This is a genomic window from Lutibacter sp. HS1-25 (genome assembly GCF_004121075.1).
Lineage (GTDB): Bacteria > Bacteroidota > Bacteroidia > Flavobacteriales > Flavobacteriaceae > Lutibacter.
Genome location: NZ_RHLN01000144.1, coordinates 1 through 109085 on the forward strand (window position 1 = coordinate 1; position 109085 = coordinate 109085).

The 109085-nt window shown below is 32.8% G+C and carries 63 protein-coding genes and 4 pseudogenes; 52 read left to right on the forward strand and 15 right to left on the reverse strand.

From position 1 onward, the window contains the following. The 3 genes and pseudogenes from EC396_RS14215 to EC396_RS14225 form a co-directional block, all read right to left on the reverse strand. Positions 1-955: pseudogene (locus EC396_RS14215) on the reverse strand (hypothetical protein); the annotation flags it as partial. A gap of 12 nt (positions 956-967) precedes the next feature. Further along, on the reverse strand, positions 968-1417 hold the full coding sequence (locus EC396_RS14220) for a hypothetical protein (protein WP_164975315.1): 450 nt from the start codon (positions 1415-1417) through the stop codon (positions 968-970). Between the two features lie 21 nt (positions 1418-1438). Further along, a complete protein-coding gene (locus EC396_RS14225) occupies positions 1439-4561 on the reverse strand; it encodes an RHS repeat domain-containing protein (protein ID WP_129367263.1) in 3123 nt (1040 codons plus the stop codon). Positions 4562-4922: 361 nt separating this feature from the next. Between EC396_RS14225 and EC396_RS14230 the strand changes: the two genes are divergently transcribed. The 6 genes from EC396_RS14230 to EC396_RS14255 are packed head-to-tail and all read left to right on the forward strand — an operon-like array spanning position 4923 to position 11064. After that, positions 4923-5342, forward strand: a complete 420-nt coding sequence (locus EC396_RS14230) for a prepilin-type N-terminal cleavage/methylation domain-containing protein (protein ID WP_129367265.1) — start codon at positions 4923-4925, stop codon at positions 5340-5342. 16 nt (positions 5343-5358) lie between these two features. Then, on the forward strand, positions 5359-5844 hold the full coding sequence (locus tag EC396_RS14235; protein ID WP_129367267.1) for a prepilin peptidase: 486 nt from the start codon (positions 5359-5361) through the stop codon (positions 5842-5844). Next, positions 5844-7253 carry a GspE/PulE family protein gene (locus tag EC396_RS14240; protein WP_129367269.1) on the forward strand — a complete coding sequence of 470 codons (1410 nt, stop codon included), beginning with the start codon at positions 5844-5846 and terminating at the stop codon, positions 7251-7253. The genes EC396_RS14235 and EC396_RS14240 overlap by 1 nt, the downstream gene beginning before the upstream one ends. Positions 7254-7267: 14 nt before the next feature. After that, complete coding sequence (locus EC396_RS14245; protein WP_129367271.1) at positions 7268-9337, forward strand: type II secretion system protein GspD; 2070 nt, start codon at positions 7268-7270, stop codon at positions 9335-9337. A gap of 1 nt (position 9338) precedes the next feature. Further along, positions 9339-10541, forward strand: coding sequence for a hypothetical protein (locus tag EC396_RS14250; RefSeq protein WP_129367273.1), 1203 nt, complete (start codon positions 9339-9341; stop codon positions 10539-10541). A gap of 31 nt (positions 10542-10572) precedes the next feature. Beyond that, positions 10573-11064, forward strand: a complete 492-nt coding sequence (locus EC396_RS14255) for a hypothetical protein (protein ID WP_129367275.1) — start codon at positions 10573-10575, stop codon at positions 11062-11064. 19 nt (positions 11065-11083) lie between these two features. On the opposite strand, the gene EC396_RS14260 is transcribed toward EC396_RS14255, so the two are convergent. Further along, on the reverse strand, positions 11084-11761 hold the full coding sequence (locus EC396_RS14260) for a response regulator transcription factor (RefSeq protein WP_164975316.1): 678 nt from the start codon (positions 11759-11761) through the stop codon (positions 11084-11086). A 2176-nt stretch (positions 11762-13937) separates the two neighbouring features. Here EC396_RS14260 and EC396_RS14265 point away from each other — a divergent pair. From EC396_RS14265 to EC396_RS14330, 14 genes are all read left to right on the forward strand, one after another. Then, a complete protein-coding gene (locus EC396_RS14265) occupies positions 13938-14432 on the forward strand; it encodes a hypothetical protein (RefSeq protein WP_129367279.1) in 495 nt (164 codons plus the stop codon). Between the two features lie 56 nt (positions 14433-14488). Next, complete coding sequence (locus EC396_RS14270) at positions 14489-14839, forward strand: DUF2493 domain-containing protein (RefSeq protein WP_129367281.1); 351 nt, start codon at positions 14489-14491, stop codon at positions 14837-14839. A 234-nt stretch (positions 14840-15073) separates the two neighbouring features. Continuing rightward, a complete protein-coding gene (locus EC396_RS14275) occupies positions 15074-15523 on the forward strand; it encodes a lipocalin family protein (RefSeq protein WP_129367283.1) in 450 nt (149 codons plus the stop codon). A 24-nt stretch (positions 15524-15547) separates the two neighbouring features. Beyond that, positions 15548-20053, forward strand: coding sequence for a DUF6443 domain-containing protein (locus tag EC396_RS14280; RefSeq protein ID WP_129367285.1), 4506 nt, complete (start codon positions 15548-15550; stop codon positions 20051-20053). A gap of 52 nt (positions 20054-20105) precedes the next feature. Next, positions 20106-20531 (forward strand): hypothetical protein, encoded by a 426-nt coding sequence (locus EC396_RS14285; RefSeq protein WP_164975317.1) that lies wholly within the window; start codon positions 20106-20108, stop codon positions 20529-20531. A 76-nt stretch (positions 20532-20607) separates the two neighbouring features. Continuing rightward, entirely contained in the window at positions 20608-20952 is a 345-nt protein-coding gene (locus tag EC396_RS14290; RefSeq protein ID WP_129367288.1) for a hypothetical protein, read from the forward strand. A gap of 257 nt (positions 20953-21209) precedes the next feature. After that, positions 21210-25475, forward strand: a complete 4266-nt coding sequence (locus tag EC396_RS14295) for a BACON domain-containing protein (RefSeq protein WP_129367290.1) — start codon at positions 21210-21212, stop codon at positions 25473-25475. 252 nt (positions 25476-25727) lie between these two features. Then, positions 25728-26033, forward strand: a complete 306-nt coding sequence (locus EC396_RS14300; RefSeq protein WP_129367292.1) for an SLOG family protein — start codon at positions 25728-25730, stop codon at positions 26031-26033. A gap of 130 nt (positions 26034-26163) precedes the next feature. Continuing rightward, entirely contained in the window at positions 26164-26757 is a 594-nt protein-coding gene (locus EC396_RS14305; protein WP_129367294.1) for a DUF6088 family protein, read from the forward strand. Position 26758: 1 nt separating this feature from the next. After that, positions 26759-27751 carry a nucleotidyl transferase AbiEii/AbiGii toxin family protein gene (locus EC396_RS14310; RefSeq protein WP_129367296.1) on the forward strand — a complete coding sequence of 331 codons (993 nt, stop codon included), beginning with the start codon at positions 26759-26761 and terminating at the stop codon, positions 27749-27751. After that, positions 27751-30078 (forward strand): ATP-binding protein, encoded by a 2328-nt coding sequence (locus EC396_RS14315; RefSeq protein WP_129367298.1) that lies wholly within the window; start codon positions 27751-27753, stop codon positions 30076-30078. The genes EC396_RS14310 and EC396_RS14315 overlap by 1 nt, the downstream gene beginning before the upstream one ends. Continuing rightward, positions 30068-31138, forward strand: coding sequence for a hypothetical protein (locus EC396_RS14320; protein WP_129367300.1), 1071 nt, complete (start codon positions 30068-30070; stop codon positions 31136-31138). The genes EC396_RS14315 and EC396_RS14320 overlap by 11 nt, the downstream gene beginning before the upstream one ends. Then, complete coding sequence (locus tag EC396_RS14325; protein WP_129367302.1) at positions 31131-31844, forward strand: hypothetical protein; 714 nt, start codon at positions 31131-31133, stop codon at positions 31842-31844. Before EC396_RS14320 ends, EC396_RS14325 begins: the two co-directional genes overlap by 8 nt. A gap of 1 nt (position 31845) precedes the next feature. Next, complete coding sequence (locus tag EC396_RS14330; protein WP_129367304.1) at positions 31846-33732, forward strand: N-6 DNA methylase; 1887 nt, start codon at positions 31846-31848, stop codon at positions 33730-33732. Positions 33733-33806: 74 nt separating this feature from the next. Here EC396_RS14330 and EC396_RS14335 read toward each other — a convergent pair whose 3' ends face one another. From EC396_RS14335 to EC396_RS14355, 5 genes are all read right to left on the reverse strand, one after another. Continuing rightward, positions 33807-34322, reverse strand: coding sequence for a tRNA (adenine-N(6)-)-methyltransferase (locus EC396_RS14335; protein WP_129367306.1), 516 nt, complete (start codon positions 34320-34322; stop codon positions 33807-33809). 87 nt (positions 34323-34409) lie between these two features. Continuing rightward, positions 34410-34592 carry a hypothetical protein gene (locus EC396_RS14340; protein ID WP_129367308.1) on the reverse strand — a complete coding sequence of 61 codons (183 nt, stop codon included), beginning with the start codon at positions 34590-34592 and terminating at the stop codon, positions 34410-34412. Beyond that, positions 34582-34809, reverse strand: a complete 228-nt coding sequence (locus EC396_RS14345; protein ID WP_129367310.1) for a hypothetical protein — start codon at positions 34807-34809, stop codon at positions 34582-34584. The genes EC396_RS14340 and EC396_RS14345 overlap by 11 nt, the downstream gene beginning before the upstream one ends. 101 nt (positions 34810-34910) lie before the next feature. Then, positions 34911-35306, reverse strand: coding sequence for a DUF5675 family protein (locus EC396_RS14350; protein ID WP_129367312.1), 396 nt, complete (start codon positions 35304-35306; stop codon positions 34911-34913). Then, positions 35306-36061 carry a hypothetical protein gene (locus tag EC396_RS14355; RefSeq protein ID WP_129367314.1) on the reverse strand — a complete coding sequence of 252 codons (756 nt, stop codon included), beginning with the start codon at positions 36059-36061 and terminating at the stop codon, positions 35306-35308. Before EC396_RS14355 ends, EC396_RS14350 begins: the two co-directional genes overlap by 1 nt. Before the next feature lie 163 nt (positions 36062-36224). On the opposite strand from EC396_RS14355, the gene EC396_RS14360 reads away from it, so the two are divergent. Continuing rightward, a complete protein-coding gene (locus tag EC396_RS14360) occupies positions 36225-36428 on the forward strand; it encodes a hypothetical protein (RefSeq protein WP_129367316.1) in 204 nt (67 codons plus the stop codon). A 622-nt stretch (positions 36429-37050) separates the two neighbouring features. Here the strand turns inward: EC396_RS14360 and EC396_RS17930 are convergent. Both EC396_RS17930 and EC396_RS14365 read right to left on the reverse strand, forming a co-directional pair. Further along, positions 37051-37212, reverse strand: coding sequence for a hypothetical protein (locus tag EC396_RS17930; protein ID WP_164975318.1), 162 nt, complete (start codon positions 37210-37212; stop codon positions 37051-37053). A 39-nt stretch (positions 37213-37251) separates the two neighbouring features. Next, positions 37252-42279, reverse strand: a complete 5028-nt coding sequence (locus tag EC396_RS14365; protein ID WP_129367318.1) for a T9SS type A sorting domain-containing protein — start codon at positions 42277-42279, stop codon at positions 37252-37254. 302 nt (positions 42280-42581) lie between these two features. On the opposite strand from EC396_RS14365, the gene EC396_RS14370 reads away from it, so the two are divergent. The 6 genes from EC396_RS14370 to EC396_RS14395 all read left to right on the forward strand — a co-directional run bounded on the left by EC396_RS14370 (position 42582) and on the right by EC396_RS14395 (position 57390). Continuing rightward, complete coding sequence (locus EC396_RS14370) at positions 42582-46685, forward strand: hybrid sensor histidine kinase/response regulator transcription factor (RefSeq protein ID WP_129367320.1); 4104 nt, start codon at positions 42582-42584, stop codon at positions 46683-46685. Between the two features lie 218 nt (positions 46686-46903). Next, positions 46904-50023 (forward strand): TonB-dependent receptor, encoded by a 3120-nt coding sequence (locus tag EC396_RS14375; RefSeq protein WP_129367322.1) that lies wholly within the window; start codon positions 46904-46906, stop codon positions 50021-50023. A gap of 106 nt (positions 50024-50129) precedes the next feature. Next, positions 50130-51650, forward strand: coding sequence for a RagB/SusD family nutrient uptake outer membrane protein (locus EC396_RS14380; protein ID WP_129367324.1), 1521 nt, complete (start codon positions 50130-50132; stop codon positions 51648-51650). A gap of 19 nt (positions 51651-51669) precedes the next feature. After that, positions 51670-53277, forward strand: coding sequence for a carbohydrate binding domain-containing protein (locus EC396_RS14385; protein ID WP_129367326.1), 1608 nt, complete (start codon positions 51670-51672; stop codon positions 53275-53277). A gap of 69 nt (positions 53278-53346) precedes the next feature. Continuing rightward, positions 53347-54726 (forward strand): endo-1,4-beta-xylanase, encoded by a 1380-nt coding sequence (locus EC396_RS14390; protein WP_129367328.1) that lies wholly within the window; start codon positions 53347-53349, stop codon positions 54724-54726. 27 nt (positions 54727-54753) lie between these two features. Further along, the gene (locus EC396_RS14395) at positions 54754-57390 is read left to right on the forward strand and encodes a glycoside hydrolase family 3 protein (RefSeq protein WP_129367330.1); all 2637 of its coding nucleotides are present in this window, start codon (positions 54754-54756) and stop codon (positions 57388-57390) included. Positions 57391-57427: 37 nt separating this feature from the next. On the opposite strand, the gene EC396_RS14400 is transcribed toward EC396_RS14395, so the two are convergent. Beyond that, positions 57428-58315, reverse strand: a complete 888-nt coding sequence (locus EC396_RS14400; protein ID WP_129367332.1) for an AraC family transcriptional regulator — start codon at positions 58313-58315, stop codon at positions 57428-57430. Positions 58316-58796: 481 nt separating this feature from the next. Between EC396_RS14400 and EC396_RS14405 the strand changes: the two genes are divergently transcribed. Continuing rightward, a complete protein-coding gene (locus EC396_RS14405) occupies positions 58797-61319 on the forward strand; it encodes a family 78 glycoside hydrolase catalytic domain (protein ID WP_129367334.1) in 2523 nt (840 codons plus the stop codon). 77 nt (positions 61320-61396) lie between these two features. Continuing rightward, positions 61397-62941, forward strand: a complete 1545-nt coding sequence (locus EC396_RS14410) for a T9SS type A sorting domain-containing protein (protein ID WP_129367336.1) — start codon at positions 61397-61399, stop codon at positions 62939-62941. 660 nt (positions 62942-63601) lie between these two features. Here EC396_RS14410 and EC396_RS18310 read toward each other — a convergent pair. Further along, positions 63602-63682 (reverse strand): annotated as a pseudogene (locus EC396_RS18310) (AraC family transcriptional regulator); the annotation flags it as partial. A 379-nt stretch (positions 63683-64061) separates the two neighbouring features. Between EC396_RS18310 and EC396_RS14420 the strand changes: the two are divergent. The 9 genes from EC396_RS14420 (at position 64062) to EC396_RS18235 (ending at position 81042) form a co-directional block, all read left to right on the forward strand. Further along, on the forward strand, positions 64062-67337 hold the full coding sequence (locus EC396_RS14420; protein WP_164975319.1) for a family 78 glycoside hydrolase catalytic domain: 3276 nt from the start codon (positions 64062-64064) through the stop codon (positions 67335-67337). Positions 67338-67385: 48 nt separating this feature from the next. Further along, entirely contained in the window at positions 67386-70253 is a 2868-nt protein-coding gene (locus tag EC396_RS14425) for a glycosyl hydrolase (protein WP_129367340.1), read from the forward strand. 38 nt (positions 70254-70291) lie between these two features. Next, positions 70292-71701, forward strand: a complete 1410-nt coding sequence (locus EC396_RS14430) for an L-fucose/L-arabinose isomerase family protein (protein WP_129367342.1) — start codon at positions 70292-70294, stop codon at positions 71699-71701. Between the two features lie 345 nt (positions 71702-72046). Then, entirely contained in the window at positions 72047-74803 is a 2757-nt protein-coding gene (locus EC396_RS14435) for a family 78 glycoside hydrolase catalytic domain (RefSeq protein WP_129367344.1), read from the forward strand. Positions 74804-74984: 181 nt separating this feature from the next. Next, positions 74985-77498 carry an alginate lyase family protein gene (locus tag EC396_RS14440; RefSeq protein WP_164975320.1) on the forward strand — a complete coding sequence of 838 codons (2514 nt, stop codon included), beginning with the start codon at positions 74985-74987 and terminating at the stop codon, positions 77496-77498. Positions 77499-77524: 26 nt separating this feature from the next. Beyond that, positions 77525-78886, forward strand: a complete 1362-nt coding sequence (locus EC396_RS14445) for a BNR-4 repeat-containing protein (RefSeq protein WP_129367348.1) — start codon at positions 77525-77527, stop codon at positions 78884-78886. 30 nt (positions 78887-78916) lie between these two features. After that, the gene (locus tag EC396_RS14450; RefSeq protein ID WP_129367350.1) at positions 78917-79708 is read left to right on the forward strand and encodes a DUF1961 family protein; all 792 of its coding nucleotides are present in this window, start codon (positions 78917-78919) and stop codon (positions 79706-79708) included. A 9-nt stretch (positions 79709-79717) separates the two neighbouring features. Continuing rightward, positions 79718-80407, forward strand: coding sequence for a sulfatase-like hydrolase/transferase (locus tag EC396_RS18230; protein ID WP_205757971.1), 690 nt, complete (start codon positions 79718-79720; stop codon positions 80405-80407). Beyond that, on the forward strand, positions 80350-81042 hold the full coding sequence (locus tag EC396_RS18235; RefSeq protein WP_205757972.1) for a sulfatase: 693 nt from the start codon (positions 80350-80352) through the stop codon (positions 81040-81042). Before EC396_RS18230 ends, EC396_RS18235 begins: the two co-directional genes overlap by 58 nt. A 255-nt stretch (positions 81043-81297) precedes the next feature. Here EC396_RS18235 and EC396_RS14460 read toward each other — a convergent pair whose 3' ends face one another. Further along, positions 81298-82158, reverse strand: a complete 861-nt coding sequence (locus EC396_RS14460) for an AraC family transcriptional regulator (protein WP_129367352.1) — start codon at positions 82156-82158, stop codon at positions 81298-81300. Between the two features lie 277 nt (positions 82159-82435). Here EC396_RS14460 and EC396_RS14465 point away from each other — a divergent pair, with 277 nt between their 5' ends. The 11 genes from EC396_RS14465 (at position 82436) to EC396_RS14515 (ending at position 105193) form a co-directional block, all read left to right on the forward strand. Further along, the gene (locus EC396_RS14465) at positions 82436-83818 is read left to right on the forward strand and encodes a sugar porter family MFS transporter (protein ID WP_129367354.1); all 1383 of its coding nucleotides are present in this window, start codon (positions 82436-82438) and stop codon (positions 83816-83818) included. Positions 83819-83833: 15 nt separating this feature from the next. Further along, on the forward strand, positions 83834-87145 hold the full coding sequence (locus tag EC396_RS14470) for a DUF5107 domain-containing protein (protein ID WP_129367355.1): 3312 nt from the start codon (positions 83834-83836) through the stop codon (positions 87143-87145). Between the two features lie 65 nt (positions 87146-87210). After that, positions 87211-89523 carry a hypothetical protein gene (locus tag EC396_RS14475; RefSeq protein ID WP_129367357.1) on the forward strand — a complete coding sequence of 771 codons (2313 nt, stop codon included), beginning with the start codon at positions 87211-87213 and terminating at the stop codon, positions 89521-89523. A gap of 12 nt (positions 89524-89535) precedes the next feature. Next, positions 89536-91461 (forward strand): hypothetical protein, encoded by a 1926-nt coding sequence (locus EC396_RS14480; protein WP_129367359.1) that lies wholly within the window; start codon positions 89536-89538, stop codon positions 91459-91461. Between the two features lie 27 nt (positions 91462-91488). Next, entirely contained in the window at positions 91489-93312 is a 1824-nt protein-coding gene (locus EC396_RS14485) for a glycoside hydrolase family 2 protein (protein ID WP_129367361.1), read from the forward strand. A gap of 177 nt (positions 93313-93489) precedes the next feature. Continuing rightward, a complete protein-coding gene (locus tag EC396_RS14490) occupies positions 93490-94884 on the forward strand; it encodes a sulfatase (RefSeq protein ID WP_129367363.1) in 1395 nt (464 codons plus the stop codon). A gap of 91 nt (positions 94885-94975) precedes the next feature. Continuing rightward, positions 94976-96136: a glycoside hydrolase family 88 protein gene (locus EC396_RS14495; RefSeq protein ID WP_129367365.1), complete on the forward strand. Its 1161-nt coding sequence runs from the start codon at positions 94976-94978 to the stop codon at positions 96134-96136. Positions 96137-96139: 3 nt separating this feature from the next. Beyond that, positions 96140-97570 (forward strand): arylsulfatase, encoded by a 1431-nt coding sequence (locus EC396_RS14500; RefSeq protein WP_129367367.1) that lies wholly within the window; start codon positions 96140-96142, stop codon positions 97568-97570. Positions 97571-97594: 24 nt separating this feature from the next. Continuing rightward, on the forward strand, positions 97595-98986 hold the full coding sequence (locus tag EC396_RS14505) for a sulfatase (protein WP_129367370.1): 1392 nt from the start codon (positions 97595-97597) through the stop codon (positions 98984-98986). Between the two features lie 288 nt (positions 98987-99274). Beyond that, a complete protein-coding gene (locus EC396_RS14510) occupies positions 99275-101656 on the forward strand; it encodes an alpha-L-rhamnosidase C-terminal domain-containing protein (RefSeq protein ID WP_129367372.1) in 2382 nt (793 codons plus the stop codon). Between the two features lie 447 nt (positions 101657-102103). Next, positions 102104-105193, forward strand: a complete 3090-nt coding sequence (locus EC396_RS14515; RefSeq protein ID WP_129367373.1) for a glycoside hydrolase family 2 TIM barrel-domain containing protein — start codon at positions 102104-102106, stop codon at positions 105191-105193. A gap of 136 nt (positions 105194-105329) precedes the next feature. Here the strand turns inward: EC396_RS14515 and EC396_RS18160 are convergent. Then, positions 105330-105713 (reverse strand): annotated as a pseudogene (locus EC396_RS18160) (IS982 family transposase); the annotation flags it as partial. Positions 105714-106164: 451 nt separating this feature from the next. Between EC396_RS18160 and EC396_RS17935 the strand changes: the two are divergent. From EC396_RS17935 to EC396_RS14530, 3 genes and pseudogenes are all read left to right on the forward strand, one after another. Continuing rightward, positions 106165-106308 carry a hypothetical protein gene (locus tag EC396_RS17935; protein ID WP_164975321.1) on the forward strand — a complete coding sequence of 48 codons (144 nt, stop codon included), beginning with the start codon at positions 106165-106167 and terminating at the stop codon, positions 106306-106308. Positions 106309-106523: 215 nt separating this feature from the next. Beyond that, positions 106524-108836, forward strand: a complete 2313-nt coding sequence (locus EC396_RS14525) for a T9SS type A sorting domain-containing protein (RefSeq protein ID WP_129367375.1) — start codon at positions 106524-106526, stop codon at positions 108834-108836. Between the two features lies 1 nt (position 108837). Then, a pseudogene (locus EC396_RS14530) lies at positions 108838-109085 on the forward strand (hypothetical protein); the annotation flags it as partial.

Genomic DNA, 109085 nt, shown 5'->3' on the forward strand with positions numbered 1-109085 from the left:
GGGTAACAATGTTCTGTTGTTGACCACCAGCACGAATTGCTATACTTTGTATGGGTCTTCCAAGGCCATCGTAATAGTTTACACTTTCCATAAATTCATTGTTAGATAGCAAACCTAATTTGTTAACACCCTTGGTTGGTGTTATTGTGTACACGTAATTCTGATCACTTAATGGTGTACTAATCACTGGACATCCATTATTATCCAATGTACCTGATTGCAAAGGACATTCGTCATCACTGTTGCTCACATATCCTGTAGGTTTGGACGTCTGGTTAATAAAGTTGTTAGGGTCACCCAGCCCATCACCATCGCTATCTTGATACCAGGTTTGTAAAGTTGGAACAGTATATGATACCCAACCCGAATCTGTACTCCATAAACCTGAATGAGAATTATATGCTCGTAAATAGTACGTTGTACCGGTTGTAACTACTTTGGTTGTACCACTTCCATTACTTGTACTTGTACCATTGGAACTACTTTGCCAATACCATGTAATATCCATATCTGTTTGGGGAGAATCTGTACGTTGCAATGTAACACTTCCCGTTGTACTACTCAATACCGTTGGATTTGGTGGTGTGTTTGGGATTTCTGGAATGACTGTTACCGTTAGATAATCACCATCTATATAATTGTAATCATCATCGTAAAGTTCTACACCAATATCGTAATCCAAAGGAAGATTAAATTCAATATCCGTAGATGACCCCATGTTTTCGTCATAGTAATAAAAGTCGTTATTAAAAGCTTCCCAATACCAATATGTTTCATTAGGGTTTATGTCTCCATTTGGATTATTGAGTGTATAGGTTAAAATTTCCCCTTGATGAGCTTTGGTTGGCCCTTGTATATATATATTATTTTGGGCTGTAATACTAAAATTACTCATCAATAAAAATAATAGAACAACCGTAATTTTTAAAACATCATGCGTATTCTGTGTATTCATAATATTAATGCTTTAGCTTTTAGTATAGTATAGTTTAGAAAGTAGTATTGTATGATTGATTTTTTGTTCTGGCACTAAAACCAATTCTGAATCATTCAAAAGTTGTACTTTTTGACTACTAGTTTTTCCATTGACATGAGTAATCTTTAATGTTTTAGTATCTGAATTATATAACCAAGTACCTTTTGATGTTTGGCCATTAGTTAAGGTAAGTGTATAATCTCCTTCTGGACTCAACAGAATCTTCCTATCTTTATAATGCTGTGAAATTCGTTCTCTAGATTCGGATTGCATGCTGTTCCAAGTTACTTTTTTGGATGGTTCCATACTGTTTAGAGTTTCTGTAATGTTCAATTTCCAAGTTCCCTCTAGTAAACTAGCGTTTATTTCTGTTTGCCCATAAGATAAACTTGTAAATATGCATGTCAGTAAAATAATTATATAATGTTTATATTTCATCATTCTGTTTTTTTGTTTCGTTTATTATAGTTGCCCTTTATAGTGATATTGGTTCTCACTGAGTATATTGCCATCGGCATCTTTAACCTGTTTTAAACGGTTAAACGCATCGTACTCGTAATAGGTGGTGTAGCCCCGCGAATCGGTTTGTTGAGTAATATTTCCTATTGAATTATAAGTGTAGGTAGATATAAAAGCATTACTATCCACCAAGAGTTTTAAGTCATCATAATATGTTATGCTATTGTATGAATCAGGCTTTTCATCTGCTGAACTAACTTCTGCATAGGTGGTATTCTCTATTTTTGCCATTACATTTTTGTTTGACGAATCCCATAAATATATCGTACTATAGCTATTTTCTCTAGTGGCTTCTTTCATTCTAGCATTAACATTATAAGTGTAAGTAAATTGTTGTGGGTATTTGTATATTGAATTCGGGTTATTCGGTATGTCTACCCCTTTCTGTTCTGATATATAAATATTTGTGGGACGTCCATCTCCATCATATTTTGTTTGAACCGCAGAAACAAATTTATCATCATAAAAATTACGAACACTAACTGGCGCATTAATGATATTTTTAGACAATAAATGATTTAGCTCTGAACTAGTACCCCCAGGATAAACATATTCTGTTTTTTGTATCTTTCCATTACTATCATATAGATAATGATTAGACAATCTACCCCCTGGTATATATGACCACTCTTCCCTTGTTGTAATTTCAGACCCATCGTCCAAATACATCGTTACAAACTTTTGACTTGGTTTCATGTCATAATAATCCACAAGCTGAAATCTAACACCTTGTGTTACATAATTATAAATGAAATCTTGTTGCGCCGCAGCTGGATAAAATATGCGATTGAGAACAGATGCGGGAATTGAAGGTTGAAAGGTTGTAAAAACATTAACCATATTACCGGAACACTCAGCCCAAGACATAATATCTTTTTTTATCAAACTGTACTCATTATTCTTTACAGCATAATCTCTCTGCTCTAATAAGTTATTGTAACGGTGTGACTGCGGAATATAGGTTCTAAAATTCCCCCCTGATTCTTCTTCATCTAACACAGCCTCTATGAATGTCTCATTGCCATCTTCATTAAGATCCTCCATGAGATCATAAACATATTCTGTTTTACCGTTAATACCAACAGTAGATTGTGGTGAGGTATCATTGTAATTTCCTTCATATACTGTAACATATGGATATACTACTTGTGGTCTTCCATTTAAAAGTTTTTGAAAATTCTTAGCACTTATACTTATCTCCCAATCAAAAGGTATCTCACATCCTGCTGCTAGGCTCCATAGGTATCCTGTTTTTCCTAGAATAAGATCAGTGAAATTATCAGGATAATCATTGACTTGATTACCTGCTGATTCCGATCCAGGATAAATATATGAGTAGCTTAAAAAATTCAATATATTAGGGTCAACCACCACCTCGCCAACATTAGTGTGCTGTTCAGGGTTTTTACCCACCATAAAATCATCTACAATACTAGAGTTCCCCATATCGGCTGGATCCCAGATTTCAGAAGCACGCTTTCCATAACGGTAGTTTTTCTTACTGATTTGATTTCCGTTACTATCTTTATTGGTAATCCTTTTAATCCTAAAACCTGATGCTTCGGCAACCTCTCGTTTTTTTAAATCTTCAATAAACACGCCATCCCAACTAGTTTGTGTTAAAAATTTATGATGTTCAAATTCAAACTCTGTTTTACCTCCTGTAGGGTATATAATAGCTTCCAATTTACCATGGGTGCCTCCAGGTTCGCCCGCGAGATAGTAGTCTTTATTGAATTGGTATTTGGTAAACTGACTATTAGGGCTAAGTGGATTTTCTGCTTCTATTATTTCAAGAGTATTATAACTGTTTAAGTCAATTGATTGGTAATCCCATGGACCACTAAAAACAAAATTACCAACACCTGATGACCCATTAGCTAATCCATTATAATATCCCCAATGGTCAGTCCTTTTACCATTAAATGTACTAAAACCCTCGTTGATAAATTGATATTTGCTAAGCAACACATCAGTACCTGCATTTTTAAAATCTAAACCAGTTAATTGAGCATGGGGTATACCTTGAATGTTACTAACTGTTCTATCAAATTCAATAGCTATATTCTTATAATCTATTCGATCTAAATAATTATAAAAATTTTCGTTTGGCTGTATTGGATTTTTCTTTGGCTTATCATATGTAAAATAAATATTCTCCAATCCGTAACTTATCCTAGTTATTAGTAAACTACGGTACCTAAACTCTTGAGCCATTTGAGGATAATTCTCTCGGATTACATTATTACCAATATCCTCACCATTAGGTCCCAAACATAAACCATGGAACATTAGTTCTCTTTTAAAAGAGATCCCATGAGCAGAAGAATCATAGTGCAATGATTGTACGAAGTTGTCATATTCAAAATCAATGGTTTGTTGGGTATTGGGAAGTTTTATCTTTGAAAGATGCCATTCTGTGTAATAATATTCCCCCTTAGTTAATTTATTAGGAACATCAAAGGTATATACAATACCAGATTCATCCGTCACATCAAAAGAAGTTATTCCAGGAGCACCATAAGTTTTTACCCAATCTACCTTTACAGGGCGTCCGTTAAAAACAACTACCTCAATAGTGTTATTACTATGCTTAATTATAGAAAAATCAAAACTAGAACCATCAGGTAATGTTGCCTTAAAAATATCTGAGGCAAAATTTCTTTCACTGAGTATACTTAATGAGTAGTTAGCCGTATAGGTATGTTCCATATTGTATACTTCAAAATCAGTCTTTTCATCTGGTAAGTAATTTACTTTTCTAGAAATATGACTCCGAAGAGACAAATTCCAGCCAACACCAGTAACATCATAATTATAACCTGGCCTCAAAGGCGTAGGAAAATAATCTAAACTTAAAGGTAGTTTATACCCAAAATGATTGATTTCAAATAACGGTACTGAAATATTCGGTACACCAGTGGATAGGTTCACATTAATATCGCCATATTGTTGAAATGCCGCTATTTGTGGTGAAAGAGGCGTAGGTTCGCTTACTTGTCCATTCGCTATTGGTACTACCAATAAAAATAAAACAATAAAAAAAGTTATTTTGTGAAAATTCATTTTTAGTTATTTATAATTGTTATGTTATTTGATTTACTTTACTATAGTATTATATATAATGTACAAATAATAGTTACTGAATATCTATAATTGAGACAGCGCAATTAATCGTATCTTAGACTCTACTAGCCCATTTTTTTTAAGATTGTAAATAAATTATTTTTATAAACCTTTCTATATGACTGACTATTTTATTTTAGTTACCTTCTTATGGCGAGGTGTTTAACACTGTAAAATTAAATACTCTATACCAATCATCGCAAATGAAACACCTTTGCATTTGTAAGGACAATCCTTAGTTGTCATTTCTTCAATTACTATAAATTTGATTTCTTAGGAATACAGCAATAAATACTCTAAAATGAAAAGTGATCACAATATACTTAGTAAAAAACTGAGGTCTTTTAACCTTCAAGAATTAATGGTGGTTTTGGTAATTATAGGAATCTTAATCTTAATTGCTCTGCCAAGCTTAATGCCTTTGATTTCCAAAGCAAAAAGCATAGAAGCTCAGGTGCAATTAAAACACATTCACAGTATTGCAAGAACGCATTTCTTTACTTATTCTAAATACAGTGCCGATTTTAATGAATTAGGTTTTGAAATGCCAAAATTGGTTTCTGAAAATGGGAATTCAAACTATAAATATGAAATCATAGAAGCAACAAATAGTTCCTTCAAGGCCCGGGCAACAGCCATAACCGATTTTGATAGTGATGGGGTATTTAATGTATGGGAAATTGACCATATGCAATCCTTAAAAGAAATTGTAAAAGATTAAACCTTAAGTCGTTCTTATGCTCCAATTTACTATAAAAATACTTGTGCTATTTGTTCTGGCAACCATTAATTATCAGGATTTTAAAGAACGAAAAGTGTATGTAGGTTTGTTTTTGTTGGCATTTTGTATGCTAACTTTTCTACATTATTCAGAAGTGAATACCATACAGTTTTATACAGCAATAGCTATAAATGGTTCAATTGTATTATCGATAATGGGGGTATTGTATTTGTATTCCAAATGGGTATTAAAATTAGAGTTTAAAGAAGCAATTGGCGTAGGGGATTTTTTCTTCTTTGCAATCATTGCGTGTGCCTTTCCTACAGGTTCTTTTTTAGTGATTTTTTCAAGTTCATTAATAGGGGCGTTATGCTTATTTATGATTGTAAAAAACAAATTAAAGGATAAAACAATTCCCTTAGCTGGCTTACAGGCACTTTTCCTGGGCTTGTTATTAATAACGAATTGGATATTTAATTTCACAAATTTATACTTAATTTAATGGTGGATGTAAATTTTCATATAGAAACAAGTTTACAGCAGCTACTCACGCCTGAGCAAGCATTTGCGTACCAAATTATACCGGCAAAGGAAGAAGCAGATTCAATTACTTTTAAAACTGTAAATAACAATAGTTCTCTTAAACAAGAATTAGAAATTATTTTAGGTAAAAAAGTACAATTGGTAACCGAATCAAAAGAAAATATTCAATTATACCTAAACAAGAATTACCGAATTAATAGTGCTTCAAAAAGTCAGTCATTAAACTATTCAGATGATTTTTTGTTAAAAATAATAGACGAAGCTAAAAATAGTGGTAGTAGTGATATTCATTTTGAGATTTTTGAATTAAAAGCGAAGATTCGTTTTAGAATTGATGGGAAACTGATTGAAAAATTTGTGATTCCACTTTCTGAATATCCAGTCATCATAAACCGAATCAAAATTATGGCAGGAATGGATATCTCCGAAAAGAGATTACCTCAAGACGGTCGTATTACAATCAATACAGAAAATTCAGATTTCGACATTCGTGCTTCTGCGCTACCTACATTACACGGTGAAAAAATGGTGTTGAGGTTATTATCCAAAGATACCAATAATATTCAATTAGAAAATTTGGGGTTTACAGATAGTGAATTACAAAGCTATCGTGAAAGTATTAAAAAACCACACGGGATAATTCTCATTTCAGGACCAACAGGATCAGGTAAAACAACAACTTTGTATGCTACATTAAAAGAATTGAACAATGTAAATACAAATATATTAACCATTGAAGATCCTATTGAATATACCTTGGAAGGCATCAATCAAGTTCAACTTAAAGAAAGCATTGGGTTGGATTTCGCAAGTACTTTACGAACTTTTTTACGACAAGATCCTGATATAATTATGGTAGGTGAAATTAGAGATGTAGAAACTGCTAATATGGCAATTAGAGCTGCATTAACAGGGCATCTAGTACTTTCTACTATTCACACAAACTCTGCCTGGGCAACAATTACCCGATTGATAGATATGGGAATTCCTCCTTTTTTAGTTGCGAGTACATTAAATGTTAGTATAGCCCAAAGGTTAGTTCGTAAATTATGCGATTCGTGTAAAAAAGAAGAGCTGGTTACAGCAAGTTTATTTCCTAAAAAAAGTGCAATCCCTTCTAATTTGAAAAAACATTTTGTACCCGTTGGTTGTAATGAATGCTACCATACAGGTTACAATGGAAGAAAAGCAATCTATGAAATAATTCCATTAGATGATTTTTTAATAACTCAAATTAAAAATGAAGCTTTAGATGTCGATACGTATTTGGCTGAAGAAAACATAGCAACCTTAAAAGCAAACGCATATAAATTAATTGAACAAGGCATCACTGCTATTGAGGAAGTGTATACCATGTTAACCGACTAGGTCTAATAATAAATATGAATAAAAAAAGTTTTTTAATAGTTATTTTCATCATAATAAATTGTTGCAGCCTCTATGCTCAAAACAGCAGGATAGATCAGTTAAAGCTAAAATTAGAGAGTATAACAATAGATGCTCCAGGATTAACTGAAAAAGCAGATGTAAATGTAAATAATGTGTTATTGCCAGATTTTTTAAGGTCTTTAGCAAGTGCACATGAGATTAACTTGAATATTGACGCTGATTTAAATAACATAATTATTGCTAATAATTTTTCGAATTCAACTGTAGCACATGTGTTATTATTTGTATGTAACGAATACAATTTAACCATTGAGTTTATTGGAAATATTCTTTCTATTAAAAAAGTAGAAGTCCCAATTGTAAAACCAGAAAATAGAGAGATTCCAATAACTTACAATGATGAAACACAATTATTTTCTATTGATTTACAAAAAGACTCTTTATACATAGCATTCAAATTAATTACCGATAAAACTGGTAAAAATTTAGTATTTGAACCGGGTCTTGAAAATATGTTACTTTCTGCATACATCCAAAATATGCCTTTTGACAGTGCTTTAGATAAAATTGCTTTTTCAAACAATATTACTGTTACTAAAACACGTGACAATTATTACTTATTTGAAAAAAATAATTTAGGCCCATCAATTGCAAATCAACAATTAGTAAATAAACATGCTAATCAAAATCAATCAAGATCAAACGGGTATTATAAAATTCTTGATCCAGTGTTACGCACTTTGGATGTAGACTTTGAGAATGCTGAAATCGCAACAATCATACGTAATATTGGCTTAGACTTAAATGTAAATATGTTCACTTCAACACCTTTACCTGAAGCTGGAAGAGTTTCTGTAAAAGCAAATGGAATATCATTTGATTTATTGCTAGATCATATGTTAGAAAATACTGCATATACCTATAAAAAACAAGATGATATTTATTATTTTGGAAAGAAAGAAAGTGCCTCTTTACGAAATACAATTGCAATTCCGCTTATGCACCGTTCTATTGAAATAATGAACAATCAAACAGGAAATCAACAAAATAGTTTTAACAACTCCAATATAAATTCATATGGTGTATCTCAAAACAATTTAACTTCAAACAGTCAAAATAGACAGAGCATTAATACTTCCAATTCAAATAGTTTTACAAATTATGCTAGCAAAGCAGAAGCTTTAGTAAATATTTTACCCGATGAAATTAAACAAAATTTAGAAATTAAAGTAGATGTAGAACTAAACAGTTTTATTGTAAGTGGCCCAAGTCAGGACATCCTAAAATTTAGGGAGTTTATAAAATCTATTGACAAGCCAATTCCTGTAATCGCAATTGAAGTAATGATTTTGGCAGTTGCAAAATCGGCAACGCTAGAAACTGGTGTAAGCTTTGGTATAGGTGATGAACCTGTGCAAACTCAGGGAAGTATTTTTCCAAATGCCGACTTAACAGTCAGTGGAAAAGATGTAAGCAAAATTTTAGGCGGGAACAATATTTTAGGTGCCTTGAATTTAGGTAAAGTAGTGCCTAATTTTTATATGAATATCAAAGCAATGGAGGCAAACGGTGATGTTGATATTCAATCTACACCTAAATTGTCTACATTAAACGGTCATCGTTCTAGCTTGTCGATTGGTGAAACCACCTATTATGTTGTGACAAATGTAAATTATTTTGGATCGCAAATACCCCAAACTTCTGAAATTAAAAATTTCGAGCCAATTGAAGCAAAATTACAAATAGATTTAAAACCACTTGTGTCTGGTGATGGCCAGGTTACTATGGAAATAAATGTAGAGCAATCTACGTTTAGTGGTGGTCGTATCAGCCCTGAAGCACCACCTAATATGGATTCTCGTAAATTTACCTCCATAGTCAGAGTAAAAGATCAAGACTTAATTATGTTAGGTGGGTTAGAAGAGAAAGTTAAGAATGACTCTGGAACTGGTGTGCCTTTTCTTTCTAGAATACCTGTAATCAAATGGTTTTTCAGCACTAGATCAAGAGAAGACTCCTCAAAAAAATTAGTCATTTTAATAAAACCAACAATCATTTATTAATATGCTAGAAACTGTATTAAAATATTTAAAATATGGAAATACCTTCACAGCTATTGAATATGGTGTTTTTAATGGAAACAATAAATTTCAAATAGTCAGTGTCTTTAAAAAAAATAATGAACTCAACATTAAGTTCAAAAAACAATTTATAAATGTTGAGGAAATAAATGCAACCAATCTTAAAATAAATCATTTTTTTTTAGTCATTAATAATGAACAAGTTCTATCAAAGATAATTTCAAAAGAAACTGATGAAGTTAAATTACTTCAAAAAGCATTCCCTTCACTGAAAATTTCAGATTTTTACTACGAGATAGTTCATTTACAGCAAAATACCTGTGTTGCTATCTGTAGAAAAATAGATGTTAATAAAATTCTTAATGATTTCAAAAAACACGAATTAGATTGCATTGGATTTAGTCTGGGTAATGGCATTGTCACGCAAGTAATACCTTTTGTCGAAGCACAAATAGTTGCTACCAGTAATGCAAATATTGATGTGATAGATGGTAATATTCAATCAATAGATTTAAATCCAACAACTAAAGTTAAAAGCTATGCGATAAATGGTCTAAATATTTCAAACCTTGAAATGCTTTCGCTATCAGGAATTCTTGCGTATTTTACAAACAACAATCATTCTTTAAATAATTTTAATGAAATTAAAAGTAAGCTAACAAAAGAATTTACTTTAAATAATAATATCCAAAAAGCGTGGAAGATTGGAGGTATAGTATTATTTAGTTTATTATTGATTAATTTTTTTGCTTTTGATTATTTCAATAAAAAAGTTGAAAATCTGACACTTGAAAAACAAGTTAATTATGTGAATGAAGAAAAATCAATAGGTTTATCGCAAGATATAGAAAGGAAAAGAAGATTAGTAGAAGATATGATAAATTCAAAAAGCTCAAAGACTTCTTTTTATTTTGATCAGATTGGTACTTCAATTTTCCCCTCAATTAAATTAACAAGTTTAGATTTTCAACCATTATTGAAAAAAATTGAGAATAAAAAACCGCTACAATTACAAATGAATTCAATTATTGTAGAAGGTGAATCAATGGATGTTGATTATTTTAAAAATTGGTTGAATAAAATTGAAAATATGAAATGGGTAGAGTCTGTTGAAATAATTGAATATGGGAACCTTGTTGGAGGCGCAATTTTCATTCTAAATATCCAAATAAATGAGCAGAATTAAAAAAAATAGCCTACTTTTAGTTGGGTTTGTTTTGTTATTTATTTTAGCATGCAAATTTTCATTTTTAAAAACAATAGAGATTAAAAAGCAATATCATTTGCTGTTAGAACAAACAGGTCAAAAAATATCAAGTGATAACGATTTACATTATTTGAGAAAGCAACATAAGTATTACGATTCAATTTTAGTGAAAAACCAAATTTTCTCGAAAACAACATTCCATAATAAACTATTAATAACGTTAAATGAAATTTGTAAAATAAAAGCTCTTAAACTTTTAAAATTTGAAAAACCACTCGTTTTAGAAATAAATGAAAACGCCATACAAGAAACCTATCAATTCTCTGTGCAAGGTGGGTATATTGATATTGTATCCTTGATTTTTAAGTTAGAGCAAGAATTGAAAATGGGTAAAATAGCAAGTGTTTCTTTTGAAAAGAAAAAAAACTTTAAACAAGCTAAAGAGTTTTTAGAATGCAAAATATATTTACAAAAAACAGCAACAATACTTTATTCGCAATAAATGAAAACTACTTTTTTTATTAAAGGAATCCTATTTCTTCTGCTTTTTCTATTAACTCTCTATCAGTGTTACTCTGCTCTAAACCAAAAATGTCCTTTAAATTTCGTTTTCTTCTTTCTAGTCCTCCTATAGACATAGGTATTTTTTTTGGTAACTCACTCATTTTTGCGCCTTTAGAGATTTCGTATATCATTTGTCTATCAATTTTATCTACTACATATGGTTGTGCAATTATTTTACGCCCTAATTCTAAAACAGATTGACTATAAAACGTCTGATATGAAATTACCTTATTGATGGCCTCCATAAGTATTTCAATGGTCACATCATTTTTAACTAAAAAACCATCTGGATTTAAATTTTGGATAATAGAATAAATTCGGAAGTTATCATTAAATGTTGTTAAAACAATAATTTTAGAATCGGGTAACACTTCTTTTAAATAAACACCAATATCTTCACCTGATAAATACAATTTATCATTCGAAGGGGGAATGGAAATATCTAATAACACAAGGTCAATTTTACAGTTATTAACGGATTCATTAATTTTTTTTATAGCATCATCACAATTTTCTGAAATATTTATTACGAATTTATAATCAGTAAATTTAGATTCAATAGTTTTAAACGCGGCTAAATAACTATTGTATACTAAAGGGTGGTCTTCAATAATCAATATATTTTTTGTACTCAATTGTTTTCTTTTTCTTATGGGGTTACTAATAGTGAGCTTTATTCAAAACACTAAAGTACAAAATATAACATATCAGTATATATATAATGAATACTAATTTTATTTCATATCAAATTGAAATAGAAGGTTTAATATGATATAAGTAATAAAAGTTACATTAAGTTTTAATTCATACATATGTTGGTATTTGTAAGCTTAAAACGCATTTTAATTTTACGTGCAAAAAAAATAATAATTGCAATTTTCAGTAATATTTCACTTTAAAAAAAGCGTTAAATTCAAGTTTTTATCTCATCATTTAGTTATAAAAAATCCGCTACCAAAAGAAACAATACAACAAGCTACAAACATCCGTGCAGGTAATCACTAAGCAAACAAAATTAAAACTCCTCAGCTTGCAAGGGGTGGTGTAACGGGGTAATTAAACAATTTAGCTTGGTATTGTATTCAGTACCAATAAAAAGTAAACAACTATTTACTTTCTAGTCATGTTATATATGAGTATAATAATCTAGCTTATATTTGTAGTGTTCTTAAGGTACAAGTTTTTCATAAAACAAGTTTGGTTAGTTAGCTGCTTAATTCGTGCTAGAGTTAGGCAGTTTTTTTTACAGAATTTAATATTCGTAATAACATTCTGTACCCAAATCCCCATCTCCAGCAGTATTCCATTCCGTTACTACTGCATTCCATACAGCTTTCAATTCCGCACATAAAAGCTTACTGAAAAAGTAAGCATTTACCGTTGCCTTTGCGCTTTTTAAATCCGTTTCCATAATTAACAGTAGAACAAAACACAAACATTCGTGCAGGTAATAATGTGTTCGTCAATTGCTCCATTTAGTTCCATAAAATACAATTAAAAACGCTCCTTTGTCGCATTTGTATTTGCCGTTCATTGCGCTACAATTTGTGCTCCAGTGGGTGCTCATTGTAGCGCATTCACTTATTTTATTGCACACATTCCACGCATTCCTCACGCACAGCTACTTTTGCACCCAAACCCTTTAATGTTTTGCTGCGCAAGGCATTTTATTGGGTACAACCGCTGTTTCATAATTTCGGCTCGCCTGCTGCTCACTTCGGGCTGATCGGGTTGTCACAGTTTTTGCAATACTTACTTCAGAATAAGAAAATCCATTTTGCATATAATTTAAGCACTCCTTAGCACTCGCACTTAAAACATATTGCAAACGCACACAAGAGCAAGCTATTCCGTTTAATTGTTACTGCATTAGAATAATTTTGTTATTAAACACCACTCACCAAAAACGACCTATTTGAATTTCTGTAGTAATTCAAGTTTTAGGAGCGGCTAAGTATCCAAAGAGCGCAGCGGTCTGGATACGATAGCGGATAAAATGCTAGAATTCCAGGAAATTAAAATAAGTCTTGATTTTTTGGTTCGTTTTGCATCAAGGCAAAATGAACATATAAATACAGAACTCACTTCATACCTTGCCCTTGCCTTTCCCACCGCATAAATCCGTTTATAAAAAAGTAGTCAAAAACTCCGCCAACCCTGCGTGTGCCACGTAGTTGTTGCACGCACTTTTGCTGAAAAAGCAACGTGCTCTTGCCCCAACACCCTTCGTTCAGCTCGCTCGGCGGCTCGCCTAAATGCTACCGCATTTGTCGTGCGATTACCTGCAATACGAACCTTAAGTTTTTTTAAAGTGACTTTTTAAAAATTAAGCTACTTTAAAATTTTCCCGACCTATTTGAATTTCTGTAGTAATTCAAGTTTTAGTAACGGCTAAGCATCCAAAGAACGCAGTGGTCTGGATGCGATAGTGAATAAAACGATAGGATTCAAAGAAATTAAAATCAGTCTTGATTTTTTGGTTCGTTTTGCATCAAGGCAAAATGAACATCTAGTAAAAAATAAAAAAGATAGCAAAAATAGGTTGTTCCCTTCGCCAGCCCCTCAACGCCTTTCAAGGTCAAGCCCTACGGGTTTTGAAAAAAATCTCCACCCTAAATTTTCTTCCAATTATAATCATACATAAATAAAACTGCATACTGTAAACTGCAACTGTAAACGGTATACGAATACGGGTAGTATTTTTCTCAAAAACCTTGACAGGCTATCCCACACAACCAATAACATTACTGTCTTTTTTCTTTCTCTTCCGAAAAAATTACGTGCGCAGGGCTGAGCGTAAAAAAGTGTCCTGTGGACGCTTTTAGCGATAGAGCCAGATGGCGCTTGGCCAATAATTTTAATTCCGGAACTATGTCAAATTTTGAAATCAAAACCCACCAAAGCGGTAGAGCCTATAGGACTGAACGTAAAGAAATAGTCCAGTGGACTATTTTAGTGAAAGTGCCAGATGGCGCTTGGTGTAATATAGCAGAATCTATGAACCAGCCTTGCCCCAACTGTTTTGTAATTACAGCAGCTTCAGAACCTGCTCGTGAGTCTTTGTATTACTTGTGTTTATCGCTTAAAACTGGTCGTTATTTTGAGTACTATTTAAAAGGAAGTGTTATTCCATTTATCTGTATTTCAGATGCTAAAAAAGTAATCCATAAAGCACTCCAAAATAACCAGGAGCAACAATGGCAAATCAAAGTAGAGAAACTCAAAAAAATCAATGCTTTTGAAGAAAACCTTAAGCAGCAACTTTCAACAATCAAGCAATTAAAAATTGCATTGCTGAGGTCTTAAAAATCAACCATAAAAAGCCTGGCTTCCAGCTAGGCTTTTTATCAAAAACCAATAAAATGAAAATCATTATCGCAGGAAGTCGAACCTTTACCGACTACAAAAAACTATTTGAAGTATGCGACCTGTTTCTCCAGGATCAAACCGTTATTGAAATTGTATCTGGAGCTTATAACAAAGGAGCCGACAAACTCGGTGAAAAATATGCAGCTAAAAAAGGATTTCAACTCACAAAATTCCCTGCTGACTGGAAAAGATACAAACGAGCTGCAGGTCCAAAACGCAACCAACAAATGGCAAATTATGCTGACGCATTAATTGCCTTTTGGGATGGTAAAAGTAGAGGTACTAAAAATATGTTAAACCTAGCGAAACAAGCCCAATTGAAAATAAAGGTTATTTATTTCTAGGCTTATTAATATCATAAAAAATGATGCTCACTTGTCATTGAAATTACACGCAATAAAAATATCTAAATCAGTTTATTTTTCTGAAACTAAGTAATTTCATAGAAAATAATGATTTGCCTTGCAAACTGTAAGGGAAGCCCTTACTTAAATATCAAACACTGTTTTCATATTTGTAGTGTATTTATTTTTCTAAAATTAAGTATAAAATTTATAATAAGAATCTAACAATTTTTTATGAGAAAGCATTTTTGTAAGCTGTTTTTAATAGTAGTTTTTTTAGGGGTTCCTTTTAAGAGTATATGCCAAAGTAATATAGATCAAATTATTGGAACTTGGGTTTTTAATTATGAGTCTTCTATTGAGTTAATGGATACTAAAGCCAAAAATCATTATGCAAAAATGGGTGCTGCACGTCAAGAAAAGGTGAAGCAAGCATACCGCAATCGTAAAATCACCTTTGAGGAGAATGGTAATTTTATTCAAGAGTTCGAAGATGGACGAATCGTAACGGGTACCTGGCTGATAAACAAAAATAAAGGTATTGAAATTACAAGTCCTAAGGGTAGTGTTATGGGTTTTAAAATCAAAGAGTTGACTGTGAATGTTTTACAAATTTCACGTATAAAAACAGCAGACAATAGAATGAATATGCTCATCGAGAACTGGTATTTAGCAAGAGATTAACATAAAATTTAAAAAATATCAATAATGAAGATTTCGATAAATTTGAACTTTTATAAGTTAGTAGTTGGTCTATTTATTTTCTTTGTACTACCAGAGAATTTATATGCTCAATATAGTATCACTGGACCAACTACCGTTAATTTAGGAGAAACTAAAACGTATTCTTTTGGTGATGACACATATGGATATCCTCCTTATGGGGATTTATATTATTATGATTGGTATTCAGACGAAGGTCTTTTTACAGCTACGGATGACACATATTATGGTGATTATGAAATTCCGATTGTTAGCGTTGAGTGGACAGTTCCTGCTACTTCGACCTACATATATGTAGATGTTTATGACGACTATTTTAATGACTATTGGTACACTGATATAGAAGTTGAGGTAATAGGTTCTTTACCTGATGACCCAGGGGATCCAACCGCACCAAACAATGTTTGTAATCCAGTACTAACCCGAAGTGCCACACCTCAAAATGGAGATGTATGGTATTGGCAAGGAAAGGATCCTTATGGAACAAGTATTACTAAAGGTTCAGGTGCAACATACATTCCTAATCAAGGCAGTGGTACTTATTATATCCGTGCAAAAAGTACAGGTGGTCATTGGAGTGAGAATTCAGGTTCAGTTGATGTAACAATTATTTCTCCAACTTTATGGTATACAGATATAGATAACGATGGTTATGGGGATCCAGCAAGTACTCCAATTTCAAATTGTACAAAACCTTCTGGTCGGGTATCAAATAATTTTGATCAATGCCCAACAGTTGCTGGTAACCTTTTTAATAATGGTTGTCCTGGAGATGGGGACTTAGGTTCAAGCGATAAAAACTATGTGCATACAATTACACCTTTAATACCTGTAAGTGATATTTCACAAATTACAAATAATAATGATAAAATAGAAAGTGTTTCTTATTTTGATGGACTAGGTAGAGTGATACAAAATGTGAGTATTCGTTCTGGTGGGCAAAATCAAGATATCAAGTCGCCGTTGGTTTATGACGAGTTTGGTAGGCAAGCAATTACCTATTTACCACATGCAACTGTAACAAGCAGTACATTGGCATACACCAATAATTCAACGCTCATAGGTGATTTAAACACCTATTATGTATCTAAACATGCAACCCAATTAAATAGCAGCTCACCAAACGCCTATACCGAAAAGAGTTTTGATGCAAGTCCACTAAGCAGAGTTTTAGAAACTGGAACACCAGGTGAAGATTGGAAAGTAAACATTGCAAGCGATACTGATCATACTACAAAATATGAGTATAATACAAATAGTACAAATGAAGTTTATAAGATCGACTATTCTGGAGCAGGGCAATCCCTCTCAATTGCTTCTTACTATGTCGAAGGAACTCTTTTAAAGAATAGTGTTAAAAATGAGAATTGGACTACTGCTGATGGTAAAATAAATACCAAAGAAGTGTTTACAGATAAGAGCGGTAAAAAGATTGCAGAATTCAGTTACATCCTAGAAAGTACTGTGCTTAAAACATTAAAAACGTATTACGTCTATGATGATACCGGGAATATGGTGTATGTATTAACACCTAAAATATTCTCAATTATTAGTGGAACTACTATTTCTGTAACAAATTTAAATGATTTAGCGTTCCAATATGTATATGACACTTACAATCGACAAATTGAACAAAGGGCGCCTGGAAAGGAACCAGAATATATGGTCTATGATCAATTAGACAGACCAATATTAACCCAAGACAAGAACTTAAAGGATGATGGAAAGTGGCTATTTACCAAATACGATGCCTTCGGCCGGGCTGTTTATAGTGGCTTATTTTCAAGTGCTTCAACAAGAGCTACCTTGCAAACAGCAGCAGATAGTTATATAAGTGCAAATACTACCAATTTATCTAATATTGAAGCCAGAACTACAACTACTACAACGGTTGGCGGTATTAGCATTAATTATTCAAACAATGCGTATCCTACTACTGGGTTAGAAGTGTTAACGGTGAATTATTTCGACGATTATACTTTTACAGATTCAGATAAACCAATCATACCTACCACTATTTTAGGACAGAATGTTACAACAAGAACAAAAGGATTTTCAACGGCTTCTTGGACCAAAACATTGGGAGCAGCTTCTTGGGGTAAAATTTATTCATTTTACGATGAGCAAGGAGGACTCATTAAAGTCTATGAAAAAAATTACTTGGGAGGCTATACAGACAATCAGAGTAAATTAGATTTTAGAGGAAAGATTGAAAGTTCAACTACTACACATAAGCGTTTAAGTAGTAGTACCCAATTAACCATTCAAGATCGTTTTGAATACGATCATCAAGAACGTCCATTAGAACATTTTCAAACGGTGAATAGCAATCCAGAACAACGCATTGCTAAAAACACCTTTAATGAATTAGGGGTTTTGGTTAAAAAAGAGATTGGGGGTACCAGTGGTGTCGCATTACAATCGATAGATTATACCTTTGATATCCGAGGGTCTCTAAAAGGGATAAACGACGTTGATAATATAGGGACAGACCTATTTGCATTTGAATTAAATTATGAATCGGGAGAAGGAACCAACTATACCGCTGCCATGCAACAATACAATGGCAACATATCACAAATGGTATGGAAATCGGCACACAACAATACCAAAAAATCATACCTCTATACGTATGATGATTTAAATAGATTTTCAAAAGCACAATACGGTGAAGGAACTAGTTTAACCACTAATTGGAATAAGTTCGAAGTAATAGTTAATGGCTATGATTACAATGGAAATATTTCGGGGCTAAAACGTCGTAAGACAAGTACTAGTTTTATTGATGATCTTACTTATTATTATGATACGGGCAACGGCAACCAATTAATGAAAATTGAAGATGCTTCAACAAGTGAAGGGTTTATAAATGGAAATACCAACAGTAACGATTATGCTTACGACGATAATGGTAATTTAACAAAAGATCTAAACAAAAATATCTCTTTAATAGAGTACAACCATTTAGATTTGGTAACGAAGGTTAACTTTATAAATGGTGCACACATCGATTTTTTATACGATGCTTCGGGTGCTAAATTGCAAATGAAGTATGTAAACGGTGGAAATTCGACTACCACTGATTATATAGGCGGATTCCAATATGTAAACAACACTTTGCAATTCTTTCCAACTCCTGAAGGCTATGTTGATTATGACGGTGGAAATTACACCTATGTATACAGTTTAAAAGACCATTTAGGGAACAATCGGGTAAGTTTTAAAGATGGGGATAAAAATAACAGTGTAAATAGTAGTGATATTCTTTCCAATACCGATTATTACCCAATGGGGCTTGCACATAGTGGGGAGTTTATACTAAACTCTAACTACAATTTTAAATTTCAAGGCAAAGAACAACTATTAGCCAATGGTTATAATATGTACGACTTTGGAAGCCGTATGTATGACGGCTCTGTAGGGCGTTGGTTTAATGTAGATCCACAAAACCAATTCGGTAGCCCGTATGTTGCTATGGGGAATATTTGGGTGATAGGTGGGGACCCTAATGGAGAATGGTTTGGAATTGACGACGTTGTTGCAGGTGCAATAGGTGCAGCAGGAAATGTTATCGGGCAGGCCATGGCAGGTAACATAAATAGTTGGAAAGATGGTTTTGCATATGCATGTATAGGTTTTGTTGCGGGTCTCACAGCAACTTATACGGGAGGTATGGGAACAGCGGCAATATTATCTGCAGGTAATAGTGCTTATGGCCAATATGATAATACTGGACGAGTTGACATACTTAAGGTAGGGGAGGCTGCATTTATAGGTGCAGCTTCTGCTGGTATTGCTGCTCCAATAGCTGGAGCTATTAGTTCTCAAATGTCAACGGTGTTTTCAGGTGTTAAAAACACCTTAGTACAACAAATGATTATACAATCAACTACCCAAGCTGGGACTGGTTTTACACTAAGTACAAGTTTTTCATTGTTGCAAGGTGAAAGTTTGGAGAATTCGTTAAAAGCAGGTACAAATGCTGCAGCATCTGGTTTTGTGTCGGGAGCAGTAACAGCTTTTGGAAATCATGTCGCTGCTAATAATAAGTCGGCTAGAGAAGCAAAATTGGCAGCGTTAGCAGAAGATGCTTCCGAAATCAAATTGAATTCCTATGATGCAAGAAATGGAGGTCATTTACAGTCTAAACATGGAGCATCAACGACTAATTTTGATCAAATGCAGAGAGCGAATTCTGGTATTAATCCTGGAGAAAGTATTGTTAAAAATAAAGCAGATGCTTCAAGATTTTATTCTAGTAGTGATGCTTTGGAGTTGTCATTAAAAGCGCAAGTAAAATATAGAGCTATTTTACTTGATAAACCTCATTTGAGTGGAAGTTTGGAAATTAAAGTTATATCACCTAAAATTATTGGAGGAGGTTATTTAAAGAATTCTTTTAATTTTACCCAAACGAATACGGCTATATTTAAATTTGATGTTTCTGGAAATTATTATACTGGTTATCCGTTGTTAAGAATAAATAAATAAATAAATAAATAAATAAATAAATAAATAAATAAATAAAAAAAATATACTTATAATGAAAAAAAATATTGTGAATAAGTATTTCATTACTCATATGTTAAATGCAATTTCTTTTTATGATCTAGATGATTGTATTAAGGTCTTTTCAAATTTAGAAGTGAATAATGAAAGTGAAGTCAAAAAAGTTATTCGTTATCGAATTTTATTAAATTATTTGATAATGCCCAAAGCATTTAAAGAAATTTTTAGAAATTCCTTAATATATTATTTAAATGTTGATAACCAAGATGATTTTATATCAATTTATGAATCCGCTAATCCTGCTTTTGAATTACCGGAAAACCCAAAGGATTTTTTTATATGGCTTTGGGAGGAAATTTATTGTAACGAAGATTATTTAACAATAGACTTAATAAATTATATTGAAATTAATGATGGATCAGAGTTAGATAAAATGTTTCCTTATGTGAACTTTTTTTAAGTATTAGCATAAATTATAACAAAATCAACTAAAATTATTTAACTTTTTTATAATCAATAATATAGTGAAAATTCAATTGAAAGAAAATCAGAAAGGTAAGAATCTAATTCACAGTAAGCATTATACGGTTATTAGCATGGAATTTATATCACATATAAATAAGCCTTTATCTATATTTATGAGGATAGTGAGTGAGGATGGTATACCAGCATTGTATAATAAAAATATTTTCAAAATAATTAATTCTAAAATTGGAAATGATTATGTGTATAAAGAAAACAGTGAAGAATCATTTGAATTAGTTCCTGAAATAATGAGTTATAAAGGTTTTTGGGATAATTTTTTTGACGTTGAAGAAAAAGCGATAAATATCTTTAAAGAGAGATTTCCAGAATACAAAAATAAATTATTTTATAAATAATATAATTTTAATGAATGAGATAGTAGGAGAAATTATAGAGAGTAAAAAAAACATTGGGACAAATCTAATTTTGAAAAGTATATAGGAGATTACAATCTCTAGTTGGAAAAACTAAGAAATATTTCGAGAGAATAATTGCAACCTTCTGTAGATGAGATGATGTCAGATCCCAAACTAAAAAAGTTAAACGCTTTTGAATTAATTGGTTAATCACATTTATAACAGTAGATAATTTTTAATATTATATAACACTTAAAATGAAAAATATAATAGCATTTTTTTTATTGGCAATTACCATAAATATCCAAGCTCAAGAAGCAATTGATATTGGTACGCCTGCAGAAACACCTTTTCAATTGGGAGCTGATATTCAGGGTTCTATTGGGAATTCGGTAAATGAAGTAACAGGTAAAGTTACATTTTCAACTCCATTGACTTCAATTGCCGCTGGTTCGGTTTCTCATGGAGTTGGCTTAACCTACAACGGACAAGCAGCCTTTAAAAATGGACAAGAAACCAATAAATACAACCCTACCAGCGTGGTAGGTGTAGGTTGGTCTCTGGGTTTCCCAAAAATTGTGGTAGATAACAAAAATACCGGTACCAGAGATGATGATGTGTTCTATTTATCAAATGGTGCTACCAACACCAAGTTAATTTGTATCGATAGGGGAACTACAACAAATGGCAGTGTTTGGGAGTTTCAAGCAGAAAAATATGCCCCTTGGAAAATTAGTTTTTATTTCCATACTTCTTGGGGTGATTATTGGAAAATAGTAGATGAAACCGGTTTAACCTATTATTATGGCAATCCCTCTGTGAATGAAGCCAGAGACCATATGGTGCGTTATGGGAACTGGATAGGAAGTTCTAAACAATATGGTGCAACTGGGCAACAAACCATCCAATGGAATTTGTATAAAATGGAAGACCAATGGGCGAATAATTTAGTGTTTGAATATGAGGTGGTATCACAAACCATGTCTGGCTATGCACAAACAGAAGCCTCCTACCTTAAAAAGGTGATTTCCTCTACAGGAGCAAGTATTCAGTTAACCTATGGAAATAAAAATATTTTTGAATATTACGAACCACATCAAGAAATTTCAGAACCTGATGCCTACCAAGAACGCTACGAAAAGAAATATTTACAAAGTGTATCAAGCTATAACAATGCAAATGAATTGGTTGCTACTCAAGCTTTAGGTTATACAATTAATGGTGGTAATTTAAATATGAAACGCTACTTAACAAGTATAACAAAAACTACCTATAACATTGGGTTAAGTGAAACGTTTCCTGCCCAAGAATTTGATTATCATTATATCGATAACTTTAAGGGTGGTCTAAAAAAAATAACCTACCCAACGGGTGGTTCTGTTACCTATAATTATTCAAACAAGTTACTTTTCAATAATACCTATAATTTATTTGATACAACGCTTGCTACGCCTTCTGGCTATACATACTATAGTACTTTTGTTAGTGATAATTACAACTTGCAAATTTTTAGAACTACAAATGCAATTAGCGGGAGTAATTATAGGTTTAAGATATACCGGGTATGGTGGAATGGAGAAAAATGGAAGCATCATGAATTTACGTTTCCACATTTATTGAACATTGATACTTCAAATGTTAACAATCATTTAAAAGATTTGGATATAGTTTTAAAAGAAGACTTTTATGGTTTTGCCTATGATAAGGGGACCACGGCTGATGTGTATCTATTTCATTTAAATAAGGATGGAAGGACTTGGCATGAATATTCAACAAGCAGAACTATCGGGAGTGAAAATTCTAGTTTTGTAGCTGGGAATGATTTTGCTGCGTTGCAATCTCACCGAGGAGGTGAATTGTATACATTTGTTTGGAATGGTTCCTATTGGAATAATAAAACCATCAATCAAGGTGCAGGGCAGTATTACATTGCTGCAACTAATAATTATATCATTTCATTAGATGAAGATGGCGGTTATGATATGGGAACCACTACAAGTTATTCTGATAATTATTATATGCACTATTTAGATGCTGAAAAAAAATGGCAAACAAAGTTATGGTCAGTAGCAGTAGATCCTTACATTGCAAGTATCGAGGATCCAAGTTACTTTTATCCAGACAACTCAATTATTGGGTTTATGGCCGATGACAATCCAGAATTATTTTTACGTTGGGATACCAATTATAATTTAACAAATGTAGACAATGTGCTTGGAGGTTATAGTGATACAGAGCCAATGGCTCCAATTGCGAATGGCATGTTTACTATTTATAACTCATGGTATAAATACCCTAGAAAATCTGCTCGATTTAATGGAGTTAATTGGAGTGTAAGTGCATTGCCTTCATCGGGTTCTTATTATGCAAAACCTGAATTTGGTGAAGATCTTTTAATGTTTCAAGGCCACTCAAGTATTTCTGGTGTGGGGTATCACGAGTATGATCCTAATTTTAATTCTTGGGCCTATTACTCATTATATACATATCCTTGGTATATGGGGCTTTCACGATTATCTGCAATAAATAGAGAATTTGTTGTGGCAGGTAATTATTTTTATAAAAAATCCAATCAAGGGATTCCAACGCTGCCCTATATTCAAATTGGGAGCCTGCAATATGATAATGAGTATTCAAAGTCAAATGGTTTAAGCCATACTTTTGTTAAGCAGGCAGTTTATGTTGATAATGGAGGATCGGCAACAACTACCCTTAAAGATGGTGTTTTATTTTATATTAATAAAAAGACGGGGTTGCTCGAGAGCACTAATTTGGGATCTAAATCTCGTTTAAAATCGGAGAGTTACAGAATTGGTGGTGTTGAACCTTTTTTTTCTCCTAAAGCAGTTTGGTTACAATTAGATAATAATTCAACAGTTAGGTATTTATATCGAATAATAGATGATCAAATAAATAACAATATTTATGATATTGTAGTAAATCATATAGATATTAATGATGATAATGGAACGCAACGAAAAGTACAATATACTTTTAACAATCCTAAATCAACCCCTGATAACAGTGCAACATTTTATGGAGAAGTTATTATAGAAAACAAAGGTGTAGGGGTTGGAAATATTGGTAAAGTTGTCAAAATATTTAATGATGGGTCAGATGATTTACGAATGGTAGGTTTGCCTTTAGAGATCCAAACTATTGATGCGAACAATGCATTGGTTAAAAAAACAAATTTAACATGGAAATTAACTACAAAATCGGCATATAATGGGTCTAATTATGTTGATCAAAGTTATTATATAAGACAATCTGCTAACAAAGAAGAATTGTATTTTAATAATAGCCCCAATGTAACTTCACAAACAACAAATATATACAATAGCAATGGCTTCAAAACGTCTTCAACTAGTACAAACAGTAAGGGTAAATCAGTAGTAGAGAACATTTCATACGCCGCCGATCAATACAATTACAGTTTTGTAAAGGATAAAAATATGTTGGTTTTTCCATATCAAACAACTTTAAAAATCAATAACCAATACGTAAGTGTTGAACAATCAAAATGGATCAACGATGGTGGAAAAGCGTATATCAATGAAAATTGGTCAGGAGCTTCAACAAGTTTGTTAAGATTAAATAGTCAAATTTCAAAGGTAGAGTCTACCACAGGCAATGTGTTAGAAAGCAACAATGGCAAAGGAATTTACAATTCGGTATTATTTGGGTATAATAACTTGTATGAAGTTGCAACAATCTCTAACGCAACGTATCAAGAGGTAATAGATGAATTAGATGTTAGCTATTTACAGTTACAAGGCCTAAGCACGGCTAATTTGAAAGTAGAGTTATTAAAATTATATGATAGACTTCCAAATGCAGGCATTAGTTTGTCTTTTTATGATAATAATGGTAGAGTTACAAGTAGTATTAATGGAAGAAAAGAAGAATCTTTTGTCTATTACGATACAGGAGGTAGGTTAGATCATATAAGTGATAGTCAAAGTAATATTCTTGAGAAAAGGATATACAAATTTAATGGTCAAGAAGAAATAGTTATATTACCAACATACAGTATCAGCAAAACAACAAATGGAAATGGAGTGGTTACTTTAAGTTCCACCTCTGTAGGCGATGGAGGCAGTGTTTCTGTAACAATAACGCCAAATTCAGGTTATGAAATAACTTCTATTAAAGTAAATGGGTTGCCTCAGACCATAAATACTTTTTTCAGTATTAATAATATTACCAGTAATACTGTAATTGATGTGGAATTTTCACTAATAACTGCTACAGCATTCACAGTATCACCTGTAAGTTTAATTTTTGAACAAATAGATGGGAATAAAACTATTACAGTCACTGCTTCTGGTTCCTGGACAGTATCAACACCACAGACTTGGCTAATTATTACTGGTACTAGTGGTAGTGGTAATGGGACATTTACAATACGTCCCTTAAAAAATTTTACAGGACCGGATAGAAGTGGTAACGTAACTGTCATTAATGGCATTGAGTCACAAACAATCTCGGTAACCCAACTTTTTGGAGGACCTGACATGTAAAAAAATTAATAATCAATAATTTTATGAGTAGTATCTCACAAAGTGTATAACTTAAAAAAGTTATTCTGAAATATTTTATAAGTTTTTCGTATTTGTTATTATAAAAATAGGTATCTGGTAAGGTACCTATTTTTCAATTTTTATTAGAAAATAGCTTCCTCAATAAACAAGAAACTATAAAACTATTCATTGCTCCAATAATAACCATTACAAAAGTAAATAGCATATCATTGAGCCCAAAATTAAAAATGGTTGAAAATACGGTACAACCAACCACTCCAGAATCAAACTGAAATTGAAATCGTAAGCGGTGCTTACTATAAAGGTGCCGATAAACTAGGTGAACAATACGCAGCTGAAAAAGGATTCCATATAAAACAATTCTCTGCTGACTGGAAAAGATACAAACGAGCTGCAGGATCAAAACGCAACCAACAAATGGCAAATTATGCTGAAGCATTAATTGCCTTCTGGGATGGTAAAAGCAGAGGTACTAAAAATATGATTGAAGTAGCAAAAAGCTATAACTTGAAGATAATTGTTACAGCTTTTTATTAAAGTTTGCTCTGAGTTAAATATATAAATGATATCAAATGTTAATAGTTCTTTTTATTTCAAAAATAATATTTAAACAAATAGAATAACTGTCCCAAATATTTACTAAATTTGGGACATAAATAAATGAAGAATGGCTGCGTCAGTCCAAAATAAAATAGTAAACAAGATAAAATCAATGAAAAGAGGGTGCATTGTATTTCCCTCTACATTTGAGGATATTGGCAATGTTGAAATTGTAAAAAAATCATTATTAAGACTTGAAAATAAAAAATTCTTAATAAGGTTGGCTCATGGTATTTATTTATATCCAAAACAAGATAAATTATTGGGGGATTTGCATCCATCTATCGAGGAGATTGCAAATGCAATTGCAGAAAGGGATAAGGCTAGAATTATCCCAACAGGAATAACAGCTCTCAATAAGTTAGGGTTATCAACTCAAATCCCGATGAACATTGTTTTTTTAACTGATGGAGCGCCAAGAAGTATAGTCGTAGGAAAAAGGATAATAAAATTTAAAAAAACCACGCCTAAAAATTTAGCAACAAAGGGAGAGATTACAAGTTTAATTATTCAAGCACTTAAGGAAATTGGTAAAGACAATGTTACAAATGAGCAACTAGAAAAAATTAAAATACATTTGGGGCGTGAAAAAAAAGAAATTATAGAACATGATGCAAAACTAACATCAGCTTGGATATCAAAATTATTGAAAGGTAATTAGTATGGAGAACTTTATAAAACTTAGTAAAAAAGACAAGATAAACATCTTCAATCAAACCAGCGAGCGTTCTGGATTACCTTCTTCAGCGGTTGAAAAAGATTGGTGGGTAACTTTGTCTTTAAATATTATATTCTCACTCCCATATTCAAACTACATCGTTTTTAAAGGAGGAACATCTTTGAGCAAGGCATGGAATTTAATAGATCGTTTTTCAGAAGATATTGACTTGGTAATTGACAGAAAATATTTAGGTTTTGAAGGGGGATTAAGTAAAACACAAGTTCAAAAATTACGAAAAGCTTCTTGTTCATTTATTGGAGAAGAATTTTATAAAGACATCAATAATGAACTTACCGAACTTGGAATTCAAGATTATGAATTAATTGTTCAAGAAACAAAAAATACGGATACAGACCCTTTAATTATTGAATTGCGATACGAATCTTTAACTGAGCAATCTAATTATTTAAGACCACGAGTATTAATAGAGGTTGGAGCAAGGTCATTAATGGAACCTGTGGAAAGTAAAGCAATTATTTCAATAGTATCAAAAGAATTTCAGAAACTTCCATTTGCTGAAACAGAAATTATGATACCTGTTGTTTCACCTAAGCGAACCTTTTTGGAGAAGATATTCCTATTGCATGAAGAATTTCAAAAGGACACTAAGTTTATCAGAGTAGAAAGAATGAGTCGTCATTTTTATGATTTGGAAAAACTAATGGACACAATCCACGGAAAAGGCGCTTTGAAAGATATTGAATTATACAATATAATTGTAGAACACAGAAAGAATTTCAACGCTATAAGAGGAATTGATTACGAAAAACACAATCCAAAATCAATCAATATTATACCGCCAATAGAAACACTAAAAGATTGGGAAAAAGACTATAAAACTATGCAAGAAAGTATGTTTTATGGGACTACTTTATCTTTTAGCAGATTAATGGAACGCATAGCTGAATTAAACGCTAGAATTAAAATAATGTAATGATGGAAGAAAAAAAAATTAGGGAAGAATTAGAAAGAACCTTAGCCAATGATTCTAGCAATTATAGTAAAATTCTAGAATTATCTTCAAAATTAGCAAGTTTTGACCAAGAAAATGTACGCTTTTCCGTTGATGCAGGAGTTATTGATAGATTAGGGACTGAGTTAGTAGCTAGACAGGAAACTGCAGTTTCTGAGCTCGTAAAAAATTCATATGATGCAGATGCTATAAAAGTAACTTTAAAGTTTGAAAACTCAGATTCCATTGGAGGAACACTTTACATTTATGATGATGGGCTTGGAATGACAAAAGAACAGTTAGTGAATGGCTTTATGAGAATATCTTCTACAGATAAATTACGCAACCCACTTTCTGAACGATATAATCGAAAACGAGCTGGGCAAAAAGGTATAGGGAGATTCGCGGTACAGCGTTTAGGTGAAAAACTAACCATCACAACTCAAACATTAAAAGATGATTTTGCACTTGTTTTAACTATTGATTGGAACAAATATCAAGGAGATATAGATTTATCAAATATTACAAATAAAATAATTACTGTTCCTAAAAGAAAAGATGAAGGAACAACTTTAAAAATTGAAGGTTTAAAAGATAAATGGACACAGGCTGCTATAAAGCGTATTTACAGGTATGTTAGTGCAATTATTCAACCTTTTCCTCTTTCTAAAAGTGAAGAAGAAATAGAAATAAAGGAGAAAGATGAAATATCAACTATAGATCCTGGATTTAAAACAGTTTTCAAGAAACTAGATAATAATAAATCAATAATAATTGCTGATGAGTCAAGCATGATATACGATCACGCATTAGCGGAGATTGAAGGTTGGATTGATGATAATGGGCTTGGGATATATTCAATAATTAGTAAGCAATTAAAGATTGAAGAGTATGGTGAAATAGGTAGTGATCCAGATAATATGACTGCACCTTTTTCTAAACTGAGAAAAATAAGGTTTAAAGCTTACTATTATATATATAACTCAGGATTAATTCCAAAAATGCATGAAACTAGTATAAAAAAATTAGCTCGTGAATATGGAGGAATAAGATTATATAGAAATGGTTTTAGGGTTTTACCATATGGTGAACGTAAAGATGATTGGTTAAAATTAGATGCTTCTATAAGGCAGCGTTCAATTTTACCCGTTCATGGTAATATTAACTTTTTTGGTTTCGTTGAATTAATAGATACAAAAAAAGTATTTAATGAAACTTCTAGTAGAGAAGGATTAATAGAAAATGAAGCTTTAATTCAATTACAAAATTTTCTCTACAGAACTTTGATTACTGGTGTTATAAAGGTCGCAGAAATAAGAAATATAAAAATTGTATCAGGTCAAAAAAAAGAAGGTAATATTTACGAAAAAATTGAAGTAAGAATAAAAGATATAGCGCATACACTTGAAGCTTTAGATCTTGAATTAGAAAAAGAAGAAGGAAATATTCAAGTTAAAAGAAAAAGGCGAAAGAAAATTCAAAAACTTAAAAAGGATATAGAAAAAATTGCTGAATTACAAAAAGAAGAAACAAGTAAAATGTTAAAAGAAAAATCAATGCTACGTGTTTTAAGTAGTGTAGGTATAACTATTGGGCAATTTATACACGAAGTACGAGATTATGTGAGTAGTATGGAATCTGATGTGAAATTTCTTTTAGAAAAATTACGTTCTGATACTGTTTTAACTGAAAGGCTTTTAATTTTAGATAAAAACATTACAACCTTTAAAAGCTATACCTCTTATTTTGACAATGTAATTTCTCAAAATGTAGTAAGAGAATTAAGGCCTATTGAAATTCAAAATGTGGTTGAAAATTTCTGGAAATCAATACACAATGATGCAATAAAAAGTGATATTGAATTTAGTTTACCAATAAGAAATGGTTCTTATTTATATACTAGACCTATGCATCCATCTGAGTGGTCTTCTATTCTTTTTAATTTTTATACAAACGCAAAAAAAGCAATAAAAAGAACGGGAAAATCAGGAGAAATAAAAATAGAATGTGGCTTAGAGGATAATAATATGTTTTTAGAGTTTTCAGATACAGGAGATGGAATTTCTAAAGAAAATGAAGAAAAAATATTCGAAGAATTCTTTACAACTACTTCTCCAAATGCTTTAGAAGAAATAGACGAAAGCAACGAAATAACAGGAACAGGATTAGGTCTAAAAATAGTAAAAGATATTGTGACTAGTTACAGAGGGTGTATTCAAGTAGTATCACCAAAAGAAAATTTTAATACTTGTATTAGAATAGAAATACCTAAAGCAGCAGATAAAGAATTAGATGATTATGGCTTATAAAATATTATATATAGATGACTTAGAAACAAAAAGTCGTGAAAAAGATATTGAAAATTTAGGATACGAAGTTAAACTTTATAATCCCACATCCGATATATCAGATTTATTCAAGGAATTAGATGCTAAAACAAAGGCTTGTGTTTTAGACTATAGGTTAACTAAAGGTGAAAATAATGCTTGTTTTGACGCACCTACCATTGCTCAAACTCTTAGAACGAAACACAAAAATGACTTAAAAGATTTTCCTTTGATTTTAATGTCGAATGAGGGTATTAAAGTAAAAGAGTTTGATAAGGATTTAACTAGTCAGGATTTATTTGATTTTGTCTTAACCAAGCAAGAGTTTTCAAATGACAAATCTAATTTTAAGAAAAAGTTAGATTCTTTTGTTAAATCATATGAAATCATCATTCAACATAAATTTGATTTAAATAAGATTATTGCATTTGATGAAAATTTCACATTACACTCTAGAATAAAATCTGATGCACTTACAATAAATAAAAATCTATTTTCATTGAGTAGTTTTATTTATTATGATGTTGTTAGGCCAATAGGTATTCTGATTGGCGAAGATGTTCTTTCTGCAAGGCTTGGGGTGTCAAAAGAATCTGAAGATTGGAATAAGCTTTTAGAAATAATTAACTCATCTATCTATGCAGGTGCTTTTTCAGACTACTTAAAAAGGTGGTGGATGGATAAAATCAATAAATGGTGGAGTGAAACAATAAGTTCGGAAGTATCATTAAGAAGATTGAATGCAGATGAAAGGGTGGAATTGTTAAAATCAAAATTAGGCTTAAAAAACTTAACACCGTTAACTAAAACAAAGCATTCACTTAGTTCTAACTTTTGGACAATTTGCAAAGACTCCAGAGAACCATTAGACCCATTTGATGGAATTGAATTAATAAAGGATTATTTGCCTTGGCAAGAAAAAGAGTATTTATCTATAGAATCAGCTTTAGCTGGTAAAATGGATGAATATAAAAATCAAATAAGTGAAATTGATAAAAAAGCTGTTCGAGAACTAGTTAAAAAGGAAAGAGCGAATGGATAGTTGGAGTTTAAGAAATTTAAGACAAGATCTAAGTAAATTCTTAGAGCTAGTCAGTGAATATCAAATAGGAGATTTTAATTCGTTATATAATTTTCAAGGAAAAATAGATTCCTTAAATTCATTCGAATATGAAATTAAGGATATTGTTTTTAATTTAAATAAGAGAATTTCTGGCACAATGCCCGAAACTTTAAATAAATATAAAATATCTTTGGATAATACCATTTCTCTGAATCAAAAGGATTTTACAATAAATGATATTTTAGCAAAAGATTATTTATTTGAATTAAATATTGATTCTTATGCTAGTACTGTAGAAGCAGATGGTAAACCTTATAAAAACTGTTGGCATTTAGATAAACATATAGACAGTACTGAGCCGAAATATACTCACCCAACGTATCATTTCCATTTTGGAGGTGAATATTTGGAAGGTTTAGATACAGGTGAAATTTCAATTTTTTCTAGTCCGAGATTACCACATCCACCAATGGATATCTTTTTAGGTTTTCATTTTATTATCTCAAATTTTTATAGTTCAAAAGACTTTCCTTTTGTTAATGAACTAAAAGGAAAGTATGAATACCAGCAAATTATTAGACGAGCTCAAGAAAGGTTGTGGTCTCCATATTTTAAAGCTTTCGATCCAAAAAATACACATCAAGATTTTACAATGAGTAATCTTTTCCCATTGTACATAAGCTAATATGAATCAACGTATACTTACATATTTAAAAGACTATTCTTATGATACCAAAGATGTTAATCGTCTTTTAGTGTCCTCATTTTTGATTCTTAATAAAATTGATTATATAGAAAATACGTTTATCAATGAATTAATTATATCCGAAGAAAACGAAATTGAACATGTAAAAGACTTTATTAAACTATTCGATAAAAAAGCATTTGATATTGAAGAATTAATAGAGCTTTTTGAATTTGTTATTTCTCCTCAAGACAAAGAGGTAAACGGTGCTGTTTTCACGCCAGAATACATTAGAAAACATATTGTCAAGCATACTATTGAAAAACATAATACAGATATTTTATCTAATCTAAAGTTTGGAGATATTGCATGTGGTTGTGGCGGTTTCTTTAAAACTATTACAGAAGTCTTAATAAATGAAACTGATAAGAGTTATTTTGAAATTTATAGAGACAACATTTATGGTTTAGATATTCAAGAATATAGTATTAAAAGGACTAAAATTTTACTTTCATTACTTGCAATAAAAAATAATGAAGATCGTGAAGCATTTGAATTCAACTTATATTGTGGTAATGCTCTTAGTTTTGATTGGAAAACGGATGAAACTTTAAATGAAAATAATGGTTTTGATATTGTTATAGGAAATCCACCTTATGTTAGTTCATCTAAAATGGATGAAGAAACAAAAGGTTTATTAAAAAACTGGAGTGTTTCATCTACAGGAAAACCAGATTTATATATTCCATTCTTTGAAATTGGTATGGAAAACTTAAACGAAAATGGCGTTTTAGGATATATAACAGTCAACACCTTTTACAAAAGCTTAAATGGAAGATCTGTAAGGAATTATTTTTCAAAAAATCAATTTGATTTATCCATCATAGATTTTGGAGGAGAACAATTGTTTAAGAAGAGATCAACGTATACTTGTATTTGTGTTATAGGTAAAGCGGAAAGTTCTTCTGTTAAATATGTGAAGAGTTTAAGTAGTAAGATTCAAAAAATAAAACCATCAAATTTCATAAGTATTCCTTATTCTAATCTTGATGATTTTAATGGTTGGTACTTAATTAATAATAAAATTCAGAAAGTTATTTCAAAGATTGAAAATTGTGGAACTCATTTAGGTGAAAAATTTGAAATCAGAAATGGTTTTGCAACTCTAAAGAATAATATTTATATATTCAAGCCAACAAAAGAATCTGATGATTATTACTATTTGGAAAAAGATGGTAAAGAGTTTAAAATTGAAAAGTCAATCTGTAAAAATGCGATTAAACCTAATATCTTAAAACACGAATCTAAAATTGAAAGCAATACCGAAAAATTACTTTTTCCTTATACTATTGATGTTGAAAGTATAGATTTGTTTGATGCAGATAAAAGAATATTAAAAATAATAGAAGAAGATACTTTTAAAGCAGACTTCCCAAATGCTTATCAATATCTACTAACTCAAAAAGTAGTTTTATCTAAACGTGATAAGGGTAATAAGCAATATGAAAAATGGTATGCTTTTGGAAGAAATCAGGCTTTAACGTTAAGTGGCCATAAACTATTATTACCATATATTACCAATGCTCCTTGTTTTGTTTATACAGCAGATTCTGACCTGTTATTTTACAACGGGTACGCTATACTTTCTAACTCAATGGAAGAACTACTTGTTTTACAAAAAATACTAATGTCAAAAATATTTTGGTTTTATATTAAAAATACAAGTAAACCATATGCTGGTGATTATTTTTCTGTAGCTAAAAATTACATTAAAAACTTTGGAATTTGCGAATTGTCTAATAGTGATAAAGAAATTCTTTCTAAGTTGAATACTCAAGATGAAATTGATAGGTTTTTAGAGGAGAAATATGGTATAGAATTGGAATGATTTAGAATTAAATTAATTTTTTTTGATCTTTAAATCAAAAATGACTTTCAAACCTGTAATCTCTATTTTTTTTACTAACCCTTTATACTTAGTTTTTCCATAATAATTTGTTGCGGTAAAAAATTCCAGCAATAATAACTGCTACTAAAGGTAATTTTATGTTCGGTAATTCCATTATTTAGAAACTTCATACGTTTATCAAAAAGCAATAATTGTAATTCTTTAACTTTAAAAAGTTGTTTCGGGGCTGCATCATTCAACCAAGTATTTGTCATAATAAGTGCAAAAGGCTTGTTAAATGACAAAGCTCTTTCAAAGTAGTTGCGCTTTTGTGTAAATGGAGGATTACTAATGATAATGTCCCAATGTTCAGGCTCATATTTAAAAAAATCCTGTCCATTGTCAATATGGCTATAGATCACTTTATTTTGAACACTAATTTGTTTTACAAATTCACTGTTTTCAGTGTCAAAAGGACACCATACAATTGGATTTTTTGGAATGTATTTTAAGATAGGTCTTACACCATAATCCGGAGTGTAACACTCGTCGTTTTTACCTTTGCTGAAAAGAATTTCCTTGCTTTTCATTTGTACATTATAGTTTGAATAATAAATAAAACGCCTGACTCCTTTGCTGAGCTTGTCGAAGTAAGCTTATCGAAGCGAGCCAGGCATTTACATTTTTCTTTTAGAAGAAAACAACCGTTTCAATGCATAAGAAACAAAAAAACTTACAATCGCCCCAATAACAGCCATTACTACGGTAAAAAGGACATCGTGTAAAGTAATGTTTAAAATGGTGGAGAGAAAAGTCCCTCCAACAATCCCAGAGCGTAGTTGTAAATTGTTATTGTTCATTGCTTTCTGCTTCGTTGTCACTCACCACTGCCTGACTCACAGCTGTAGCCACCGTTCCTGCAACAGTTAAATAGGTTGCAATGGTTACAATAATTGCAGGCAAAGCAATTGGAGCTGCAATAATAGCGCCACCAGTAGCAGCCAAAGCAATACCAATATTCCGCAGTTTTCTAAAAAAAGTCGGAGTTGGTTTTTTATAGCGTTCTGTAATTTTCATATGTGTTTTTTTATTGTTTTTAATTGGTCATATGCAATTCGCACAAAAAATTTTGTTTGTATCAAATTCATTTCGTTGTGCTCATTTCATAAGTATCTATTTTAAGATTTAATAGTTAAGGTTACTTGTTCTTTTCGGTCAAAAGCTTGGTAACAAATTGAAATTATTTTTTGAAACAAGGGTCTAGAGTACAATCCTTTTCCAATGCCATTCAAATGCCCTACAGGTGCCAAACAGCCTTTCAATTCACTTTGCGCATCATTAGCAGGGTGTATTAAAATCAGACTTCTCCCAGATACATTTTCAAGCTGCAGATGGTATTTAAACTTTTCTGAAAAACGAGCTTTCAACACATAAACACCTTCAGGAATACAAGACACTTGTTTTTTATTTTCAAGCCAAGGAAGTTCAATCACAAAGCCCATAAAATGACCTTGGTAAAAGAGGGCACCATTGGTACCCTCTTTAAAATAAGTCCTGTGCAGGGTTAAATTCATTAGGCAGTTGTTACATCAATAACCGATAAAGCATTGTAAGAACCATTTTTCAACGGATACATTTGTCCATTCACTTCTTGGTAAAACTCAATTCCCAATATTTGAACCACAGGAAGGGTTGAATTTGCAGTCACACTTGCTGTCAAGTTAATCACAGCAGTATCTGCACTTTCGTAAGGCAACACCGCAGTTTCATCACTTTCAAAAGTGGAGGTTTCATTGGTAAAATCTACTTCAGCAGCACCCATCACCATTTTATAATGCGTAGTTCCACTTGGAGCAGCAATTCTAATTTTTGGAGAAAAAGGCGCAATTCCAACAGTCGCTTCACCAGACGCTCTGTTAAAATCCTTGTCAAATGCGACAAACAAAGTTGAGCCTAACTTCCCATTAATGTTGAATTCAAATCCTTTTAAAAGATTCATATCACCAGCTTCAATGGTTCTTAAACCGCGTTCATTGGTTGCATCTGTTTTTACAATCTTTAAAAGATTGGTCGTCAATCTGCTCACCACACGTTTGTCTTTTGCATTTTGCAAAAGAATTCTAATTGCGTTGCGAATTACTTTTCCGCCTTTACCAGCAGCTCCAAATTCAGAACCGTTTTCACGCGTTCTTTGAAACGCAGGATCATTTGCAATTCGAGATGCATCCACACCACCTTTTTCACGCGCAAGGTGTCCATCTCCAGTTTTGTAAAAAGAAATATCTCCGATAGTTCCTTTTAACTTAATAATGCCATTTTGTCTAGCCATAATTGTATAAAATTTTTAATTCTCAACAAAGCAACTTATCTTTAGGTAAAAATTAAAAAACCGACATCCATCCATTCCGAAACATCCTTTTTCTTCCGAAAAGGTACCGTATGGATGAAGCATACCAAAGCCTAGGATAAAGCCTAGATAGTGCATTAAAACAATGAAAATAGTTAGAGCCTGCATATACCCAAAAGACATTCAGTGCATCACCGGCAGAAGTGAACGCTACGGTCGTAAATTACTCAATAAAATTAAAGCTCACTTTGGGAAGGAATCTTACCAGTTTATTACTTCAGAAGAATTTGCAGAATACAGTGGAATTAAATTAGAAATTGTGAATGAGTATTTGCAAAAAGTTTCATAGTATTTGATGTGATTTAGCGCTATTTATAGTACTAAAAATCGTATCTTTATTGGAACGATTGAAAGTTAAAACCAATCAATTGATATCAATGGTTAGGTCAACAAATCGGTCAACAAAATATACAAGGTGTCAGATACCCCTTTAAAACAAGGGAAATTCAATTTAGTTTGAATCCTGTCGGGGTCACTAGAGTAACAATCAAAAATGCCCAAATCCTTGTAAATCCTATATTTTACAAGGATTTTTATTTTTGAGACTGTTATGATAAATGATTTAATTTCATTTATTTGGTCAACAAATCGGTCAACAATATTTAAACGGAGTTAGGAAGCCCCTTTAAACAATGGGATGCAAAAGATGGTTTTAGTTCCTTCTCCTCTGCAAGTAAATAACCAAAAAACAACAAAACCCCATAAACGCTATGTTTATGGGGTTTTTTAATGCCTCAATTTATAACCAAAAACCATAAAAAAGCAAAAAAACTAAAAAAAAGGAGTCCAAATAGGAGTCAGTTTTTTATAAACTGATTGAATAGTTTTGTTGTAAATATAAGATTAAAAAAAAACTAAGCGAAAAAGCTCAATAAGGTTTGTTTAAGAATGTAATATTGAAAAAAACAATTTCAAAATGGATTTCCCCCTGGATTCTCAGGGTCATCAGCCGATTGCGCATGGGCTTTTTTAGGATTTAATATTAAAAAAGTTCCTGCAGCAGTGAGCGCAGCATATTTTCCCATTTTTTTGATGGCTTCCTTTCGTGTTATTTTATGATTGTTTTTGTTCATTACTAAAATATTAAAGTATTTAGTTTTTATTTTATATAATTATTGAATAATTACTTTTTTTGTTTTATTAATATTATCGCCAATAATTTGTACAATATAAATACCAGTACTAAAAGTAGAAATATCAATTTGTGTGTTGTTACTGTTTTGCTCTAATGTTTGAGAATACACCTTTCTACCTTGTATGTCAAATAAATTAATTGTAGCAATATCAGTTATTTGTCCTTTTACAAAAAGGGCTTTATCTGTAGGTGATGTATAAATTTCTAAACTGTTTAGTTTTTCTAACTCTTTTGCTACACCCAATACTTTTGAAGATTTAAAACTTACAAAAAAGCGACCTGTATCTGTTAAATTTTCGGTTGCAGTAAATTTATAATCCCCTTCATTAAGTAAGGTTAGCGTTCCAGCACTTGTATCTTCTAAATAAACAAAGATTCCACTTGGTAAAGTTGATGATGCAATACTAACAGTTACTTCTTTACCTGCAGTTGTATTGATACCTAAAGGTACATTGATATTGTCAACATCGGTTGGATTTAAAGACTGAATTGCGATTGCTTTTCCTGTATTGTCTTCAACCAAATGTGAATAAACTGAAAATTCTGGAGCAGTAGTTTCATACAAAGCGGCATCATAACCAGGGTCTAAGCCTAAACTGGCATTGTCATTAAAATAGAAAGCTGTTTTAAAAGTACTTGATGCATCGCTTATTTGAATTTTAGCGTTGGTATTGCTTAATGTACTAGAGGTTTTTACAGGTTTACCAGCTATAAAATCATCAGAAGAACCCGTTGTTCTCATAGCAGGTGTAAACGAAACAGAACCTCCAGCTGCAGCAGATTTTACATAAAAACCCTGTCCTGGAGCAAAAAGTTCAGTGATTGAAGTATCATCAATAGTAGCTTGATTCCAAATAGTCCAGCCACTTCCATTGTATCCATAAACAGCTTGATAAACACCTGTTTCAAATAAGGTTTTGTTTGTTGAAAAGAATGTTGCAAAATCTAAATAAGAAGGGTATGGATTGCCGATTAAATTCCAAGGGCTTCCAGTACCTACATTAATATTTACAGGTACCGTACCAGTATTAACGGTTCCAGTAAATATCAACGGACTACCATTAGTTGTTGCTGCTCTATAACCTTTGCCAGCTAACAAAGGAGTTGTATTATTAGTGGCAAAATTTTCATAAGCATTTGAATTGTTATTAAAAGGAGCAAATGCGGCAACTGTTTGTGTCCCATTAACAGCTAAAATTCCGGTATTAGCTGTTAAAAAATCATCAAAAGGTTGTCCGGATAAAGGAGGTGAAACCAAATCATTTCCACCTGTTGCTCCTGAACCAATTATATTTGTATAACGTTCATAATTAACAGTACCTGTAATTGTGCCATCTAAAATTAAACTGGCATATTTATTTGAAGTAGATTCTAAGGTAAGATTATTAACGGTTAATGTTGTACCAGTATCAACAGTTAGCCCAGCACCAGGATTAATGGTTAGATTGTTACATTCAGTATCACTTGATATGTTGGTGTTGCCTGATAAAATTACAATGTCTCCAGTAGTAGATATACCTTCTGGATTACTTGGTACCCAGTTCCCATCAGTAAAAATATAAATATAAGGTCCTTGGAAAGCATCTAAATAATAAATGTTTCCAGTAGCATCTCCATCATCATCTGGAAATCCAAATACAAGAAAAGCATCATTATAATACGATTCTTTAAAGTTAATTGCTGAAAAATTAAAACTGTATTCGACCCACTTATCAAAAACTTCAATATTATGAGTTAAACTTATTTGTGTGCCACTTAAGCCATCTTTTCGTAATACCAATGTTAATGTATTATTTGTGATTGTTGAGCTAGACTCAGTGTAAACTCTAATTTTAAAATTAGAATCTGAAAAATTGTTGATATTTCCGGGTAATGAAAACTGAATGTATGAACTAAGACCAGCATTTCTTGTAAATTTTGAAACTAAAGGACTTTCATTTCCAACTATTTTAGGTGTTGCTATAGCTGTTTCTAAAACACCATTAAGTGTTGCGCTAACAGTTGCAGGGAATTGGTTTGTGCTATAATTGTAATACCATATATTTCCTGATGTAATGGTAGGTGGTACGGTAAATTCGACTGTTGATTCTAATAAATCAAAATAATACACAAAGTCTTCATTAATTGTTACTCCACTATTGTTTTTAGGAGATGTATACCCTGGCATTACAATTATAGATAATCTATCATAATCAACTAAGTTAGCATTTGTAAATGTCCAACTTAAATCTTCCCAATTGTTAATTGTTGAAAAATATACTGGAGATGAATTTAATTGAGTTCGATCAGTGCCTCCAGTTACATCCATTAAAACTAAGATTACTGATTTACTTGTGTTATCTAATAAATTAACATCACTAATAGTTCCAGATTTAAACAATGCATTTAATTTAAATGTCACCGAAGTGTCATTAATGGTTCCATCTACAAAATCGTATATAATTTTTGCGTACGCATGTGATCCAGCAGTTTTAGTAAATTTTGATGAAATACCTGTGTTTGAATTAACATTAGACGTAATACCGGCATCGTTAGCTAAAGTATAATCTTTAATAAAATTTCCTCCAAGTATATTGTTATAAGTTAAATTTTCTAGTTTTGGAGTGTTGGTATAGTCAAATACGGTATAAAAATTTAAACTAATATCAGATGTTGCACTTAAATCATCAAAATAATATACAAAATCTTCATTAATAGTTGCACCATATTCATCTTTAGGTGAGCTGCTATTTTGCATAACAATAATTATTGCTCTATCATAATTTGCTAAGTCATTTGATGTAAATGTAAAATTTAAATTTTCCCATGAATTGATAGTTGAAAAATAGGCTATTGAAGAGCTAATTTGAGGACTTGAAGTCCCTCCGTTTAGATCTTGTAAATACATAATAACAGATCTGGTGTTGTTGTCTAAACTGTTTATTTCGCTAACAGATCCAGGTTTAAACAAGGCGTTTAATTTAAATGTGATGGTATTATCATTAATAGAACCATCTTTAAAATCATATCTAACTTGTGTGTAAGGATCTGTTCCAGCTGTTTTGGTAAATTTAGAAGCAACTCCTGTGTTTGAATTTGTATTTTGTATAATATCTGCATCATTAGCCAAATTATATTCTTTGCTAAAACTTCCACCTACAACACTATTAAATACAGTGTTTTCAGTTTTTGGAGAATTGGTATAATTAAACCAAGTATAATAGGTTTCAGTTAATGGTATTTCTTGGTTTGTTGTAGCTTTAATATCATCAAAGTAATAAACGGTTCCATTAGTTGTTGTATCTCCAGGTGCAAACATAAGCGCCATTTGATCAAAGCCACCAGCTGCTAATACATCGGTTGGAATTGTTTTATTAGTAAAGTCAAATTCAAATTCATGCCAAATATCACCTTGAGTTATAGTTACATCAACATAAAAATTTGGAGTTAAAGTAGAATTTATTAGATATACTCTAATTGTTTTATTAGACAAGGTACTAATATCACCTTGAAAATAAATTTTGGATTTCAATTTAAAATTTGTAACATCAGTAATTTTATTGTTTAAAGTGAATCTAATTTGAGAATTTGATCCTGATTGTTTTACAAACTTACCAATATTTGCTGTTGGATTAATTCCGGATGTATTTGGATTTGTTGCTTGTCCTGTTAAAACTCCTGCAGAAGTAAAGTTTATGGGTGTGTTAAAAGAGCTAGAAGTGTAAGAATACCAATCATAGTCTCTATACGTAAATTTCATTGGTGTGCTGTAAATAAGTCCGTTAGCGGTATTATTTACATTTATAAAATAGGCTTGAGCATCATTAGGTACTGTGGTTGTAACTGTGCCAGTATTGGTTTGTGCCGATAAATTTGCTATTTGTGATTGCCAATTATAAGCTGTTTTACCCCAATTTACGGTGTCTTTGGTATAATACAATAAGGCTTCATCAACTGTTCCGTCGTAATTATATTGATAGGTTAATTGTTTGTTGCTATCAATATTTGTTGAAGTAAATTCTAATGGTTTAACTTCGGATGGGTCATAACCAGTTACGTAATTGGCAAATTTATAGATTTCTGCTGGAGTTCTTCCGGGTACATGACCGTGTGCCATATCTTTTTCTATTCTCAAATATTTTTCATTTTGTGAATCTTCAAATGATTTGGTAAAAATATTCATTGTAAATTGTAAATCATTGGAACCATTAATAAATAAAGTTGGTGATGTTTGTAATGGAATATATAATGAAGGTTCCCAATTTTGATTGTATAGCAATTGTTCTTGTGAACTTAAATAGGATAGCGAAGTACTATAAATAGGAGAGTTATATAAATAACCGCATCCATAAACTGGAATTGAAAAAGCAAAACGATTGTCTAAACCAGTTACAACATTATTAATTATTCCTCCCCAAGAAATTCCTGTAATCCCAATATTAGTGGTGTCTATTTGGTCAGAAAAGCTAGGGTCTCTTAGTAAACTGTTTGCTAAAATTGCATCAGCCACTGCGTGATAAAACCATTGATCTTGTAATGTTTCACCAATATCCCCAAAAAAGCCATTTCTTGCAGGGCCTGAATATTGCCAATTAACATCATTATCAGGTACTTGACCTTCTAATGCAATGGCTAATGCAATGTAACCTTTTTCAGTCCAAGCATCTACCCAATCTGTATAAGCGTCTCCACCACCACCATGGAGTAAAATAACTGCAGGTCGTTTTTCACCAACTCCTATGCCGTTTGGTACACCGTACCAACAAAAAACTTTTGTTTCGTTAAGTCCATTTGCTGCTGCGGAATAAGGTAATCCTTCAAAAAACATACCTTTAATTGTACTATTTGAAGTTGATAAATTATAAGCATCATATGTGTTTACAAATTCGTAATTGGGGGCATTAAAAACACCGCTAGTTGTAAGCTCGTTTTTAATATAAGTTGGTCCACTTGTTTGTGAATAAGTAATAAATATAGATAGAAATAAAAAAATTTTTATTAGTAGGGGTTTTAAAAATGGTTTCATGTTTTTTAAAAATAAGTGAAATTTTTATAGAAAATTACAAATTCTAGTATTGGTATACAAATTTAATTTAAATAAGTATGAATTTAATATAAATACCTCAGCAAAAATGAGATGGAAACTAAATGAGTTAAAGGTATTGTTGATTAGGTTAAATATTGAGAGGTGTGTTAGTATTTGGGTATAAGTACATTGTAAGATGAATAATATTTTCGAATAATTAATTTATTTTATTGAATATTTTTAACATTTTAATTAGTTTTACTACATTAATTCTTAATGCGTTATAAAACCCAAATTAACCAATGTGTAATAAAGTTAAATTTATACTCTTTTGTGCTATTTTCTTTATTTATATACAATTTGGTTTTTCGCAAGACACGCATAATTTCAAATTTATTGATATTAAAGAAGGTATAACAAAACGTGCCGTATCAGTTATCAATCAAGATTCTGAAGGTTTTATTTGGTTTGGTACAAATGGGGCGGGATTGTATAAGTACGATGGAATAAATTATAAACTATACGAGTACCAATGGGATAATTTAAAGTCATTAAATAGCAGTCTCATAAATTCAATATTTGAAGATAGTACAAATAAGTTTTGGATAGCTACTGATGAAGGTCTTAATTTATACAATAAAGAGTTTGATAATTTTGAGAGAATAGATTTAAACAGTGCTTTCCCAGCAGCCGAGAATTACACCATTCAAATTAGTGCAATACAAGAGTTAAATAAAAACGAACTAATTGTTGGTACTTATGGTTATGGTTGTTTATTTAAAGTGAATAAATCTAATTTCAAAGCCGAGATAATTCCGTTTAATGAAACATTAACAAATAGTTTTTTAGTTACAACAATTTTAAAAGTAGCTGAAAATAATTTTTATATAGGAACATCAAATGGTTTATATTACTTTTATTTCAACAAAAATGGGCAAGTTAATGAGCAAAAAATTATTGACAATACACCTATTGAAGCTTTATTTAAAGATTCAATAAATAATTTATGGGTTGGAACAAGAAATGAAGGTTTGTATAAAGTAGCTTTAAATGCTTCTGAAAAAGAAATATCTAGGTTTAAAATTACTGATAAAAGAATACTTTCAATTATTGAATATGGCAATCGTATAATTTGTGGAACTGAAAATGATGGGCTTGTAATAATAAATACGCAAGGAGAAATAATTCAGCAATATTTACATAATAATATAGATGATTATAGCTTAAAATCTAATTCAATATGGTCTTTACTGGTAGACAATGAACGCCGAATTTGGCTGGGGTTTTATAACAAAGGTGTTGCAGTTGTAGATGATTTATACAATAAGTTCAATTCAATTAAAAGTTTAACAAACAATTCAAATTCATTACAAGCCAACTCTGTTACTGGTATACAAGAAGGTAGAAATGGTGATTTGTGGATAACTACCGATGGTGGTGGTGTTGATGTTTTCAATAAAAAAACTGGAAAATTTCAGCATTTAAACAGTAAGAAAAACAATATTTTAAGCAATGATATTCAAACTGTTTTTATAGATAAAAATGATCAGGTTTGGTTAGGAAGTTGGATCAATGGCTTGTATAAATTAAATCAAAAAACAAATCAAATTTCAAATTTTTCAATAGGCAATAGCGGTTTAACTTCTAATAGGGTTTTAAGTATTGATGAAGATTCGAAGGGTAATATTTGGATTGGAACATTTTTAAAAGGGCTTCATTATTTAAATTCAAAAACAGGTAATATTACATATTGTAATACCAACGATTTTGTAAAGTATGATCTTCATAGTTCAGATATAAGAAAAGTATTTGTAGATAATGATGATGATGTTTGGTTAGGCACAACTAATGGATTGTTTCAAGTAAAACAGTTAAACAATAATGAATTAAAAGTGAATTCATTAAAAGATAAAATGTCTGTTAAGCTAAGAAATCACACAAGTACACATAGAATATTGTCAATTTATCAATCTAAAGACGGGTTGATTTGGGTTGGAACCGATGGAGGTGGTTTGGTTAGTTACAATAAATCTACTGAAAAATTTAAATGGTATAACAAAGTTGGTGGTTTTAACGAAATGTATGTAAGTTCTATTGTTGAAAGTGAAAATGGTCATATTTGGCTTGCAGGAACAGGAGGAATTACAGAATTAGATAGGAAAAATAATTTGGTAAATAATTATACCAAAGATGATGGCTTGTTGGCAAACGATTTTAATTACAACGCTGTTATGAAAAGTAAGAATGGCGAATTGTATTTTGGTAGTTATCAGGGTGTAAATTATTTTCATCCAAATAAATTGAAAAAAAACACCAATGAGCCTAAGTTGGTTTTTACAGATTTTAAGTTGTTTAACAAATCTGTTAGTCCAAAAAGTGAAGATTCTCCACTTTCAAAATCAATTTCATATACAAGTGAAATAACTTTAAATCACAACCAATCGGTATTTACTATTGATTATATAGGCCTAAATTATACCCGTCCTGAAAAACATCAATATGCCTATTTTATGGAAGGTGTTGATCCTGAATGGAATTATGTGGGAAATACTAAAAGTGCCACATATACAAATTTATCTCAGGGCGACTATGTATTTAAGGTAAAAGCAGCTAATAATGATGGTGTTTGGACAGAAACCCCATTAAAACTTTACATAACAGTTTTGCCTCCTTGGTATTTAACAAAAGGGGCTTTTATGGCTTATTTTATCTTTTTTATAGGAGTTACGTTTTTAATAAACTGGATACTTCAAGAGCGTTTTAAAGAAAAACAAGCAGTTAAATTTGAAAGAGATAAAAGGTTGCAAGAAGAAGTGTTAAACAATAAAAAGTTGCAATTCTTTACAAATATTTCGCACGAGTTTAGAACGCCATTAACGTTAATTTTAAATCCGTTACAAGATTTATTAAAAGATTCAAAAATTAATTTTCCTTATGAAGCTAAAGAAAAATTAAACATTGTTCAAAAAAATGCACAAAGGTTAAATAGATTGATCAATGAGTTAATGGACTTTAGAAAGCTTAAATCTAACAAGATGACTTTAAATACCAAAAGTATTGAAATTGTCAATTTTGTTAATGATGTTGTTGGTTATTTTAAAGAAGAAGCTTCGCATAGAAAAATAGCATTGATTTTTGACTCTGAAAGTGGTGATTTTACATCTTATATTGATAAGGAAATGATTGAAAAGGTTTTATTTAATATCATTTCAAATGCGTTTAAAGTAACACCCGATAAAGGAAAAATTATTATTTCAGCTCAAAAATTAAAAAAACCGCGCTATTTAAAACTTTTTAATGAACATAAAAATGTAGACGCTTTTGAAATTGTTGTTAAAGATACAGGCGCAGGTTTAACTAAAAATGAGTTGACAAAAATATTTGAACGTTTTTATCAGGTAAATAAATTAAATAAAGGGTATTACGGCAGCACAGGAATTGGATTAGAAGTGGTTAAAGATTTTGTAGAATTACACAAAGGAGAAATAAATGTAACTAGTAAAGTAAAAGAAGGAACTCAATTTACGGTTACTTTACCAATAGTTTTAGAAAATTTAAATACAAACGAAACCACTGTTGAAGAAGATTTATCAGATGTAATTTTAAATATAAATACAACCAATATAAGCTCAAATACTGAAGATGTTGAAGTAGTAGATAAAAAAGCATACACCGTTTTAATAGTAGAAGACAATGCAGAATTACGAAATTATTTAAAATCGTCTTTAAGTAATTATTATAAAATAATTACAGCTTCAAACGGTAAAATAGGATTGGTTGAAGCTATTGAAAAATTACCAGATGTAATTATTACAGATGTGGTTATGCCTGAAATGGATGGGGTAGCTTTGTGTAAGGCTATTAAAACAAATTTAAAAACAAGCCATATTCCGTTGTTAATGCTTACTGCAAAATCAATGGTCGAAGATAAAATTAAGGGAATAGATTCTGGTGCAGATGCCTATATTAATAAACCATTTAATATGGAAATTTTAAAATCTACCTTAGCTCAATTAATTTCGAGTCGACAAATTTTATTTAATAAATTTTATACTGGTATTTCAACCAAAACAAAAGAAAATACAACTTCATTAGACAGTCAATTTATTCAAAAAGTATTGAAATATATAAATGCACATTTAAGCGATCCGAATTTAGGTTCAGAAGCTTTGGAAGAAGAAATGTTTTTAAGCAGAAGTCAGTTGTACCGAAAATTAAAAGCACTTACAGGATCTTCAGTAAACGAATTTATTAGAAATGTGCGTTTAGAAAAAGCAAAAGAATTATTAGAAAGCAAACAAATGTCTATTAGCGAAGTTACCTTTAAAGTTGGCTTTGCATCTCCTTCTTATTTTACAAAATGTTTTAAAAAACGATTCGGAAAATTACCTACTGAAGTAGATTAGCAGTGTTAATTTTGTTGTATTTCCTAAATTTTGCAATATGTAACTTGTTGATATTTAGTGTTTTTTAGGCGAATGACACATTAGTGCTATTGAATGCAACAAAATTGCTATCACTTATTTGTTGTTGAATGTACTTTTAATTTGAATTTTAATAAAACGATTTCGTGAGACCTAAAATTCAAACTCAAATTTATTTAACCAAACAGAAAAATTTTATTATGAACAACAAATTTGTGAAAAAGTTATTTTTTCTGATGCTATTGGTGTCAGCAAATATAACTTTTGGTCAAACAGTAAAAGGGAAGGTTACCAGCGGAGCTGAACCACTCCCTGGAGCAAGTATTTTAGTTAAAGGAACCAACAATGGTACTGTAGCTGATTTTGATGGAAATTATGTATTAGAAAACGTTTCGTCAAATGCTACATTAACATTTAATTATGTTGGGTTTAAAACGCTGCATAAGGCAGTAAATGGTCAATCTGTAATAAATGTAAGTTTAACAGAAGATGCCGAATCTTTAGATGAAGTAGTAATTATTGGGTACGGATCTGTTAAAAAAAGTGATTTAACCGGGGCAATTGCTACAGTAAATGCTGATGCTATCGAGGATCAGCCATTCTCCGGACTTGATCAAGCTTTACAAGGTAAAGTAGCAGGTGTTACCGTAATGCAAAACTCAGGTGCACCTGGCGGAGGTGTTTCTGTACGTGTACGTGGTATCACATCTTTAACGGGTAGTAATGAACCGTTATATGTAATTGATGGTGTACCAGTAGAAGCAGATTCAAATAACGATTCTTTTACATTCTCGGCTTTAGGTGGTGGTAGCGGACAAACAAAGGTTAGTGCATTATCAAGCATCAACCCATCTGATATTGAATCTATGCAGGTGTTAAAAGATGCATCAGCAACGGCAATTTACGGTTCTAGAGCTTCAAATGGTGTGGTTTTAATTACAACAAAAAGAGGTAAAGAAGGGAAATCTACCATTTCTTATGAATCTTATTTTGGGTTTCAAAATGCTCCCAATTATTTAGATTTAATGAATTTACAGGAATATGCTGAGTTTTATAAGGAAATAGCTGCTGTTAGAGGGCAGTCGGTTCCTTTAGAATTACAAAATCCAGCTTTGTTGGCAAGTGGAACAAATTGGCAAAAGGAAGTTTTTCAAACAGCGCCTATTATGAATCACCAATTTTCTGTAAAAGGGGGTTCTGATAAAACAGTTTTTTATACCTCAGTTAATTATTTTGATCAAGAAGGTATTGTTATAAACTCCGATTTTAATAGAGTTTCAGTACGTTTAAATGTAGAGCATAAAGTAAATGATTGGTTTAAAGTAGGTAATAATGTAACGGTTAGTAAATCTAGAGAGCACATTACATTTAATGATGATGAAAGTGGTGTAATTAGTAGTGCAGTTAGACAATCACCTGCAATTCCTGTTAGATATTCTGACGGAAGTTGGGGTGGACCTACAGAAAGTTCAGGTGTTGGAAATGGAAGAAATCCGGTTGCTTGGTCTGAAATTAGAAACAATACTTTAGATAGATTTAAAATCAACGGTAACTTTTTTGGGGAAATAACATTCTTAAAAGATTTTGTTTTTAGATCTGAATTAGGGTACGATTATACTACAACTAAAGTAGCTGTATTTAATCCAACTTATGAAATGGGTACAGAAACAAATGGTACCGCAACTTCTGCAAAACAACAAACAGATAGTTTTTACTGGATTTTTAAAAACTATATAAACTATAACAAAACAATTAACAAGCATGCTATTAATGTGATGGTTGGACAAGAATCTCAGCAATCTAAATACGAGGGGGTAAGTATTAGTAGAAGAGATTTCTTAACAAACGATGTTACTACGGTAAATTTAGGAGATGAAGATACTGCTAGAAACAATAATTGGAAAGGAACTTGGAGTTTGCTATCTTATTTTGGACGTGTAAATTATTCATTTGATAGTAAGTATTTGCTAACGGCTACAATGCGTGCTGATGCCTCTTCAAACTTTGGGGCAAACAATAAATGGGGATATTTTCCTTCATTCTCTGCCGCTTGGGTGTTAAGTAGAGAAGAGTTTATGGAAAATACTACAGACGTTTTAAGTTTTGCTAAAGTAAGAGTTGGTTATGGTGAAGTTGGTAACCAAAATATTGGAGGTTATAAATACGGAGCAGCTTTAAGAAATGTAGCAACAGCTTTCGGAACAGGATTTACACAGCGAAATATTGCAAATCCTGATGTTAAATGGGAGTCTACAAAATCTATAAATTTAGGTTTTGAACTTGGGTTTGTTAAAGATAGAATCAAGTTGGATCTCGATTTTTATAAGAAAACTTCAGCAGATTTCTTATTTCAAGAACCTTTGCCAAGTTATTTAGGGGCTTACAATGTGGCTTCATACCTTGGTTTAGAACCTCCTTTTGTAAATTTAGGTGAAATGGAAAATACGGGTATCGACTTAATGTTAACAACACGTAACATTTCAAACGAGAACTTTAACTGGACAACTTCAATTGTATTCTCTAAATACAAAAACAAGTTGGTTTCTTTAACCGACCAAAATTCAGCCATATTTCAAACTATAGAATTTAACAACACCATTACAAAAACAGCTATTGGTCAGCCAGTAGGTCTTTATTTTGGATACCAATCAGATGGGTTGTTTACTTCAGAAGAGGAATTGTATAATAGCCCTTCACAAGGTGATATTAATAAAGAAACAGGAATTTGGGTTGGAGATATTAAATGGAAAGACATAAATGACGATGGTGTAATTGACGATAAAGACAAAACATTTATTGGTAACCCTCATCCAGATTTTACGTTTAGTATTTCAAATAACTTAAATTATAAAAACTGGGATTTGGCTATTGCAATGAACGGAACTTACGGAAACGATGTTTACAATTGGACGCGTAAATTAACCGAAGGTATGTTAGAGTTGAATGGAAATCAAGCTATTGTAGTTAAAAATAGATTTATTGAAGGTGTAAATGAAAATACGGACATTCCAAGATTTGTATTTGGTGATCCAAATGGAAACGCTGGAGTTTCAGACAGGTTTATTGAAGATGGTTCTTATTTTAGAATTCAAAACGTTACGCTAGGTTATACATTGCCTTTAAATGAATTGGGAAGTCAAAGTATTATAAGTAAAGTAAGGTTGTATTCAACCATTCAAAATCTTTACACTTTTACAAAATATACTGGATTTGATCCTGAAATTGGAGCATTTAACCAAAACTCTATGATGATGGGTATTGATAATGGTAGGTATCCTGTACCAAGAACATTTATGGTAGGTGTAAACGTAGAATTTTAATTGATAAAAACAGATGATTGAGAAATAAGCCTATGCAAATAGTTGATTTAAAACTATTTATGGCAAATTCCATCTGACGAAATTAATAATATAAAAAAATAAACAGATGAAAATATTTAAATTTTTAATGTTAGCGGTGTTGATGTTTACAATGTCTTGTTCAGAAGGTTTTTTAGACAATCCACCAGAAGACGCTTTAACTGTTGATAATTTCTTTAATACAGATCAACAGGTATTAAGTTCCGGAAGTCCAATGTATGGCTATCCATGGTTCTATTTTAACGAAAAATTTCTAATTAGTATTGGCGATTTATACAGCGGTAATGCCATTGGAAGTTATTCTGATTTAGCTCAGTTTGAAAATCTTTCAGTAAACGGGGCAAACCAATTTGCTAACGAAGGTTGGGATTCACTTTTCAACGTAGTTGCCAATGCCAATGTATTAATGTACAATTTAGAAAATAAAGTTGGTTCAGGTGTGTCTCAAGATGCAATTGATAAAGTTTTGGGTGAAGCTTATTTTATGAGAGCAACAGCCTATTTTTATTTAGTGAGAGTTTGGGGAGCTGTGCCAATTATTTACAGCGTAGATCAAATTAATGCTAAATTACCAGTTTATAAAAACAGGGTAGAAGATGTGTACACTTTTATAATTAAAGATTATGAAAAAGCGATGAGTTTGTTGCCAGAGCAATGGGATGCAAACAATTTAGGTAGAGTTACAAAATCTGCTTGCGATGGTTTATTGGCAAAAGTGTATTTAACTCAGGGAGATTATGCAAAAACCAATATGTATACTTCAAAAGTAATTAAAAGCGGAAAGTATAGTTTAATGCCTAATTACCAAGATTTATTTCATCCAGATTACAATAATAATGTTGAGTCTATTTTTGCATTGCAATGGGTAGCTTGTGGTGATTGGGGTTTTCAAAATGTGAACCAGGCATATTTAGCAGCTTCACCAAAATTAACTCAAGTTGGTGACGGATGGGGAACTTTTCAGCCAAGTATAGATTTAATGAATGCTTATGAAGATGGAGATTTAAGACGTTACAGAACTATTATGGAACCAGGAAGTTTTTATCCAGAATTGGTTACTGCTGAAGGTGGTTATACGGTTCCGGCAGATGGTTTAACAAGTACTGTTGCTGGTTTTAGAAAGTATATTGTAGGTTCTCCAGATGAAGGCAATGTATGTTTTATGTCTACAGATGTAAATACAAATATTTTGCGTTATGCAGATATTTTACTAATGCATGCTGAAAGTATTTTAGGAACAGGATCTTCTACAACAGATAAAGAAGCTTTAGATGCTTTCAATGCGGTTAGAAAAAGAGCAGGTTTAGCAGCTAAAAGTGAAATTACTTCAGAAGATATTTTTAAAGAAAGAAGAATTGAGTTTGTTGTTGAAGGTGATTATTGGTTCGATTTAGCGCGTAGAGATAGATCAGACGCTTCAGCAATTATTGCAAATCAAGAAAGAGGAGTGTACCAAGATAGAAATGTAAATATGATTGTTTCTAAAAAAGTAACACCTTCAGAAAATGATTTCTTATTACCAATTCCAAGCGCTGAAACTGCAAAAAATCCTCTTTTATTAGAAGATCCAGTAGCATTTGAGTTTTAACAGTTAAACGATAAAAATTATGAATACAATAAAATTAAAATATATAAAGTATTTATTCATCTTTATAACAAGTGCGTTGGTTTTTACAGCTTGCGATAATGATGATATGCTCAATCCTGTTGTAGATGGAATTTATTCTGCCAATACAGCAATAGGAACAAACAAAGGGTTTCCTGGCGATGTAGTAATGGCTGAAGGAGAAGATCTTCAAAATATTAAATCCATAATTTTTGATGGAACTATTGAAGTTTTATTCAATCCGGTATTTAATTCAAACTTAGCAATTGCTTTTTCTGTACCATTTGATGAAGCAAAAGGAAGTAAATTTGGAAACCAAAAAATAACATTTACAAATGAAGATGGAACAACTTTTCAGTCAGATTTTGAAATTTTACAACCAAAACCATTCATAGGAAGTTTTAATCCAGAAAGACCAACAGTTGGTATGCCGGTTACAGTAAATGGCGAGTGGTTTTACAATGTGTTAGATGTTGTTTATCAAGGAGAATCAATGGAATTTACAGTAGCTTCTCCTGAGCAATTAGTATTTACTATTCCTGCGGAATTAACACAAGGAGGTGAATTGGAAATTATTACAGCGGGTGGAACAATTTCTAAAAACTTGGATATTTATTTAGGTTTTGAAGAGGTAATTGTAGCCGATTTTGATGGTGGCGGACTAAGACCTAATAACAATTGGATTCCTTACGGAGATTACAATACGTTAGGGTACAGTAATGTAGGTGGAATTTCGGGTAATTATGGCGAGTTAACTTGGACAGGTGCAACTGCAAACGGTTATAACGGTTGCCAATCAGATGCAGGAGCTTTAATGATGAGTGAATCAAATCCTAATAAAGTAGTGTATTTAATGGATGTGAACGCTAATGGAGCAATTGGTACAAGCGTAGATGTTTTTATAGTTGATACCGATGGTGTAAACTGGGCATTTAATTATGTAATACAAACCGATGGCTGGCAAACTATGGAAGGTTTAGTAGCCGATTTTGGGAAAAATTATGATCCAGGGAATCAAGGTAATGGAGATGCAAATCCAGCAAGTTTAAATCAAGTTAAAGTTAGTATCAATCAAAATTCAGGTACACCAAATCCGTCTGTTGTTCAATTTGATAATATTAGATGGCAAGTATACGAAACAGAGCAACCATCAAGATTGCCTCCAACAGGTCCAAAAAATATTTTACCAAATGGCGATTTAGAATTAGGTGATGGTAATAATTTTGAGAATTGGGGTATGTGGAATGGTGCCGATAGAATGACAGCTGAAACAACTGAAATTCACGGAGGTGCAAGATCTTTAAAAGTGGTAAATGCAGCAGCAGGAAACTCTTGGGATTCGCAATTTGTGAGTGATCCGGTTGGTGTGGAAGTTGGTAAAGAGTATACTGCTTCTATGTGGATTAAAGGTCAAACAGCAACCGTTCGTTTTTCAACAAATGCAGCAGCAGGAGCTTTATATGGACCAGATTATACGGTAACTTCAGAATGGCAACAAGTAACTTGGGATTTTACGGCAAATGATGCTTCTACAAGGTTGGTGCTAGATATGGGCGTGTCTCAAGCAACTTTTTATATAGATGATATAGAGCTAAAAGAGAAAATATAATTAAGGACAGTAGAAATTGAGTTAATTTGGGTTGCTTACTAGTTGAGCAACCCTTCAAAAAATGAAATAATGAAAATAAAATTTATAAAAAGTATGTATCTTTTGTTGATTGGAAGTTTGTTTGCGTTGGTAAATTGCGCCGATCCAGGAGATGATACAGATATAGCAAGTTCTATAGGTTTAGGTAGTCCTATAACTAGTGGAGCGTATGATGTTACATCAAGTGGTTTTACAGCAAGTTGGACAAGAGTCTATAAGGCTGATAGTTATGAGTTAGATATTTCAAAAGATAAGAATTTCGAAACTTTTTTAGCTGGTTATCAAGCAAAATCATTGACAACTTTTAATGAAGAAGTTTATGGTTTAGATGAGACTACTGATTATTTTTTTAGAGTTAGAGCTGTAAATAGTGAAGAAACATCTAGTAATTCTGGGGTTATTCAAGTAACCACTTTAGCAGGTGGAGGTCCAGAGCCAGTAAAAGCATTAAAAGATGCTGCAACTACCTTTTTTGTTGGTATGTCTGTTAAAGCAGATCAATTAACAAGTGGTTCTAAATACGATGAAATTTTAAAACGTGAATTTTCTAGTATTACAGCAGAGTATGAGATGAAAATGAACATCATTCTTCCTACAAAAGGAAATTACGATTGGTCTAAGTCTGATGCTATTGTTGATTATGCAATTGCAAACGGAATTAATGTACACGGACACGCGTTGGTTTGGCACAATTCTGTGCCAGATTGGTTAAAAAACTATACAGGAACCAATGCCGAGTTTGAACAAGAGGTGAAAGATTATATTACAGCAGTTTTAACACGATATAAAGGGAAAGTGACTTCTTGGGATGTTGTAAATGAGGCAATAAATGATGCTGGTGGAACGTTAAGACAAACAGTATTTAGTGAAAAAATGGGTGATAACTATGTAGCAAAATGTTTCCAGTTTGCACGTGAAGCAGATCCAGATGTGTTGTTGTTTTATAATGATTATTCAGTTACAACAAATGATACTAAGCAAACAGCTATTTTTAAATTAATTGATGATATGAAAACAAATAACGTACCTATTGATGGTATTGGTTTTCAAATGCATATTCAGTACAATAGTCCGTCTGTTAATCAAATGGAAACAGCGGTAAATAAAGCTTTAGATAGAGGTTTAAAACTTCATTTTTCCGAATTAGATGTACGTGCAAATCCAAACAAAGATATTACTACATTAACAGAAGAAAGAGCTATAGCTCAAAAGAATAAAATAAAAGAAGTGGTAGCAGTTTATAATGCAATTCCTCAAGCAAATAAATATGCAATTTCAGTTTGGGGAATGAAAGACAACGAGTCTTGGTTATTACCATTTTATGATAATTATAATGAATGGCCGTTGCTTTACGATTCAAATTTTGAAATTAAAAAAGCGCATACTGGGTTTTTAGAAGGATTGAAGTAAATAATAAACAATTAAAATTTTATAAAAATGAAATTAAAGTTATCTTTAATATTAATAACAGTACTCTTAATAACTTCGTGTATGTCTAAAATTCCTCCACATAAAGATGATTCATTGTCATTTGAAGATAGAGCCAAATATTTGGTTTCTTTAATGACATTAGATGAAAAGGTATCTCAAATGAGTTATGAATCACCAGCGATTGATCGTTTGGAAATTCCTGCTCATAATTGGTGGAATGAATGTTTGCACGGAGTTGCAAGAGCCGGAAACGCTACAGTGTTTCCGCAAGCGATTGGAATGGGAGCAATGTGGGATAAGCAACAAATGTTTAATGTTGCCACAGCTATTTCTGATGAAGCACGAGCTAAGCATCACGAATTTGCTTCAAGAGGAAAAAGAGGAATTTATCAAGGTTTAACATTTTGGACACCAAATATCAATATTTTTAGAGATCCACGTTGGGGACGAGGAATGGAAACTTATGGTGAAGATCCTTATTTAACTGGAGAATTAGGAGTTCAGTTTATCAAAGGTTTGCAAGGTGATGATGCAAAATATTTAAAATTGGTGGCTACTGCAAAACATTTTGTAGTGCATAGTGGTCCTGAGTTTGATAGACATCGTTTTAATGCAGAACCTACGGCTTTTGATATGATAAATACCTATAGCCCTCAGTTTGAAAAAGTAATAAAAGAAGCAAATGTGTATTCGGTTATGTGTGCTTACAATAGCTACAATGGCCTGCCTTGTTGTGGAAATTCTCAATTAAGCGATTTATTACGTAAAGAGTGGGGTTTTAAAGGTTATATAGTTTCAGACTGTTGGGCAATTAAAGATTTTTACACCAAAGGCGCGCACGAAATAACAGAAACGCAACAAGAAGCATCTGCAATGGCTGTAAAAGCTGGAACTGATTTAAATTGTGGCGATTCATACCCTTCTTTGGTAGAAGCTGTTAAAAACGGACATATTACGGAACAGGAGTTGGAAGTTTCAGTAGAACGTTTGTTGGTTGCTCGTTTAAAATTAGGATTATTTGCTCCAGAAGGAGCTGTTAAGTATGAAGCAATTCCTTTTGATGTAGTAGATTCTGAAAAACACAGATTGTTAGCCTTAGAAACTGCAAGAAAATCTATTGTTTTATTAAAAAATGAAAACAATATACTTCCTTTAAGTAAAGATGTTAAAAAGGTTGCTGTAATTGGTCCAAATGCCAATGATTTAGAAACTTTATTGGCAAATTACAATGGTTTTCCATCAAACCCAATTACACCGTTAAAAGGTATTCAACAAAAATTACCAAATGCTGAAGTTAAGTATGCGGTTGGTACGCCTTTGGCTGAAGGTTTGCCAATTTTTGAAATTTTACCGTCTAAAGTGTTATTTACTTCAGATGATATGTTGGTTAACGGTTTAAAAGGTGCGTATTTTAACAATATTGATTTTTCAGGAGAACCAATTCATAATAGAGTTGATGAAAAAATAGATTTCGTATGGGGTACAACTGCTCCTTTTGAAGATATGAGTTACGATCATTTTTCTGTTCGTTGGACAGGCTTTATATCGGTTAAAGAAACAGGGTATTATGCTATTGGTGGTGAAGCTTTTTCAGGAATGAAATTGTATATAAACAACAAATTGTTAGTAGCAAGAGAAGATGTTCATCATCCAAGAAAAGAGTACGAATATGTGAATTTAGAGGCAGGAAAATCGTATGAAATTAAATTAGAATACAAGCAAGATAACTCCGAGCACGCAATGATGCAGTTGTTGTGGCAAGCTCCGGTTAAAAATTTAGAGGAAGATGCAATTCAACTTGCTAAAGAATCTGAAGTCATTATTTTATGTATGGGTTTAAGTCCGCTTTTAGAAGGTGAAGAAATGAAAGTGAAAGTAGATGGATTTGCTCACGGAGATAGGTTAGATATTAAATTGCCTACTGTACAAACCAATTTGATGAAAGAACTAAAAAAATTAGGGAAACCTATGGTGTTGGTTTTATTAAATGGAAGTGCAGTAGCTGTTAATTGGGAGCAAGATAATATTCCTGCAATTGTTGAAGCTTGGTATCCTGGCCAGTCAGGTGGAACAGCAATTGCTGATGTGTTGTTTGGCGATTACAATCCGGCAGGTAGATTGCCATTAACTTTTTATAAAGATATTAATGATATTTCTGCTTTTGATAATTACAATATGCAAGGTAAAACTTATCGTTATTTTAAAGGAAAACCTTTATATGATTTTGGTTTTGGTTTAAGTTTTTCAACTTTTGAATACAAAAATCTAGAGGTTTTAGAAAACAACAATACTTCAGAAAAAATAACTGTAAAAGTTGATGTTACCAATACAGGAAAGTTTGATGGAGATGAAGTTGTTCAATTGTATTTTAAAAGAGATGATGATGGTTTTAATCCATTAAATACCCTAGTTGGTTTTGAACGAACTTATTTAAAAGTTGGAGAAACAAAAACAGTTCAGTTCCAAATTACCCCAAAGCAGCTGGCTAAAGTAAATTTAAATAGTCATAAATTAGAAGTTACAGCCCAAGAAATTCGTATTTCTGTTGGAGGTATGCAATTTTCAAATGAAAGAGAAAAAGAAGGTAAAGTACTAGCGAAAACTATTTATTTAAAAGGAGCACCTTACAGTATTGTAAAATAACTCCTATCTTAATACAAAGTTTGTAAATGTTTAAAACTCAGGGTTGTAATTGATCCTGAGTTTTTCTAAACTGCCCTGGTGTCAAACCTGTTTTTTGTTTAAAAAGTCTGTTAAAATAATAATCCGATTCAAATCCTAGTTCAAAGGCAATTTCTTTTTGATTTTTATCGGTGTTTAACAATAACTCCTTCGATTTTTCTATTTTAAGCAATAAGTAATATTGTAAAGGTGATACACCTGTTTGCTTTTTAAAATCCAATCTAAATTTAGAATAGCTAACGCCCAATTTTGATGCAATTTTTACCAAATCAATTGATTTGTAAATGTTTTGGTACATCAAACTTTTTGCACGTGACACCATAGAGTTAAGGTCTTTAATTTTATTTCCTCCTTGTTTTATATTGTAAAGTTCTGCCATTAATTGAAGGCAAATTCCCGAAGCTAACCGTTGAAATCCAAAGGATTCTTCATCAAAAAGTTTAAAAAGCGCATTGAAATGGTTCAATACAGCAGGTTTGTTACATTTAGAAATAATAGGTTCGTTTGGTGTAAAAAAACCATTCGAAAGGAATTGTTGTGCTATTTCACCAGAAAACCCCACCCAACGCTCTGTCCAACCTGTTTTTTTTAAAGGTTTGTAACGATGCCATACACCTGGAAATAGTAAAAAAACATCGCCATCTGAAATCTTGATAATTCCGGTTTCATTACTATCAAAAACACCTTCTCCTTTGGTAATAAGTACCAGGTGAAATTCATCTAAAGTTCTTCCTTTGTCCCAGGTAAAAACATAGTTATCAGGATGGTCTTTAGATGGGTAGTCTAAATTTTTCTCAAAAATTGTTCTTCCTAAATTATTTACATAAAAACCCCAATTTTTATCTTGTTCAAAAACCATGAGGTATTTTCGGTATATGTTTTTCATATCATTTTGTGCAAGTTAAATGTCAAATTGTTAATTGGGTATATAAATATAATTACCGAATTTTAGCCTCAATTCTGAATGAAATAAATAGCTAAAACATTAAATTATAGTATGTTATTTCGGATGTTAGAATTTGGATTTCAATAAAATTTATAAATATTTACAAAAATAAGTGTTTTACATAAATTAAATCAAAAAATGCTTTTAAATTTAAAAATGAAAAACCTACCAAATACTCTTAAAATTTATAAATAATTCAACCAATTGTTAATAATAGTTTTTATTTTTAATGAAAAATTGTGAATATAATCAATGAAGGGAAATAATTGGTAAGATATAGCTAATGGAATTTCTGTTGAATTGTTGAAAATCATAGTTTTAAAGAGGTTTTAGCTAAAAAATGGAGATTGTTTGTATATAGTGCTAAGGATAAACCTGTGATTGTATAATTTGAAGTGTATTTTAAGTGAAAGTTAATATCATGAAGTATAGAAACTATTTAATCTTAGCTGGTTCTTTAGTCGGTATGTGTTTTCTGTTTATAAATGCCAAATCGATAAGATTGGAAACGAAACAAGCTAAAGGAACTATTAAGATTTCTAAAGATATCGACTGGAGTCGCGCTAAATGGATTGGATTTACAAAAGACAATCGTTTGGAAAAATGGGCGGTTAGAGATTTAATTTTTAATAGACCTCCATTTGATATTAATACCTGGGAACCTACGCCAGAAGACTTAAAACCTTCTCAGCGTAAAGTAAATCCTTCACCACTTTTACGTAAAAAATTCACACTTTCAAAAAAAATAAAAGAAGCAACAGTTGCTGTATGCGGATTGGGTTTGTATGAATTGTATTTAAATGGTAAAAAAGTTGGTGATCACGTGTTAGATCCAGCACAAACTTCATATGATAAACGTGCATTTTTTGTGGTGCACGATGTAACAGAACATATTACGAATAAAGACAATGCTATTGGTTTAATGCTTGGAAATGGTTTTTTTGGGCAGAATATGGCATTTTCTGAAGGGTTAAGTTACGGGAAACCTAGGGCTATATTAGTGTTAACGATTATTTATGCAGATGGTACTTCAGAAAAAATTGTAACAGATGAAAGTTGGAAGGCGAATAGTGGGCCAATTCTTTTTGATAATATATATCTTGGCGAAACGTATGATGCAAGAAAAGAAATAGAAGGCTGGTGTAGTTCTTCTTTTGATGCTTCATCTTGGGAAAGCGCTGAGTTAATGACAGCTCCAACCGATAATTTGTTAGAGCAAGATATAGAACCTATGCGTAAAATTCGCAAAGTAACACCTATTGCTGTGCTTCCTGCTGAAAAAGGTTGGATTATTGATATGGGGCAGAATATGACGGGTTGGTTAGCTATGAACGTTCAAGAAGTAGAAGGTACTGTTGTTAAAATGCGTTTTGCTGAACATCTAATGCCAAACAAACAAAACATAGACCCTGCTTCAACAGGAATTCACGTAACTGGAAACACTCAAACTGATATGTATATATGTAAAGGAAAAGGTGTTGAAAACTGGGAACCTCGTTTTACGTATCATGGATTTCGATATGTACAAATTGAAGGGCTAAGTAAAAAGCCAGACATCACTCAATTTACAGGTTGGTTGGTGCGCTCAGATGTAGAGAGGATAGGGACTTTTAAATGTTCTAATGAACTTATTAATACATTTTATAATGTTTCTATGTGGACCATTGAAGATAATCTTCAAGGTCTATTAAGTGATTGTCCACATCGTGAACGCTGTGCTTGGATGGGTGACGCTTATGTTGTAGCTGAGGCAGCAAGCTTTAATTTTGACCTTAAACGTCTTTGGCGAAAAACTTCAGCAGATACACAATCTGTTTTAGGTGTATCAAAAGCACATTTCAAAGATTCTTTTCCTTATGATTTGCGTGCGCCTTCTAATATTTCAGTAGGAAAACGCTTGTGTTTACAAGCCAGGCCAGATTGGGGTGCTGCTACGGTAATGATTCCTTGGTTTTCATATGTTTATCATGGAGATAAAGTTATTGTACAAAATGCTTGGAATATGATGGTAGGTTGGATGGCTTATTTAGATGAAAAGGTACAAAATCAGGGTATTATTGATGGGGGTTTTGGAGATTGGTGTCCTCCGGGTAGTAATGCTGAAATGGATACACCGCCTGCATTAACATCAACAGCATTGTATTATCAATCGTTAATAGCGATGCAAAAAATGGCAAGTGTATTAAATAAAGATGAACTAGCTGCAATGTATGCTAAAAAAGCATTCATAGTTAAAAAGGCTTTTAATGATAACTATTTTAATATTGAAACTAATTCTTTTGGATCTCAAACAGGTAATGCATTTGCGTTATATTCTGGTTTAGTTCCTGAAGGAAAAGAACAAGCCGTGGCTGATAATTTGGCGCAATTGATAATGCAAGATAAGAACGGACATTATACAGCTGGTATTTTTGGTCACCGACCACTATACACAGTGCTTAACGATTATGGGCATGAAGAAGTTACAAAACACCTTTGGAGTATTACAAACTATCCGAGTTTAGGTTTTTTAACTGAAGAACATAATTTAACAACTTGGCCCGAGAATCCAGCAAATTGGGACAAGGAGAAACGATATTTTAGAAGTTCGTTTAATCATCCAATGCATAGTGGATTTGCGGCATCCTTTCATGAAAGTTTAGGTGGTATTAGACCAAATGAAGATTATCCAGGATTCAAGCACTTCTATTTACGACCTACATTTTTAAAGGGTGTTGATTGGGTTGAGGTTTCACATAAATCACCACAAGGAAAAATTATAAGTTCTTGGAGAAAAGAAGGAAAAGAAGTTGTTTGGGTTGTTACTGTGCCTGCCAATTCTCAAGCCGACATTCAATTACCATTGTATCAAAAAGAACAAATTATATTAAACAATAAAGCTGCTAATGCCAATGTGTTTAGTCTGTCATCAGGTTTCTACACTATAAGAATAAAAAAGCTTTAATGAAACATTTAAAAATGAACAAATCAATGTTTTTGATGCTTTGGGTAGGACTTAAAACCGAATAAAATATAAAAAATATGAATAGAAAATTACATGTTAGATTTTTTTTAATAATTGTTGCATTATTTTACAGTAAATCTTTTTTTGGGCAGAATTTTGAAATAATTGCGGATAATGTATCAAAGCGAAGAGCCATAACAGATACCATTCAATCGGGTAATTTTACCTTAGGGGTAAATAGTAATGGTGGTGGTTATATTACCGAAGTAAGTATTCCCGGAATAGGAAATACAATGGGTATTCAGGCACAAAGATATGGAAGAGGTGGACAATCTTCAATTCGCGATTTGTCTCGTGGAGGTCAATATAATCCAACCCAAGCAGGGTTTAGTGATGAAGGTGGTACCGTTTGCGAAGTTGTAAAAACCAATGGTAAAATTGTTGTCCCATCAAGAGGCTGTGCTTTATATAATGGCGATGGGCAATTTGACTATACACGATGGGAAAATATTGTTTCAGATCATCCCAATATTGTAGATAATAATAATGACCAAGATAATATTGAGGAAGAAAACCTATCTGTCACCATTAATGGAATAACTTACACTCAGCAAGCTGCCGAAGTTTACAGTGATTTCGATTTTTATTGTGAATACGAAAATATAAAGAATACCGCCAATTTAAGTATTCCGGCCATTCGCCATTATTTAGAATATCGATTTGTGCGGTCTTCAACCTTGCCCAATTCACCTATGAATCAATTTAATATTCCTGCTTTAACCGCTGTTGGCAAGTGGAGTCCTGATAAGCTACCAACAGATATATCTACTCAATTTCCAGAGGGTATTTACCCGGGTAGTACAACCAATTTAAATTATGTTAGTTATTCCTGGAGTATAAGAACCGATGTTGCTATATGGAATCCTATATACAGATATGCTCAAAAAAATGATAACTCTTGGGAAATCGTGCAACGTCAAGGGACTTTCAATGGCGATATCTCCAATTACAAATTACGTTTTATTGTGGCAGATTCGAATAATGAAAATAGTGGCCATGCTTTAGGTTTTTACCTACCAGATACAACTATAAATACTTTTGATGTTGTCGGTATAAACGAATCGGATGGATCAGAAGCATACAGCGACGATAGAACAACAGAGAATTTTTATTTGGATATTCCTTATAGAACTCCTTCTATGTCTTGGATTGGTTTTAGAAAAAGATTTAAAGGGCTAATCGATAAGTCTATACTATCAGCTACTAATCCAGGTGTTTACGAAAAATTTCGTCAGGAAAGCATTCTTTTGTATGGTACTCCAGCTCAAATAAAGACGGCATTTACGCAGCTTGATACCTACTATCAAACGCTATCAAATCCTGAATTTACATTAAAGGATAGTTCTCAATTCGAAATGTATCCTAATCCTACTAATACAGATATTCATTTAAAGCTAAATTCAAATGAATCAAAAATAGAAGTTTTCAATTTACTTGGAGTAAAAATTTATGAAGCCTTAGAGTTTTCAAATCAAACCAAAATCCCAATTCATCAATTTAAAGAAACAGGTCTTTACTTTGTAAGAGTAAATAACACCTTGAAAAAATTAGTAATTTATTAAAATAATAGCACTAAGTAGGAAGTGGCGTCTTAAAAAAACAGCTAATAATGCTTTCACGCTATTTGTTTTATGTTTACGAGTTGCAATTACTTTCGAAATTTTGAAATAGTGAAAACAAGTTTTGTTGAATCCAAAGACAACCTCATTTAGTAAAATTGATAATGATTTACCTAAGCTAATTTGCCAAAAGAAGACTAACATTTATAATTTAGAAATTAAAAACAGATAAAAAGTTTAATTCGGGACTTTATCTTATTAATGTTGAAGACAAGCAAACTAATAGGGTGTTTAATAAAGATTGGTAGTAAAATAGTGCCACCTTTTGTTTGAGATTGTTTACAGTAGATGATTTTAATGAAACATATCATTCTTTTATCCAGAGTTAGAATTCGTCTTTTGACCACTTATTTAATATCTTTTTAAGTAATTCTTTATAAGATCACAAAAAAATATAAATAAAAAAAACAACTATTAATAAAATTATTTTTAAACCTCTTCTAATTTTTTGGTTTTGCGCTGTTTTCATTTTTTTTAAAAGTACAAACAGTACCCGATAAAGATGCAGGACCTATTGCAAGATGGACAGCTCCTATACCCACATCCAACAAATCATAAGTTTGTTCGAAGTATTAAAGGTTTAGAGAAAGTTTTAGTTCGTATTTAAATCTTAGTGTGATTTCTGAATTGTCCTGGAGTTAAACCTGTTTTTTGTTTAAAAAGCCTGTTAAAATAGTATTCCGATTCAAAGCCTTATCCCAACTAAAAACATAATTATTCGGATGGTCTATCGAAGGATATGGCGTATTTTTTTTTCAATAACAGTCCTTTCAAGGCTATTCACATAAAAATCCCTATTTTTATCTTGTTCAAAAACCATGAGGTATTTTCGGTAGATGTTTTTCATATCATTTTGTGCAAGTTAAATGTCAAATTGTTAATTGGGTATATAAATTTAATTGCCGAATTTTAGCCTCAATTCTGAATGAAATAAATAGCTAAAACATTAAATTATAGTATGTTATTTCGGATGTTAGAATTTGGATTTTAATAAAATTAAAAAATATTTACAAAAATAAGTGTTTTACATAAATGAAATCAAAAAATGCTTTTAAATTTAAAAATGAAAAACCTACCAAACGCTCTCAAAATGTATAAATTATTTAAACTATTGCTTGTAATAACTGCAATTTTAATTACAAGTTGTAAACCTGCATCTAAAGTTTTAACAACAGATATTAAATGTGAATATCGTTCCAATCCTTTAGGAATTGACAATACAACTCCTCGTTTTAACTGGAAAATTGTTGATGCTCAAAAAGCACGCGGACAAAAACAAACGGCTTATCAAATTTTGGTAGCTAGTAGTATTCAAAATTTAGAAAGTAATAAAGGTGATATTTGGGATTCTGGAAAAACAGAAAGTTCAACATCAGTAAATAATGTATATCAGGGGGAAGCCTTAAAATCTGGTCAACAATATTATTGGAAAGTTAAGGTTTGGGATGTTTCAGGAAATGCTTCAAATTGGAGTGAAACTGGAAAATTCTCAATGGGACTTTTACAACCAGAAGATTGGAAAGGAGATTGGATTTATAAAAGCGATCAACAAAAAACAGATCATAACTGGTACAGAAAAACTTTTAAGCTAGACGCAAAAGCTATATCAGCTTTTGTATATGTAGGTTCTTTTGGTTATCACGAATTGTACGTAAATGGCAATAAGGTAACAGATAATGTGATGAATCCTGTTTCATCTTATATGAAAAAACGAATTCCTTATTTAACTTATGATATTACTCAATTTTTAAATGAAGGCGACAATGTAATTGCCATTTGGCATGCAGCAGGTTGGGCAAGATGGGATCGCATTACCGAGTATCGAAATCCACCGTTTGTGTTTAAAGCACAAGCCAATATTTTAACTAATAACGGTGAAATGGTTTTAGGAACTGATGAAACTTGGAAATGTAAAAAAAGCCATAGCGCTTATTATGGCGATTGGGATATTTTAGATTTTGGTGGTGAAACTATAGATGACAGATTAAAGGAAGATGATTGGAATACCGTTCCTTATAATGACACTGATTGGGCTTATGCAAGTATTTATAATGCTGAAGAATTAAATGCGAAACTAAAAGAAATAAACGACGCTGTTATAGTTAAAGAGGATAAATTAATAGGAAAAGATAAATTTCAAAATAGAAAATTTAGCAGTATTACCGCACAATTAAGTGCTCAAATGGTTGAGCCTCAGGTTAAATTCAAAAATATAAAGCCTATTGCTATCACCAAAAATGAAGATGGTACGTATCGAGTAGATATGGGTGAAAATTATACAGGTTTTTTTGAAATGGACTTGTTTCAAGGTAAAGAAGGAGATTCTATTTTGTTTGAAATTAGCGATGTAGAAGATGTGCGTTCTAATTGGAAGCAAAAAAGCAAATACATTTTTGGAAAATCGGGTAAAGGTACTTTTGCAAACCGATTTAACGTTGCTGGTGGGCGTTGGATTACTGTTTATGGACTTAATTATCAGCCTAATTTGGCCGATGTTAAAGGTTATGTTATAACAAGTAATCGTAAACTTATCAGTAAGTTCAATTCTTCAAGTGAACTGCTTAACAAAATTTATCAAATAAATTTAGACACCTATATCGCAAATACCATGGATGGTATTTTGGTCGATTGCCCACATCGTGAAAGACGCGGTTGGGGTGAAGTTACTGTAGCTGCTATGTATGGTGATGCACTTCCAAATTTTGAAAGTGGAGCCTATATGGATCAATATTTACAATTTACACGAGATGCACAATTGCCTGATGGTCAAATACGTGGTATTGTAAATGAAAACGACCGTCCTTTTTTAATGTGGAAAGCTAACAATCCGTTAACGGTTTGGGAAACTTACAGTATGTTGGGCGACAAAAAAGTGTTGGAAGACAATTATGAGTCCATGCAAAAATGGATGACTTGGATGTTTGAAAATTCTAATTATAAAACAGGTGGTGCATTAATTACAGGGAAACAAGAGTCGAGAACTTTCCCTGGTTTAGGCGATTGGTGTACACCTCGCGGAAATTTTTGGACCAGTAGTAACTCGCCTGAAGCCATTCATTTTAACAATTGTATTTATGCAGTAATGCTTGATAATGCTGAAAAAATGGCTTTAGAATTAGGAAAAACTGAAGATGCCAAAACCTATGCAAATCGTCTAAAAGTACAGCGAGAGGCTACTCATAAAATGACTTACAATACTGAAACAGGACAATATGGCAATGGTCAACAAGTCAATCAAGCTTTTGCTTTGTTATCGGGTGTTACCCCAGATTCTGAAAAGCAAAAAGTATATGATAATTTGGTAGATAATGTGTTGTATAAATTTCCTTATTACGATACAGGTAGCTCTGGTCAAGCATTGTATACACGTTATTTTATTGAATCGGGTGAACGTATGGATTTAATTTACGAACTGTTGCAAGACAAGCATCATCCAAGTTATGGTTATTTTATTGAGCAAGGAAAAACAGTATGGCCAGAGCGTTGGTCTGCTGTTGGAAACAGTCAAATTCATACGTGTTACACTGGTATTGGTGGTTATTTTATCAAAGGTTTTGGCGGTATTAGATCAAACCCTGAAAGTTTAGGAATGCAACATATGATTATAAAACCAGCATTAGTGGGCGATTTAACCTATGCAAATACTGAATACGAAAGCATGTATGGAAATGTGGTAGTAAACTGGACTAAGGAAGATAACGCTGCAATTTTTCATATTGAAGTTCCTGTAAATACAACTGCTAAAGTGTATTTGCCTGCTGTTGATAAAGAAAATGTTAAAGAAGGTGATGTTTTAGCAGAAAATTCAGAAGGAGTCAATTTTGTAGGTACTGAAAAAAGTGATGCTGTTGGAAATTACGTAATATATAATGTAGTATCTGGGGTTTACGATTTTAAAGTGAATGAACTTCCAAAAGTAACCTATCCAGAACCGTTAGGAACTTCAAAAAATTTAGCAACTTTAGGAAGAATGAATGCATCGTCTATGTTTATTGAAACTGAAAAGTTACCGGGTTTTGAAGCCTTTAAAGCAAATGATGAAAATATTGAAACGCGTTGGTTGGCTAACGACTTAAATAATCAATATTTAGAGGTGGAATGGGTAAAGCCACAAACTTTTAATAAAGTGGTTATTGATGAAGTTGAAAATAATATTTCAGCATATAAAATTCAATATTGGGAAAATGGATCGTGGAAAGATATTGTAAGTGAAACAAATTGTGGAGCTAATAAAGAGCATAGCTTCGAGTCAGTTACTGCTTCAAAATGTAGAATTTTTATTGTTGAAGCTAAAAAAGCAGTATCAATTTCAGAGATTAAAATTTGCAATTCGAAATAACCTTTTTAGGTTATAATTAGTATGATAAATTATTGAAAATACAAGAGCATGAAAAATAAGGTGATTTTATCAAATAAAGGCATAAGAATCAGTTCTATGCTAATGCTACTTTGCCTAGTTAATTTAAGTTCTTGCAGTGCTCAAAATAAAGTAGAAGCGTCCCAAGATTTATTTACAAGATTTCAAAAACCACCAGCCGAAGCGCGTCCTTTTGTGCGCTGGTGGTGGAATGGTAACAAAATAAAAACTCAAGAATTAGATAGAGAATTGGAGTCGCTAAAAAGTGTTGGTTTTGGTGGTGTGGAAATTAATCCAATTGCAATGCCAGTTGCGCCAGAAAATGAAGATGAATCTCTAGTTTGGATGAGTGATGAGTGGATTGATATGGTAGTCTATGCCTGTAAAAAAACGAAAGATTTAGGTATGATTTCCGATGTGATAGCAGGAACAGGTTGGCCATTTGGAGGTGAAGTCCTTAAGGATGATGAAACTTGCCAACGGATGGTTTCAGATTATATTTCTTATAAAGGCGAATCAGTTATAGAAATAGACGAAGCATCTTTAATAGCTATTTACAAAAATAAGTATGATAAAAGTAGATCTCAAGCACACATAAGCAAACGGACTACCTATAAATTATCATACCTTAAATTAATACCAGAACACTGCGAAGATGTAAGTCAAGTCATAGACCTTGAAAAATATGTAGCTACCAATGGTAAAATTAATTATCAAATAAAAGGGAAAGGTAATTATTTATTGTCGTTCGGTATTGTACAGCAAAATTTTAGAGATGTAACCCTTGGGGCTCCGGGTGGAGCAGGCCCTGTAATGGATCATTACAAGAAAGAAATGACCTTGGCTTATTTAAATAGATTAAAGAAAATATCTGAGCGATCGGGTTATCCTTTAAGCGATTTAATACGGGCTTTGTTTTGTGATAGTATAGAGGTCTCTGGCGCTAATTGGACAGATGGTTTTGATGATTTGTTTTACAACGCTTATGGTTATAAGTTAGATAATTGGAAGCCGTTTATTTTTTATGAAGCTAACCTTGATTATTCAAAAAATAAGTATTCTGAAAAATTCACTACTGAATTTATAGACCAATTAAAACGCGTGCGTTACGATTATAATAAGCTTTTAGTTGAAGTGTTTCTAAAAAATTTCACCCAGACCTACAAAGATTTTTGTGAAGAAAACAATATACTATGTCGTTATCAGGCTTATGGAACTCCTTTTTTGATGGGCATGTTAGATGGTTATATGATTCCCGATATACCCGAAAGTAACAATTGGATTTATACCGTTGAAATGAAAGATTCTGTTTGGGATTGGAAGCAATCTCATGGATACATGACTTGGAATATGTATGCATCTGCAGGTGCACATTTGTCAGGAAAGAAAATTACAAGTTGCGAAACCATGACCAATTTACAAGGTGTATTTAAAGCTACCCTTGAAGAAATAAAGCAACACGATGATATGAATTTTATTACAGGAATTAATCATTCGGTGCTACATGGCTATAATTATTCGCCGCCAGAAGTAGAATTTCCTGGCTGGATTCGCTTTGGAACTTATTTTAGTGAGCAAAATACATGGTGGAAACATTTGCAACATTGGGTAGATTATAACTCCAGATTGTCCTATGTATTTCAAAACTCTCAAGCTGATAAGTCTATTGCAATCGTAGGTCCAACCGCAGACATCTGGGGTGATAAAGGTTTGATTAGAGAACCTTTTCATATGGAACCAGAGTATTTGTATAGATTGTGGGAGCCTATAAGTCAATTAGGATATTCCGCTGAATATATTAATATTGGCATTCTTGAAAGGGCGACTACTAAAGATGGAAAAATTAAATATGGTAACATGACTTACAAGTTGTTAGTCCTAGCTAGTTTAAAATCTTTAAGTTCTAAGGCGGCAGCAAATATTAAAACATTTGTTGAGTCTGGCGGAAAAGTTGTTGTTATTGACCAATTACCAATAAAGTCTTTGCATTATTCAGAATTTGAAAAGAATGATGCGTTGGTTAAAGATATAATGACCAATTTATTAGTAAGTTACCCTAATTCATTCATTCAGACGAAACAACCAGAATCAATTGATGAATTGATTAGTTGGACGGAAAGTATTTTGAAAACAGCTCAATTAGAAGCTGATGTAGCTATAAGTAATCCAACTAAAAATGTCTATCAAATACATCAGTATACTAATGATAAAGATATCTATTTCTTCACCAATGTGAACCGCTTTGAAACAATAGCTTTTCACGCTAAATTTCCGGTTACTGGGAAATATCCATACATCTGGAATCCGGAAACTGGTGAGAAAAAACCCTATTATTTTGTGTCAAATTCAAATAAGCTAAGTATTACTTTAAATCCATTACAATCACTTTTATTAGTTTTTGAAAATGAAAAACCAAAAGTTAAAGCATTGAATATTGATACTGAAATAAAGAAATCAAAAACGTTGGATGTTAATTGGAAAGTCATTGGAAAACGAAAAGATGGAAAAACCTTTACTTGGAATATGTCAACTCTTGGAGATTTCAGTAAATCAATTGACAGTACTCAATACACTTTTGGAGGAGAAATAATTTATAAAACAACCATAAATAATTCAGAAGATTTTACACATTTGGATTTAGGAAATGTAAACGAAGGGGTAACAGAATTGTACATAAACGGACAAAAAGTAGGGAAACGTTGGTATGGAAAAGCAGTTTACGCGATTGCAGATTATCTTATAAAAGGAGATAATGAAATAGAAATTCATTATACCACAGTGCTAGCTAATTATGCAAAATCGCTTAAAAACAATGAAATGGTACATGAGTGGACAAAAAGATATAAAAATTTAGTTCCAACGGGTATGGAAGGGCCTGTAAAATTTTTAAAGTATTAATAATAGAGTAAAGAATATATTAAGAAAAAGTTATAAAAATGAAAGTAGGATTATTTGGTATCGGTTTAGATACTTATTGGCCTCAGTTTGAGGGATTATTACAACGTTTAGAAGGGTATCAAAATCAGATAGCTGATAAAATGAACGAATTTGGTGCGGAGGTAGTAAATGTAGGTTTGATTGATTCGCCTGTAAAAGCAAGAGAAGCAGCTGATAATTTAAAGAAAAATGATGTTGATATTGTGTTTTTATATGTTTCAACGTATGCTTTGTCGTCTACAGTGTTGCCTGTGGTTCAAAAACTAAAATGCCCTATTGTTATACTAAATATTCAACCAGTTGCCGCTATTGATTATGAAAATTTCAATAAAATGGGCGACCGTGGATTAATGACAGGTGAGTGGTTGGCGCATTGTCAGGCTTGTTCGGCTCCTGAAATTGCAAATGTTTTTAATCGTTCAGGTTTGGATTACGAATTTGTAACAGGGTATTTAGGTGAACAGGCTGTTTGGGATGATATTCAAGATTGGATTGATGCAGCTCATGTAGCTTCAGTAATGAATAACAATAGATTGGGCGTTTTAGGACATTATTACTGCGGAATGTTAGATGTGTATTCCGATTTAACAAAACAATCGGCTGCATTTGGTACACACATAGAAGTTGTTGAAATGTGCGAAGTAAAAAAATACAGAGATGAAGTTACTGAAATAGAGATAAAAGAGAAAATTCAAGAATTTTACAACACATTTGAAGTTGTTGCTGAATGTGAGGAAGCAGAATTGATTCGCGCAGCAAAAACATCTGTAGCGCTTGATAAATTGGTAGAAGCTCATAACCTTGGTTCTTTAGCTTATTATTATGAAGGTGAATCGGGTAATGAGTATGAAAATATTGTAACTTCAGTAATTGCAGGAAATACGTTGCTTACCGGAAAAAATGTGCCCGTTGCTGGTGAATATGAAGTGAAAAATGCACAAGCCATGAAAATTATGGATGCTTTTGGTGTTGGTGGTTCTTTCTCTGAATTTTACGCCATGGATTTTAACGATGATATCGTCATGTTGGGTCATGATGGACCAGCTCATTTCGCCATTGCTGAAGGAAAAGTTCAGTTAGTACCGCTTCCAGTATATCACGGAAAACCAGGTAAAGGGTTATCTATTCAAATGACTGTAAAACACGGACCTGTAACCTTATTGTCTGTTGTTGAAGGTAGAGATGAGGTATTTTTATTGGTTGCTGAAGGAGCGTCGGTTGAAGGACCAACTTTACAAATAGGAAATACAAACAGTCGTTATCGCTTTTCAATAGGCGCTAGAGCATTTATGAATGAATGGTCTAAACAAGGGCCAGCACATCATTGTGCTATTGGTGTTGGGCATATTGCTAATAAAATTGAAAAGCTAGGCAAGCTATTAAACCTAAAAGTGGTTAAGATTTGTTAGTGTTTGTTTAGGAAAATAATTTTTTTTAAATACTTCAATTAAGCGATTAGCAGCTAAAATATTATCCATAGTTAAATTAGTTGACAATGTTTTGGCTAATAACCAAGATAGTACAGGATAGAACACATGTAAGTTTGTTTTAAGTTTAGCGAATAAAAGTTAAATAACTCTAATTAATTAAAAGAGGATTTCAAAAATGAATATTGATTCAATTTTGCTTGTTTTGAGTTTTTCATTATAAACAATATTTTCTTTTAATTAAACTAATAATAGGGAAGGATTAAAGTAAATAGTAAGTGTTATTTAAATTATTAAAATTTAATATAAAAATGTTACTGTATCATCATGTTGAATCGTACTTTATTCATTATTGTAATAAAATTAATATGCATTATTGGTGTCGTTCAGGCCAAAGAAAGTCTGCCGGCACCAATTGGTCTTTCTGTTTCTGAAGGCTTTCTTAATCCTATTGGTTTTTATGATAGCAAGCCCACTTTTTCGTGGCAGCTACCACAAGCAAGTAACATAAAAAATCAAACTGCTTATGAAATAGTTGTGGCTTCTAGACCTGAATTATTAATGAAATCACCAGATGTGTGGTCATCAGGTAAGGTGATTTCAAATCAATCAGTGAATGTTTCTTTTGGAGGTAACGAACTTAAATCAAGACAAAAAATATATTGGCAGCTAAGGTATTGGAACCAAGAAGGTCATTCATCAAATTGGAGCGAGATAGCAAGTGTTGAAATGGGTTTGCTATCTAATTCAGATTGGAAAGCACAATGGATAAAAATTCCAGACCCAGACCAATGGAACACAACCAATTATGGTACACCATTATTCAAGCCACAATATTTAAGAAAACAGTTCAAACTAAATTCTAAAATAAAAAAAGCCCGCTTATACATTACAGCAAAAGGGGTTTTTGAAGCTAGTATTAATGGAAAAAAAATAGGGAATGATGTATTGACACCCGGTTGGACTCCCTATCACAAGCGTATTGAAACCCTTACTTATGACGTTACAGATGCTTTACAAAAAAACAAAAACACTATAGGGTTGATTTTGTCGGAAGGTTGGTATTCAGGTCGTTTTGGTCCACAAAGACGATGGGATACTGTAGTGTCACCACCCCAGATTATTTGCCAATTAGAAATAGAAGATATAAAAGGGAACTTAAAAACCATAGCGACAGACGGAACATGGAAAGCTTATAATAATGGACCAATTCGCACAGCAGGTTTGTATGATGGAGAAGTGTACAATGCTAATTATGAAATGAATGGATGGGATAGTATAAACTATGATGATGGTTTTTGGCAAAAAGTATCCGTTGAAAAAATGGATACTAAAACCAAATTGTTTCCAAAAAGACATGCAACAGTTAAAAGTAAAATGAAATTGCAAGCTGTTAAAATAACTATTCAAGAAGATAATCGTGTGTTGTTTGATTTGGGTCAAAATATGGTAGGCGTCGTTCAACTTAACATTCCTGTTAAAAAAGGTGATTCCATCAAACTAAGACATGGCGAGATGCTATCAAGCAATGGAGAACTATTTACTGGTAATCTTGGTTCTGCACCTTCAATAGATTATTACATCGCAAAAGAAAATGGAAGCATTTCTTGGCAACCAAAATTCACGTTTCATGGCTTTCGTTATGTTGAAGTGAGTGGGTATAGTAAAGAACATCAACCACAATTAAATTGGGTTACAGGAATGGTTCAGCATTCTGATTTTGATATGTCTGGCAATTTCCATTCATCACATACCAAATTAAATCAATTGCATAGTAATATCCAATGGGGCTTACGAGGAAATTTTTTTGACGTGCCTTTGGATTGTCCGCAACGCAGTGAGCGATTGGGTTGGACAGGTGATGCTCAGGTTTTTATTCCAACGTCGATGTATTTGGCCGATGCTCACGCTTTTTGGGCTGCTTGGCTTACTAGTATGAGAGAAGAACAGTTTAGCAATGGAGGTATTCCAGTAGTAGTTCCAAATTTTACGGGGAATTTTGCTCAGGCAGGATGGTCAGATGCATGTACAATCATTCCATGGGAATTGTATTTTAGAACAGGTGATAAGGGGGTTTTAGAAGATAATTACGACATGATGAAACGTTGGTGCGATTATCATGCATCCGAAGCAACAAATTACATTAGTCATATGTCAACTGTTGGCGATTGGCTGCAGCCTTTTTCTCAACAAAAAGATGACCGAAGAGGAGATACACCTAATACACTTATTTCTACGGCTTTTTATGCTTATTCAGTCAAATTAACCATGAAAACTGCTGAAGTTTTAGGTTTAGAAAAGGATAAAGCACATTTTCAGCAACTTCTCGATTCCATTTCATTGGCTTTTGAAAAGGAGTTTTTTGATGAAAATGGAAAAATAAAATCACCATATACGCCTACACAAACGGGTTACTTGTTAGCACTTGGTTTTGATATACTTCCAAAGGAAACAGCGGATAAAGCTATAATTCATTTGGTTGAGCTTATTCAAGAGGCCGATACTCATTTGCGCACAGGTTTTATTGGAACACCTTTGTTGGCTAATGTTTTGGATAAAACAGGGAATACGAATCTTCTTTACGATATTTTATTTAAAGAAACCTATCCTTCATGGTTTTATTCCATAAATCAAGGAGCTACAACCATGTGGGAAAGGTGGGATGGTTATACCCATGATAAAGGTTTTGCTGATAGAGCTATATCATTCAATCATTATGCTTATGGAGCTATTGGTCAATGGATGTACGAGCGCATTGCCGGTATTGCGCCTTTAGCACCTGGGTATAAGAAAATATTGTTTGCTCCAGTCCCCAATCAATTACTATCTGAAGCTAAAGGGGAATATAATTCACCTTACGGAAAAATTTCATCGGAATGGAAGTTTGTTGGTAGTGATTTTGTGTATAATATTACTATTCCATCCAATACAACTGCTAAGGTTATTATCCCAATATTTGGTAAAAAGAATCCAAATGTAATGCTAAACGGTAAGAAAGTCAGCCCAGAAATACATGAGGGTCAATTGATTTTAGACAATTTTCAAAGTGGAACTTTTGAGATAAAGTTTTACAACTTAAAATAGATGAAATTATCAATTTTTTAAAATTGAACATTAAAAACAAAAATGATGTAGTTAAAAATGAAGCCGAAAAAAATAGTTTTAATAATGAGGCATTATTCAATAAACTTATAAAACTTATAAAATTAAAAAAACGAAAAAAATGAAAAAAATCTTAAAATCAATCCACCATTTATTTTTTATAATGGTTTTTTTTGCAGCTGGTAATGCCATTGGGCAAACATCATTATTTTACGATAATTTTAATCAAACACCCGTAAACCCTATACTATCAAGTGGGCTACCGACGGCAAATTACACTGTTTGGACTACTGTAATACCAGCAAATGACAAAGGTGGAACAGTGATTATCGAGGATAACATACCTCAAGATGGAGTAATTAAGTTACTATCCATGGAGCATAAGGATATACAAACCGGGAATCGCGTAGAGGTTTCTGCTCCATTGTCGGTTTATAACGCACCATTTACCCCTACTTTAAATGCAAATACCAAAGATTTAGAGTGGACGTTTACCATGAAACAATACCGTAACAGTTCTGGAGGGGCTACTGGTTTTAATGGAGTTCAAACTGGTTTGGCTGTGGTATTGGCTGCCAATGGTCCAACCTGGGGGTCACAGCAAGGTTCAAATGCAAAGGGGTATGCAGTCACTTTTTTTAAACCTACTGGGCAAATGTATTGTGCCTCATTATCTCGTTTTAATGGTGGACTTTCAAACTCTACCGTGTTAATTGGTAATAAAGAAGAAGACGTTTTTAGTGAATTTAAAACCTGGATAACCGTAAAGGTTACTTACTCGCCAAGCAACAATGAGTGGAGCCTGTATTTCAGAGATGAGTATTCACAGGTTACAAAAGGAGATATTAATAACGCTAATGGTTTAAAATTGATAGGTTCAGTTGTAGATGCTACTTATACTAATATTGAGATGAGCCATTTTGGATTTGCTCTAAACACGCCTTCAACTACTACCTCAGCCAATTCAAATTCAATGTGTGTAGATGATTTTTCTGTAAAGGCCATTGATATCAATGCAGATAAATACAAGCTAAATACAAGTGTGTTAGGGGAAGGTGATGTTAGTGAAAATCCGCTAGCTGAAAGCCATAGTTTCGGAAGTGAAGTGGTGCTAACAGCTACTCCAAGGGAAGGATACATTTTTAAAGAATGGAGTGGCGATGTAAAGGGATTCCTTAACCCAACCACAGTAGTAGTAAATGCAGATATGAATGTGGTGGCTAATTTTATTCCAGTGCCTCAGGAGTTGGTCGAACCAAAGAAACTCATTCATTTTGATGAAAAATTGCTGGATGCTGTTAAGGATGAGATTGGAAAAGGAAACCCATTTTTTGTTGAGGCCTACAATTCATTAATTAGCGATGCGGAAAAAAATATGGATAAGGATGCTAATCCAGTTACCAACAAAACACTCTTACCTGCAAGTGGCGACATTCATGATTATTATAGTATAGGGCCTTATTTTTGGCCTGACCCGAATAAGCCTGATGGTTTACCTTGGATATATAAAGACGGGGAGGTAAATCCAGTAAGCATGGGATATGATACAGATCGTGTTCGGTTCGAAGATTTTGAGAAAGAACTGGAACAACTAATATTTGCCTACTATTTTTCCGATAATCCAAAATATGCCTTTAAAGCAATGGAGTATATGGATATATGGTTTGTAGATGAAGCAACAAAAATGAACCCAAATGTCAATTATGGATCGGCTCGTCCGGGTACAAATGATGGTGATCGTGTAGCGGTTCTTAATTTTGTAAAAATTCAATCGGTAATAACAGCCATGCAGATATTTGAAAACAAAGGCATACTTACTGAGAAAACTAAAGTAGGGGTTAATAAATGGATAGGTGAGTGGTCGGTATGGCTGCAAACCAGCGAAAAGGGTATAGCAGAACGAGCTTCGGGAAATAACCATGGTACTTGGTGCGACTATCAGTTAATGGGCTTGTTCCTTTATGAGGGAAACCTACAAAAAGCTAAAGATTTGGCCAATGAGTTTAAAACCAGACGCATTGCAAGCCAAATTGATACAGAAGGTAAACAAACGGAGGAGCTGAAGAGAACAAAAACGGTGAATTACTCAGCCATGAATTTATGGGCTATGACTTGGTTTGCTTATATGGCACAACAAGTAGATGTTGATATATGGAATTACAGCACCAGTGATGGTCGAAGCATTAAAAAAGCCTATAGCTTTTTAAAACCTTATGTATTAGATCCTGAAAGTTGGACCTTACCGAACATCTCAAATGGTGGCCCGGTAAACGCCATCAATACACTTTGGCGACCACTTTTTGGTAAAGCCATTACTATTTTTAGAGAAGATTTACTTCCATTAAATGAGAATACTTCTGATAATTTAACATCTGTGGAAAAGTTGCAATGGCCTCCAAAATCACAAATATATTTAACCCTCAGTGTGGCCTCAAATAAAGCAGAAAGTGTTTTAAATGTTTATCCAAACCCTAGTCGTTCAATAGTTCATATCGAAATGAAAATAGCAGGTGATAAGCATATTTCTATTTTTAATATGCAAGGACAAAAGGTTTGGGAAACATACACTGATCTAAACAAAATTGCTTTGAAAAAAGGGGGTGATTTGATACCGGGCATATACATTGTAAAAATTTCAGGCGAAAGCATTGTGCAGAAAAAAATTATCATACAATAATTGTTCGTAAATTTATTAAAAATACAATGAAAAATATTATTTCAATTACGCTAGCCTTTATGGTGTTGTTTTCATTTTCATGCAAAGCACAAAAGGTAAATTACTTTTCCAATAATGCTTTTGGAAATCCCATTACTGGAAATAACGGAGAATATTACAAAGGGGTAACATATATAGCTTATCAGGGAGAAAAAGAAGATCCTTATGTGGTAGCTTACAATCACAAAAAAAAACAGTGGATAGGGCCATATAAAGCAGGTACCAGTTTATTAGGGAAAACAGGAAGTAAGAAAATTGACAATCATGGTAAACCTTCTTTGGTGGTAGATGGTGAAGGCTATATTCATATTGTTTTTGGAGGTCATGGGGGAACAAAAGAGTTAGGTGAGAATTCACTTGGAAATTATAATGGTGGAAAACAAATTCACGTAGTTTCTAAAAAACCTATGGATATATCCAGTTGGGTTGAGGTAGATAATCTGACTCCTTTTGGTACCTACAGTCAATTTTTAAAATTAGACAATGGCGATATTTATTTATTCTATCGTCACGGAGCGCATCGAAGCGACTGGGTTTATCAAATATCTAAGGATAATTGTAAAACCTTTTCACCCAAAGTTTCCTTCTTAAAGGCAAAACAAGCCAAGCCTACTGCAGATTGTTCAGATGTATTTGATTCTTGGTATCCAAGTTTTGAGCATGGAAAGGGGAATGATATTATTGTGTCTTATAATTATCACGTATGTAAAAATTTGACACCTCATTATGGAGAACGAAACAATTGTTATTACATGACCTTCGATACGGATAATAACAAATGGTACAATATAAAAGGAAAAGAATTAAAATTGCCAGTAACCAAAGAGTACGCTGATGAGATGACTCTGGAAATAAATACAGGCGATAAATGGGTACATAATGGAACAGTTGCATTAAACAAATCAGGGGTGCCACACCTCACTTTTTATCAAGGGGAGGATGATGGTAGTACCAATGGCGGTCCAAAACAACTCATGAATTATATTTATACAGGTAAAGAATGGACTGGTGGGGCTACGAACTTACCAAGTTCAGCCAGAGGAGAAATAAAAGCAACTTCTTCAAAAGGCATTCAATTTTTAGTTGGCTATGACCAAGGAAAATCTGGTGAAGTAGCTTGGTGGAACAGTACTGAAAATTTAAACGAGTTTGCTAAAAAGCAAGTGCTAATTAACGAAGAAGGTGGAACTTTTACCTTGGCTAATTTTATCAGGAATGCACATCCAGATGCTAAAATGGTAGCCACTCAAAAAATTAAGGGTACAGATTATTCAAGAATTTTTTTATTAGGGGATAAAGGCCCAGTTAAACGCTTAAAAACGGAAGCTGAGGTTTTGAAATTACAATAATTTTTTGATAGTTAACTAAAGTGTCTTTTCATGAAATTAAAAAAAGTATGTAGCTTTTTAATAGTAACACTATTTATGTTAAGTTGTGATGCACAGCAAAAATCAGCCGAGTTTAAGTCAATCAGCAAATCCAAAGATTGGAATTTAGTTTTCAATGACAAATGTACTGACGATTGGACTAAAAACTGGACTTTAGATGGTTTAATTGCTACTGTTAAAAATACAAAAGAAGGTATGCATTTTTCGGCTGGACCAGAAGCTGAAAATGATGCCCACCATGCTGTTTTGTGGACAAAAGAATCGTTTGCTGGCGATATTAAAATTGAGTTCGATTTTATACGAACCGACACGGCAATTAAGTATGTTAATCTTCTGTATATTCAGGCTACGGGCATTGGTGAAGTTGGGTTTGATAAAGATATAATGAAATGGAGCAAATTCAGAGAAGTTCCGGCTATGAGAAAGTATTTTGAAAACATGAATCTTTTGCACATTAGTTATGCTGCTTTTGGAAATAATGGCGATGGTTTTTATTATACAAGAGCACGCAGGTATCCCAAAATGCAAAATAAAGCGTTCAATTTAACTGAAATTGTGCCCTCTTACGATAATAAAGGTTTTATCAAAACAGGTCAAAAGTATCACATTACCGCTATTAAATCGGGTAAAATGTTGTTTTTTAAGATTGAAAGTGCCGATGGGGATGAATTATTTACCTGGGATTTGTCTAAGGTAGCTCCAGTTAACGAAGGAAGAATCGGTTTAAGGCAAATGTACACACGTTCCTCTATATATAAGAATTTTAGAGTTTATACTAAATAATACTTATAAATGAAAAAAATCAACCTATTAATAATCACTGCAACCTTTTTAGTTGCATTTACAACTAAAAATGAAGTTAAACCTCCAAAAAAAGAGGAAATAAAGCAATCATTACCAAACATTGTATTCATTTTATCCGATGATCAGGCGTGGACTGACTATGGTTTTATGGGTGATAAAAATATTGAAACCCCAAGATTAGATAAATTTGCATCAGAAAGTTTAACGTTTAAGCATGGGTATGTGCCAACACCCCTATGTTCACCTTCTTTAGCTACAATAATTACGGGTTTATATCCAAAAGACCACGGGATTTTAGGAAATGATGCAGTTTACAATCGAGATAAAGAATCAAAAGAAAATGGTAAAAATAGAGCTGAAGCTTACAAACCAATAATAACACAGTTTGAAAAGCAAGTAACCTTGCCAGATATGTTAAAGCAAAAAGGTTATCTGTCGTTTCAAACGGGGAAATGGTGGCATGGTAACCACAAAATTGGAGGATTTGATTATGGCATGACCCACGGCGACCCAAAACGTGGTGGACGTCACGGTGATTTCGGTCTTGAAATTGGTCGAAAAGGACTTGATACTATTAATAGTTATGTTGATTTAGCTTTGAGAGAAAAAAACCATTCTTTTTGTGGTACGCGCCATTTTTACCACATCAACCCCATACACCACCTCAAGAATTGTTAAAGAAATATATGAAAAAAACAACATCAGAGCACTTAGCCAAATATTGGGCGATGTGCGAGTGGTTTGATCAAACCTGCGGACAGTTATTCGATTTATTTGAGGAAAAGGGACTTACAGAGAATACCTTATTTGTGTATGTGTGCGATAATGGTTGGGTTCAAGAACCGAATAAAGATACCTACGTAAAAACATCAAAAAGAGCCCCATATGATTTAGGAATACGCACACCCATTATGTATAAGTGGAAAGGTAAAATAACACCTAAAATTGACAATGAAACCTTTGTAAGTAGTATCGATATGATTCCCACAGTTCTAGATATCTTGAATATAGAGCAACCTGAGAACTTACCAGGAATAAGCGTTTTAGATACTGGAAAGTTAAATAAAAGAAAAGGTTTTTTTGGAGAGGTTTATGCTCATGATTTTGATACCATAGAAAACAGTCTGTATTATAATATGGCTATTTTTCCGCCATATAAAATTATAATACCAGACCCAGTTCGAAAGCCAGAAGAAAAAGTACAATTATTTAATATTAGCTCGGATCCTTTTGAGCAAGAGAATATTGCGGCTAAAAATCCGAGAATAGTCAAAGATTTAACTAATAAAATTGTAAAATTTAGAACAAAATAAGTGATTGTAGTTGTTTTGTCGGAATGATTTGTTCTGATTCATTGGAGTGCAAAAAATTAGCTAATTGAAAATAAAATAAAATGCAATGATGTCATTTTTTACAGCTATTAATCTTTGAAAATTTGGCATAATCTCTTTTTATAAGTAATTTTTTAAAGAGAAGTAATGGAAATTTATGTAAATCATTCCTCTCGAATTTAAAAGGCAAGTTTTCGGTTTATAGAAAGATTGGTGGTGTAGTCTGGCAACTTTTGGTTAACCTTTTGGTGACTTTCTATAATCTCTAGGAGATACGCCTATGGTTTTAGTGAAAATTCTAGAAAAGTAATACGGGTCGTTATACCCAACGTTACAGCCAATGTGTTTGATTTTTAATGGTGTATTATCCAATAATTGACATGCTTTTTGAATGCGTAATCGAATTAAATAATCTAGAGGCGATTGCCCTGTTTTTTTCTTAAATAGTAAAGAATACTGTGAGATTGATAAATTTGAACCTTGAGCTAAATCTAATAAAGTTAGGGGGTTTTCCATTCTTTTTTTCATGTATTGAATGGACTGTAAAATAACATCCGATTCATCACGTTTTTTGAGTTGTCTATATTGTTCTAAAAATTTAAAAGAAGCCAAAAAGTGCATGAGACAAACATTTGCATATTGGATGTTATCTGGCGTAAAACCCATTTCAAGATTTTGAAACATCTCTTCAAATAGTTCAATTCTATTGTCAATTCGGTCAATATTTGAGGGCGATATCGTTTCTGGATTTTTGGTTATTTGGGAATAGTCATGCGATAGTTCTCCTAAAAAATGAATCCAATAAATACTCCATGGATTTTGTTTGTTACTTCCGTAGCTGTGTGGTAAATTTTTAGGGATAATAAAATACTGATTTTTATTTACACCAAACCTTTTTCCATTTACAGATATCCATCCACTTCCTTCTACACAATAAATAATAATGTGTTGTTTGCAACCTTCTTTTCGCTTTCTGTAATGCTCAATAGCGTGTGGGTAAAAACCCATGTCTGTAATATACAGCATCGAATTTAAAGGATGCTTTAAAGATTTTCGAAGTTCAAAGTTCGGTATAGAAACACTTTTGTTTAATTCCAAAACACCTAAATTTTTAAATTAAATATTGGCTAAAATATAATAAAATAGTCCATCTTTATAGATAATAATCTATTTTTTTTCTGAATGTTACCTCGTATTTTCGTATGGATTGTTCAAAGTGATTTTTATTTAAAAAATAAGGCTTAAAAAAATATCTTATGAAATGAGCATGACTCAAAATTTGGTCGAAAACACCAATGATGATATGCGACTCGAGCTTTTGCGAACTGGTGAAGCAATTGCATATGACCGATAAAAAAACAATAAATATCAACATATGAAAATTAACACAAAATATATTTACATGATATCCATGGTTTCGGCCATGGGCGGGTTGTTATTTGGTTACGATTGGGTTGTTATTGGAGGAGCTAAACCGTTTTATGAACAATTTTTTCACATATCAAATAATCCAAGTATGCAGGGTTGGGCAATGAGTAGTGCGCTTTTGGGTTGTTTGGTTGGCGCAGCAATATCAGGAATTTTAAGTGATAAATATGGTAGAAAGTTATTGTTAATTATTTCAGCCTTCTTATTTACTTTATCGGCTATCGGTACGGGCGCTAATTCAAACTTTACAATATTTATTATTTACAGAATTATTGGTGGGGTTGGTATAGGTTTAGCCTCTAATTTATCACCCATGTATATTGCAGAAATTGCGCCAGCCAATATGCGTGGTCGTCTTGTTTCACTCAATCAATTAACCATCGTTATTGGAATCTTAGCTGCACAACTCGTAAACTGGCAACTTGCCGAAGCAGTTCCAGAGGGATTTAGTAGTGAAGAAATTTTGAATTCTTGGAATGGACAAACGGGATGGCGCTATATGTTTTGGGCAGAAACCATTCCAGCCTTGTTCTTTTTTATTTTAATGTTCTTGGTACCTGAAAGCCCTCGTTGGTTAGCAAAAAATAGTACAAAAGAACAGGTAGAAGGTATTTTAACTAAAATAGGAGGAAAAGAATACGCAACCAATGAATATGAAAATATAATTAAAAGCTACAATGCCGATAGTGATAAAGTGGCTGTTTCCATGCTTAATGAAAGAAAAATTAGGCCTATTTTGGTTTTAGGTGTTGTATTAGCAGTTTTTCAGCAATGGTGTGGCATCAATATCATTTTTAACTATGCCGAAGAAATTTTTAAGGCAGCTGGCTTTGGTGTTTCGGATATCCTTTTCAATATTGTCATTACAGGAGCCATAAATTTGATATTTACTTTTGTAGCGATTTATACGGTTGATAAATTAGGAAGGCGAAAATTAATGTTAATGGGTTCATTAGGTCTTTCGATCATTTATGTTTTAGTGGGAGGAGCTTATTTTTTAAATATTTCAGGAACGATTTTATTAGTTCTTGTGTTACTTGCTATCGCAATTTATGCTATGTCTTTAGCGCCCATTGTTTGGGTCATTATTTCCGAAATATTTCCGAACAAAATTCGTGGTGTGGCTATGGCAATTACAACATTAGCACTCTGGTCGGCCTGTTTTGTTCTCACCTATACCTTTCCATTATTAAATAGCACATTGGGTGCAGCAGGCACGTTTTGGTTGTATGGAGCTATCTGCTTTTTTGGGTGGTTGTTTGTATATAGAAAACTTCCTGAAACAAAAGGAAAATCCTTAGAAGAAATTGAAAATGAAATCATTAAATAATTGAGGTTAATTAATATGAGTGAGACTGTAAAAGCTTGGAAAGAAAAAGTAGTAATTCCTACTTATGAAGTAGGTGAACCTGAAAAGAATCCAATTTTTTTAGAAAAACGAGTGTATCAAGGTAGCAGCGGGTCTGTTTACCCACATCCAGTTATTGAAAAAATTTGCGATGAAAAAGTAGATAAAATATGGAATGCCGTTTTTATTGAAAATAAGTACATAAAAATAATGGTTTTACCTGAGCTTGGTGGCCGTATTCAAATGGCGTATGACAAAATAAAAAAGCGCCACTTTGTATACTATAATCAAGTAATTAAACCTGCTCTTGTAGGGCTCACTGGCCCTTGGATCTCTGGGGGTATCGAATTCAATTGGCCACAACATCACCGTCCATCAACTTATGACCCTGTAGATTCCTTAATTGAAGAAAATCAAGATGGTAGTGTAACTGTTTGGTGTAGTGAAGTAGAACGTATGTTTCGTACCAAAGGGATGGCAGGATTTACCTTGTATCCAGATAAAGCTTATTTAGAAATTAAAGTAAAATTGTTTAACAGAACTCCGCATCCCCAAACTTTTTTATGGTGGGCTAACCCTGCCGTTGCGGTAAACGACCATTATCAATCGGTATTTCCACCAGATGTTAATGCCGTTTTTGATCATGGAAAGCGAGATGTTTCCGATTTCCCAATTGCAACTGGAACCTACTATAAAATGGATTATTCGCCAGGAACTGATATTTCTAGATATAAAAATATTCCAGTTCCTACATCATACATGGCCATTAAGTCGGAGTACAATTTTGTAGGTGGTTATGAAAATGATACAAAAGGGGGCTTACTTCACGTTGCTGATCATCATCAATCACCTGGAAAAAAACAATGGACATGGGGTAATGGTGATTTTGGCTATGCATGGGATCGAAATTTAACAGATGAAGATGGACCGTATATTGAATTAATGTGTGGTGTTTATACTGATAATCAACCCGATTTTAGTTGGTTACAACCCTATGAAGAAAAGAGTTTTAAACAATATTTTATGCCATATCGTGACTTGGGAGTTGTTAAAAACGCTACTAAAGATGCCATGTTGAACTTGAGTATAGAAAATGAAAAGGTATTACTTGAAATTTACACGACATCGGAATATAAAAAGGCAAAGGTTGTAGTCCTGTCAAAAGATAAAACTGTTTTTGAAGAAATTGTAGATTTTTCTCCCGAAATGAGTTTTGAAAAAGAAGTGGTTGGGGATATTGATTTTGAGGATATTTATGTTAAGCTAACCAATAAGGAAAATGTTATTTTGGTAGATTGGCATAAAAAAAAGGAGGAGCAAAAAACCATCCCAGATCCCGCTAAACCAGCTAAAGATCCAGAAGAAGTTGAGTCTATAGAACAGCTTTATTTAAGAGGTTTGCATTTAGAGCAATATCGACATGCTACTTACAACCCAACCGACTATTATCTAGAGGCTTTAAAAAGAGAGCCTTCAGATGTGCGTAATAACAACGCCATGGGATTGTGGTACTTGAAAAGGGGGCAATTAACAAAAGCAGAACCTTTTTTTAGAAAAGCCATTGAAACATTGATGGAACGAAATCCCAATCCTTATGATGGCGAACCTCTCTATAATTTAGGCCTGTGTTTGTGGTTCCAAAATAAAATAACTGAAGCGTATGATTATTTTTTTAAATCTACCTGGAATGGCGCTTGGCAAGATAGTGGATTCTTTCATTGTGCAAAGATTGACACCTTAAATGGAAACTTTAATAGGGCGCTAGAAATTATTGATCGCTCACTATGGAAAAATTGGCAGAACCAAAAGGCAAGACATTTAAAAATTGTCCTTTTACGTAAAACAAATCAAACGCAAAAGGCATTAGATTTAATTGAGGAGTCATTAATGTCTGACCCCTTTAACTTTGGTGCTATATATGAAAAATATCTTTTGCTTAATGATGAACGAATGCTTCAAGAGCTAAAAGATTTAATGAGAGGTAATGTACATAATTACATAGAATTTTCTTTAGATTATGCCGCTGCTGGATGTTATCAAGAGGCTTTGGATTTCATCAACTTATATCTTCAAGAAACCCAAAAGGTGTATCCTACCGCGCAGTATTTTAAAGGTTATTATCTGTTGCAATTAGGAGAAGTAGATGAGGCCCAAAATAATTTTAACTTAGCATCTAATTTGGCTCCCGATTTTTGTTTTCCTCACCGTTTAGAAGAATTGATGGTGCTCAAAAAAGCGGTTGAAATGAATCCATCAGATGCAAAGGCATGGTATTATTTAGGCAATTATTGGTATGGTGCAAGGCAGCATGAAGATGCCATTTTTTGCTGGGAAAAATCAAAAAATATTGATGATACATTTTCAACAGTCCATCGCAATTTAGCTTTGGGATATTATAATAAACAGCACAATGCTATCAATGCAAAGTCAGCATTGGAGAGGGCGTTTGAGTTGAATCCTAATGATGCTCGAGTTTTAATGGAATTGGACCAATTGTACAAGAAATTAAATATTAAGCCTGCCATTCGATTGTCAATTTTAGAAAAACATCCTGATTTGGTTGATTTTAGAGATGATTTGTACTTGGAGCATCTAACATTGTTGAATTTTCTTGGCGAAGAGGAAAAGGCATTGAATTTAATAATGAAGCGTCAATTTCACCCCTGGGAAGGTGGAGAAGGAAAAGTTCCTGGTCAATATTTATACAGTCATGTATCCTTAGCCAAAAAAAGCATTGCAGGAGGTGAATATAAAAAAGCAATTAATCATTTAAATGAAACGTTTCATTATCCGCATAATTTAGGTGAAGGAAAAATTTATGGTGCTCAAGAAAACGATTTCAATTTTTGGTTAGGTTGCGCCTATGAGGGTTTAGGTAATCATGAAAAGGCAATTTTAGAGTGGGAAAAAGCGTCTTCAGGATTATCTGAACCAGCGGCTGCAATGTATTACAATGATCAGCAACCTGATAAAATTTTCTATCAAGGCTTAGCTTTAATTAAATTAAACCGTGAAATTGAAGCTCACGAACGTTTCAATAAATTATTGGAGTTTGGTAAAACGCAATTAGAAATACCCTTTAAAATGGATTATTTTGCAGTATCGCTTCCAGACTTATTGATTTTTGAAGATGATTTGCAATTAAGACACGAACAGTATTGTCATTATTTAATAGGTCTTGGAAATTTAGGTTTAGGGAACATGCAAAAGGCTATTGAGGAATTTGAACTAATTTTGAATCAAAATAAATATCATTTGGGAGCTAAAACGCACTTAGATTATTGCAATCTCTATTGTAATATTTTTTAGAATGTGTTTCATTTTAGTGTTTCAAAAGTCTAAATAATAACAAATTATATCAAAACTAAGCAAAAATGAAAAAAGTATTAACTGTTTGTTTTTTATGTTTTTACGTCGCAATAACTGCTCAAGATATTATAAACCTAAAATGCGAAGGACAAACAAATCCTGTAGGAATTACCAAAACGCATCCCAGTTTTAGCTGGACATTTGTAGGAGATAAAACAAGTCCAGAACAAGGAGGTTTTCGGATTATGATAGCAACAAGTATTGAAAAACTTCAATATCCTGATTTGTGGGATACAGGTCCAACAAGTAAATCTCAAGCTGGTCCTTATCAATATCTTGGAGAACCATTAAAGTCTGGACAAAAAGTATATTGGAGAGTAACGGTTTGGGGAAATAATAGAGGGGTTAAACATAGTGAGCCTTCTTGGTTTGTAATGGGTGATATTAAAAATCCTGAAAAATCATTTATACCCCCTGTTTTTGAACAAAAAAAAGGGGTAGTAAAAATTACTTTAAACCCAAAAGATAATGGTCGGGTTTTTGAAGGAATTGGAGGCGTTAGTGCGGGTGCTTCTACCGATTTATTATATGACTATAAAGACCCATACCGAAGTCAAATTTTAGATTTGTTGTTTAAACCTAAGTTTGGGGCTGGTTTTCAGCATCTAAAAGTAGAGATGGGAGGCGGAGAAAATTCAACTTGTGGCTCTGAACCATCTCATGCTATTACTAGAGAGGAACTTAAAAATCCTGTATCTAGAGGATATGAATTTTGGCTCATGCGCGAAGCTAAAAACCGAAATAAAGATTTGATTTTGGAATACCTGCCTTGGAGTTTCCCAGGATATTTGAAAAAGAATATATACACCAAAGAATCTGCTGAGTATTTCGTTTCATTTATGGATGTGGCAAAACGCGATTGGAATTTAGATATGGACTGGGTAGCTGCTGCCGAAAACGAAAACTATACCGACCGCGATTGGTTGGTGAATGAAGTGAGCCCACTATTGGATGCCCGTGGGTATAAAAATGTGAAAATTCAAGGACCAGATGATAATAGTGGCGATTGGCAAATTTTTGAAGCCTTTGAGAATGATAAAGAATTTGACAAAGTAATTGAAGCTGCAGGTTACCACTATGTAACTGGGAGAGAATTTAATGAAAATATGGTAGATGGCCGAGGACGCCCAACAACTGATAAGGCCAAAGCATCGGGCAAACCACTTTGGGCTAGTGAAGACTGGAGCTGGACAGGTAAAGACTGGGGTGGAGCAGGGGCACTCAATCTAGCACGTTTATACAACAAATTTTACATTCGAGATAAAATTACCAAAACCCTCATTTGGGCACCTATTGGCTCAATATACGAATCGGTTACTTGGGATAAGGCAGGTGCTATGAAGGCTAACAGTCCTTGGAGCGGGTATTATGAAGTATGGCCTACCATTTGGGCAACGGCGCATACCACACAATTTGCAGAACCTGATAAATGGCAGTATTTGGACAAAGCTTGTGGCTTGTTTGATGCAGCAACTTACAAAGGAAGTTGTGTTAGTTTAAAAGAAAAAAACAGCGATAATTGGAGTATGATTATTTGTACTGAGGAGGCTGAGACCATAGCGATTAAGATTGAAAAAGGCTTGTCGGATAAATTGGTTACAGTTTGGAAATCAGATGAAAATAATCAGTTTGTTCAGCAAGAAAGTATCCTCCCTAAAAAAGGAAAGTTTGTAATAAGTCTGGATCCTAAGTGCATCTATTCATTGACGACCACTTTAGGTCAGCAAAAAGGATATTATGAAATTCCTAATGAAACGGCTTTCCCTTTTCCTTATAGTGAAGATTATGAAAATAGAAAAGTGGGGGATTTACCTAAATATCATTCAGACCAAACAGGGAGTTTTGAAATCGCAAAAAAAGAAGACGGAACAAATTGTTTGAAACAAATTAATCCAGAGCAAGGTTACGACTGGATGCGTGTCTATCGTAAGTCAAATATTAAACCTAATACCTTAGTTGGTGATATAAATTGGAAAGATTTTACTTGTAGCGTTGATGTATTCATCGATGGAGGTGATGTTGAATTAGGAGGAAGAGTACAAGGCAGTTATTTAAAAGGACATCGTTTGATGCTTGAAAAAAATGGAAACTGGAAACTGGTTTTCGATAAAACAACCTTGGCCTCAGGTAGTATTCAAAATTTTGACGGAAGTATTTGGCACAATATAAAGCTTAGCTTCAAAGAAAAAGAGATTAAAGTATTTGTGGATAATCAATTATTAAGAGAAGTAAGCCACAAAAATGGTAACGGATATGTGATGTTAGGGAGTTCTTATAATATTAACCTTTTTGATAATCTAAAAGTTTACAAAGAATAGCATCCGTATTTTATGCAACGACGCCAATTTATACAGCTTTCAACATTTACCAGTTTGGGACTATCCCTTTCTGGCTGTAGTTTTTTAAAAAGTAATTATGGAAATTTTTATAATAGCCATTCTTATGAATTTAAAAAGCTAGTCTTCGATTTGTTAAAAGATTGGTGCGATGGTATACTCAAAACACAAATTTTAAATCCTTCAAATCCTCAATTACACGGTCTGTTAGATTGTCCGGCCTGTGACCATCATCATCCTCGCAGTATGGATGCGGTGTATCCTTTATTTTTTATGGCAAAAGCTACTGGAGAAAAAAAGTATAGCGAGGCAGGAATTGCTGCATTTGAGTGGGGAGCAAACGTAACTCGGGATGATGGTGCATGGACGAATGAATTAAACCCAAAATCTTGGGATGGTACAACGGTTTTTGGTGCCATTGCCTTAGCAGAAACTTTAAAATATCACGGTGATTTACTTGATGATGAAAAGCGAAAGCAATGGTATAAGCGATTAGAATCAGCAGCCGATTTTGTTTACCGTCGTTTTCCGGTTATTGGTAATGCCAATATTAATTATGGAGCAACAACGATATACGCATTAAACTTAATTGGGAAACTTATTGATAAGCCCGAGTATGTTAAGCAAAGTAAAGAGTTGGCAAACCAAATAAAAAGTTTTTTTACCACCCCAAATGCTTTTTTATATGGCGAAAAACAAGGTCCAGATAAAACCATCAAAAGTCCAAAAGGATTATTTGCTATTGATTTGGGGTATAATTTAGAAGAGTCATTAAATAGTTTGGTATTGTATGCTTTGGAAGAAAAGGATGAGGAATTATTAGTATTGGTAAAAAAATCTTTAGAAACACATCTTGAATTTATAATTCCCGATGGAGGCTTAGACAATAGTTTTGGAAATAGAATGTACAAATGGAGTTATTGGGGTAGCCGAACAAGTGATGGGATGCAACCAGCATTTGGTTTCATGGCAAAGTATAATCCCGCTTTTGGAACTGCTGCTTTTAAAAATGCAGAACTGTTAATGCAATGTACACATAACGGATTATTAAACGGTGGTTTACATTATAATTCACACAATGTTAAACCATGTGTCCATCACACTTTTGAACATGCAAAGCCTTTAGCATTCTTGCTTGATCATTGGGAAAGTTTACCTGAAATTAGCAACACAATGCCACTTCCTAGAGCAATTGCTGACGGGCTTAAATATTATAAAGAATTAGATGTAACCTTATTTGCTCGGGGTGATTGGCGTGGAACTGTCTCTGCTTATGATGCTGAATATAATTTACAAAATGATTGCAGGCAGGCTACCGGAGCATCTCTTTCACTGTTATATCACAATAAAGTCGGGTTGCTTTGTACTGCAAGTATGGCTGTTTATAAACTGCAAGAAACCGATAATCAACAACCTGCTCCAGAGGAAGATATAGCACTAACACCTAGAATTGAAACTTTTGTAAACAATGTTTGGTACACCAACCTGTTTGATTTGGAAGCAATGTATAGTTCATCTGATGAAAATTGGCAAATAACTTGTGATGCAAAGGTTCAGTTGAAAAATGAAGCTAGAACAGTAGTTTCAGAAACGGCTTCTAATTTTAATTTAATTTATAAATGTTCCAATCATTTTTTGGAAATTATTGCCAATACTCAAGAAGAAATTAACCATATAACAACGTTTGTTTTACCTATTGTATCCCCAAGTAACGAATCTGTCGAACAAATGTCAACAAATGAAATAAGAATTATAAAACCAAATGGCACTGTAAAAATTAGCTCTTCCCTACCTTTGCAAATAAAAATCACACCCAAAGGCAGAACCTTTAATATGGTGCCGGGTGTTGAGGCTATTCCTGTCCTCGTAAATTTTGATAATATTAATAAAGAAGTTAAGATTAAAATTGAAATAGTTTAACCAATATTGAAAATAAATAAAATAAAAATGAAACAAATCATAATTGGGATGTTATTGTCATTATCAGCATTAAGTTATGCCAATAATCCACTTATTCAAAATGCCATATCACGTAAAAGTTTTTCGCTTAACGGACACTGGAATTATATTATTGACATGTATGAAACAGGTTACTACAATTATCGCTTGGAACCACATGATAATACCGAAAATCCAGGGTCATCTGCTTTTTTCCTAAATCAAAAACCTAAGAGTAAACAAGACCGCGTTGAATATAATTTTGATTCGGCTCCAACATTATTGGTACCAGGTGATTGGAATTCGCAAAAAGAGAATTTGTTATACTACGAAGGTACTATTTGGTATAAAAAATCTTTTGATGTCGAGAATTATGATAGAGCAAAACGGTACTTTTTGCATTTTGGTGCCGTTAATTACCGCGCCGATGTATATCTGAATGGGAAAAAATTGGGAACGCATAAAGGCGGATTTACACCTTTTAATTTCGAAATGACGCATTTGCTTAAAGATAAAAACAACTTTGTAATTGTAAAAGTCGATAACAAAAGAGCTGCCGATGAAGTCCCAACCCTAAATACCGATTGGTGGAATTATGGAGGTATTACAAGAGATGTTACAGTTTTAGAAGTAAGTAGCACATTTATAGAAGACTATAGCCTGCAATTGGATAAGGAAAATAATAAGTTGCTAAATGGCTTTATCCGTTTAAATGGCGATGCAAAAGCTTTTTCAAAAGTAAATGTCAGCATTCCCGAATTAAAATTGACCAAAGATTTTACTGCCGATGCCAATGGTTTTGTTAAATTTCAAATACCAGTTAAAAAAATGGATTATTGGAGTGATTTAAATCCAAAACTCTATGAGGTTGTTTTTTCTTCAATTAACGACCAAGTAACTGATGCTATTGGTTTTCGTCAAATTAAAACCTTGGGAGGCGATATTCTTTTGAATGGAAAAAAAATATTCTTAAAAGGAATCAGTATTCACGAGGAAAATGTGATGCGTGGTGGTCGAGCCTATTCTATGGAAGATGCAACGATACTTTTAGGTTGGGCAAAAGAACTGGGTTGTAATTACGTCCGCTTAGCACATTACCCACACAATGAGAATATGGTGCGTTTGGCTGATAAAATGGGAATCTTGGTATGGGAAGAAAACCCAGTGTATTGGACCATACAATGGGAAAATCTAGAGACCTATTCGAAAGCAGAACAACAATTAAAAGAAGTAATTAGCAGAGATAAAAACCGCGCCTCAGTCATCATTTGGTCCATGGCAAATGAAACACCTCAGTCTGAAGAACGCCTGTCTTTTTTAACCAAGCTCGCTAAAACAACCCGTGAAATGGATAACACACGTTTAATAAGTGCAGCACTTGAAGACCACGGGAAAAAGGAGAATAGCAACATCATGATTGTTGAGGATAAATTTGCCGATGTTGTGGATGTATTGAGTTTTAACCAATATTACGGTTGGTATGGCGGCGACATTGATAATATAAAAAATATCAGATGGGAAATTGATATCAATAAGCCTGTCATCATTTCCGAATTTGGCGCAGGTGCATTACAAGGATTTCATGCCGACAATTTAACTGTTTGGAGTGAAGAACATCAGGAACTTTTGTACCAAGAAACTCTACCAACTCTTGCAAAAATTCCTAATTTGGTAGGTATTACCCCTTGGATATTAACCGATTTTCGTTCTCCTCGACGTACATTGATTCCCTATCAAAATGGATACAATAGAAAAGGATTAATCTCGGAAACAGGCAATCGAAAAAAAGCGTTTTATACACTCCAAAAGTTTTATCAGCAAATTCAGAAGTAATCGTAGTATTATTAAAAGAATTCAATTTAAGTATAAATTGATTTTATATGTATACCTAACAGTACGGGATAGAAGTTTTAAAAACTTAAAATAAATTTGATTCTTGTTTTAAGTATACGGTGTGACTCTTCCGTAAGTTAATTTAATCTGAGTTAATTTTTTAAAAAAACATTATATATGAAGAATTTATTATTAATAGTAGTTTTATCAATTGGTTTGTTTGCTTTTGCTCAGCCTAGTAAGCAGAGGCCTAACATCCTTTTTATAGCTGTTGATGATTTAAGGCCTGAAATGAATTTTTACGGCGCCAATCATATCCAATCTCCCAATTTAGATAAACTTGCTGGCGAAAGTTTGGTTTTTAATAGAGCCTACTGTAACGTTCCTGTTTGTGGTGCTTCTAGAGCAAGTTTGCTTACAGGTACTAGGCCAACACGTTATCGTTTTTTAGATGCCAAAACAGAGAAAGACATAGATGCTCCAGATGCGGTATCGTTACCTTTACTATTAAAACAAAATGGATATACCACCATTTCAAACGGTAAAATTTATCATAGTGGTAAGGACGACATGGCTGCATGGGATTCTAAATGGTTTCCTAAAGGAAGTGTTAGAGATTATCAATTACCAGAACATGTAAAACAAAGCATGGAAGCTGGTTACGGCGTACCTACTGAAATGGCAGATGTTGGAGATGACGCTTATTTTGATGGTAAAATAGCCGAAAAAGGAATAGAAGACTTGCAAAAACTTAAAAATGGAAACCAACCATTTTTTCTGGCACTTGGTTTTATGAAACCACATTTGCCATTTAATGCTCCAAAAAAATATTGGGATTTGTATGATAGAAGTAAAATTGAACTTCCTAAAAGCTATATGCAACCAGAATCTACGCCAAAAGAGGCCTTTCATAAATTTGGAGAATTGCGTAAATATCATAATGTTCCTAAAAATGGCGATTTACCAGAAGATTTGGCAAAAGAATTGATTCATGGTTATTATGCTTGCGTTAGTTATGTTGATGCGCAAATAGGTTTGGTTCTGGATGAGTTGAAGCGTTTAGAACTAGAGGATGATACCATCGTTATTTTATGGGGAGACCATGGCTGGAATTTAGGAGACCACAAATTATGGTGTAAACACGTTACGTTTGAAACCGCTTTGAGAACACCATTAATTATTAAAGTTCCAGGTAAAACCAGCGGGCAAAAAACAGATGCTATAACCGAATACATAGATATATACCCAAGTTTAGCAGAATTAGTTGGGTTGAATATTCCAGCAACTGTTGAAGGACAAAGTTTTGTGCCAGTAATAAACGGACAGTCTCAACAAAAAGATTGGGCGGTATCTAAATTTGGGGATGCCGTAACCCTAATTAAAGGCGATTTGTTTTATACCGAATGGGTTAAGGATGATGGTGTAGCTTATGCTCGAATGCTTTTTGATCATAAAACCGACCCATTAGAATTGGATAATTTAGCTGAAAAACCAACCTATAAAAACACGGTAAAGGAATTAGCGGCAGAATTAAGAGCAAAATGGGGAAAGGATTTTTTAAAAAAGAAGTAATGGCGAATGCTATTCATCAAATTGAATCCCAAAATTGAAATCAAGAACAGATACTGCTCAATAAAAATTTAAACGTTATATCAATAATACAATGAAAAAAATAGTTTTCTCGCTTATTGTTTTAATAAGTATTACAAGTTGCAAAAGTCAACAACTTGCTATTGAAACCAACATTAAAAAATCGGATAAACAATATTCAGTACTGCTGGATTCAGCATATATGGTCAATAAAATACCTCGAAGCCTTGATGAGCATGGCAAAATTGATTGGGTGAAACATAATATGGATTGGACCGAAGGATTTTTTCCGGGTGTATGCTGGAAATTATATGAAAGCACTAAAGATGAGAAATGGAAAAAAGCCGCCGATTATTTTCAAAATCAATTTATAGAGGCAAAAGATGTGAATACCACGCACGATCTAGGTTTTATGTTTTATTGCTCCTTTGGTGAAGGTTATAAACTAACAAAGGATGAAAAATATAAGCAAGTAGTGATTGATGCTTCTAATGCTTTAATTTCAAGATTCGATCCCAAAGTGGGCTGTATTAAAAGTTGGGATTTTGGAAAAGATAAATGGACTTTTCCAGTTATTATTGATAACATGCTCAATCTTGAAATGTTATTTGAAGCCTCAATTTTAACAGGCGACGAAAAATATCGAAACGTAGCTATAAGTCATGCAGATGTTACTTTAAAAAATCATTTCAGAAAAGATTATAGTACGTGGCATGTGGTAGATTACAACCCAAAAGACGGAACTGTTTTTAAAAAACTAACCCATCAAGGAATTGCAGATGACAGCCGATGGGCGAGAGGACAAGGTTGGGCTTTATACGGTTACACCATGTGTTACCGTTATACAAAAGACCCAAAGTATTTAGAACAAGCAAAAAATGTGGCCAAATTTGTTACGGCTAATTTATCGGATGACTATGTGCCAGTTTGGGATTTTGATGTAAAAGACCCAAAAAACAGGTATAAAGATGCATCTGCAGGAGCTCTATATGCTTCAGCTTTTATCGAATTGTATCAATATACAAATAATCCCCAGTATAAAAATCTTGCCACAAAAATGCTTAGCTCATTGAGTTCTGATAAATATTTTTCAAAATATGGAGAAAATAAAGGGTTTTTGTTAATGCATAGTGTAGGTAATTTTCCTAAGAATGGTGAAATTGATGTGCCTATTAATTATGCCGATTATTATTACTTAGAGGCACTATTACGATTGAAAAAATTAAATAAATAAACGATGAATATACGATTATATAGGCCATTTTTTTTTCTAGTTATCTTTGTTTTTTTAGTAGGATGTAAAAGCAAACAATTAGATAAAGAGATAATTATAGATTCAAAACCTAACATCATTTTTATACTTGCTGACGATTTGGGGTATGGTGATGTTGGTTTTAACGGTCAGACTAAAATTAAAACACCAAATATAGACCAATTGGCAGCCAATGGAATGGTTTTTACCAATCACTACAGTGGTTCACCAGTATGCGGACCATCACGCGCTGTGCTAATGACAGGAAAACACACGGGGCATTGCACGGTACGTGGTAATCCTAAATGGACAGCAAGTGGAACGCCCGTAGATTTAGAGTCAAATGATGTAACCGTAGCTGAAGAACTAAAACGGGCAGGTTATACCACAGGAATTATTGGTAAGTGGGGTTTGGCTGAAAATTTATCTGATGGGATCCCAAACAAGCAAGGTTTCGATTATTTCTACGGGTTTAATCAACATGCACCAGCACATCATTATTACCCTGAAAGTATATTTGAAAATGAAAAAGAGTTCAAGCTGGAAGGTAATGACCCTCAAAACAAAAAAGGACAGCATATCCAGTACTTAATGACTGAAAAAGCAACAAACTTTATTAATAAAAATTATAAAAAACCTTTTTTCCTTTATTTGGCCTATACTATTCCGCATTTTGAATTAACTATTCTTGAAAAAGAAAAGGAACAATATACTAATTTAGGTTGGCCAAAGCGCAAGATGGTTCCTGGACATTACCGTCACGACGAAGATGGACATACCACTTATGCGGCTATGGTGTCTACTATGGACAGGCATATTGGAGATTTAATGAAACAACTAAAAGAATTAGGAATAGCCGAAAACACCTTAGTTGTTTTTACCAGTGATAATGGTCATGAATACGACGACTTAAAGAATGAGTTTTTTAATAGTAATGGCGATTTTAAAGGGCATAAGCGAGATCTATACGAAGGCGGTATTCGCATGCCATTTGTAGCTTATTGGCCAAATAAAATTAAAGCAGGTGCAAAAACGAATCATATTGCTGCGTTTTGGGATTTTTTACCAACAGCTTGTGAATTGGCAGGAATAAAACCAAGTAGTAAGGTAGATGGTATTTCTTATGTGCCAACCCTTTTAGGTAACAATAAAAAACAAGAAAAACACGATTACCTATATTGGGAGTTTAATGAAAGTGCTGGTCCAATTCAAGCTGTTAGAAAAGACAATTGGAAAGCGGTAAAATTCAAAAATAAGCCTGTCGAGATTTACGATTTAAGTGTAGATATTGGTGAGAAGAACAATTTGGCTGAAAAATATCCAGAAAAATCAGAAGAATTACTTTATTGGATAAACAATTCACGTACTGAGCATCCTGAATTTCCTTTGAAAAAAAAGGCTTCAAGTAAAGAATAATCAATTTAAAAGGCATTAATAAAAATGAGAAGAATTCAAATTATATGTGCTGTGTTTTTTGTAACAATAAGCTCATTAAACGCACAATCTAAAGATAAAACTAAGCCCAATATCTTAATTATAAATATTGATGATATGGGGTGGAAAGATGTCGGTTTTATGGGAAGTGAGTATTATGAAACTCCTAATATTGATGCTTTGTCTAAACAAGGTATGGTCTTTACCAATGGCTATGCAGCCTCAGCAAACTGTGCGCCAAGTAGAGCTTGTTTGATGACGGGGTTATGGACACCACGTCACGGTATTTATACCGTAAACTCTTCTGAAAGAGGTAAGTCGCAAGACCGTAAACTCATTCCAACTCCGAATACAACAATTTTAGCACCAACCCACGAAATTATTCCGAAAGTTTTAAAAAGTAATGGTTATATAACCTGTCATGCTGGGAAATGGCATTTAAGTCATAATCCTTTAGAATATAGTTTTGATGTAAATATAGGAGGAAGTCATGCAGGTGCTCCTCAAAGTTATTATCCGCCTTATAAAAATGTTAAACTAGAAAAAGGGGATAGCGATTATTTAACCGATTTGGTAATGGAGAACGCTATAAAGTTTGTAGATACCATTGCGCAACCATTCTTTCTGTATTATTCGCCTTATGCAGTACACAAGCCTATTATGCCAGTAAAAAGCTTATTGGATAAATACAAAAATAAGCCAGGTTCAAACGGTCAAGATAATCCTGAGTATGCTACTATGGTTGAAAATCTGGATAGAAACATAGGTTTACTTGTTAAAAAACTAAAGGAAAAGAATATTTTCGATAATACGTTAATTGTGTTTACTTCAGACAATGGCGGTTTGTATGGCATAACCCAGCAAAAACCACTAAGAGCAGGAAAAGGAAGTTATTACGAAGGCGGAATTAGAGAACCTTTTTTCTTTGTATTTAGTGACAAAATTAAACCTAATACTCAAAGCGAAGTACCTATAACCAATCTTGATATTTTTCCAACAATATTAGAATTTTCCAGGGTAAAGAATTCTGGTTTAATATTGGATGGCAATTCACTATCCGCTGTTTTAGAAGGAAAAACAGAATCTTTTGAACGTGCCTTGTTCTGGCATTTTCCCATATATTTAGAAGCGTATAATCAAAAGGATAATGAAAATCGAGACCCTTTATTTCGTACACGACCTGGTTCTGTGATAAGACAAGGGCAATGGAAATTGCATTATTATTTTGAAGATAATGAGATTGAACTATATAACTTGTCTGAAGATATAGGCGAAAAAAATAATGTTGCAAAAGAAAATCCTGAGAAAAGAGATGAGTTGTTAGGACTTCTTAAAAATTGGTGGAAACAAACTAATGCGCCAATACCAACAGTATCTAATCCAAAATATGCCAATTAATATGAAATTAAACCATTAAATATTGGCAAAAATAAGGCTAAACGGAAAATATATTGGTGTGTGTGGATGTCACCTGCCGACTCAATATAACTGATGACATTAAGAGTGATTGTGAAATACTATCATCAGGTTTATTAGGTCCAGTAATTATCGAAACGATTAAAATACTAAGAATTAGTGATGATTTTTTCTCAATGATTCGCCTGTAAAAGTAAGACAGTGCAGGATAGTATAAATAAATCAACAAATTATATTTACCAGTCATAAAATTCAAAAAACATAATTAAAATGAATACCATCTTTCAAAATCAAATAAAACTTAGTTTTCTATTCATGCTATTTTTAATTGGCATGACAACTATCGGTTATGCCAAAGAACCTAATTGGGGTAACGCACAATGGATATGGCAGCAAGAAGATGGACCATCCAATACATGGATGAGCTTTAGAAAAACAGTAACATTAAATGAAGTACCCAAACAAGTAGAAGCGTTGGTTTCTGTAGATAGTAAATTTTGGTTGTGGATTAATGGCGAAATGGTACTATTTGAAGGAGGTTTGTCAAGAGGTCCAAGTCAAGCAGGAGAATGGGATAGAAAGAATAATATAACACCTGCAAACTCGTGGTACGAGACTGTAAATATTCAACCTTATTTAAAAAAAGGTGAGAACACCATTGCAATTTTGGTGTGGTACTGGGGACGGGAAACACACAAAGGGACTCATATTGATAGTAAAAAGGGAGGTCTTTTGTTTTCGGCGAATATTGGAGAACAGAAAGTAATTTCTGATGCTTCTTGGAAAGCCATGCAGCACCCAGGATATGATAATACCATAGAACCTGCTAGCAAAATGTTAGTGCAGTATAGTGTGAAGTACAATGCTCAAAAGGGATTAAATGATTGGTCTGATAATGCTTGGTACAGCTCGGGTTATGAGGATGAAAAATGGCCTTCGGCTATTGAAAAAGGAAAAGCGGGTGTTGCACCATGGTATAATTTGGAAAAAAATATGGTGCCACACTTGGTGAATCATGGTCTAGAAAATTACACCAATCACAATGAATTACAATTACCTTTTATTAGTAATGGACAAACTATAAAATGTAAGTTGCCTTTTAACAAACAAATCACCCCTTATCTTGAAATTGAATCCAAAGCAGGCGATACTATTTTTATAACTACAGACAATAGTAGAAATGGTATTAACGCTACCTATATAACCAAAGAAGGTCAACAAGCTTTTGAAAGTTATTCGTGGCTGAACGGACATGAAGTGTTATTTAAAATACCCAAAGGAGTGAAAGTGAAAGCGCTAAAATATAGATGGATGAGTGTAGGAGAAATGGCAGGACAATTCGAATTAGACGACGCGTTTTATAATCGTTTATGGTGGATGGGTAACAATACCTTATTTGTTTGTGCTCGTGATAATTTTATGGATTGTCCAGATAGAGAGCGTGCTTTGTGGATTGGAGATGTAGCAGATCAAACAGGTTATTTGTTTTACTCAATGGATAATTCCGGAAGGCAATTGCTTAAAAAGGCAATTTTGCAAACCACTGCTTTTAGTGAAAATGGGGTTATTGGTGCTTTGGGGCCACTTAGGGTACGTGAGTTAGTATGTCAAAGTTTGCAATTTATTTCTCAGGTAGTATGGCCTTATTATTTAAATACTGGTGATAAGGAAACACTTGAAAAGGCGTATCCTTATTTATATAAGTATTTGGATTTGTTTCCAATGAAAGAAAATGGCTTACCTGAATACCGAAAAGCAAAAAGTCCTGATACATGGGATTGGTTAGATTGGGGGGTAGCCAATACAACCGATGCTGAGCCTATCCAAATGGCTTTTTATTATTTGGCTTTAGAAAAAGCAAATAAAATGGCAGAAGTATTGGGTAAACAGGACCATATAAAATGGTATAATGACAGAATGAATACCATGAAGCCTGCTTTTGAAAAAGCCTATTGGAAAGATGGTTTTTATAGTACCAATGCTGAGAAATTTAAGGACGATAGAGCCAATGCTATTGCTATTGTTTCAGGAATTGCAAATCCAGCGCATTACAATAAAATTGTGGATAATGTATTGATTCCAAATCGCTTTTCGAGTCCGCATTTTGAATGGATGGCTGAGGAAGCCATGTGTATTGCAGGTAGACATAAGGAATCCCTTTTAAGAATGAAGGAACAATACCAAAGTCAGGTTGATAAAAAGGAAATGACCACCCTGTATGAAAAATTCCCCGATGGCGGAAGCTATAACCATGCTTGGAATGGATCCAATACCGTTTTATCAAAATACATTGCAGGAGTGCAACCAACCAAAGTAGCTTGGAGTGAATTTCAAGTAATGCCAGAATTGGTTCATTTTAAAAATATAAAAAAAATAATACCAACGGTTAAGGGTGATGTTGGTATTGAAATGAAAAAATCAGATAACGCTTTTGAACTACAGTTGAATTCACCACAAAATACAACCGCAATAATCGGTTTGCCAAAAACTGAAAAAACAATAACAATTGTTTCGATTAATGGTGTTGTTGTCTGGAAAAAAGGAAAACAAAAAAAGGATTTATTTGGTATTAATTATCAAGGCGAAGACAATCAATTTTTGAAGTTTAAAGTTGTTTCGGGTAATTGGAATGTAAAGGCTGAATATAAATAATTATTAGTCTTAAAAAATGGAATTAAAATTGAGAAAAAATTCACGCATTCTTATATTGTGTATAATCACTACCTTATTGTCATTTTCTGTATTTTCCAAAACCCCCAATTGGGGTAACGCACAATGGATGTGGCAAGAATAGGCAGGGCAAAGTCTCCCAGCACCAATAAGTCTATCGGTTTCCGAAGGTTTCCATAATCCAATTGGTTTTAATGATAGCAAGCCCACTTTTACGTGGCAGCTATCACAAGCGAGTAACATAAAAAATAAAACGGCTTATGAAATAGTTGTGGCCTCTAGACCTGTATTATTATTGAAATCACCAGATGTGTGATTATCAGATTGTTGAATCTGGAAAGGTTGATATGCGTCTACCTGTTGCAGCAGCCTTCGGTGGTTTTTATTTTGATATTGCCGCATGGGAATTATTAATACAATAAAACAAAAATGAAAAAATCATTTATTATTTTCGTAAATCTATTGCTAATTAGCAGTATACAAGCCCAAAATAACGATTGGGAAAACCAAAACGTCACGCAAATAAACAAAGAGAAGCCATCGGCTACTCTGTTTTATGATGATAGTTCTAATGATGTGACTTCGCTTAATGGCATTTGGGATTTTGCGTATTTTGATGACGTAAGCAAAGTTCCTGCTGATGCTAAACCTGAAAAGTGGAATAAAATCCAGGTGCCAGCAGCATGGGAAATGCAAGGTTATGGTACCCCTATTTATACCAACCAGATTTATCCCTTCGATAAAAACCCGCCTTTTATTGCAGGTATTAATGGTAATCCGGTAGGTATTTACCAAAGGGAATTTGAAGTAAATGAAATACAAGACAAAGAAGTGTATGTTTATTTTGGCAGTGTGTCTTCAGCTTTTTATTTATGGATCAATGACCAAAAAGTAGGCTACAGTCAGGATTCATGGTCGCCAGCTACTTTTAATATTTCATCTTACTTAAAAAAAGGAAAAAATACCTTGCGTATGCAGGTGTTTCGTTGGAGCGATGGTAGCTACCTCGAAGATCAGGATGGATGGCGTATGAGTGGAATTTTTCGGGATGTATTTCTGGTGGAGAAAGAAGCAGTTCATATTAGAGATTATTTCGTAAAAACGGATTTGGTAGGAAATGGTGCTCAATTGAATTTACAAATTGATTTGAGTAACAATAAAAAGAAAAAACTCAATAAATATAAACTGCAAATTTCTGTTAAGGATGATAGTGGAAAAGAAATTATAAATCAAGAACTACAAGCAGATGCAGTAGTTAATATGTCTGCGGATATTGTGAGCATTAAGCCTTGGTCAAACGAAGCTCCTAATCTTTATACTTTAGATATTCAATTAAAAAAAGGCAAAGAACTTGTTGATGAATTCCAATCAAAAATTGGATTCAGAGATATAGCTATTTCCGATAAGCAAGAGTTGCTGCTAAATGAGAATCCTATCATCATCAAGGGGGTAAATATTGTAGAGCACGACCCTGTTAATGGGAAATACGTTAGCAAAGAGCGAATGGAAAAGATAGTTAAGTTACTGAAACAATACAATATTAACACCATTCGCACTGCACACTATCCGGCCTCACCATATTTGTATAAATTATGCGATGAATATGGTTTATTGGTAATTGACGAAGCAAACGTAGAGTCGCAAGGGATGAAGTATGAGGAAGAGTCACTTGCGAAAGATACAAGTTGGCAAAAAGCCCATGTAGAGCGTTTGGAAGCTATGATGCACCGCGATAAAAATCACCCTAGTGTTATTATGTGGTCTTTTGGAAATGAAGCAGGCAATGGCGTAAATATGGAGGCTATGCAACGTGCCGCTAAAGCACTGGATAAATCACGCCCTACACATTATCATATTATTGATGGAGGTGTTTCCTATGATATTTATGGTGGCGGAATTATTAAATTTGGTAAATACGACTTTTTTGGTCGTTACCAATCAGTTGATGATTTGATTCATTTGGGCGAAAAAGGTACTGATCGACCATATCTTCTCAATGAATATGCACACTCAATGGGCAATAGTACGGGTAATCTGCAGGAATATGTTGATGCGTTCGAAAAATATCCTAACCTGATTGGAGGTTGTATTTGGGACTTGTCCGATCAGGGTATTACCAAAGGAACTGACGGCAGTTATGGTGTAAAAATAAAAGATGAGGAAACAGCACATCAAAAATGTAAAACCCCTGGGCAGGATTATTATTGGGCCTACGGTGGAAGCTTTGGTGATAAACCTAATTCAGGAGCTTTTTGTATTAACGGAATTGTGTTTCCTGATCTTACCCCAAGCAGCAAGACCGAGGAGGTAAAAAAAGCTTATCAGGAAATTGCTTTTAGTATAAAAAACTTCAATCAGGGTATTGTTGAAATTACAAACAAGTATCACGTTTTAAATCTGAATAACTTTGATTTTGAGTGGGCATTACTCAAAAATGGAGAAAAATTAAGCAGTATTCCATTTAGCATAAGTCTTGAAGGCTTATCGAAACAGGAGCTAACCCTACCTCAATGGAATTTTGTAGAAAACAGTAATGACGAATATATACTTCAAGTCTCTGCAAAACTAAAAGAAAATTCTAAATGGGCAGAAAAAGGATATGAAATAGCTTTTGAGGAATGGGTATTAGCTCCTCAAAAAACTTCACAAATGGTATTAAAATCTGATAAAAAAGTAAGTGTTAATGATGCTGGTTTACATATAGAAGTAATAGCTTCGAATCATAAATTTTTATTTGATAAGACGAGCGGAAATCTTTTGAAAGCTATAAAAAGTGGGAAGGAAATTATAACAGGGGGTATGGAGCTTTCCTTTTATAGAGCATCTGTAGATAACGACCGTTCTTTTAGAAAAGATTGGGATGACTTTCAACCTGATAGTTTAGATTGTACAGTAAATTCGTTTGATGTGAGGGTTGTTGGAAATAATGCAAAACTCTTGATTGCAAAGAGTTATAAATCGCCAAATAAAAAGATAGAAATTTCAACCTACGAAGTTTTTACTGTTACAGGTGAAGGAGAAGTTATTGTGGATTTAGGATTGGATTATTATGGTGATGCCTTGCCTAAATCGTTACCGAGAATTGGTTATACTGCTAAAATTCCAAGAACTTATGATGAAGTATCTTGGTATGGTAAAGGTCCTGGTAGCTCTTATAACGACAGGAAAACAGGAATGCGAATGGGAATTTACACAGCTGCAATAGATCAATTGTTTACAAATTACATTAAACCCCAAGCCAATGGCAATCGTTCGGAAGTACGATGGGTTAAGGTGGGTAATCAAAATCCAATTCAGATTAGTAGTCCAAAACCAATAAATTTTTCGCTTCAAAAATTTGATGCGTATCAGTTAGCAAAAGCACGTTTTTCATACCAACTTAAAGAAAACGAGTATAATATATTAAATATTGATTTTGAACAAGGTCCTCTTGGTAATGGAAGTTGTGGTCCGGCACCGTTAAAAAAATATTGTGTGCAACCAGAAAAGAGTGAATATAAATTAAATTTTAAATTTTAAATGTTTTGAAATACCATGATTGGATTTGTTAAAATTAAGTGCAAGTTGTTATTTATCTTTAAATGTTTTAATTAGCTTGATATGATTGTGGTTTGTTTTGGCTAAAAGAATCTATAACTATCCGTTGTGCATTTAAAATAATGCTAATTTTAATATTATTAATGTTTCTCCCAAAAATAAACTTATTGATATACTGAATAGTTGTTAAAGCAGTTATCTTAGCTACGATTCTAGTTTTAAAACCTTCAAAAGTTTTAGCATAATTGTGTTTTATCATAAATTGGTCACAAGGTTGTGAAAATAATGTTTTTATCCTTTTCTTATTTTTCTAAATACATAAGGTTGTATTTTGTAATTTTTTTGATTGCTTTTCATATGTGTATTTAGTGTTATGTTGCAGGTTTCAAACAAGTTAAGCTGTATTTCTATTGATAAATAGCCTCTGTCACCAATTAATGTACAATCACTTATTTGCATCTTAAATATCTTTAAGATAATTAATATCGTGTACAGATGACTTGTAATATTCCCCTTTTTATGAGACCTTTCGAATAGACTTTTTATTAGTAGTTAAATAAATCTAGTGATTTTCAGTAGTATGAACAACTTTTTCTTTTAAATCATAATGCACAAAGGGTGAGGTTTTTTTATTTCTTTTCTAATAAGCCTTAGTACAATGGTACAGGGTATGGAAATTAAAAACTTAAAATGTGCAGGACAAACAAATCCTATAGAAAATACAAAAACGCCTGTAATTTCTTTTTAAATACTTCAATTAAGCTATTAGCGGCTAAAATATTATCCATAGTTAAATTAGTTGACAATGTTTTGGCTAATAACCAAGATAGTACAGGATAAAACACGTAAATACTTGCTTTAAATTTATCAAATAAAAGATAAATAGCTCTCAAAAAAATAATATGGATTACAAAAATAGAGGAATAATACAAGTTAGTTTGATTTTTTGCTTAATGCTATTAACATCATTTAGTTTTGCTCAAACATCAAATTGGAAAGGCGCACAATGGATATGGCAGCAAGAAGATGGCCCATCCAATACATGGATGAGCTTTAGAAAAACAGTAACATTAGATGAAATGCTCAATCAGGGATAAGTGCGGATTTCTTGAGATAGTATTTTGGTTATGAATTAATATCAGTTTGCCCTGTATAAGACATCATATAAATACATTTCGATAAATAATGAGATAACGAGTATAGAAATAACGATAAAATAACAATTTTTACCCAAAAGGCTACAATATTTTAAACATAAAATAACAATTAGAATACCCTTATTTAAACAAATATAAACAGAAAACTATTAACTATGAAATATAAAACAATTAGATATTTAAGTCTTTTACTTTTTATTTTTGGAACAATATTATTAGCTCAATCCCAAGCAAAAGAGAGTTCTTTATGGGGACCCAACGGTGTTAATTGGGATCCAGCTGGTCGACTTCCTGATTTTTCTTATGCCGGTTATAAATCATCAAATGAGTCTTTGCCAGATATACCTATAGTTTTAAATCTTAATACAACAGGAGCAATACCTAACGATGCTATTGATGATAGTGCTGCAATACAAAGTTTAATTGACCAGCAAGCTTCTCTGCCTAGAAATCAACGTGGGGCGATATTCATTCCTAAGGGAACTTGGGTTATTGACAACCCATTGTTATTAAATATATCTGGTGTTGTACTTAGAGGTGAAGTTGATTTAAATGGAAAGCCTCTAACTACATTTTATTTTCCAGACGCAACATCTTCTACAACTGGATATCATATAAGTATGAGTGGTAGTTTTAAACGCATTAATATTGGAAGTGTACAATCTGATGTTTCACAAGGTTTAAATCAGTTTAATGTTACAGCTGGAAACACACTGAGCGTGGGAGATTTTATTCAATTAGAGCAAAAAGATCCTGTGGATGAGTCTTTATCAAGTTACCTTTTTGGTAATATTGATGCTATTGGAGCTAGTACCAAAGATCTTTCTATATATCCAACCGTATTTGCCTGGTATGCATACGTTACTGCTGTAAGTGGCAATACAATTACATTTGATAGACCATTACCTATAGAGATTAGAACGGCTTGGTCTCCTTACATTAGAAAAATGAATATGGATACGACCATTTCAGAAATGGGTATAGAAAATATTTCATTTGTATGTAATAATGATGAAGCCTTTGTGCATAATATATATCGAGGTTTCAAGATTTTACAATTAAATCAGGTAATTAATTGTTGGGTAAAAAATGTTGAATTAGTAGACTTAGAGTATGGTATTAGCATACGTGGAAAAAGTTGTTTTAATACGATAAGTGGTGTTGTAATAAGAGATGAAAAAAGAAATATACCATTACCAGCAGTTGAACCAAAGAGTACATTTATTTATAGAATGAAACAACAAGCTGGAGGTGGTCATCATCCTTTGGAAGTATTTCAAGGGTGTTATAATCTTTTTGAAGATTTTGATTTTAAAGATATTTATTGGCACGAATTAACTGTAGAAGGTACTGCTGCTTTTAATGTTTTTCGAAATGGTAAAGGAGTTTCAATAGCTTTTGATAATCATAGAAATTTTCCATACGCCAATCTTTGGACAAATATAGATCTTGGCAGACCAGAGCGTATGTGGTGGAATAGTGGTTCTAATCAGATAGGTGTTCCAGGTCGAGAAAGAGGTCCTAATTGCGGTTTTAGGAATACCTATTGGGGAATTACTTATAAGAATATAGTTCCTGATATTGAAATAGAACCAGCAGAAGTAGATGGGTTTAGTTATTTAAATTATATAGGGGTTGAAGGTGCTCGTAAACAAAGTTCACCAATAGACAAGGTAAATAGTCAATTAGTTGAAGTTTCGGGTGTTGGAGAGTGGATAGCTCAACCAGATTTATTTTTGGCTCAATTAGAACGAAGGAGATCTCCTTCAGAAGCTAATAATTTCTTAATTAAAACTATAGGAGAAACTTGTATAGATAAGAAAAATGGAAATGTTAAAATTGAAGCTGATGAAACTAGAAATTATACAGCAACATTAAAAGGAAATAATTTTAATTATACAGATAATTTCACAAGTATTTTAAATATTGATAATTTAAGTCCAGGGACGTATGATTTATGTATCACTGTTGAAGGTGTTACTTTTGAACAATGTTACAAAGTTTCCATAGCAGAAGCTTCTAACTTAAGCGGAAAAATACTTGTTGATAAAAAAACAGCATCTATTTCTATTGCAGAAGGAACAGCTCCTTATGCGGTTCTTAAAAATGGAAAAACCATTTTAGAAACATATCAAACCGATTTTTCTGTTGAAATAAATCATGGTGATCAATTGCAAATTCAAAGTAAATCAGCTTGTCAAGGTGTGCTTTCAAAAAGTATCGATTTATTAGAAAATGTGCGTGTGTATCCTAACCCAACAAACGGTTTGTTTGAGATGTATTTACCAGAAGGTATAAAAACATCAAACATAGAAATATACAATATACAATCTCAATTAATTTCTTCACAAACATACACAGTGCAAGGTGGTAGTGTTAGTTTAAATATTAGCGACAAGCCTGTTGGTGTTTATTTTGTGAAATTGAATTTAGAAAAGCCAGTATTTATTAAAGTAATAAAGAATTAAGATGAAAAAAACATATTTATATTTAGTTGTAATTTTAGGATTCATGGTTTCTTGTGGAGGTGGTGATGATGATCCTATTGAAGAAACACCAGAAAATAGACCTCCATCTGTTCCTGTGCAAGTTTATCCGTTAAATCAAACCCTTTGTATTAATAATTTTGTAGATTTTCAATGGAATAAATCACAGGATTTAGACAACGATTTATTGTCTTATAAGGTTGAAATTTCAGAAAACAGCGGCTTTACAAG

Coding starts and splice junctions, on each gene's coding strand:
- EC396_RS14310 (WP_129367296.1), top strand. CDS start 26,759: ATGGAGAACTTTATAAAACTTAGTAAAAAAGACAAGATAAACATCTTC.
- EC396_RS14410 (WP_129367336.1), top strand. CDS start 61,397: ATGAATAGAAAATTACATGTTAGATTTTTTTTAATAATTGTTGCATTA.
- EC396_RS14360 (WP_129367316.1), top strand. CDS start 36,225: ATGAAAATAGTTAGAGCCTGCATATACCCAAAAGACATTCAGTGCATC.
- EC396_RS14235 (WP_129367267.1), top strand. CDS start 5,359: ATGCTCCAATTTACTATAAAAATACTTGTGCTATTTGTTCTGGCAACC.
- EC396_RS18230 (WP_205757971.1), top strand. CDS start 79,718: ATGAAAAAAATCAACCTATTAATAATCACTGCAACCTTTTTAGTTGCA.
- EC396_RS14445 (WP_129367348.1), top strand. CDS start 77,525: ATGAAAAATATTATTTCAATTACGCTAGCCTTTATGGTGTTGTTTTCA.
- EC396_RS14500 (WP_129367367.1), top strand. CDS start 96,140: ATGAATATACGATTATATAGGCCATTTTTTTTTCTAGTTATCTTTGTT.
- EC396_RS14485 (WP_129367361.1), top strand. CDS start 91,489: ATGAAACAAATCATAATTGGGATGTTATTGTCATTATCAGCATTAAGT.
- EC396_RS14405 (WP_129367334.1), top strand. CDS start 58,797: ATGAAGTATAGAAACTATTTAATCTTAGCTGGTTCTTTAGTCGGTATG.
- EC396_RS14285 (WP_164975317.1), top strand. CDS start 20,106: ATGAAAAAAAATATTGTGAATAAGTATTTCATTACTCATATGTTAAAT.
- EC396_RS14370 (WP_129367320.1), top strand. CDS start 42,582: ATGTGTAATAAAGTTAAATTTATACTCTTTTGTGCTATTTTCTTTATT.
- EC396_RS14515 (WP_129367373.1), top strand. CDS start 102,104: ATGAAAAAATCATTTATTATTTTCGTAAATCTATTGCTAATTAGCAGT.
- EC396_RS14435 (WP_129367344.1), top strand. CDS start 72,047: ATGTTGAATCGTACTTTATTCATTATTGTAATAAAATTAATATGCATT.
- EC396_RS14250 (WP_129367273.1), top strand. CDS start 9,339: ATGCTAGAAACTGTATTAAAATATTTAAAATATGGAAATACCTTCACA.
- EC396_RS14470 (WP_129367355.1), top strand. CDS start 83,834: ATGAGTGAGACTGTAAAAGCTTGGAAAGAAAAAGTAGTAATTCCTACT.
- EC396_RS14335 (WP_129367306.1), bottom strand. CDS start 34,322: ATGAAAAGCAAGGAAATTCTTTTCAGCAAAGGTAAAAACGACGAGTGT.
- EC396_RS14420 (WP_164975319.1), top strand. CDS start 64,062: ATGAAAAACCTACCAAACGCTCTCAAAATGTATAAATTATTTAAACTA.
- EC396_RS14465 (WP_129367354.1), top strand. CDS start 82,436: ATGAAAATTAACACAAAATATATTTACATGATATCCATGGTTTCGGCC.
- EC396_RS14340 (WP_129367308.1), bottom strand. CDS start 34,592: ATGAACAATAACAATTTACAACTACGCTCTGGGATTGTTGGAGGGACT.
- EC396_RS14490 (WP_129367363.1), top strand. CDS start 93,490: ATGAAGAATTTATTATTAATAGTAGTTTTATCAATTGGTTTGTTTGCT.
- EC396_RS14280 (WP_129367285.1), top strand. CDS start 15,548: ATGAAGATTTCGATAAATTTGAACTTTTATAAGTTAGTAGTTGGTCTA.
- EC396_RS14270 (WP_129367281.1), top strand. CDS start 14,489: ATGAAAATCATTATCGCAGGAAGTCGAACCTTTACCGACTACAAAAAA.
- EC396_RS14325 (WP_129367302.1), top strand. CDS start 31,131: ATGGATAGTTGGAGTTTAAGAAATTTAAGACAAGATCTAAGTAAATTC.
- EC396_RS14345 (WP_129367310.1), bottom strand. CDS start 34,809: ATGAAAATTACAGAACGCTATAAAAAACCAACTCCGACTTTTTTTAGA.
- EC396_RS14305 (WP_129367294.1), top strand. CDS start 26,164: ATGGCTGCGTCAGTCCAAAATAAAATAGTAAACAAGATAAAATCAATG.
- EC396_RS17935 (WP_164975321.1), top strand. CDS start 106,165: ATGCTATTAACATCATTTAGTTTTGCTCAAACATCAAATTGGAAAGGC.
- EC396_RS14475 (WP_129367357.1), top strand. CDS start 87,211: ATGAAAAAAGTATTAACTGTTTGTTTTTTATGTTTTTACGTCGCAATA.
- EC396_RS14295 (WP_129367290.1), top strand. CDS start 21,210: ATGAAAAATATAATAGCATTTTTTTTATTGGCAATTACCATAAATATC.
- EC396_RS14440 (WP_164975320.1), top strand. CDS start 74,985: ATGGTTTTTTTTGCAGCTGGTAATGCCATTGGGCAAACATCATTATTT.
- EC396_RS14350 (WP_129367312.1), bottom strand. CDS start 35,306: ATGAATTTAACCCTGCACAGGACTTATTTTAAAGAGGGTACCAATGGT.
- EC396_RS14510 (WP_129367372.1), top strand. CDS start 99,275: ATGAATACCATCTTTCAAAATCAAATAAAACTTAGTTTTCTATTCATG.
- EC396_RS14430 (WP_129367342.1), top strand. CDS start 70,292: ATGAAAGTAGGATTATTTGGTATCGGTTTAGATACTTATTGGCCTCAG.
- EC396_RS14400 (WP_129367332.1), bottom strand. CDS start 58,315: ATGAAAAACATATACCGAAAATACCTCATGGTTTTTGAACAAGATAAA.
- EC396_RS14380 (WP_129367324.1), top strand. CDS start 50,130: ATGAAAATATTTAAATTTTTAATGTTAGCGGTGTTGATGTTTACAATG.
- EC396_RS14375 (WP_129367322.1), top strand. CDS start 46,904: ATGAACAACAAATTTGTGAAAAAGTTATTTTTTCTGATGCTATTGGTG.
- EC396_RS14505 (WP_129367370.1), top strand. CDS start 97,595: ATGAGAAGAATTCAAATTATATGTGCTGTGTTTTTTGTAACAATAAGC.
- EC396_RS14395 (WP_129367330.1), top strand. CDS start 54,754: ATGAAATTAAAGTTATCTTTAATATTAATAACAGTACTCTTAATAACT.
- EC396_RS14390 (WP_129367328.1), top strand. CDS start 53,347: ATGAAAATAAAATTTATAAAAAGTATGTATCTTTTGTTGATTGGAAGT.
- EC396_RS14450 (WP_129367350.1), top strand. CDS start 78,917: ATGAAATTAAAAAAAGTATGTAGCTTTTTAATAGTAACACTATTTATG.
- EC396_RS14230 (WP_129367265.1), top strand. CDS start 4,923: ATGAAAAGTGATCACAATATACTTAGTAAAAAACTGAGGTCTTTTAAC.
- EC396_RS14245 (WP_129367271.1), top strand. CDS start 7,268: ATGAATAAAAAAAGTTTTTTAATAGTTATTTTCATCATAATAAATTGT.
- EC396_RS14355 (WP_129367314.1), bottom strand. CDS start 36,061: ATGGCTAGACAAAATGGCATTATTAAGTTAAAAGGAACTATCGGAGAT.
- EC396_RS14495 (WP_129367365.1), top strand. CDS start 94,976: ATGAAAAAAATAGTTTTCTCGCTTATTGTTTTAATAAGTATTACAAGT.
- EC396_RS14275 (WP_129367283.1), top strand. CDS start 15,074: ATGAGAAAGCATTTTTGTAAGCTGTTTTTAATAGTAGTTTTTTTAGGG.
- EC396_RS14240 (WP_129367269.1), top strand. CDS start 5,844: ATGGTGGATGTAAATTTTCATATAGAAACAAGTTTACAGCAGCTACTC.
- EC396_RS14320 (WP_129367300.1), top strand. CDS start 30,068: ATGGCTTATAAAATATTATATATAGATGACTTAGAAACAAAAAGTCGT.
- EC396_RS14480 (WP_129367359.1), top strand. CDS start 89,536: ATGCAACGACGCCAATTTATACAGCTTTCAACATTTACCAGTTTGGGA.
- EC396_RS14425 (WP_129367340.1), top strand. CDS start 67,386: ATGAAAAATAAGGTGATTTTATCAAATAAAGGCATAAGAATCAGTTCT.
- EC396_RS17930 (WP_164975318.1), bottom strand. CDS start 37,212: ATGAACAAAAACAATCATAAAATAACACGAAAGGAAGCCATCAAAAAA.
- EC396_RS14225 (WP_129367263.1), bottom strand. CDS start 4,561: ATGAATTTTCACAAAATAACTTTTTTTATTGTTTTATTTTTATTGGTA.
- EC396_RS14525 (WP_129367375.1), top strand. CDS start 106,524: ATGAAATATAAAACAATTAGATATTTAAGTCTTTTACTTTTTATTTTT.
- EC396_RS14315 (WP_129367298.1), top strand. CDS start 27,751: ATGATGGAAGAAAAAAAAATTAGGGAAGAATTAGAAAGAACCTTAGCC.
- EC396_RS14385 (WP_129367326.1), top strand. CDS start 51,670: ATGAATACAATAAAATTAAAATATATAAAGTATTTATTCATCTTTATA.
- EC396_RS14330 (WP_129367304.1), top strand. CDS start 31,846: ATGAATCAACGTATACTTACATATTTAAAAGACTATTCTTATGATACC.
- EC396_RS14365 (WP_129367318.1), bottom strand. CDS start 42,279: ATGAAACCATTTTTAAAACCCCTACTAATAAAAATTTTTTTATTTCTA.
- EC396_RS14220 (WP_164975315.1), bottom strand. CDS start 1,417: ATGATGAAATATAAACATTATATAATTATTTTACTGACATGCATATTT.